Below are 111,600 nucleotides of genomic sequence, written 5' to 3' on the forward strand. Positions count from 1 at the left end.
CACCCGGCCGCCCCCCACTTCGCGGACCTCGCGGCCGACGTGCTCGCCCGCGACCGTGCGACGACCTTGCGCCGTGACGAGGGCCCCCGCCCGCCGGACGGGCCGCCCCGCCCTTGGTCCGTGGTCTACGAGGAGTCGGGCTGAGGCCGTGCCGGCAGGCTGGCCGTAGGGGAGAGCCGTGCCTTTGGGATCCTTTGGCCTTTGGGTACGGGTACTCATGTGCCTGCCCTGCTCCCCGGCCAGGATGGTGGGCATGGCCCTTCCCACCGCGCCCGCGGCGTTCGACGATTCCGTACGGCCCCGCGCTGGTCGGGGCGCCGACGTGGGGGCCGCCGTGGGGCTGCTGCTCCTTGAAGTGCTCGCCCTGCTGGTGATCTTGGGCATGTGGATGGTGACCGGATGGAGTCTCGACCCGGCCAGGACGGTGAGCCCCGACCCGTTGTGGGGCTATCTCGTCGCTGCCGGCGTGGTGGGGGCCCTGGCCGTGGTGGCGGCCGTGATCGCGTTCCGGTCCCGTGCTCTGGTGACGGTGTGGACCCAGTGCTTCATGGCTGTCGTGGTGGTGGCGGGAGTCGTCGGCGGGGTCGCGATCCAGCGGCAAGAGGACCGGACCGACCACCCCGCTCCCGCCCCCGCGTTCACCGGCGAGGCCGGGTGCCGCAGCGGCGGCGACAACAGCGAATGCGCGGACACCGGCGGCTGAGGCCCAGGCCGGGCTCAGGCGGCTGACCCAAGATCGGGCGCCGGTGCGGGCACATCCGACAAGATCCGAACGAGGGCTTTCAGGCCCAGCCGCAGGCGGGACTTTGCGGACACGGCCTAGCAGGGCATCCGCGAGCCCGAGTCGGCCGGAAGCGGCGTGACCTCGCGCGCGACCGGCGAAGGCGCGACCTTCGTACGGGGCGCGACGGGTTCGGTCGTACGGGGCGCGACGGGTTCGGTGCCCGAGGGCAGATCGCGCATCAGGAGCCAGTAACCGGCTGCCGTGAGGGTGCCCAGTACCGCGCAGCCCAGCCAGAGCCAGTCCGAGCCGAAGTGGTCGATGACCAGGCCGGAGCCGAGCGGGGCGACGAGACCGGCCACCGACCAGGACATCGTGTACACGCCCTGGTAGCGGCCGCGGCCGTGCACCGGTGAGAGCCGCACCACGAGGCTGCTCTGCGTCGGGGCGTTGATCATCTCGGCGAGGGTCCACACACAGACCGTCAGCGCGAAGGCGCCGATCGAGCCCGCGAACGCCGTAAGGGCGAATCCGTACCCCGTGACCAGTGCGGACAGGACGAGCAGCCGCCGTGGGTCGCGGTGCTCGATGTAGCGGGTGACGGGGATCTGGAGGAGGACGATCAGCACACCGTTCACCGCGATCGCCAGGCCGTAGTCGGCCGGGGTGAACCCGGAGTTGCCCATCGACACCGGCAGACCCACCGACCCCTGCTGGAACATCAGCGCCATCAGGAAGCACAGGCCGACGACGCCCATGAAGCGTCCGTCGCCCAGGACGGTACGGAGGCCGACCGCGCGCTCGTCGCTCTTCGTACCGCCGAGGGCCCCGGCCTCCTCGCCCGGGGCGGGCTGCGGCCGCGTCTCCGGGATGCGGAGGAAGACGAGCACCGCACAGATCAGCGTCATGGCCGCTTCCAGGAGGAAGCAGGCGTGGTAGCTGATGTCCGCGATGAAGCCCGCGCCCGCGGCCGAGACGGCGAAGCCGAAGTTGAGCGCCCAGTAGTTGAGGGAGAAGGCGCGGACGCGGTCCTTCGGCGGTACGAGATCGGCCATCATCGCCTGCGTCGCGGGCCGTGAACCGTTCGAGGCGGCGCCCACCAGGAAGGCCATCGCGGCGATCCCCACGGGATGCGTCATAAAACCGAGCACGGCCACGCTCGCCGCGGTCGCGACCTGGGCGATCAGCAGGGTCGGACGGCGCCCGACCCGGTCGGCGAGCACCCCGCCGACGATCGAGGAGATGACGCCGCCGAGCCCGTACAGGGCCGCGACGAGCCCCGCGAACGAGGCCGAATAACCGCGCTCCACCACGAGATACAGCGACATGAAGGTGACGACGAACGAGCCCAGGCGGTTGACGAGCGTGCTCGTCCACAGCCACCAGAACTCTCGGGGCAGCCCGCCGACGCTTTCCCCGACCGCCACGCGGACTCTGTGCCGCATACCGGTGCCACCGGTGATCGCCATTTCCCGTCCCCCCTGGAGCTGCTGGGTAAGAGGCCCAACTGCCTTGCACACATTACGAAATGGGGGTCGCGGGGCGCCATCGAATTTCGCGCGGCCCTCGGGTACGGGCAGCCGGCGCGGAGGGGCCGCGCGGCCCGTTCAGGGGGTCGATTAGTCTCGGACGCATGGCCGACGCACCGTACAAGCTGATTCTGCTCCGTCACGGCGAGAGCGAGTGGAACGCGAAGAACCTGTTCACCGGCTGGGTGGACGTCAATCTCACCGAGAAGGGCGAGAAGGAGGCGGTCCGCGGCGGTGAGCTGCTCAAGGACGCCGGCCTGCTCCCCGACGTGCTGCACACTTCCCTCCAGAAGCGCGCCATCCGTACCGCGCAGCTCGCCCTGGAGTCCGCCGACCGCCTCTGGATCCCGGTCCGCCGCTCCTGGCGCCTGAACGAGCGCCACTACGGTGCGCTCCAGGGCAAGGACAAGGCCCAGACCCTCGCCGAGTTCGGCGAGGAGCAGTTCATGCTGTGGCGCCGCTCCTACGACACCCCGCCGCCCGCGCTCGAGGACGGCACCGAGTTCTCGCAGAGCGACGACCCGCGCTACGCGACCATCCCGCCGGAGCTGCGCCCGCGCACCGAGTGCCTCAAGGACGTCGTCACGCGCATGCTGCCGTACTGGTACGACAGCATCGTCCCGGACCTGCTGACCGGCCGCACCGTCCTGGTCGCCGCCCATGGCAACTCGCTGCGCGCCCTGGTCAAGCACCTCGACGGCATCTCGGACGCCGACATCGCGGGCCTCAACATCCCCACCGGCATCCCCCTGAAGTACGAGCTCGACGCCGACTTCAAGCCCCTCAACCCGGGCGGTACGTACCTCGACCCGGACGCGGCGGCGGCGGCGATCGAGGCGGTCAAGAACCAGGGCAAGAAGAAGTAGGCGCCACGTAGGCACGTAGGCGCCAAGCAGGCACCTGGGCGCGCACGCACTCACGCTCGCTCGCACGCTCGCGAACAAGCCCTCTGTCAGTGGTTTCTCCGCTGACAGGGGGCTTGTTGCTGCAGAGGGCGCGCAAGCGGCCGGGGAACGAGCGTCTCCGCTTCGAAGCACTGCCGGTCCGCGCCGTGCACCCACCGCTCGCCGGGTGCACGCTGGTAGCAGTGGTTCTGGAGGTGAGCGCCATGCTGAAGGCTGCTGTCGGATGGCATGTCGAGCTGGAATTCGAAGAGGATCAGCACCGGACGCGCGCCGCATGTCTTGTGCGGTTGCCCGACGGGTCCGAGGTCCGGGCGCACGGCTACGCGAGCCGGCACCCGGCGGACGAGAACCAGGCGAGAGTCGGCGAGGAGATCGCCGGTGCCAGGGCACTCAACGAACTCGCCATGAAGCTGCTGACCAAGGCGCACGACGAGATCGACCAGGCTTCGGGACATTCGTCGCGTCCGCTGAGCTAGGGGTTGGCCGAGCTGGTCCGCCGCCCGACCCGGGGGTGCCGTACGCCCATGCCCGCGCACGCGCACCCCTGCGAGCCGGGTGGTACTCCTGCGCGCCGGGGCGTACATGCGCCGGAGCGCGAATCGGTTTGCCCGTGTGCGCCGTTGATGCGCCCTTCGGAGTGGGCATGCAAGGGGGCAGCGGCTGCCGAACGGCAGGCCGCCTTCGAGGAGGGGACATCATGGCCGAGCCGACCAAGCCGGAGACCTCGATCGAGACCGCCGAGAGGGCGGCTCTTCCCGTACTCGTCCTGCTCGGCGCCTGTGGCTGCGGCTCCGGCTGCGGTTGCGGCTGTCAGTCCGGCGGGCCGTGCCAGTGCGGCGGCTGCTGCGGCTGAGCGGGACGAGTCGAGCGGGCCAGCGGGACGAGCGAGCGGGACGGCGACACGAAAGAGGGGGCGAGACGAGCCGAGCGACACCACGGGCTTCCGGGGCGCGTATCGCCCAGGCCCCGGAACGGAACATCCCCGGAACAGAACAGGGGAACGGCGCTCTGAACCACTGCCACGGCGGTCACGGTGGCCGTCGCCACGGCGACCGCTGCGGCGGTTCGCTCACGAGCGCCGTCCCCGGTTCGCGTACGAGCGCCGCCCCCGGAACGTTTCCCCGGTGCGGCGGGCGGAGTCGGTCGGGGCCCCGGTACGGGATCCCGGCCGGGTACGGGTCAGGCCTCTTCGGCGACCGCGCCCGTCGCCTGGATCTCGTCCGCGTGCTCGCCGGTGACCAGGTAGACGACGCGCTTGGCGACGGAGACCGCGTGGTCGGCGAAGCGCTCGTAGTAGCGGCCGAGCAGGGTCACGTCGACCGCCGTCTCGATGCCGTGCTGCCACCGGTCGTCCATCAGGTGCTGGAACAGCGCGCGGTGCAGCGTGTCCATCTCGTCGTCGTCCTGCTCCAGCTGCAGGGCGAGGTCGACGTCCTTGGTGATGATGACGTCCGCGGCCTTGGCCATCAGGCGCTGGGCGAGCTGGCCCATCTGGAGGATCGTGGCGTGCAGGTCCTGCGGCACCGCGCGCTCGGGGAAGCGCAGCCGGGCGAGCTTGGCCACGTGCTGGGCCAGGTCGCCGGAGCGCTCCAGGTCCGCGCTCATCCGCAGCGAGGTCACCACGATGCGCAGATCGGTGGCCACCGGCTGCTGCCGGGCGAGCAGGGCGATGGCACGCGCCTCCAGGTCGTGCTGGAGGTCGTCGACCTTCTGGTCCGCGGCGATGACGGTCTCCGCGAGCTTGAGATCGGCGTCGAGTATGCCCGTCGTGGCGCGCCCGATGGCGGAGCCGACCAGGCGGGCCATCTCGACGAGGCTGTCCCCGATCGAGTCGAGTTCCTCGTGGTACGCGTCGCGCATGCTGTCCCTCTCTCGATGTCTGGGCCGGTTGCGGGGGCCGCCTGCGGTGCGGGCCCACGGTGCCACGTTCCGGTGCGTACGCATCCGTTTCCGGCACCGCGGGTTAACAGGCGCCCCTGGCCCGGTGAACTCTGGGCGACGGTGTTCCGTGCTTCCGGAGTCCGCCGCCGTTTGGGGGCATCGGTGGGACGAGGGGGTCGTGAACCGCCTCATTGCTGCGTTCCACCCCCGTATGATCGTCATCCCGCCCCCGTGGCTGAAATGAACCAGCATAGACCTCTCGGTGAAATCTGGGCGACGAGTGTTCGAGTTGACACTCGGACGGCTGTGGAGGGGGGTTATGCCCCGCATAACCTTGAGCCATGGACGTGAACGCGGCGGTCGCCGCAGCGGCAGCGATCGCCGGGGTGTGTACCGGTGTCATCGCCATGCTGGCGTTCCGCTGGAGCGAGCGCGACCAGAAGCGGCCCACCCGGACCTCCCTGCACACAGACCCCGTACTGCCACCCGGCGTGGACACGGTGCTCTCCGTGCTGCGCTCCTCGGCGGTCGTGCTCGACGAGGCCGACAGCGTGGTCAAGGCCAGCTCGGCCGCGTACGCGCTCGGTCTGGTGCGGGGCGGAAAGCTCGCGGTCGACCCGATGCTGCAGATGGCCCGCGACACCCGCCGCGACGGCGAGATACGCCAGGTCGAACTCGACCTGCCACGCCGCGGCACCGGCCGGGGCGAGGCCCTGGCGGTCTCCGCGCGGGTCGCGCCGCTGGGCTCCCGGCTCGTACTGCTGCTGGTCGAGGACCTCACCGAGGCCCGCCGGATAGAGGCGGTACGCCGGGACTTCGTCGCGAACGTCTCCCATGAACTCAAGACCCCGGTCGGTGCGCTCTCCCTGCTCTCCGAGGCCGTCATGGACGCCTCGGACGACCCCGAGGCCGTCGAGCGCTTCGCGGGCCGCATGCAGATAGAGGCGACCCGGCTGACCAACCTGGTGCAGGAGCTCATCGACCTCTCCCGGGTCCAGAACGACGACCCCCTCGAGGACGCCGAGCCGGTACGCGTGGACGAACTCGTCACCGAGGCGATGGACCGCTGCCGCCACCAGGCGGGAACCAAGCACATCACGATGGCCGCCTCCGTCGGCGGCGGTCCCGAGGGGACCCTGGACGACAACGACGGCGAGCGCCGCTCCGGCGGCTCGGACCTGCACGTCTGGGGCCACCGCGGCCAGCTCGCCGCGGCCCTCGGCAACCTCGTCGAGAACGCCGTCAACTACAGCCCGGCCCGTACGCGCGTGGGTATCGCGGCGCGTACGGTCGTGGTCAACGGCAGCGAGAACATCGAGATCTCGGTGACCGACCAGGGCATCGGCATCTCCGACCGGGACAAGGAGCGCATCTTCGAGCGCTTCTACCGGGTGGACCCCGCCCGCTCCCGTGCCACCGGAGGCACCGGGCTCGGTCTCGCCATCGTGAAGCACGTGGCCGCCTCGCACGGCGGGGAGGTCACCGTGTGGAGCTCCGAAGGACAGGGCTCCACGTTCACCCTGCGACTGCCGGTGGCGGGCGCCGCCCGCGACCGGAGCAGGGAGCGCGGCATCGACCACGGATCCGACCGGGATCCGGGTGCCGAGCAGACAGACGGCCCCGGTGACACGGACCCAGCGGGGTCCACGTCGTCGAACGATCCAGCCGAGACCGCCGAGAACAGCGTCTCTTCCCCGTACGAACCACTTCCTGCCCCGGAGGTCCTTCCGTGACCCGAGTGCTTGTCGTCGAGGATGAGGAATCCTTCAGCGACGCCCTGTCCTACATGCTCCGCAAGGAGGGGTTCGAGGTCGCCATCGCGACCACGGGCCCCGACGGACTCGACGAGTTCGAGCGCAACGGAGCCGACCTCGTCCTGCTCGACCTGATGCTTCCGGGCCTGCCCGGCACCGAGGTCTGCCGCCAGCTGCGCGGCCGGTCCAACGTCCCGGTGATCATGGTCACCGCCAAGGACAGCGAGATCGACAAGGTCGTGGGCCTCGAAATAGGAGCCGACGACTACGTCACCAAGCCCTTCTCCTCGCGTGAGCTGGTCGCCCGTATCCGGGCCGTCCTGCGCCGCCGCGGCGAGCCGGAGGAGGTGGCCCCGGCCGCGCTGGAGGCGGGCCCGGTCCGGATGGACGTCGACCGCCACGTGGTCACCGTCGCCGGTTCCAAGGTGGACCTCCCGCTCAAGGAGTTCGACCTCCTGGAGATGCTGCTGCGCAACGCGGGCCGGGTGCTGACCCGTATGCAGCTCATCGACCGGGTCTGGGGCGCCGACTACGTCGGTGACACCAAGACCCTGGACGTCCACGTGAAGCGGCTCCGCGCCAAGATCGAGCCGGACCCGGGCGCCCCGCGATACCTGGTCACGGTGCGCGGTCTGGGCTACAAGTTCGAGCCGTAGGCCGCCCCACCGCCCCGCCCGCACGGGCGCGGCGCGGACGGCACGACGAAAGGGCGGGACCTTCGCGGTCTCGCCCTTCGTGCGTCGCACGCCACCGCACACCGCTGTACGCCGCCGTCGTAGGACACCGCTGCACACCGCTGTCCTGCGCAGGAACGGCCGCTCCCCGCTGTTGCGACAACAGCGGGGAGCGGCCGGTTTGATGAGGGTGCCGCGGCCGCTTCGGCGCGGCCGGTTGCTCAGTGCCCGTTGGGAGCGGACTCGCCCGGGGCGACCTCGCCGCCCTCGTGGCCTTCCTCGCCGCCTTCGTGGCCCGCTTCGCCGCCTTGCTCGCCACCGCCGTGCTCGTCACCGGCGTGGTCGTCACCTGCGGGAGCGGACGGGCTGGCCTGGTGGTCGCCCGGCGCGTCCGAGGGCTTGCCGGACTCGGACGGGGCCGGAACGACCTCGGGTCCCCACTCGGTGAAGCTGCCGTCGGCCGGGACGACGAAGCTGTCCAGCTTCACGTCACCGGTCTTGCTGAAGGTGAAGGCGGTCGGGGCGACGTCGCCGAGCGTGAGGCCCTTCGGCAGCGTGGCCAGGGTCGCGACGGCGTTGTTCTTGCCGCCGAGCACGATCGAGCCGTGCGCCGGGACGACCAGGCCGCCCTTCTCCAGGGCCTTGCCCTTGGCGGCCTTCAGCTCGGCCTTCTGGCCGTCCACGGTGACGGACTGCAGGACCTGGTCGGTGTCGCCGTTGTTGAACAGCGTCGCCGAGACGGCCGTCGGGCCCTTCACGTCGTGGTGCGGCTGGGTGATGACCAGCGCGTTCTGCACCTTGATGTCTTCGACCTGGGCGTACGCGTTGTCCGGCTTGATTTCCAGCGTCGGCGCGTTGTTGCCGGCGGCGCAGGCGCCGAGCGCGGCCACGGAGAAGGCGACAGCGGTGGCGGCGAGTGCGCCGCGTCGAAGGCTGGGCTGGAGGCTCACGACGGCGGCAACTCCTTTTGCGGTTCGGACGGGCGGGTCCGGACGGTGACGGAACGAGATCCGGGGGAGCCCTGTGACCACCCCGGGCTGTAGCAGCGCGCTTAGGTTACCGACCCGTCCCACGGCGGCCGCACCCGACCCGCCTCCCGCGCCGCCCCCTGCCCCGCTCGGCGCCCGCGCCGGCACCGCCCGGCGGACCCCGGCGCCCGGCCGTCACTTCCGCCACATTCGCCCCACGTACGGAATTCACGTAATGGCCGTGGAGACCTCTGCCACGGATTCCGGAAAGCGATACGGGATACGGACCGGATACGGACGGGATACGGGAGGACTTCCGCGGAGCGTGACACCGCGCGATACGGGAGTCGATTGGGGAGGCGATACGGGAGCGGTTCGGTGATCGAATTCCGTATTCGGTGAGGAGGGGCGAGGAGAACACGCGAAGACGGGAAGGAGATCACGGGAGAGTGGGAAGGGGAGTGCGAAGAGGGCGAGAAGAAGATCGTCCGAGAAATCCGGACAGGCGGTAGGCCGGAAACGATCTCGGCGGGGTGGCCCGCGGGTGCCCGGCCGATGGCCCCGGGCGGTCCTCGGTGATCTCTGTGGCAAACAGTGAAACCGTCACCCGCGCCTGTGACGGTACGGCTCTCCGGCCCTTCCGCAGGTGGCCGGATTCCTGTGGCCGGGACCCGCGTGCACGTTTCCGCGTTGCCCATGCAATGTTCTCGAACGTGTCTCCGGTCACCGAACGGAGTACGGCCGATTGGTCGGAGCAAAACAGGCATAACGGGACGTTCGGCGGCTTGAGGAGAAGTTCTTCGCGCTGTAACGCGCGCGTTTCCCGTCCCGGGAACATCGGCTCCGACCTGCGCATACCCCGCTCCGAGGAGCCCGCGAAGCACGTTCCAGTCGCTGTTGTCAAGCCCCGAGATGCGCCCTGACCTGCGAAAACGCCATTCAGAACGTGCCGGTGACGTGTTACTCTGGATAGCCACGGAAGGGGTACCTGTCACATGACGTTCAAGGTTGGCGACACCGTGGTCTATCCCCATCACGGGGCCGCGCTGATCGAGGCAATTGAAACTCGTCAGATCAAAGGCGTGGACAAGACCTACTTGGTGCTGAAGGTCGCCCAGGGCGATCTGACGGTGCGTGTGCCAGCGGACAATGCGGAGTTCGTCGGCGTGCGTGATGTGGTCGGTCAGGACGGGCTGGACCGGGTCTTCGAGGTGCTGCGTGCACCGTACGCCGAAGAACCCACGAACTGGTCGCGTCGTTACAAGGCAAATCTCGAGAAGCTCGCCTCCGGCGATGTCATCAAGGTCGCGGAAGTTGTACGTGACCTGTGGCGTCGTGAGCGCGAGCGCGGTCTGTCCGCGGGCGAGAAGCGCATGCTCGCCAAGGCACGGCAGATTCTGGTGAGCGAGCTGGCACTCGCTGAGAACACCAACGAGGACAAGGCGGAAGCGCTGCTCGACGAGGTCCTCGCCTCCTGATTTCTCCGAGTTCCCGGAGAACGCGCTGAACACCGCACCACGGAAACGGGGAGAACGCGCAGTACACAGCGCTTTCCGCCGTGGTTCGGCCCGCCGAGAGTTCACCCCCGCGCAGTCCGGTCCAAGAGGCCCTGCCCCCGAGCGTCCTGTACGAGGCCGTTCGTCCGGCATCGCTGTCGACGGGAGTGCCGGTGAGTGAACGCCCGGAGAAGAAACGCCGCAAAATTGCCGCGGTGCCCGATGACGTCATGACAGTCGCCGGGCGCTGCGGCATTTTTGTACGCTGATCACCGCTGTCGACGACCAGTGCTCAAGCCCTCGTACCGGACGTCACCGCGACGGGCCGACAAGGGTGCGCCGGACGGGCAAACCCGGCGGGCCCGGCGAACCACTGCCCGCCGTATCCGCGGCCGGGAATTCCCGACTCCGCGTGCCGGGGCGGCGACTCGACCGTGGTCACGGAAGGGTCCGGTCCAAGTGCGCGCCCGGCACTCCCCGGGTGTTGTCCGGGGGCACCCATGCCATACCCATGTCGGCCGAGCACACAAACCTGAACGGATGCGATGACTGCCGAGTACGCCGAGAACGAACCTCGTCCGTCCGCCGCGGACGGGTCAGCGGGCAGCACGCTGCCCCGCACCGCCGCCGTCATCCCCGCCGCAGGCCGCGGGGTACGTCTCGGCCCCGGCGCCCCCAAGGCGCTGCGGGCGCTCAACGGCACCCCGATGCTCATCCACGCGGCCCGCGCGCTGGCCGCGTCCCGGGCCGTGTCCACCGTGGTGATCGTCGCCCCGCCCGACGGCGAGGCCGAGGTCAGGTCCCTGCTCGACGCCCATGCCCTCGACGGCGGAGGCCGCACCGAGTTCCTCGTCGTCCGCGGCGGCGCGACCCGCCAGGAGTCCGTACGGCTCGGTCTGGCGGCGGTCCCCGCGGACGTCGAGATCGTCCTGGTGCACGACGCCGCCCGGCCGCTCGTGCCGGTGGACACCGTCGACGCCGTCATCGAGACGGTCCGCGCCGGAGCCCCCGCCGTGGTCCCCGCGCTGCCGCTCGCCGACACGGTCAAGGAGGTCGAGCCGGGCCCGAAGGGCGAGCCCGAACCCGTACTCGCCACTCCGGAGCGGGCGCGGCTGCGCGCCGTGCAGACCCCGCAGGGCTTCGACCGCGCCACGCTGGTCCGCGCCCACGAGAGCGTCACGCTCGCCGGCGAGGGTGCCACCGACGACGCCGGGATGGTCGAGCGGCTCGGACTGCCGGTGGTCGTGGTGCCCGGTCACGAGGAGGCGTTCAAGGTGACCCGCCCGCTGGACCTGGTCCTCGCCGAGGCGGTCCTCGCGCGCAGGAAGGCGAACCGTGGCTTCTGAGCTGCCCGTACTGCCCCAGGTGGGCATCGGCACCGACATCCACGCCTTCGAGGAGGGCCGCGAGCTGTGGTGCGCGGGCCTGCTCTGGGAGGGCGAGGGCCCCGGGCTCGCCGGGCACTCGGACGCGGACGTGGTGGCACATGCCGCCTGCAACGCACTGTTCTCCGCGGCCGGACTCGGTGACCTCGGCGCCCACTTCGGCACCGGACGCCCCGAGTGGTCCGGCGCCTCCGGGCTCACCCTGCTCGCGGAGGCGGCACGCATCGTGCGGGAGGCCGGGTTCACCGTCGGCAACGTCGCCGTACAGGTGGTGGGTCCGCGGCCGAAGATCGGCAAACGGCGCGAAGAAGCGCAGCGGGTGTTGTCCGAGGCGGCGGGCGCCCCCGTCTCCGTCTCCGGCGCCACCACTGACGGGCTCGGTTTCCCCGGCCGCGGCGACGGCCTCGCCGCGATCGCCACCGCGCTGGTCGTCCGCACCGACGGCTGAGCCGCCCCCTCGTACGCGCGCAAGAGCCCCATACCCGCCCCGCCCGCGCTGTCCCGGCCGGAATTGCCGGTTCGGCAGCGCGGGCGGGGCGGCATCGGGTAGAGCGGTAGGCCGAAGCCGGAACCGAAGCAGGTGACGGGTGCACCCGCCGCCGCGTACAGGAAGGCCGATATGCCCGCCGAACTGTCCAGCAAGCTCAAGGAACTTCTCGACACCCCGGTGTTCATAACCGTGGCCACCGTCCAGCCCGACGGGAGTCCGCAGGTCTCCCCGGTGTGGGTGAAGAGGGACGGCAACGACGTGCTGTTCTCCACCACCGTGAACCGCCGCAAGACGAAGAACATGGAGCGCGACCCGCGGGTCTCGATCGTGCTGCAGCCCGCCGACTCCCCCTACACCTACGCCGAGATCAGGGGCGAGGCGCTCATGACCACCGAGGGCGGGCAGGAGCTCATCGACGAGCTGTCGGTCAAGTACACGGGCAAGGCGTACGCCGACTTCAACGCGCACGCGGCCACCGACTCCGAGCGGGTCGTCGTACGCGTCACCCCGCAGCGGGTCCTCGGCAGCCTCTGAGATCCGGCAGCCTCCGAGAGTCGGCTCCCGGTCACCGCGCGCCGGATCCGTGCCCTGATGTCACGATTCCGGGCGTACTTGCCACGGGTGGGCCCAAGGGGGAACAAGGCACTCCCTCGGGCCCACTACCCTGGTGGGGTGACCATTCGTCTGTACGACACCAGCGCCCGGCAGATCCGTGACTTCACCCCGCTCGTGCCGGGTTGTGTCTCGATCTACCTCTGTGGCGCCACCGTGCAGGCCGCACCGCACATCGGGCACATCCGCTCGGGGCTGAACTTCGACATCATGCGCCGCTGGTTCGCGCACCGCGGCTACGAGGTCACCTTCGTCCGGAACGTCACGGACATCGACGACAAGATCATCAACAAGGCGAACGCGCACCAGCTGCCCTGGTGGTCCATCGGCTACGCCAACGAGCGTGCCTTCAACGACGGGTACGCCGCGCTCGGCTGCCTGCCGCCCACCTACGAGCCGCGCGCCACCGGCCATGTCACCGAGATGGTCGAGATGATGCGCGGCCTGATCGAACGCGGTCACGCCTACGAGTCCGAGGGCAACGTCTACTTCGACGTGAAGTCCTTCCCGGGCTACCTCGAACTGTCCAACCAGAAGCTGGACAACCTCGAACAGCCGTCCTCGGTGGGCGAGACGGGCAAGCGCGACCCGCGCGACTTCGCGATGTGGAAGACGGCGAAGCCGGGCGAGCCCTCCTGGGAGACCCCGTGGGGCCGCGGCCGTCCCGGCTGGCACCTGGAGTGCTCGGCCATGGCGCACAAGTACCTCGGCGAGGTCTTCGACATCCACGGCGGCGGGATCGACCTGATCTTCCCGCACCACGAGAACGAGATCGTCCAGGCCAAGGCCTTCGGCGACGAGTTCGCGCGGTACTGGGTGCACAACGCCTGGGTCACCATGAGCGGCGAGAAGATGTCCAAGTCGCTGGACAACTCGGTCCTGGTGTCCGACATGGTCCAGCGGTGGCGGCCCATCGTGCTGCGCTACTACCTGGGCAGCGCGCACTACCGCTCGATGATCGAGTACAGCGAGGAGGCCCTGCGCGAGGCCGAGTCGGCGTTCGCGCGGATCGAGGGCTTCGTGCAGCGCGTCACCGAGAAGGCGGGCAAGACGGTCGAGCCCGCCGACGACGTGCCGCCCGCCTTCGCCGAGGCGATGGACGAGGACCTCGGCGTGCCGCAGGCGCTCGCCATCGTGCACACCACGGTCCGGCAGGGCAACAGCGCCCTGGCGGCCGACGACAAGGAATCCGCCGTGGCCCGGCTAGCCGAGGTGCGGGCCATGCTGCGGGTGCTCGGCCTCGACCCGCTGGACGCGCACTGGTCCGGCGAGAGCGACCGCAGCGAGGAACTGCACGGCGTCGTCGACAGCCTGGTCTCCCTGGTGCTTCAGCAGCGCGAGGCCGCGCGGGCACGCAAGGACTGGGCCACCGCGGACGCCATCCGCGACCAGCTCGGACAGTCCGGACTCGTCATCGAGGACAGCCCGGAAGGCCCCCGCTGGACGCTCGGCGCCCGCTGAGTCCGGGCCCGGGTTCCGCCGGGTTCCGCCAGCGAGTTCCGACAGCAAGGTGCCGCCCGGCCGTCCGGGCGGCACACTTCCATAGGTACGCGAGGACGCGCACGCCCCTCGCGCACCCCCATGCATCAGGTGCGCACAGAGCACCTTTCGCCGAAGCAGCACAGGAGCAGTAAGTCATGGCCGCTAACAACCGACGCATGTCCGGTAAGAAGGGCGCGCAGGTCGGCAGCGGCGGCAACCGGCGCCGCAGCCTGGAGGGCAAGGGCCCCACGCCGCCCGCCGAGATGCGCAAGGGGCACGCCAAGCAGCGCGCCGCGAACGCCAAGGCGCGCCGCGCCCAGGGCAGCCGTCCGGCGCCCCGCGGGCGCGGCGGCAAGTCGTCCTCCGAACTCGTCGTCGGGCGCAACTCCGTCGTCGAGGCGCTGCGCGAGGGCGTGCCCGCCAACGCGCTGTACGTCCAGCAGTTCATCGACAACGACGAGCGGGTGCGCGAGGCGCTCCAGCTCGCGGGCGAGCGCGGCGGCGTGCACCTGATGGAGGCGCCCCGCCCCGAGCTCGACCGCATGACGAACAACCTCAACCACCAGGGCCTGGTCCTCCAGGTCCCGCCGTACGAGTACGCGCACCCCGAGGACCTCGCCGCCGCCGCGTACGACGAGGGCGCCGACCCGCTCATCGTCGCCCTCGACGGCGTCACCGACCCGCGCAACCTCGGCGCCGTCGTCCGCTCCGTCTCCGCCTTCGGCGGCCACGGCGTGGTCGTCCCGGAGCGCCGCGCCGCCGGAATGACGGCCGGTGCCTGGAAGACCTCGGCCGGCGCCGCCGCCCGTACGCCCGTCGCCCGTGCCACGAATCTGACGCGCGCCCTGGAGGCGTACCGGAAGGCGGGCATCACCGTGGTCGGCCTGGCCGCCGACGGCGAGGCCGAGCTCGGCGAGCTCGAAGCCCTCGGCGGGCCGGTCGTGATCGTGGTCGGCAGCGAGGGCAAGGGGCTGTCCCGGCTGGTCGGCGAGACCTGCGACTTCCGGGTACGGATCCCGATGCCGGGCGGCACCGAGTCCCTCAACGCCGGTGTCGCGGCGGGCATCGTCCTGTACGAGGCGGCGCGGCGCAGGAGCTGAGTGCGACGGTCCGCACGTCGGTCGGCCCGGGTGCCGGGCCGACCGTGACACCGGGCCGGAAGTGACCGTTTCGGGCCGGACCGGAGTGATTTGACGGGGCCCGGACATTTTGTGGGTCAAGGCAGTGTCCTAAGCAAGCGTCACTCGGTTAGTTGAGTGTGGACACCAGAACAGCCCGCACCTCCACGGGGGGCCGCTCCTCGGGGTTCGACGACGCACCTGCGTTCAGCATGGCCAAGGTGCCGTGCGACCCGGCCCAGGTCGTCGTCAACCACGCCAGCTTCCGCGTACAACTGACGGCTGTGCCGACGACGCGATCGCCGCGTCTGGCACGGCAGTTGAGCGCATACGTGGCGGCCAGCCGCCCGGCGCCGGGCACCGGCGGAGGGACCGGGCGCCGTCGGCCCGTGGTCTGGACGGGCGGGTCCGCCCCTGGTGCCAGAAGCCTGCTCCAGGCCGTACGCGACAACGCCCGCACCACCGAACCCCCGTTCTCCGGCACCCGGCACTCGCCCGGACCCGAGGGCACCGGCGGGGCACGTGTCCTGCCGCGCCACGGACAGGGCCGGGGCGGCCAGGCCGAGGCCCAGGCCCCGGTGGTGAACTCGCCGCGGCAGCCGCTCGCCCAGGAGAACCTGCTGCCGCACATGCGGGAGGCGGACAGCGGCTACGTCAACTCCGGCTACGAGAACGCCGGTTACCCGCACGACCGGCACGGCGCCTACGCCGGTGCCGCACCCGCCGAGTCCGAGCACGCGGAGAACGCCTACGCGCGCCCGGGCGCCCCCGCCTGGGAGGCCGGGACCCGGCTCGTGGAGTCCGAGCGGCGCGAGACGGCCGAGCCCCGCAGCCGCCGTGCGACGGAGACGGGAGGCCGGGCGGGTACGCCGGGCGCGCCCGAAGTCGCCCCGCAGGACGGGACGTTCGGGGGCGCAACCCTCCAAGGCGCCGACCTGTTCGACACCTCGGCGGAGGACACCGGACTCGGCAACCGCACCGCCGGGGCCACCGTTCCGACCGTGGTCACCCCGCACCCCGTCGCCGACGTACCGCGCTCGCGCAGCGAAGGACTCGTCGGCAGCCCGCTGTTCTGCCCCGACGAGGACACCGCCGAGCAACTCCCGTACACCGAGGGCCTGTTCGTCGACGACGACACCTTCGTCCTGGAGCGGATCGTCGATCCGGCCGCGGCGCCGCCGGGGACCGGACACGACACCTCCGCGCAGCGGCGCGGCGCCCGGCCGGTGCGGCACGCGTACTACCCCGGGCGCCGGATGAACCTCGGCGTCGTCCTGCTGCCGCTGCGCGTGTTCCTCGGGCTCATCTCCGTATACGCGGGGATGGGCAAGCTGTGCGACCCCGTCTACTTCGACGGCGGCGAGCGCGGCTCGATGGTCAAGTGGCTTCAGTCGCTTGACCCTTGGCCGCTCGCCGAGCCGCTGCGGGACTTCGCCCTGCACCACCCGGTCGGCGCCGGACTCACCATCGCCTTCCTCCAGGTCTTCGTCGGTGTGCTGACCATCCTCGGCCTCTGGCAGCGCTTCGCCGCCGCCATCGGCGCCCTCCTGTCGGCCGCCCTGCTGGTCACCGTGAGCTGGCGCACCGTGCCCGCCTACGACGCGCCCGACATCATCTACCTGGCCGCCTGGTCGCCCCTGATCATCGCCGGGGCGCCGGTCTACTCGGCCGACGGCAGGCTCAGTTCGGAGGCCTGGCGCACCCTCGGCCCGCGTGCCGAACTGTGGGACCTGCGCCGCCGGGTGCTCCGCCGCGGCGCCCTCCTCGCCACCTTCACCGTCGGCCTCACGATGCTCGTCGGCGCCCTGCTCGGCGGGGCCGTGCGCGACGCCGACCGGGTCACCGTCCCCGGCCCCGGCGAGACCCCCCGCAACGAACTCCCCGGCTCCCCGGTGCCCCAGGAATCCCGCAAGAAGCCGCAGAACAAGGAGAGTTCGGGCCCCGACGAGGCGGAAGAGGCTCAGCCGGAAGCGTCCGCCGCCGACCCCACGGAGAACACCGAGGGCTCCGCCGACGAGGCCACGCAGCCCTCCGGCGCCGACGAGCCCGAGCAGGCTCCGCAGCCGGAGGCCCCGCCGCCCGTCCCGCCCGCCGACGGCTCCGGCTCCTCGGACCCCGGCACCGGAACGAGCACCGGGGGCACGGACGGAAGCGCCGACGACGGCAGCGGCAGTGGTAGCGGTAGCGGTGGCGGTGGCGACTCCGGGAGTGGCGAATCGGGTTCGCTGGTGGGCGGGTTGCTGGGTTAGGCGACAGATCCGTTCAGTTCAAGGGCTGTTGGCGAGGAGACTCGTCAACAGCCCTTGTTCTACGTCAAGTTGGGGTGCTGCGAGTTGGGGTGCTGTCAGCACGGTTGGATGCCGTGGCCCCGCACGGCACCTCGGCCGTGAGTACCGTCGGGCCGCCCGCCGGGCTGTCCACCGCGAACCGGCCGTCGAGAGCGGCGACCCGGCGGGCCAGGCCGGTCAGCCCGCCGCCGGTGGGGTCGGCGCCACCGGAACCGTCGTCCCGTACACGGATGTGCAGGGTCCGGTCCTCCTGGACCACCCGTGCGGTCACCCGGGTGGCGCCGGAGTGCTTGGCCGCGTTGGTGACGGCTTCGGCGACCACGAAGTACGCCACCGTCTGCGTACTGGGGGCGAGTTGACCCAGGAGGTCGGTGGTGAGGTCGACCGGGATGCCGGAGCGTTCCGCGACGGATTCCAGTGCCGCGGTCAGGCCCGAGTCGTCGAGGGCGGCCGGATAGACCCGCCAGGCGACCTCCCGCAGTTCGGTCAGGGCCTCGCGGGACTCCTCGTGGGCCTGGCGCAGCAGGGCGTCCGACTTGGCGGGGTCGGTGGCGCGGCGGGCCCGGCCGATCAACATGCCGAGCGCGACCAGCCGTTGCTGCACGCCGTCGTGCAAGTCCCGCTCGATACGGCGCCGTTCGTCGTCCACCGCCTCGATCACCCCGGCACGCGTCGCGGCGAGCTCGCCGATGCGGCGTTCAAGGAGCTGCCGATCGTCGGGACCGAGCCGGTTCCGTAGCAACTGCTCGTCCCAGACGGCGACTTGGCGTACTCCCTGGGCGGAGAGGAACAGCGCGAACAGCCCCGTGAACGCGGTGAGAAGCACCGTGCCGGGGTGGTTCAGGCGGCCGATCACGAACCAGCCCCAGAGCAGGAACGAGGAGTACCCCAGCGACAACAGCACCGTGAGCAGCACCGCGCCGCCGAGCAGCCCGAGCATCCAGCGCACCGCCAGATAGGCCAGCGCCCGGCCCCCGGCACGCAGCCGAGGCACCGGCGTCTCGGTCTCGTGGTACCGCCCGATCCGCCGCTGCTCCCGGACCGCCAGCCACTGCGCGCTCCGGTGCACCCAGGCCCCGTTGCCACTGCCACTGCCGCCGGTGCCTCGGCCCGGGGCGAGCCCCAGCCATCCGCCGCCGACGAGGACGAAGAGCAGCTCCACCGGGGCCGTCAGGGCGCCGAGCAGGACCCCGAGTACGAGCCGGGACCACCGGCGCAGCAGCAGGTTCATGCCGCAGACGCTAAGCCAGCCGCACACCCGGGCGGACTGCGGAAAACCGCAAATCCGGGGTGCGCAGAACCGCGCAGCACCGCGACGCTCGTGGAGTCCGGGTGCGGGGAGCCGGGGAGCGCGGCCGAAGGGCCGGGCGCGGTTACGGGACCCAGGTGCTCAACGTGCCAGTGCCGCAAGCTCCTTGGCCGCTTCGGTGAGGTCCTTGGCGGTGTCGATGGCGCGCCAGTAGGCACCGTGCGGGATGGGGAAACCGGCGAGGCTGCGCTCGCGGGCGAGCCTCGGGAAGGTGGTGCGCTCGTGGTCGCCGCGGTCGGGCAGCAGCGCGGTGAAGGACGCCGAGAAGACGTACACCCCGGCGTTGATCAGATACGGGGACGGCGGCGCCTCGATGAAGTCGGTGATGTGCCCGAAGGCGTCCGTCTCGACGGCGCCCCAGGGGATGCGCGGCCGGGCAAGCGCCAGGGTGGCCTTCGCGTCGCGCTCGGCGTGGAAAGCGGCCATCTCGCGCAGCGAGAAGCGGGTCCAGATGTCGCCGTTGGTGGCGTACCAGGGCCGGTCGGCGTGCGGCAGGTGCGCGGCGGCGAACTTGAGGCCGCCGCCCCGGCCGAGCGGTTCCTTCTCGACCACCGTGGTCACCCGCAGCGGCAGATCCGCCGACTCCAGCCACTCCTGGAGGACTTCCGCGAGGTGCCCGCAGGAGACCACCGCGTCGGTCACGCCCTCCTCGGCCAGCCAGGCGAGCTGGTGGCCGATGATCGGCGTTCCGGTGCCCGGGATCTCCACCATGGGCTTGGGGCGGTCGTCGGTGTACGGGCGCAGCCGCGAGCCCTGGCCACCGGCCAGGACTACGGCCTGCGTGGGACGCGAGGCGGCGTTCGGATCGCTCATGTCCCGCACTGTACGTGGCGCACGCCGGACGGCGGCACTCACGAAGTTGAGCAGGGTGCGTGGCCGCCACGCTCAGCTTCGTGAGTGGCGGCCGTGCCGGTCGGCCGGTTGTGCCCGGGGCGTCAGTCGTCCTGCGCCGCGACCCCGGCGGCGAAGGAGGTGTCGCAGACCGGCCGCGCGTAGGACTGCGCCTTCACGGCGCCGTACTTCTGCACGGCGGCGCGGCCGAGCGAGCGGGCCACCTCCACGCAGTGCCGGGCGAGCGAGGGGCTGCGGTGGATCTCCTCCTGGAGGTGGGTGAGGGCCACACCCGGGTCCTCCTCCTGGAGTTCGAGGAGCAGCCGGTCCCGCAGTACGTCCTGTGGCGCGCGGGAGTCCGCACGGGTGGAGACGTCCGACGCGGAGGTGGTCAGCATCGAATCCGAGCCGCTGCCCGACCAGTTGACGCGGGCGACGGCGAGGGTCCCGGAGAGCACCAGGACGACCGGGAGTACGAGAGCGAGCGTGCGGCCGATGCCGAGGGCAGGGCTGCGACGGTGCTGCGGCTTGTGGAGGCGTGTCACGCCAGCGAGCGTAGCGGGCAGTAGTGATATGGCGACATTTAGTCACTCTGTCGAGCGACGGGAGTCGGGGAAATTGTTCCGCCGTATTGACGGGTTGGGGTGAATCGACCGTTATGGAGGGGTCTTTGGTGGGGGGTGTCGGCGGGTGGGGAGGGGTGACGGGGACGGGGCACGGCGGGACGGGGCGGGCGACGGGGTGACCACGCCGGGCGGGGGCCGGGTGCGGCGGGGTGGGGGTGCGGGAAACGGGACGCCCCCCGCACTGTGGAGTGCGGGGGGCGTGCTGCCGTATTGCAGTGGTGCCGTACTGCCGTAGCGGTGCTGCGGTGCTGCGGTGCTGCGGAGAACGGCGGGATCGTGCGCGTCAGTCGCTGAGGCGCTCGCCGGTGGAGGTGGAGAAGACGTGCGTCTCGCCCGGGCGCGGGACGATGTGCAGTTCGGCGCCCTTCTCCGGGACGTCCCGGCCGCCGACGCGGACCACGAGGTCCTTGTCGGAGCCGCCGACGCGGGCGCTGCCGTAGACGTAGCCGTCCGCGCCCAGCTCCTCGACGACGTTGACCTGGACGGCCAGGCCCGCGGTCTCCGAGCTGTCCTCCTTGGAGAGCGACTTGGCCGCCGCGCCACCGAGCTCGACCACGTCGAAGTGCTCCGGGCGCACGCCGACCGTGACGGTGGTGTCGCCGCGGTCCGCGGCGGCGGCCAGCGCCTCGCGGCTGACCGGCACCACGGAGTTGCCGAACTTCACGCCGCCGTCGGTGATCGGGACCTCGACCAGGTTCATCGCCGGGGAGCCGATGAAGCCCGCGACGAAGAGGTTCGCCGGGCGGTCGTACATGTTGCGCGGCGAGTCGATCTGCTGGAGCAGGCCGTCCTTGAGCACGGCGACCCGGTCGCCCATGGTCATGGCCTCGACCTGGTCGTGGGTGACGTAGACGGTGGTGATGCCCAGGCGCCGCTGCAGCGAGGCGATCTGGGTACGCGTGGAGACACGGAGCTTGGCGTCGAGGTTCGACAGCGGCTCGTCCATGAGGAAGACCTGCGGCTCACGCACGATGGCGCGGCCCATGGCCACACGCTGACGCTGACCGCCGGAGAGCGCCTTGGGCTTGCGGCCCAGGTACTCGGTGAGGTCCAGGATGCGCGCCGCGTCCTCGACCTTCTTGCGGATCTCGGCCTTCGGCACGCCCGCGATCTTCAGGGCGAAGCCCATGTTGTCCGCGACGGTCATGTGCGGGTAGAGCGCGTAGTTCTGGAACACCATCGCGATGTCCCGGTCCTTGGGCGGCAGGTGCGTCACATCGCGCGTACCGATGCGGATCGCGCCGCCGTTCACGTCCTCCAGACCCGCGAGCATCCGCAGGGAGGTCGACTTTCCACAGCCCGAGGGGCCGACGAGGACGAGGAACTCGCCGTCCTCGATGTCGATGTCGAGCCCGTCGACGGCGGGCTTGTCGGCACCCGGGTACACACGGGTCGCCTTGTCGAACGTCACAGTGGCCATGGTTATGGGCCCCCTTCACCGGCAGGAACGTGCCGGACGATCCGAGTAAAGGTGGTCACCACCCCCGAGCCGTAGCGGGCCGGTCGCGAGGACCGGCTGCTCACGCTGAGAGTGGTGTAGTCCAATAGCTTGGACTTGCGGTGACAGTACCCCGGAAGTGCGGGGATGTCAGTAGGGGGCGGCAGGGGAGTACGGAGAGGTGCGGGGGGCGATACGGGGAGGTAGGGAGAGGGGGAACGCGGGGGCCCGTCCGCCGCGCGCCGTCGGTGATCGGGTGTCCGGTCCGCCGGTGGGCCTGGGCTCGTGCTGCCGGTGACCAGGCGTCCCTGCCGTCGACGGTCCTGCCCCGGTGCCGTCGACGGTCCTGCCCCGTGCCGGGAAATCGGTGTGGTCCCGGGAACAGCGGCCTGTGTAAGGTTGGTGCGATCGCCGCGCCGCGGTTCCGCGGGCGCGCTCAGGCCTCCTTAGCTCAGCTGGTAGAGCACCGCTCTTGTAAAGCGAAGGTCGTCGGTTCGAGTCCGACAGGGGGCTCTTGGACCACCTCGGCACACAGCCCCGTCCTCGCAGGTCGTGCGAGGTGCGGGGCTGCCGCTTCCCGGCCGGTGCCCACGCACGCACAGACGTACATGCCGCGCGGTGCCCGAGTCCCTCGGCTACGCCCCCGCCCGCAGCCCACTCCCACCCCGCCGACGCGTACGAAACGCCTGCGGCCCCACCCCCTTCCACCGCCGGAAAGCATGCGAGAACCCGGTGAGGTCGCGATAGCCGAGGCGCCCCGCGATTTCTGCGACCGTGAGGCCGCCGGTGACCAGGAGTTCCTCGGCAAGGTGTTCGCGGACCTCGTCGAGGAGGGTGCGGAAGGAGGTGCCCTCGGCGGCGAGGCGGTGGCGCAGGGTGCGGGCGCTCATGTGCAGGCTCGCGGCGACCCGTTCGGCGTTGGGGGGTTCGGGGAGTTCCACCAGGAGTGCGTCGCGGACCTGGCCGGCGAGTCCGGTACGGGTGTGGCGCCGGGCCAGGAGGTTGCGGCACTCGGTCCGGGTGAGGGCCGCGGTGTCGGCGTTGGCCAGGGGCAGGGGGAGGTCGAGCAGGGCGGGGTCGATGGCGACCGCGTTCTCCGCTGCCCCGAACCGTACGTGCTGGCCGAGTAGTTCGTCGTAGCGTGCCTGGACGTCCGGCGGCGGGGCGGGGAAGGCGAACTCGCTCCGGAGCAGGGTCATCGGTGTCGCGATGATCTCCTGGCGCAGGGTCTGCATCGCGCCCGCGTCCCGCTCGACGAAGAACCGCCGCAGCTCGGGCGGGACGTCGGGCGCCGAGAGGACCAGCAGTATCTCGTCCCTGCCCTCCCGTACGTCCTGCCGCATGTCGATGCGGCAGAAGGAGAAGGTGAGGTCGATGTAGCGCAGCCCGACCTCGATCGCGCTGCGCAGGGTGGGGCTGCTGAGGAGGGCGAAGCCCCAGATGCCGTAGGCGGTGAGCCGGTACCGGATGCCGATCTCCAGGCCGAGCCCCGGCGGGTCGCCGAGCGCGTCGAGCAGGTTGCGGACCACCGTGAACTCCTGCTTCGCGCTGATCTCCCTCGTGGGATCGAGGTACGGCAGGTCATCGCCGAGGTCGGCACCGTCGAGGTGCTCTTCAACAACGCCGGTGTGGTCCGGGGCAACAAGTACTTCTGGGAGACCGACAGTGTGCGGGACACCCGGTTCACGATCGACATCAACACCCTCGCGCCGATGTTCACAGCCCGGGAGTTCCTGCCCGGCATGATCGCCTCCGGTACCGAGTGCCGGATCATCAATATGGCCTCCGCCGCGGGACTGACGTCCAACCCGCGCACCGCGGCCTACTGCGGCTCGAAGTGGGCCGCGGTCGGCTGGTCCGACTCGGTCCGGCTGGAGCTCGCCCAGGCCGGGCACCGGCACGTCAAGGTGACCACGGTCTGCCCGTACTACATCAGGACCGGCATGTTCGAGGGCGCCAAGGCCGCGCCGTTCCTGCCGCTGCTCGACCCGCGGTACGTCGTCGACACCGTGTGGAAGCGGATGAAGAAGGGCGACGCCTTCGTCGTCCTGCCCAGGACCGTTCTCCTGAACGAAGTCGCCAAGGGGCTGCTTCCGGTCGGGCTGCGGGACTTCGTCATCGGCCGCGTCTTCGGCGTCCACCGCACCATGGAGAACTTCTCCGGCCGCGCCGAGCAGCAGAAGTAGTCGGAGGAAGCGCCGGAGGAAGAGTCGGAGGAAGAGCCGGAGGAAGAGTCGCAAACGTCCGAGCCGGTACGAAAGGAAGAGCATGATGGCCACGGCCACCACACCCCGCTACTACCGGGACCAGCAGGCATGGCGTGACCTGCGGCGGTACCTACCGGAGCGCCTCCGGCTGACCGACGCGGCCGCGCCCCGGGAGGAGTTCTGGGACTGGCGCGGTCACCAGGTCCACCTCGACCGTTACCGCGACGCGGACGCACCGGCCAAGGTGATCCTGCACCACGGAGTCGGTACCAACGGGCGGCAGATGACGCTGATCCTGGGCGCCCGGCTCGCCGCGCGCGGTTTCGAGGTCGTCGCGCTGGACAACCTCGGCTACGGGATGACGGGGGTCAGGCCCGGCACCACCCCCTCGTACGACGACTGGGTCGATCTCGTCGTCGACTTCGTGGCCCACGAGCGGTCGGGCGACGACCGCCCGGTCGTGCTCTACGGCCTCAGCGCGGGCGGCATGCTCACCTACCACGTCGCGGCGAAGGCGCCCAAGGGCAGTCTGAGCGGCATCGTGGGCATGACCTTCCTGGATCAGCGCATCCAGCGGGTACGCGACGAGACCGCGCACGACCTGGTCGGCGCCCGGCTCGGCATTCCGCTCATGAGCGCGCTCGCCGGGACCCCGGCCGGCCGGATCAAGGTGCCGATGAGTCTGGCGGGCAAGATGAGCGCACTCGCCAACAACCGCGAGGCGATGCGGAAGGTCCTCCTCAAGGACCGTACGGCGGCGGCCACTTGGGTCTCGTTCCGTTTCCTCGCCTCGTACGGCACCTACACCCCGGCCGTCGAGCCGGAGGACTTCGACGCCTGCCCGGTCCTGCTCACCCAGCCCGCCGAGGACCGCTGGACGCCCCTGCACCTGAGCGAGCTCGTGCTGTCGCGGATCACCAAGGTCCCGGTGACCACGGTGATGCTCGACAACGCCGGGCACCTGCCGCTGGAGGACCCGGGGCTGCGGCAGATGGAGGACGCGATCGCCGACTTCGTGACGAGGTGCGGCGGTTCCTGACCGGCGCTGCGGCCCACACCCCCGGGTGGGCCGGCGCCCGAGAGCGGCGACGGGGTACCCGTATGCCCCGGCGCCGCTCTCACCTCCCCTTCGTCAGCAGGTGCAGGAGCGTCACCACCGCGACACCGACCAGGAGCGCGGTGCCGAACGTACGCGACTTCGCGAGGGTTCCCCTGCGTCCGGCCCCCTCGAACTCACCGCGCGAAGGGGCCATTTGGGCGTGCGTACGGGAAGTCGTTCCGCTTCCCGCGCGCCGCCTTCCGTGAGAAGTCCGGTGCGGCGTACAACCGAACCCCCCACATGTTCGTCACACAATCGCCGCCCCCTCATCACAGAAGGCACAGGGGAACTCAGATGAGACGCATAACCATCGCCGCCGCGCTGCTCACCGCCACGCTGACCGTGACCGCCACGGCCTGCTCCGGCGACGATGACGAGGTCACCACCAAGCCCGACACTCGCTCGGCCGACAGCGGCACGGCCAAGGACGAGGCCGAGAAGGACAAAGGCGGGAACGCTTCGGGCGCGAAGGACTCCGGCGCGAAGGATTCGGGCGAGGCGGACAAGGACGAGACCGGGCAGGACGCCGAGGAGGCCGAGGACGCCGACAAGCCGCAGGTCGCGGCGGTCGGTGACACCATCACCGTCAAGGGCTTCGAGAACGGCGAACAGCTCGCGGTGACCGTGAAGAAGTTCCTCGACCCCGCGAAGGGTGCGGACGAGTTCAACCAGCCCCAGTCCGGCAAGAAGTGGGTGGCCGCGCAGTTCGAGCTCAAGAACACCGGCACCAAGGTCTACGCGGACAGCCCCGGCAACGGCGCGCAGGTGGCCGACGTCCAGGGGCAGCGCTTCGATGCCTGGTTCGGCGAGATCTCCGCGGGGCCCTCGATGACCTCGGACGCCAATGTCCCGCCGGGTGAGAAGGCCCTCGGCTGGATCGTCTTCGAGATCCCCACCTCCTCGAAGATCACCACCGTGCAGTTCGCGATGAACTCCGGCTTCGCGCAGCAGACGGGGCAGTGGAAGGTTTCTTGAGCGGGGCGGTGGGCGTGGGCGGTTGAGGGCGTACGCCTTCAACTCGCCCGGCCCTACGACAGGGTGAGGTCCTCCCGCGTGAGCGCCGCCACCCCGCTCAGGTCCCGGTCGACCGCGTCCGCGCTGTCGACGGCGTCCGCACTGCTCCAGCGGCCGAGCGCCATTTCGGCGGTGATGCCGGGGCCGAATCCGGCGAGAAGTCCGCTGGCCCGGTGCGGGGCGCCGCCCTCCTCGAACAGGCGGCGCAGGGCGTCCAGGACGGTGGCGCTGGCGATGTTGCCGTACTGGGTCAGCGTGGCCTTGCTGAACCGGAACGCCTTCGCCGGGATGCCGAGGATCCGTTCGAGGTCGTCGAGGATTCTCGGTCCGCCCGCGTGCACGATGTAGAAGTCCAGTGCGGAGGCGTTCCAGCCGTGCAGTTCCGCGAGGGAGCGCAGTGCGGGCGCGAGGGCCTCCATGGTGCCCGGCACACGCTTGTCCAGCAGGAAGTGGAATCCGGTCTCGCGGACGTCGTAGGCGATCCAGGATTCGGTGCCGGGCACCAGGTAGGAGCCGTTGCGTTCCAGGCGGACGCCGGTGCCGCCCTGTCCGCGTACCACCGTGGCGGCCACCGCGTCGCCGAACAGGCCGTTGGACAGGAGGGAGCCGACGCCGAGGTCGGTGGGCTGGTAGCAGAGCGAGCAGAACTCGCAGGCCACGATCAGTGCGTTGGACTCCGGGTAGCTGGTGCAGAAGTCGTGGGCGCGGTTGATCGCCGCGCCGCCCGCGGCGCAGCCGAGCTGGGCGATCGGCAACTGCCGTGTGGTGGGGGCGAATTGCATGGTGTTGATCAGCCACGAGGTCAGCGACGGCATCATGAAGCCGGTGCAGGAGACGTAGATGATGACGCCGATGTCCGAGGCGCCCACTCCTGCGTTGCGCAGCGCCTCCTCCACGACCGCCGGGACGCGCGCCTTCGCCTCCTCCTCGTAGGCCTTGTTGCGCGCGGCGAAGCCCGGGTGCCTCAGGGTCTCCTCGATCGGCCGTACGAGGTGCCTGGTCCGCACTCCGGTGTTCTCGATCAGGCGTAGTGCCAGGGGCAGTTGAGGATGGTCGGTATGCCGTCTGCGGGCCAGGCCGAGGGTTTCCTCCAGCGTGATCACATGCTCGGGCACGGATACCGACGGTTTGCACAACGTCGCCATGAAACGTCAACTCTCCCGAACGGTACGGAGTCAGATTCTGGTGAGGGTGGCCAGCCAGGCCGGGAAGACGCCCGGGGCAAACGTGGCGTGCAGGTCGACGGGCTCGATCGTGTCGGTCCGCCAGCCGTCGGCGAACGCGTCCTCGATCTCCTCCCGCGAGACCTTCCGCGTGGGGCTGTCCACGGTGAGGCGGTCGCTGAAGCACATCAGGAAGAGGCTTCCGCCGGGCCGGAGCACGGTGTGCAGACCGGCGACGAAACGCGCGCGCTCCTCGTCGCCGAGCATGTGGAACAGCCCGCAGTCCAGGATCGTGTCGAAGGATTCCCCGAGCGCGGGCAGGCTCAGCGCGTCGTGCAGCAGGAAGCGTGCCACCAGGCCGCGGTCGCGCGCCTTCTCGTCCGCCTGCTCCAGCGCCCGCGGCGCGAGATCGATGCCGGTGGCCGTCAACTCCCGCTCCGCGCACATGAGTACGTGCTCACCGGTACCGCAGCCGACGTCCAGTACCCGGCCCCGGAGCGCACCCGCCTCGGCCAGCGCGAGGAACGCGGGCTGCGGACGGCCGATGTCCCACGGCGGCGGGGTGGCGTAGAGATCGTCGTGCTTCTCCCACCGCGCGCCGGAGGCGAATTGGACACCATTCATCTGTCTTCTCCAGAACTCATGTGTGTACGAGGTCAGTTGGATCTGCTTATGGACTCATTGCCGGTTCCCGCAGGCCAGTTGAGCGGGCCCAGGATCAGCCGGACCGCCAGGTCACCGGCAGCTTCACCGGGCCACGGAACGCCCCGCCGGAGGCCCACCGCACCTGCTCGGACACGACCGACAGTGCGTGCGGCTGCTCGGCGAGGGCGCCGACCAGGGCTTGCAGGGCGAGACGTCCGAGGGGCGCGGCGGGGCAGTGGTGCGGGCCGTAGCCGAAGGTCAGATGCCGTTTCGCGCGGCGGTCGATGTCGACGCGGTCGGGGTCCTCGTACACCGCCGGGTCGCGGTTGGCGGCGACGTAGGACGAGTAGACCGTGCTCCGCGGCGGGATGACCGATCCGCCGACCTCCACCGCGCAGGACGTCACGCGCGGGCCGCCGCCCGCGGCGCCGATGATCGGCATCACGCGGAGGAGTTCCTCGACCGCCGCCGGGACCATGTGGGGCTCCGCGCGCAGGCGCCCGAGCAGTCCTTCCTCGGTGAGCAGGAGGTAGGCGACCTGGGCGGCGGAGAAGCGCATCGCGGAGAACTGGTGGAACTGGACCGCCACGCCCAGGAGTTCCCCGCGTGTGACCAGTCCGTCGTCCTCGGCGCGGATGAGATGGCTGATCACGTCGTCGCCGAGATCGTTCCGCCGCAGTTCGACGAGGGCGGCGATGTTGTCGATGACCGCGTTCTTGGCCGTCATCGTGCAGTCGTGGTCGTGCGCGCCGGAGAGGAACCGGCGCGTCCAGCCGATGACGCGCGTCCGGTGACTCGCCGGGATCCCCACCACGTCGTGGACCAGACCGTCGGACAGCGGTTTGAGGACCTCCGCGACGAGATCGGCGGGCCGCTCCCGTTCGAGCATCTTCGCCAGCAGGTCCTTGGCCGTACGCTCCGCCCCCGCCCGCCGCTTCTCCATGGCCTTCGCACCGAAGACCGCCGCCACCGCGCTGCGCAGCCGGGTGTGGTCGGGCGGGTCGGTGCGGGTGAGCCAGGTGTCCTCCGCGATGAGGCTGGGGGCCATGCGCGCCACGTCGACCCGGGTGCCGCGGCGGAAACGTTCGTCGGCGGTCACCTTGACGACGTCCGCGTACTTGCCCGCGAGCCAGGCCGGGCCCTCGCCGTACGGCAGGCGCATCCGCATCGGGGTGGGGTGCCGTACGGAGGCGGCGAGCAGGGGGTCGAAGTCGAGTCGTTCGAGGCCCTGGGCCGGGGCGCCGATGCCGTCCTCGGCGGGGGCGGCGGCGTAGGGGCAGGTGCCGGTCTGCGGTGTGTCTGTCTGCGGTACGTCGGTCTGCGGGGTGCTCGTCTGCGGAGAGGCGGTCATGCCGTCGCCCGGGTGGAGTCGCCGGATGCCAGGCGGGTGGCGATGAGCAGGCCGTTCGAGGAGACGGTGTCCACCGGCAGCCGCTCGGGCTCGCTGAACCCGGCCTCGACCAGCCAGGCGGCGTACTCGGCGGCCGTGTAGTTGCGGCCCACCGTGTTCACCAGCATGTTGAGGCTCATCATCGCGGCGTCGTACGGCCCGGACTTGTCGTCGTCGACGAGCAGTTCGTTGATGATGATCCGCCCGCCCGGAGCCAGCGCACGGTGGGCCTTGCGCAGCAGGGACCGGCACTCCTGGGGCTGCCAGTCGTGCAGGATCATGGAGAGGAAGACGGTGTCGTAGCCCTCGGGCAGTTCCCGGGTGAGGAAGTCGCCGGGGATCGCGGAGACGCGGTCGCGCAGGTCGGCCTCGTCGATCTTCGCCTCCGCCAGCTCGCAGACGGCGGGCAGGTCGTAGACGCCGATCTCCAACTGCGGGTTCTTCCGGGCGAATTCGATGGCGTACGCGCAGATGCTGCCGCCGACGTCGAGCAGCCGCTTGCTGTCGGACAGGTCGAGTACGCCCGCGATCACGGAGGCCGAGTGGCGGGAGAGCGAGTGCATGGCGCCCTGCATCATGCGGACCCGCTCGGGGTCGGACTCGAACGCCGTCTTCTGGGCGGCCGGGTCCCAGGTCACCGGCTGGTTGGACCGGACGGCTTCGTCGAGTCGGCCCCAGCCGTCGTACGAGCGGCGGTTCACCTGGTGGATGAAGCCGCCGAAGTACTGCTCCTTGCCCTTCACCAGGAACGCGTCGGCGACCGGGGCGTTGCCGAACGTGCCGTCCCGTACTTCGAGCAGGCCCAGCGAGGCGTTCGCGGTGAGCAGCATCTCGACCGGACGGCGCGCGCAGCCCAGGTGGTCGGCCACCTCGCGCACCGTCAGGGGCCCGCGCTCGGCGAAGAGCGTGAAGAGGTCGAAGTCGTGGGCGACCGCGAGCGCCTTGAACGCCCAGGGGCCCATGCACATTTCGAGAAGGCCGCGCGGCGACTCGGTTGTCTGCGTGAACACGTCGTTGATCTCCTGACAACTCTCGTGAGGGAAGAACTGGTTGCCCACGTCGGCGCGCGGCACTGGGCGCACCGGATCAGGCCTTTCGCGTAGGGCTGCGAACCAGCGCCGTGAACGAGGGCCGTATTCGAATGGCTGAACACTTGGTGGGGAACCGTCTGGATAATTGCCGTTACCTCCGCATATTCATGCGGCATGGTTGGCGATTCACCCGGATGCCCGGGGCGCGGAGATGTGCCAAGGGGCGCGAGGGATGCGGAGAGACAGATGTGCGCCGGGCGGAAGCGCCCGGCGCACACGGGAGTTGGGCCCTGATCGGGACTGGTGGGCCTGGTCAGGACCGGCGAGCTCGGTCAGCCCTGCTGCTCGGTGATGTCGACCATCCATGTGATGCCGAACTTGTCGGTGCACATGCCGAAGACATCGCCCCACATCTGCTTGTCCAGGGGGACGCTCACCGTGCCGCCGTCGGACAGCTTCTCCCAGTAGCCGCGCAGGTCGGCCGCGTCGTCGCCGCTCACGCTCACCGTGATGTTGTTGCCCTGCGTGCTCTCCATGCCGGGCGGGCTGTCGGCGCCCATCAGCGTGAAGCCCTTCGGGGTCTCAAGCATGGCGTGCATGATCTTGTCGTCGTAGCCGGGAGGCGCCTCGGGGCCGACGCTGCCGTAGGTGTTGAGGGACAGTTCGCCGCCGAAGATGCCCTGGTAGAACTCCATGGCTTGCTTCGCGTCGCCGGAGAAGCTGATGTACGGGTTGAGGCGAGAGGCCACTTTCGGTCCTTTCGTGACGGTATGTCGGGTGTGCGGCAGCCTATGCGCGGTGGGGGCGGAGGGGCGGCAGACCGGTGGCAGCGGGTCGGAGGGCGGGGCGGCGGACAGGGCGGCGGTCACCGAGCGTCAACTGCTCCCGTGCGGCCGTCCGTTGAGCCGGCCGAGCGTATTCGGTCACCGTCGTCCCCCGTATCCCGTAGTAACTCTGGACACCGCTTGACATGCGTCTGACAATCACGCTGATTCACCTTTCCCCCACAAGGTCGAAGCGAGGTCGTCGTGAAGAAACTTCTCTACGGGTCCGTCGTGGCGCTCACCGCCACCGCGGCCGCGGTACTGGGAGCCGGGCCCGGCGTGGCCACCGGCTCGGACGGTGACAGCGGCGGTCGCGGCAGCGCGGGCAGCAGCGCCGCCGCCGGCGACCACGCCGCCTACGTCTACCGGATCGCCGACGGGGCGAAGCTCCCGCCCGCACAGCTCGCCACGTTCGACCTCCTGGAGGACCGCGACGGGAACGACCTGTTCGTACTCGGCGACGCGCGTACCGCCGCGACGCTGAAGGACGCCGGTCTGAAGGCCACCCTGGAACAGCGGATGGCGGCGGCTCCCAAGGAGTCGCCCAAGCGCAGCGGCCAGGCCCCGCACCTGACGCGCAAGGTCGCCGAGGAGACGTACTACGGCGGCTACCGCACCGTGAACGCCCAGTACGCGCACCTGGACAAGGTCGCGCAGGACCACGCCGACCTGGCCACCGTGGTCGACTTCGGCGACTCGTGGCGCAAGTCCAGCGGCGCGCAGAACGGCTACGACCTCAAGGCGATCTGCCTGACCAAGAAGGGGGACGGCGACTGCGAGCTGAAGCCCGGTTCGACGAAGCCGCGCTTCCTCGTCCAGGCCCAGGTGCACGCCCGCGAGCTGACCACCGGCGAGATGGCCTACCGGTGGATCGACCACCTGGTGAACGGCTACGGCAAGGACGAGACCGTCACCAAGCTGCTCGACTCGCGTGAGATCTGGGTGGTGCCGATCGGCAACCCGGACGGCGTGGACATGGTCCAGCAGGGCTTCATGGGCGGCAGCTCCGGCCTGCAGTGGCACCGCAAGTCCGCCAACGACACCGGGAGTCCGTCCGGCGGCTGCGCCGAGAACTCCTTCTCCGGCGACGGCATCGACCTCAACCGCAACAACTTCAGCCACTGGGGCGGCCCGGGCACCAGCTCCGACCCGTGCAATCAGACCTTCAAGGGCCTGTCCTCGGAGTCCGAGGTCGAGAACAAGGCACTGCACGGCCTGTACCGGAACCTGTTCCCGGACACCCGCGCCGAGGGCGACGGCACCGCCGCCGACGCCGGCACCAAGGGCATGTTCGTCACCATGCACAGCTACTCGAACATGGTCCTGTTCCCCTGGGGCGCCGGGCAGTCCACCGGCAACGACGCCGCCCTGCGCGCCATGGGCAAGGAAATGGCCACCCTCGCGGGCGGCTGGGAGTACGGCCAGCCCGGCGAGATCCTCTACGAGGTCAGCGGCTCGCACGACGACTCGCTCTACGACGACCTCGGCGTCCCGAGCTTCACCTGGGAGGTCGGCCCGAGCGGCGGCACCTGCGGCGGCTTCCACCCGAAGTACACCTGCCAGGACGGCTTCTGGGACCAAGTCAAGCCGATGCTGACCTACGCGGCGGAGAAGGCGGAGGCGCCGTACGGGTCCTGAGGTGACCGATGAGGCCGAGGTGACCGAGTGACCGAGTGACCGAGGGGCGCGTACGGGCTTTCCGTGCGCGCCCCTCGTGCCGTTCGGTCGGCTCGGTCCGTTCGGTCCGGTCCGTCCTCAGGCCATCCCCGACAGCGCCCCCGCCTCGCCCTCTCCGTCGTGCTTCGGTGCCTGGCGGGTGACGAGGGTGCCCGCGACGACGGCGGCCAGGAGCAGGACTCCCGAGGCCCACCACAGGGCGACGGTGTAGCCGTGGACCACGCCCTCGCGTGCGATCTCCCGGCCGACGCGGCGCCGCTCGGCGGGGTCGGCGGGCAGATGGGCGGCGATCCAGTGGCTGGAGGTGGTGGTGGCGATGGTGTTGAGGAGCGAGGTGCCGATCGAACCGCCCACCTGCTGGGCCGTGTTGACGGTCGCCGAGGTCACCCCGGAGTCCTGCGGGCGTACCCCCTGGGTGGCGGTGGCCATCACCGGCATGAAGGTCAGACCCATGCCGAGGCCGATCAGGAGCATCGGCGGCAGGACGTGGCTCGTGTAGTCGCTGTGCACCGTGAGCCGGGTGAGGAGGGCGAGCCCGGCGGAGCCGAGGAGCATGCCGGGGACCATGAGCATGCGCGGCGGGACGTGGTGCAGCAGCCGGGCGCTGATCTGGGTGGAGCCGATGATGATGGCCGCCGTCATGGGCAGGAAGGCGACGCCGGACTTCAGCGGCGAGTAGCCGAGGATCGTCTGCAGGTAGAAGGTCATGAACAGGAACAGGCCGAACAGGCCGATCATGGCGAGGGCCATGGTCAGGAAGCTGCCCGCGCGGTTGCGGTCGCGGATGATGTGCAGCGGCAGCAGCGGGTTGCGCGCCCTGGTCTGCCACCACACGAAGCTCGCGAGCAGCACGGCCGCCGTGCCGAGCAGCCCGAGCACCAGGCCGTCCGACCAGCCGTGCGACTCGGCCTCGCTGAAGCCGTAGACCAGGCAGACCAGACCGCCGCAGCCGAGCAGCACTCCGGGTACGTCGAGGCGTGCCTCGCGGTGGCCGGGCCGGTCGTGCAGCAGGGTCACCGCGCCGAGGGCGGCGATGGCCGCGATCGGGATGTTCACGTACAGGCACCAGCGCCAGTCGAGGTACTCGGTCAGTACGCCGCCCATGATCAGGCCGATCGCCGCGCCGCCGCCCGCGATGGCGCCGTAGATCCCGAAGGCCTTGCCGCGTTCCTTGGGGTCGGTGAACGTCGTGGTGAGCAGGGACAGCGCGGACGGCGCGAGGACGGCGGCGAAGGCGCCCTGCAAGGCGCGCGCGCCGAACAGCATCCCCGCGCTGCTGGCCGCCCCGCCGATCGCCGAGGCGGCGGCGAAGCCGATCAGTCCGAAGACGAAGGTGCGTTTGCGGCCGACGTAGTCGGCGATACGGCCACCGAGCAGCAGCAGTCCGCCGAAGGCGAGCGTGTAGGCCGTGATGACCCACTGCCGGTTGCCGTCGGAGATGCCCAGCTCGCGCTGGGCCGAGGGCAGCGCGATGTTCACGATCGTGGCGTCGAGCACCACCATGAGCTGCGCGAGCGCGATGACGACCAGCGCCCACCAGCGGTGGACGTCCTGGGTGGGCTGCGGTGCTTGCTCATCCGTTCGAGTGGCAGACACACGGACAGGACAACACGGGACGGTACGGGGCGCATCCGGGGATGCGGGGCCTGGTCGGGGTGGCGGGGAGGGAGCCTTTCGGAGGGGGTCCCGAGGGGCGGGAGGGAGTCCGGAGGGGGCCCGGTGGGGGTTCGGTGGGAGTCCGGAGGCGCCCCTCCGGTGGGGGTCCGGAGGCGCCCCTCCGGTGGGGGTCCGGAGGGGCGGGCGGCTGGGTCAGCTGCGTGACGGGTCGGTGTCCGGTTCCGGTGTGGACTCCGGTCGCGGCCCCGGTTCCAGGACGACCTTGCCGACGGTCGCGCGGTGCTCCAGGTCGTGGTGGGCGCGGGCGGCCTCGGCGAGGGGGTAGCGCTGGACGGCGGGGCGCAGGCGTCCGGCGGCGCCGTGGTCGAGGGCGCGCAGTTCGAGGGTGCGGATCGGGTTGTCGGTGCCCGTGAGGCTCAGCATCTTCGGGCCGAGCACCTGCTCGGAGGTGATGCCGCGGGCGCTCAGGTACTCCTCGTCGAGCGCGAGCCCGGCGTCCTCGGCGCCGATGCCCTCGGCGGACCAGCCGAAGACCAGATGCCGCCCGCCGGGTACGAGCAGGTCGACGGCGGCCCGTGCGGCGTCCCCGCCGACACCGTCGTAGAGGAGGGTCACGCCGCTGGTGCCCAGTTCGGCGCGCAGTTCGCGCGGCCACTCGGGCCGGGTGTAGTCGACGGCGATGTCGGCGCCGTTCGCCGCCACGAGCGCCGTTTTACGGGGCCCGCCCGCGAGGCCGACCACCCGCGCCCCGGCGTTCTTCGCGTACTGCACGAGCAGCGTGCCGAGCCCGCCGGCCGCCGCGGGCACCAGGACCACGTCGTCCGGGCCGGGCTCGGCGAACTGCACGATGCCCATGGCGGTCCGCCCGGTGCCGATGAGGGCGACGGCCCCCGCCGGGTCGAGGCCGGACGGGATCTCGTGCAGCCGGTCCGCCTCGGTGACGGCCAGCTCGGCGTAGCCGCCCGGGGCGAAACCGAGGTGCGCGACGACCTGCTTGCCGAGCCAGGACGGGTCGGTCCCGGCACCGAGCCCGGTCACGGTTCCGGCGATCTCACGGCCGGGAATCGTGGGCAGCTCCGGCAGTTGCGGGAGCGGCCCCCGCACACCGCTACGGATCGCCGTGTCGAGCAGGTGCACACCTGCGGCGGCCACGGTGACCAGGACCTGCCCGGGACCCGGCTCGGGGTCGGCGACCCGCTCGTGGCGGAGGTTCTCGGCGGGACCGAAGTCGTGGAGCCTGATCGCGTACATGTCCGGTTCTCTCCGTCCGTGCTGCTTCACTTCACTGCTCTTCTCTTGCCGGAACAACTGTTCAACCTCAAGTTCGGTTCAGGTCAAGGCCTTTCGGGGCCGGGGCATTTGGCGAGCCGGGGCGTTGTCAGTGGCGGGGTGCACCATGGCGGCATGGAACGGGTAAGGCGGTGAGGCAATGACGGATGAGAAGACGGAAGGGAAAACGGCGAAGGCGGGGAAAGTCGTGAAGGTCGTGAAGGCGGCCCGGCGGCCCGAAGTGCGGATTCCGCCGCTCGTCGGTTTCGCGGAGGGCGCGCTGCGGCCCGACGGGGACTACGACGGGGTCGACTTCGCCGGACTCGACCTCTCCGGCCAGGACGGCGGCGGCGCGCGCTTTTTGGACTGCGCGCTCACCGACTGCGGTCTGGACGAGACCCGGCTGCGCAAGGCGCGTCTGATCGACTCGCGTCTCACCGGCGTACGGGGCGTCGGTACGGACCTGGCGGAGGCGGGCCTCCGGGACGTCGAAGTGGGCGAACCGCGCCTGGGGGGCGTCCAGTTGCACGGTGCCTCGCTGGAGCGCGTGTGGCTGCGCGGCGGCAAGCTCGACGTCCCGAACCTGCGCGGCGCCCGCCTGCGCGACGTCGTCTTCGAGGGCTGCGTACTGGTCGAGCCGGACTTCCAGGGCGCCACCCTGGAACGCGTCGAGTTCGTCGACTGCGTACTGCGCGACGCCGACTTCACCGCCGCCCGCCTCACCGACGTCGACCTGCGCACGGCAGCGGAACTCGGCATCGCCCGCGGTGTGGAATCCCTCTCGGGCGCCGTGGTCAGCCCCACCCAACTCCTGGACCTGGCACCGGTGTTCGCGGCGCAGTTGGGGGTGCGGGTGGCGGAGGCCTGACGAAGGAGGGGGAGGGGCCGAGGGGGCGGGCCCAGAGAGGCGCGCCGACTCGGAGTCAGACGCGCGGGAAGCGTGCCTGGAGGTCCCAGATCGCCGGGTTCTCGCCGAGGTCCTCGTGCAGGTCGCACAGATCGGCGAGGACGTCCTGGAGGAAGTCCCGGCTCTCGCGGCGGAGTTCGGCGTACGCGAAGCTCAGCGCGGGCTCGTCGGCCGGGGCGAAGTCCGCCTCGATGTCGACCCAGCCGAAGCGCCGCCGGAAGTACAGCCGGTCGCTCGACTCGGTGAAGTCGAACTCCGCGTACTGGGGCCGGGCCGCGCGGCTGCCCAGGGGATCCCGGTCGAGTTGCTCGACGATGTCGCACAGCGCCCAGGCGAAGTCGAGTACGGGCACCCATCCCCAGGCTGTGGACAGTTCCCGGTCCGCCTTGGTGTCCGCGAGATAGACGTCGCCCGAGAAGAGGTCGTGGCGCAGGGCCCGTACGTCGGCGCGGCGGTAGTCGGTCTGCGGAGGATCCGGGAACCGGGTGGAGAGGGCGTAGCCGATGTCGAGCACGTCGACGATGGTCGCATGTGTGCGGGCGGGCTTCGCACGGAGTACCGGGACGGGCGGCACGGGCCGGCGGCCGGAGTGCCGGGACGGGCGGCAGGGACCATCGGCCGGAGTCGACGCCGCGCGGCGCCTCGGGGGCGCCCTTACGATCCTGACGTGCACCGACGCCCGCAGACCAAGGCCGGAGAGGCCCGCAACCTGACGTCCGCGCGGACCCGCCGTTCGCCCTCCGGACGTGCCCTGCTCGCCGTACTCGTCCTGCTCGGTTCCTCGGCGGGGCTGAGCGCGTGCGGGGGCGGGGCGAGCGGGAGCGACCGGGTCAAGGCGCGGGCGGGGGCCGCCGGGGTGGGGGACCCGTATCTGCCGCAGGCCGGGAACGGCGGCTTCGACGTGCTGCACTACGCGCTGAAGCTCGACTGCACGCCCCGGGTGAACGAGCTGCGCGCGAAGGCCACCGTCAGGGCCCGCGCCGAGCACGATCTGCGCTCCTTCCATCTCGACCTGCGCGGGCTGCGGGTCGAGGAGGTACGGGTGGACGGCGAGCGCGCCCGCTTCAGCCGCCGGGGCCAGGAGCTGACGGTCCGCCCGGCGGCGCCGATCCCCCGCGGGGACCGGTTCACCACCGAGGTCCGCTACTCCGGCACGCCCCGCACGCTCACCGACAAGGACGGTTCCGAGGAGGGCTGGGTCCGTACCGAGGACGGTGCCGTGGTCCTCGGTGAGCCGGTCGGCAGCGCGGTCTGGTTTCCGGGCAACCACCATCCCGGCGACAAGGCCTCGTACGACATCGAGGTCACGGTGCCCAAGGGCCTGACCGCCGTGTCCAACGGCGAGCTGCGCGGCCGCAGCGGGGACCCGGACGGGCGGACCACCTTCCGCTGGCGCAACCGCGAGCCCATGCCGAGCTATGCCGCGACCGTGGCCATCGGGGACTTCACCATGAAGGCGTACCCGATCCGACTCGGGAAGCGGACCGAGGGCGGCGCGGCCCCGCGCGTACTGCGCGCCTGGACCGCGGTGGACCCGGCCACCGGCCCGGCCGGGGAGGCATCGATGCGCCGGCTGCCCGAGGTACTCGAGTGGGCGGAGCGGAACTTCGGGCCGTATCCGTTCGCCACGACCGGCGGCATCGTGGAGCGCGTGGGCGACGCCTCGTACGCGCTGGAGACCCAGACACGGCCCGTGTACCCGGGGCCGCCCGACGTCCTGCTGCACGTGCACGAGATCGCGCACCAGTGGTTCGGGAACAGCGTCAGCCCCAGGTCGTGGCGGGACATGTGGCTCAACGAGGGCTTCGCCACGTATGCCGAGTGGCTGTGGCAGGAGGACTTCGACGGGATCAGCGCACAGGAGTCCTTCGAGGCGGTCCACGACGGCAGTTACTTCGAGACCGCCGACGAGGCGGTCAACCTCTGGAAGTTCCCGCCCGCCCGGCCGTCCGGCCCCGACCACCTCTCCGACGCGCCCTCCTACGAGGGCGGGGCGATGGTCCTGCACCGGGTCCGGCAGGTCGTGGGCGAGAGCACCTTCCGCGCCCTGCTCACCGGCTGGCCCGCGGCGCACCGCCACGGCAACGCGGACACCGCCCAGTTCACGGCGTACGTGGAGAAGCTGGCGGGGCCCGGGGCCCGCGCGGAACTGCGCGAGGTCTGGAAGCGGTGGCTGTACGGGAAGGGCAAACCGAAGCTGCCGGAGTGAGGCACCGCCCCTGTCGCCGAAGCACCTGTCGCGGAGGTCGTCCTCAGAGTTCCTTGCGCAGGACCGTGCACGGGCGGCCGTGGGCGCGGTCCGCGCGGTGGCCGAGGACCCGGTAGTCGAGGGCGGTCCAGAAGGCCAGGGCGGCGGGGTTGTTGTCGAGTACGGCCAGGCGCAGGCCGGTGCGGCCGGTGGCGCGGTAGTGATTCTCGGTCCAGGTGGCCAGGTGGCGGCCGTAGCCCGCGCGCTGCTCCCTGCCGTGCACGAGGAGCAGGCCGATCCACGGGTCCGGGTCGTCGGCGGGCTCGGGATGCGTGTCGAGCGTGAGGGCGAAGGCGACCAGGCGTCCGGCGCTGCGGGCGAGCAGCGCACCGGCGCCGGGCCGGGCGAGTTCATCGGCGAGCGCGGTCGCGAGCTGGTCCGGGGTGATCCGGTCCGGGTCCGGGAAGTCACCGCTGAGCGCGAAGAACTCGCTGTTCGAGGCGTAGAGCGCGGTGAGTTCGGTCAGCAGCTCGCCGGGCAGGGCGTGTTCCGCGGGCGACAGCGGTTCGACGATCATGCGGACACGGTAGGGCCGGGAGGGGCCGCGTACGGGACGCGACCGGGGCGGCGTACGGCGAAAAGGTGCGGCGGGGGTACGGAACCGAAGTCCCGTACCCCCGCCGAAAACCGGCGCTACGTCGGACGCCGCATCCGCGGTCCCGCGTACGTCGGAGAGTGACCCGGCGTCCGTCAGACGTTGACGCCGAAGTCCTGGGCGATGCCCGCGAGGCCCGCGGCGTAGCCCTGGCCGACGGCGCGGAACTTCCACTCGGCGCCGTTGCGGTACAGCTCGCCGAAGACCATGGCGGTCTCGGTGGCGGCGTCCTCGCTCAGGTCGTAGCGGGCGATCTCGGCGCCGCCGGCCTGGTTGAGGATGCGGATGTACGCGTTGCGCACCTGGCCGAAGTTCTGGCTGCGCGACTCGGCGTCGTAGATCGAGACCGGGAAGACGATCTTGTCGACGTCGGCGGGCAGGCCCGCGAGGTTGACGTTGATGGCCTCGTCGTCGCCCGCGCCCTCACCGGTGCGGTTGTCGCCGGTGTGGACGATCGTCTGGTCCGGCGTCTGCTTGTTGTTGAAGAAGACGAAGTGGGCGTCCGAGTAGACCTTGCCCTGCGTGTTGACCGCGATGGCCGACGCGTCGAGGTCGAAGTCGGTGCCGGTGGTGGTGCGGACGTCCCAGCCGAGGCCCACCGTGACGGCGGTCAGACCCGGTGCCTCCTTGGTGAGCGAGACGTTGCCGCCCTTGGACAGGCTTACAGCCATGGGGTAGTGCCTTCCTCTGTGGTGAAGTGGGGCTCCGTACTGGGCACGAAGCTACCGGTACCCCTATGAACGCAGAGGGTGGACCGGGAGGTTCCAGCCTCTTTACTTTCTTTACCCGGTTGCCCTACCGAAGGCGCTTTCGCCGGTTGCCGACCCGGCGCCACGGACTCGGCCTCATTCCCCCCAGGGGTATCTGACGTAAACCGCGAGCTCGCGGCGGTCTGCTGGTGGAATACCCCCAGGGGGTATACCGTTCTTGGTGTCGGAACCACGACAGGACGGCCGAACAGCCGAACAGTCGAACGGCAGGGCAAGCGGCAGGACAGTGGACTCAGCGGGACGGAATGGGATGACGGTCATGGAGCACGGCACGCACCACCACACCGCGGCGCACGAGCACGCGGCACACGACGCCCACCCGGGCCACGGCCCGCACGCGGGCGAATCGGGCGGCCACCACGGCGGAGCGTCGTGGTCGATGGCGGCGAAGGCGACGCTGCACTGCCTCACCGGGTGCGCCATCGGCGAGATCCTCGGCATGGTGATCGGTACGGCCCTGTTGTGGGGCAACGTCGAGACGATGGCGCTCGCGATCGCCCTGGCGTTCCTGTTCGGCTACTCGTTCACCCTGTTCGCCGTCCGCCGGGCCGGTCTGGACCTCAGGACCGCCGTCAAGATCGCCCTGGCCGCGGACACGGTCTCCATCGCCGTCATGGAGCTGGTCGACAACGGCATCATCGCCCTCGTGCCCGGCGCGATGGACGCCCACCTGAGCGACGGACTGTTCTGGGGCGCGCTCCTCGGCGGGTTCGCGGTCGCGTTCCTGATCACCACCCCGGTCAACAAGTGGATGATCGGCCGCGGCAAGGGCCACGCGGTCGTCCACGCGTACCACTGACCGGTCCGACGAGCGGTCCGACAAGCGATCGGACGGCCGGTCCGTTGAGCGGTCCGACGACCGATCCGAGGAGCGGCTCGAACACTGGCTCGACGACCGGCTCGACGCCCGGCCCGCGTACGCGAAAAGGGGATGACGCCCGAGTGCGGACACGGGACCATGGGGTCATGTCCAGACCAGCAGGGGGCACCGGGGGATCCGCCCCCGGCCGGCACCTCATCCGTGGTGCGGTCTCGTTGCCCGAGGCCGAGTTGATGTGGCGTTTCTCCAGGTCCTCGGGGCCCGGCGGACAGCACGTCAACACCAGCGACACCCAGGTGGAGCTCCGCTTCGACCTCGCGGCGACCGGCGCGCTGCCCGAGGTCTGGAAGGAACGTGCCCTCGCCAGGCTGGCCGACCGTCTGGTGGACGGTGTGGTGACCGTGCGCTCCTCGGAGCACCGTTCGCAGTGGCGCAACCGGGAAGCGGCGGCGGTCCGGATGGCCGCCCTGCTCGCCGAGGCGACCGCACCCCCGCCCAAGCCGCGCCGCCCCACCCGGGTGCCGCGCGGCATCAACGAGCGTCGGCTGCGCCAGAAGAAGCAGCGGTCCGAGACCAAGCGCGGGCGCAACGGGCGGGACTGGTAGGGCGGTTGGTGCCGCCCTCACCCCAACTGCCGGTAACGGCCCTTGAAATAGGTGAGCGGGCCGCCGCCCTCGCTCGGTACCGAGGCGCTCAGTACGCGCCCGACCACGAGGGTGTGATCGCCCGCCACGACCCGCTGCTCCGTACGGCACTCCACGGTCGACAGGGCGCCGCCGATCAGCGGGGCGCCGGAGACCTCGCCGCGTACCCAGGGGATGTCCTCGAACAGGAGACGGTCGCTGACGCGGCCCTTCATGGCGAACCGGCCCGCGATGTGGCGCTGGCTCTCGGAGAGTACGGAGACCGCCCACAGCGGCTGCTCGGCGAGCAGGTCGTCCATGCGGGAGCCCTCGCGCAGGCTGACGAGGACGAGCGGCGGGTCGAGGGAGACGGACAGGAAGGCGGTGGCCGTCATGCCGATGTCCTCGCCCCGCGGCCCCTCGGGGTCCGGCTGCGCCTCGTGCGCGGTCAGCAGGACCACACCGGCGGCGAGCCGGGACATGGCGGCGCGGAACTCGTCGTCTGTCACCCCTTCAGGATGCCCGTCAAGAGGGCGTGGTGAAGGAAGGGGCGGGAGGGTCGATGTCTTCAGCGGCTTGAGCACGTGTTCGACGTTAGGCGGGCACCCGGGCCGCGCGCATCGGGCGCCGGTCCGAGGACGGGACTAGGTCTCCGGACCCAAAGCGGGCGTATCGGTTGGCATCACCCGTCACGGATTTGCTATGTGGAAACATTTGCGGCAGGTGTGAGAGCCTCCGTCAACACCCGTCCGACTCTTGTGACTTGAGTCACAGGAGCGATTAATTGTTGACCCTGTGTACCGACTGGGCAGCGCGCTGTGATTCAGTGGCGGGGACGCCGCTGTACGAACGCCGAAGACGACCCTGGAGTTTGCTGTCGAGGTCTCGGGGAGAGTGAGCATGGACGCCGAGTCGGAGCCGTACGTCCGTCTTGCGTCCCTGCGGCAGCTGCACCAGGTCATGGCGGAGATGAACACCGCGCGCAGCCTCGCGGACACCCTGCAGTCGGTCGCCGACGGGGTGGTCGAGGGGCTCGGCTACGAGTTGGCCGCCGTGAACCTGGTACGGCCCGACGGGGACCTGGTGGTGGCAGCCCTCTCGGGCAATCCCGCCGCCGAGGCGCTCATCACCGGCCGGGTGGGCCCGCGCGCCTCCTGGGAGCGCCGCCTGACCATGGGCGAGGCCTGGGGCGATCTGCGCTTCATCCCGCACGCCGAGGGCTGGGTCCTCGACGGCGACGACGTACCCCAGTGGCACACCGACGGTCCCGAGCCGCGCTTCGAGGACGAGTGGCACCCCTCGGACCGCCTCTTCGCGCCGCTCTACTCGCCCAGTTCCTCCGGCGGTGAGCTGATCGGCGTCATATCCGTCGACCGGCCGCGCAACGGACGCCGTCCGGGCGCCTGGGGCCGTGAGGCCCTGCAGATGTACGCGTTCCAGGCCGCGATTGCGATCAGCAACGCACGCCTGCGAGCAAACATGCAACGCGCACTGGTCCGCCTGGAACGCGAGCAGCAGGCGCTCAGGGCCAGTGAGGAGTCGTTCCGCCAGGCCTTCGAGTACGCGCCCTCCGGGATGGCGATCGCCGAGATGGGCGGGGACCAGCACGGCCGGATCCTGCGCACCAACGACGCCCTGTCCCGGCTGCTCGGGCGCTCCGCCTCGGCGATGCGCCGCTACTCCTTCTCCGATCTGGTCCATCCCGAGGACATCGGGATCCTGCTGCGCACCTCCGCCGAGGGCGGCCGGGCCGAGCTGCGGCTCAAGCGGCGCGACGAGTCGTACCTCTGGGTCTCGCTGCGCAACTCGGTGGTGGCCGACGCGACCGACGGCCCGCGCTTCCTGCTCACCCACGTCGAGGACATAGAGGAGCGCAAGCGGCGCGAACTCCAGCTCGCGCACCGCGCCTCGCACGACTCCCTGACCGGACTGCCCAACTCGGCCGAACTGCGCGCCCGGCTCGGCGCCCGCCTGTGCAGCCGCCCGCAGCCCGGCGAGGGCACCCTGGCCGAGTCGATCGACTCGATGGCCGCCGCGTACGGCGACCCGGCCGTGGGCGTGACCTTCCCCGAGCCGCATCTGGCCGGGCTCGACCTGCCCGACGAACACCTGCCGGGCGTCGGGCTGCACGACCACCATGTGCACACCGTGGCCCCGGACGACGTGGCCGACGACGGGGCGAAGGGGCTCGCGGTCCTCTTCTGCGACCTCGACGGTTTCAAGTCGATCAATGACCGCTTCGGCCACCACACCGGCGACGCCGTCCTCATCGAGGTCGCCCGCAGGCTGACCCAGGGCGTCCGGGACGGCGACACCGTGGCCCGGCTCGGCGGCGACGAGTTCGTGGTCCTCGCGGACGGCCTCGGCCGCGCCGACGCCCAGGACCTCGCGGTCCGGCTGCGCAACGCGATCGTCCCGCCGATCCGCGTCGACGGCCGTGCCGTCCGGGTCGGCGCCAGCATCGGCATCGGCTGGGCGCACTGCGGAATGACGGCGGACGAAGTGCTCAAATCGGCGGATCAGCGGATGTACGTCGAGAAGCGGGCACGTGCGAAACAGCACAGGCGGGCGGGCTGAGCCCAGGTCGGGCGGCCGGATGAGGCCGAGGCCACCCGATTGGGTCACCCGGAGCGGGTAGGCTCGCCCGCACGCACCCAACGCCCCCTGCCCCAAGGAGTGAGACGGGGAATGACGCCCGGCAACGACGGCGCGAGCCGGCCAGAGGACGACGACCCGTTCGGCTATCTCTACGCCGACGGGCAGGCCTCCGGTGCCACACCGCCCACCGGTGGCGGCTACGGCTACCCGGGCCCCCGCTCGTACAACCGCGTCCGTACGGTCGGGGAGCGGCAGTACGGGCAGCAGCAGGGCCAGCAGCAGGGCGGCGCCCAGGGGCGGCCCCCGCAGCAGGACCAGGGCCACGGACAGGCGTACGGCCAGCCCTCGCCGCAGCAGTACCACAACCCGAGCCCGCACTACAGCGCCCCCGAGACGCTGCCCGGCGGCGGCGCCCCGGCACACGAGCACGGCTACGACGACCGCGGCTCCCGCGGCCGCGGCCCCAATACGCGCGGCCTGCTGATCGGCGCCGTCGCGGTGGTCGCGGCGGTCGTCATAGGCATCGGCGTGGCCGTCCTGTCCGGCGGCTCCGACGACGACAAGGCCAACGACAAGCCGACGGACGACGCCTCGGCCGGACAGAGCGTGGAGCCCTCCGAGCCCACCAAGAAGCCGGACAAGCCGCTGGACCTGCCGAAGGTGGACGCGAAGACGCTGACGCTCACGGGTGGGACGGTCACGGCGTCCGACATCCCGGGGGCGCAGGCGGGCGGTGGCGTCTACGTCGCCGGGCTCAACACCCCCGGCGCGCAGGTCAGTTGGACCGTCAACGACATTCCCAAGGCGGGCGCCTACACCCTCTTCGTGCGGTACGGAGTCCCCGGCCACGCCGCCAAGCCGAGCCTCACGGTCAACAGCAAGCCCTTCACCGGCGGCATCAACATGGACAACTTCTCCGGTGCCGAGGAAGGCGACTGGGAGAAGGGCTGGACCAAGACCTTCGTCTACGTCGACCTCAACAAGGGCACCAACACCTTCACCATCTCCTGCCAGCCCGGAGACACCTGCGACGCCAACCTGGACCAGGTGTGGCTGAAGGCGGGCAAGGTCAAGAAGTAGGGCTGGTCAAGGAGTAGACCGGGCAACGAACAGGGCACAGGGCTGGGATTCACGGTCCGGGGACTCGCGATCCGGGGACCCGCGATCCTGGGTTTCACGATCCCGGGATCACCGGCCTCACCCTTCGGCCGCCGCCCCCTCGTCCTCCCACGGCCCTCCCGTGACCCGCACCTTCCCCCGCAACTCCGCATACGCCTCCGCGTCGAACTCCCCCGCCACCGGCGCCAGTACCGTCGCCGCCGACAGCGCCACCGCCCGTACCAGCCGTTCCGGCCAGTCCAGGCCCTCGACCAGGCCGGAGAGCAGGCCGGCCACGGCGGAGTCGCCCGCGCCGGTGGGGTTGCCCTTCACGCGTTCGGGCGGGGTGGCGCGCCAGTTGCCCTCGTGGGTGACCGCGTGCACGCCGTCGGCGCCGAGGGAGGCGATGACCGCGTGGGCGCCGCGGCGGCGGGCGTCGCGGATGGCCTCGGCGGGCTCGTGGGAGCCGGTGAGTTCGGCGAGTTCCTCGGAGTTGGGCTTGATGATGTCGGGGCGGGCGGCGATCGCGCGGCGCAGGGGCTCGCCGCTGGTGTCGAGGAGTACGGGGACCGAGGCGTTGCGGGCCGCACGGACCAGGTACGCGTAGGCGTTGACCGGGACGCCGGGCGGGAGGCTGCCGCACAGGGCCACCGCCGAGCAGGACGGCAGCAGTCGCTCGTAGGCCTCGGTGAAGTCGGACCACTCGGCGGGGGTGACCACCGGGCCGGGCTCGTTGAGCTGGGTGGTGTCGCCGGTGGCCGCGTCGACGACGGCGATGGTGCGGCGGGTGGCGCCGGAGACGGGGACCAGTGCGTCGGTCAGGCCCTCGGTGCCGTCGAGCTGCTCGCGCAGGGACTGGCCGGTGGTGCCGCCGACGAGTCCGGTGACGGTGACCTCGTGGCCGAGTGCGGCGAGCACCCGGGCCACGTTCAGGCCCTTGCCGCCCGGCCGTTCGACGACCTCGCGGACGCGGTGTGAGCCGTGCGGAGTCAGCGACGGTACGTGGTAGGTGATGTCGAGCGCGGTGTTCGGTGTGACCGTGAGGATCACCGGAGTCTCCCCCAAAGCGTGGCGGCTGCCCTGTCGGAGCCGGGTCGTGGCTCCCGGCCGGGAACCAGTCGCACCGCCCCGCCCGGGCCCCTGGATCATGTCAAAGTCGCGGCGTCCGGCCCAGCCCTTGGGGCCGGGCGGCACCGCGTGGCGGCAGGTGTCCGTGGGCCGGGACCCGAGACGTCTGCCGGGTGTGTTCGCCGGGCGCCACGCCTTTGTGCGCCGGTGCTCATGTCGGTGTGCGGCCCGGTGCCCCGCACATCAGCTCAGCCGAGTTCCGGCTCCCGGGCGTCGAACTACCGTTCCCCTGCGTCGAGTTCGGGCTCCCGCACCCACTCGCCCTTGCGCATCACTCCGCGCAGCGCGAACCCGGCGTCCAGGACGAGCAGGTCGGCGTCCTTGCCCGGTTCCAGGGAGCCCACCCGGTCGTCGATCCCGAGCAGCGCGGCCGGGTTGGCCGACAGGGCCCGTACAACGGACTCGACGGGCAGGCCGTCCACCGTGACCGCGCGGTGGAAGGCGCGGTCCAGGGTCAGAGTGGAGCCCGCGATGGAGTCGCCCTCGGCGAGGCGTGCCACGCCGCCCTGGACCACGACCTCCAGGGGGCCGAGCCGGTAGGTGCCGTCGCCGAAACCGGCCGCGTCCATGGCGTCGGTGATGAAGGCGACCCGGCCGTCACCGGCGGAGCGGAAGGCGAGCCGGAGCGCGGCGGGGTGCAGGTGGACGCCGTCGTTGATCAGCTCGACGGTGACCCGCTCGTCCTCCAGGAGCGCGGCGACCGGTCCCGGCGCGCGGTGGGCGAGCGTCGGCATCGCGTTGAACAGGTGGGTGGCCACGGTCGCGCCCGCGTCGATGGCGGCCACGGTCTGCTCGTAGGTGGCGTCGGTGTGTCCGACGGCGGCGATCACGCCCTGGTCCACGAGCAGCCGTACGGAGTCCAGGCCGCCCGGGAGTTCGGTGGCCAGGGTGAGCATGCGGGCCCGGCCGCGGGCGGCGTCGACCAGCTTGCGGACCTCGGCCGGGTCGGGCGCGCGCAGCAACTGCTCGGCGTGGGCGCCCTTGCGGCAGGGTGAGATGAACGGGCCCTCGAAGTGGATACCGGCGATGTCGCCCTGCTCGGCCAGCTCCGCCAGGAGCCCGGCCTGCCGCATGAGGACGTCCATGTCGCCGGTGACGGTGGAGGCGACGGTCGTGGTGGTGCCGTGCAGGCGGTGGGTCTGTACGCCGCGCAGGATCTCCTCGGCGTCCCCGGCGGTGAACGAGGCGCCGCCGCCGCCATGGTTGTGCAGGTCGACGAAGCCGGGCACCAGCCAGTGCCCGGTCAGGTCGAGCACGCGCGCGTCCGGGCCGCTTCCGGCCGAGGGCTCCGCGATCCTGCCGCCCGCCACGACGACGCGGCCGTCGTGGACGGTGCCCGTGGGCAGGACGACGTGGGCACCGGTGAGCACCAGCTGTTCGGCGGCCATCAGGCGGTTACCTCCGTGGAGTCGGGTGTGGTGGCGCCGTGGCCGGGCGCCTCGGCGAGCAGGTCCCAGGCGAGGAGTCCGGCGCCCAGCGCACCGGCGCGGTCGCCGAGGGCCGCGGGCACCAGGTCGGGCATCCGCTCGAAGGTGACGCGGCTGTTGAGCGCGGAGCGCAGCGGGCCGAACAGGGTCTCGCCCGCCTGGGCAAGGCCGCCGCCGATGATCAGGGTGCTCGGGTCGAGCAGGGTGAGCGCGGTGAGCAGCCCGTCGGCGAGCGCGTCGACGGCCTCCTGCCAGACGGCGAGCGCCCGCGGGTCGCCGCCGTCGACGGCCTTGGCGCAGTCCGCCGCGTCCGCGTCCGGCCGGTCCGAGGCGCGCGCCCAGGCGGCGCTCACGGCGGAGGCGGAGGCGAGCCGCTCCAGGCAGCCGCGGCGTCCGCAGCCGCAGACGGGGCCCTCGGGGCGCACGACGATATGGCCGATCTCGCCCGCGTATCCGTGCGCGCCCGGCTCGATCCGGCCGCCGATCCCGATGGCGCCCGCGATCCCGGTGCCGAGCGGCACGAACAGGAAGCGGTCCGCGCCCCGGCCCGCGCCGACCCGGCCCTCGGCCAGGCCGCCGGAGCGTACGTCGTGGCCGAGCGCCACCGGCACTCCGTCCAGACGGCGGCTGAGCAGCTCGCGCAGCGGCAGATCGCGCCAGCCGAGGTTCGCCGCGTACACGGCGATCCCGCGCTCGGCGTCGATGATGCCCGGCACGGCCACCCCGGCGGCCACCGCGGACCGGCCGAACCTCTCCTCGCCGAGCGCGCGCAGGTCGGCGGCGAAGTCGAGGATCGACTCGACGACGGCCTGGGCGCCGCGCTCGCGTCCAGTGTCCCGGCGCGCGGAATGCAGCAGCGCGCCGTCCGCCCCGACCAGGGCGGCCTTCATACCGGTGCCGCCCACATCGAGGGCGATGACGTGTTCCACGGGGACAGTCTCGCCTCTCACTCGCGAGAGGTCTAGTCCACCTACGCGGAGCGTCTTCTCAATACAAGGGCGCGTACGTAGAGGTCCTGTGCGCACGGGAGCGTACGGGAGCGGGCGGCGGCGCCCCGGTCACGGCCCCGTTTCAGCGCTCGGCGCGCCGATTCTCGCGCACTCTGCGCAGCCGGTTCACGGTGACCGGATCGTGTGCGAGCGCGAGGGTGTCGTCGAGCAGCGCGTTGAGCAACTGGTAGTAGCGGACCGGCGCGAGCCCCAACTCCTCGCGTATGGCACGTTCCTTGGCCCCCGGCGCGGGCCAGTTCCGCCGCTCCAGGGCGAGTACGGCTCGTTCGCGGGCGGAGAGTTCGGTACGGGGCGGGGGCGTGGAGCTGTACGGGGACGACGGGGGCGCGGGGGGTTGCCGTCCCGCGTCCTCGTTCGTGTCCCGTTCGTCCGCCGCCATGTTCCGAACGGTAGCGGGCGGCGGTGACACCCGGCACTGTCCGGCAGGGTGGTGCCGGGTGCCCGCGGAGTGTGTGGGCGGCGTCAGGCCGTCGCGTACACGTCCTTGGCGAAGTGGGCGATCTGCTCGTCGGTGAGGTTCTTGGCGAGGTCGGCCTCGCTGATCATGCCGACCAGCCGGTGGCCGCCCTTCACGTCGATCACCGGGAGCCGCTTGATGTGGTTGCTCTCCATCTTCTCCAGAACCTCGGAGGCGTCGGCCGTCGCGTCCACCCAGTGCAGTTCGCCGCCCAGCGACCCGGCCTGCACGCTCGCGGGGTCCACGCCGTCGGCGCAGCAGTTGACCACGATGTCCCGGTCGGTGATCAGGCCCTTGAGCCGGTTGTTGTCGCCGCAGATCGGGACGCATCCCACGCCCAGGTCCCGCATCATCCGGGCCGCGTCCTGGAGCGATTCATGGGCGCCCACGCACTGCACACCACTGCTCATGATGTCTCGGGCTCGCATGTTTCCTCCCCTCTGAGGGCTTCGAGGGGCTGGCTGCCCCCGCTTTCGATGACACCACGATCGGCGGCCCGTCGCGTCCCGGGACGGGTGAGGGCCGCCCCGGCTGGATAGTGTCCGGGCATGGGCAGCCAACAGGACCTCTTGCCGACTCCGGCAACCGCCGCCGGACGTGACGCTCTCGACGCCATCCTCGCCCGCCCGGCCCGGGCGCTGATCGCCCTCGACTTCGACGGAACCCTCGCCCCGATCGTCCCCGACCCGGAACAGGCACGCGCCCACCCCGAGGCCGTGCCCGCCCTCGCCGTCCTCGCCCCGCTGGTCCACCGGATCGCCGTGATCACCGGACGCCCCGCGGACGTCGCGGTCCGCTACGGCGGCTTCTCCGGCGCCGAGGGCCTGGAACACCTGGTGGTCCTCGGCCACTACGGCGCCGAGCGCTGGGACGCCGTCACCCGCAGCGTCGAGGCCCCGCCCGTGGATCCGGGCGTCGCGGCGGCGCGCGAGGAACTCCCCACACTGCTCGACGAGTTGGGTGTCGGCGAGAGCAACGGCACCTGGATCGAGGAGAAAGGGCGCGCGGTGGCCGTGCACACGCGCCGGGCTAGTGATCCGCAGGCGGCCTTCGACACCCTGCGCGAGCCGCTCGGCGCGCTCGCCGAGCGGCACGGCCTGGTCCTCGAACCCGGCCGTCTCGTACTGGAGTTGCGCCCGGCGGGCATGGACAAGGGCGTCGCCCTGCGTGAGTACGTACGCGAGACCGACGTGGCCGCCGTCCTCTTCGCGGGCGACGACCTGGGCGACCTCGCCGCCTTCGAAGCGGTCGAAGAGCTGCGCACACAGGGGGTGTTCGGCCTCCTGGTGTGCAGCGGAAGCAGCGAGGTGCCCCAACTCGCGGAGCGCGCCGACGTGGTGGTGGACGGGCCGCAGGGTGTGGTCGCCCTGCTGAGGGCGATCGCGGAGGCGGCCGAGCTGAGGTGAGCCGGTGATCCGGTGAGCCGAGGGGCGACGCCGGAGCAGGCGGCGGGCCCCCCGCTGTCCCGGCCTCCGCTAATCGGCCTCCGTGGGATCCGCCTGCGGTGCCTCCGGTGCCTGCGGCAGGTCCATCGTCGCGAGCCGCCCGGGGTCGGCGACGCCCGCCATCTCGACGATCCGCCCGTCGGCCACGGTGAAGGCCATGAGGCCCATCGGCGTTCCGTCCGCGCCGTAGGACGCGATTCCGGGCAGTCCGTCGATGAGGACCAGGCGCTGGCGGGCCAGCTGGGAGTAGATCCGGGCACCGGAGGCGACCGCGGTGGCGCCGAGGGTGACGACCTGTCCGTCGGCGCCGTCGACGGTCAGGCGCACCTCGGGGTCGAGCACCCGCAGCAGTCCGTCGAAGTCGCCGCCGCGCGCCGCGGCCAGGAAGGCCCGGACCACCTCGCGCTGTTCGTGCACGGCGGCCTGCGGACGTTCGGTCGCCCGGACCTTCCGGCGGGCGCGGCTGGCGAGCATCTTGGTGGCGTCGGTGGACTTGCCGAGGATGCGGCCGATCTCGTTGAACGGGACCGCGAACAGGTCGTGCAGGACGAACGCGAGGCGCTCGCTCGGCTTGAGCGACTCCAGGACGACCAGGAGGGCGATCCCCACCGAGTCGGCGAGTTCGGCGTCGGCGTCCGGCGTGGGGCTGTCGTCGGCGGTCACCACGAGTTCGTTCAGTCCTTCGTCGTAGGACGCCTCGGGGTGGGACTGGCGCGAACGCAGGATGTCGAGGCTGATCCGGCCCACCACCGTGGTCAGCCAGCCCGCCAGGTTGTCGATGCTCGCCGCGTCCTGGCGGGCCAGCCGCAGCCAGGCCTCCTGGACCGCGTCCTCGGCGTCCGCGTGCGAGCCGAGCATGCGGTACGCCACCGCGCGCAGCCGCCCGCGCTGGGCCTCGAACGCCTCCGCCACCGGGTCTTTCGGGCTGGGGTCGGACATGTTGTTACCTTCCTCGGTTCCGCTCCGTCATGGGTGATGACGTGCCCCGACAGGCACAGGTAACCGATGAGGAGAACGCGTCATGGAAGCACGCATGAAGAGCCCGGTGACCCCCGACGTGGCCACCGCGATCCAGTACCTCACCAAGGCGATCGAGGCGGGCGGCGCCGACGGCCCGCTGCTCGAACTGGTCCACCTCCGCGTCAGCCAGATCAACGGCTGCGGCCCGTGTGTGTACGGGGGGATAGCCTCCGCGAAGAAGCACGGCGAGAGTGACGAGCGGCTGCACGGAGTGGCCGCGTGGCGCGAGACGCCGCTGTTCAGCGAGGAGGAGCGGGCCGCGCTCGCGCTGGCCGAGGCCGCCACCCGGATCCAGGACGGCGCGCCCGGCGTGTCCGACGCGATCTGGGACGCCGCCGCCGACCACTTCGACGAGAAGCAGCTGAGTTCGATCACTCTGCTCATCGCGATGACCAATTTCTTCAACCGGATCAACCACATCACCCGGGAACCGGCGGGCAAGACCTGGTGAACGGGCGGCCGCGGGCCAACGGGCGGCCGCGGGCCAACGGGTGGCCGCGGGCCAACCGGCACGGGGGGCGACAACTCGCTACGGGGTGTCGCTCCCGGTCGCCGGGGCCGGTCGGCTGGTCTCGGTCGGCGGGGCGGCCCGCCGGGACCGGGCCGACGGGACCGGCCACCGGTATCCGAGGCGCAGGTGGGTCAACTCCCTTACGTTGTAAGGGGTTTGGCGCCTCCCAGTAGGTAATTGAGCCGGTCTTCGAGCCGTTCTCGGCCAACCCCCACGGCTCGCCCCCTGTGAAATTCCCGTTTCTCTTGACCTGGCGTTCCGGCATGAGCAGGGTGCCGCGTGTTCCCCCGCACTTCTCGTCTTCCTCTACCCCCCACCCCGAGAGGAACGCGCGCTCATGACCCCTGCCGGAAATCCGGAGAGACCTGCCCGGCGCCGGTCCCCGGTGCTCGCCGCCGGGGCGGCCCTGCTGCTCGCCTGCTGCGGGCTCGCCGCCACCGGAGCCACCGGTGCCTCCGCCGCACCGGCCCCCGTGTCGCAACCCGTAAATGCCCCGTCGCATAGGGGAGTTGAGCCGCGAGCCGCCAACCTGTGCACCGCCGACGCCGCCGCTTCCGGTCGCCGGGTGCGGGGTGCGCTGCCGCGTGCCGAGGTGCACCGGCGGCTCGACGCGCAGGCCGAGCGGCACCGTACGGCGCGCGGACTGCCCGGCAAGGGCCCCATCGGCGCTCCCGGCGACGACAGCCGTGTGAAGGTGGACCTGCACCCCGCCCAGGGCACCGCCTTCAAGGAGTTCGACGGCAGCGACGGGGCCTGCGCCACCCAGTCCGTGTCCCGGGACGTCGAGGTCACCGAGGGCAGCACGACCATCTACACGCCGACCCTGTACCCGGCGGGCGGCTCCTGCGTCGAGCTGGTCACCGTCTACACCCAGGGCCGTGCCACCGTCTCGGCCTGGGACTGGTGCCGCTCGGTCACCTTCGAGGCCGCGGTGCCGATCGACGACGCCTTCCTCGGCACCTACACCGACGGTTCAACTGCCGCGTACACAGGGCGTGTTGTCCGTACCGACGCGGGCACCGGCACCTGGACCGCAGCCCTGTACAACCACACCACCGGCACCTGGGACGAGCTGTTCACCCAGTCCGGGCAGACCCAGGGCCGTACCGACGGCTGGGACATCTACGAGCTGTACTCGACCACCGACCCGTCCGGTACCGCCTACTCCTGCCACGCCATGGCCGGGCTGACCTTCGAGTCGCACGACATCTCGGTACGTGTGGACGGGGGTTGGGCGGCGGCGAGTGAGCAGAACTCCGACACCCACTACGACCAGCCGGACAGCGCGTTCCACTGCCCGGACCGTACGTACCAAATGGTCAGCGAGTACGACCACTGGAAGGCCGTCGGCTGATGGCGCCCGATCGCCCGAGGGGGACGCCCCGCAACGGCCCCTGAGGGAGGCCGTCGGCTGACTCCCCCGCAGCCCGACGGCCACAGGCCCGTCCCGCCGCAGCTCGTCGCCGAGCGCCGGGGCGGGCCTCGTTTATTCGCTTCCCTGCCATCAACTTCACCCTCTAGAAAGGGAGTTGAGTCGACAGAGGGGGAGAGGTGGACGGATGTCCGCGTCGAGGGCCGCGCTGACACGCGAGGACCTGCGGGTGAAGATCTCGGTGCAGAAGGTGCGGCTCGACGGGGTGGAGCACCGGGTGATCAGCCCCGCCGGACCGCTGAGGAACGGCGCGCTCTACCACCGCAGCGACAACTACGACATGTTCGTCGACCGCTCCGACGGCCGTCGTATCGGCACCCTGTGGCTGCTCGCCGCCCGCTCTCCGCACACACTGGTCCATCTGCCGATGCGCGCGACGGCCGACGAGGAGCCGCCCGGGGGCGGCTGGCGTGACGAGAAGCCCGTCGACCTCGTACTCGCCCACCGGGCCGTGCAGTTCCGCCCCTCGCGCTGGAAACGACTGCGCGAGCGGCTGCGGGCGGCGAACGCGCCGCGCGAGCTGCGTACGGCGAGTGTGCCGGGGACCGATCTCCCGGAACGGGTGCCGCCCGAGGACCGGGATCCCGTGCACATCTCCGACTCCGCGGGCGAGGACGTACTGCACCAACACCGCTTCGCCGAGACGCTGTTCCTCACCGGCACCACGACGGCGCTGCGCGAGGGCGCGAAGGAGTTCTTCGAGGTGACCCGCGAGGGCCCGCCGCACGCGGCGACCCAGCTCCAGATCTCGGGCGCCTGCAACTACCACGTCTGCCGCGGGCTCTACTACTGGAACGACCTGCACGACCACGGCTGGGACGACTTCCACCTGGAGTACTGCCCCACCTGGAAACGCTGAGCGGCCCAACTCGCGGCGCCATCCCGTGCGTTGAGCCCTCGACGGTCATCCCGTCGCGCGCGGCGCGTCCCTCAACTCCCGCAACTGCGCCAGGAACCACTCCTGCGGCGGCAGCGCCGTCGCCGCCGCGACCAGCCGCCGGGTGCGGTCCGCGCGTTCGGCCGCGGGCATGCTCAGCGCGCGGTGCAGGGCCTCGGCGGTGCCGCTCACGTCGTACGGATTGACGGTGAGCGCGTCCTCGCCCATCTCCTCGTGTGCACCGGCCTCGCGCGAGAGCACCAGGGCGCAGCCGTTCTCGGCGAGTACCGGGACCTCCTTGGCCACCAGGTTCATGCCGTCGCGCACCGGGTTGACCAGGGCGACGTCCGCGAGCCGGTACGCGGCGAGCGAGCGCGCGAAGTCGTCCTTCACATGCAGCACCACCGGGGTCCAACGCGGCGTACCGAACTGGGAGTTGATGTCCCCGGCGACCCGGCTGACCTCGTCGGTGTAGTCGCGGTAGACCGCGAGGTCCTGCCGGGAGGGGTAGGCGAAGGCGAGGTGGACGACGCGCTCGCGCCACTCGGGCCGGTCGGTGAGGAGCTGCCGGTAGGCGAGCAGGCCGCGGACGATGTTCTTGGAGAGTTCGGTGCGGTCGACGCGGACGATCGCCTTGCGGTCCGCACCGCCGATCTGCTCGCGCAGCGCGGCCAGGCGCTCGGCCACGTCCTCGCGGTGGGCGCGCTCGCGCAGGAACGCCGCGTCCGCGCCGAGGCCGTGCACACCGATCCGGGTGCTCCCGGTGCCGCCGAGGTACCGGTCCGCGCAGTCCTCGAAGGCGTCGGCCCAGCGGCGGGTGAGGAAGGCGGCGCGGTCGGCGCCCAGGATGCCGCGCAGCAACTGCTCGGCGATGTCGTCGGGCAGCAGCCGGAAGTAGTCCACCGGGGCCCAGGGCGTGTGCGAGAAGTGGCCGATGCGCAGGTCGGGCCGTAGTGCGCGGAGCATCGCCGGGGCCAGCGCCAGGTGGTAGTCCTGGATCAGCACCGCCGCCCCCTCGGCCGCCTCCTCGGCCAGCGCTTCGGCGAAAGCGCGGTTGTACGTCTCGTAGGAGGCCCACTGCTCCCGGAACTCGGCGTCGAACACCGGCTCCAGGGGCGTCTGGTAGAGCATGTGGTGCACGAACCAGAGCACCGAGTTGGCGATGCCGTTGTACGCGTCGGCGTGCACCTCGGCCGGGATGTCCAGCATCCGGACGTGCTGTCCACCGGTGTCGGCGGGATCCAGCTTCCCGCCACCGCGCCGTACCGCTTCCCGGTCGCCCTCCCCGAGCGCCGCGCACACCCACACCGCCTCCGCGTCGGCGCCGATCGCGGAGAGACCCGAGACGAGCCCGCCGCCGCCCCGCTTGGCGGTCAGCTCACCGTCCACTCCACTCGTGTACGAGACGGGGCCGCGGTTGGAGGCGACGAGGACCTGTGCACCCTGCATGGAAGCCATGGGGCGAACCTAGCCGAGTCCCGTTACGGGCAAACTTCGGGCGGGCGCGGGTGGGGCATCGGGCGGGGGCACGCGGGAGCAGGCGGGGCGCACGGCCGTGCGTACCTCCGTAGTACCTCCCTCCCCTATGCCACGCTCCGTCGCAGGTACTCCGCGATCGACCGCATCGGCGGCCGCTCCTCCGTGTCCACCGGAAAGGTGCGCGGTTCGAAGCCCTTCTCGCCGCGTACGAACTGGGTCAGTTCGGGCCGCAGGAGCTGGCCGCGGGCCAGCCGGAGCTGGGCGGTGCGGTAGATCGCGGCGGCCATCCGGCCGAGGGCCTGGCCGCCCTGGTGGCGATGGCGGCGCACGCCGACGTCGACCTGGGCGAGGGCGTCCAGGCCGACCGTGTGCAGCGCGTCGACGAGCAGGCCGAGCTCCACGCCGTAGCCGACCGGGAACGGGAGCTGTTCGAGCAGGGACCTGCGGGCCGCGTACTCGCCGCCGAGCGGCTGCACGAACCCCGCGAGCAGCGGCCAGTGCATGTTCAGGAGCGGCCGTGCCATCAGCTCGGTGACCCGGCCGCCCTGCTCGCCGGGCTCCATGCCGCCGCCCGCGAACGGCCGGTCGTACATCGCCTTCACGAACTGGACGTCGGGCTCGGTGAGCAGCGGGCCCACGATGCCGGTCACGAAGTCCGCGGAGAACTCGCGCAGATCGGCGTCCACGAAGCAGACGATGTCCCCCTCGGTGACGAGCAGCGAGCGCCACAGCACCTCGCCCTTGCCGGGCAGGGTGGGCAGCCGGGGCAGGATCTCGTCGCGGTGCACCACCCGGGCGCCCGCGTCCGCGGCGACCGGCCCGGTGGCGTCGGTCGAACCCGAGTCGATCACGACCAGCTCGTCCACCAGCGGCGCCGCGGGACGCATCAGCTCAGCCCTGATCACCGAGACGATCTCGCCGACCGTCTCCTCCTCGTCCAGGGCGGGCAGCACCACGCTGATCCGGGTGCCGGTGGCCCGTTTGGCCGCGAGGAGTGACGGCAGCGGGCGCTCGGACACCGACCAGGAGCGTCTGGCCAGCCAGGTCTCGACCTCTTCGAGCACGGTCTGCGTCCCCTCACTGCCGCGCCGCTCTCCCGGCGGCGACCCTGCCCGCGGCTGCCGGGCCATGGTCACGGCAGTGCGGATTACGGTGATTTACATCTCGCGGTTCGGACGACTGTCTCAACTGTCCTGGCCTTCGGTTACAGTCTTGAACAACGCGGATGACCATCGCATGTCGGGGGTCGCCGCGGACAAACGCCCAGGGTCGTGCCAATGGCCTTCCCTGCGCCATACCGCTCATCCAGAGGGGCAGAGGGATACGGCCCGTTGAAGCCCCGGCAACCCTCCAGCCGGCCCGCCGCGCAAGCGGCTTACTCATCACCGTGCGTGAACACGCGGTGAGGCCACCGGCTCGGGAAGGTGCCAATTCCGTCTCGTGGCGAAACGCGTCGCGAGGAAGATGAGGAGAGAGGGCCTCGCCACCATGGCTGTGCAGACTGTTGCCACCAACTCGACCGTCGATCTCGGTCCCGCCGCCGCGCTGTCCTGTCGCGAATGCGGCGAGCGCTTCGAACTGGGCCCCATCTTCGCCTGCGCGAGCTGTTTCGGTCCGCTGGAAATCGCATACGACCTTCCCGTCGGCGACCCCGAGGCACTGCGCGCGCGCATCGAGTCCGGCCCCAACAGCATCTGGCGTTACGCCCCCCTGCTTCCCGTACCGGCCGACGTCGCCGACAAGCCCAGCCTGAACCCGGGCTTCACCAAGCTGGTCAAGGCCGACAACCTGGCCCGTGAACTCGGCGTCACCGGCGGCCTGTTCGTCAAGGACGACTCCGGCAACCCGACGCACTCCTTCAAGGACCGTGTCGTCGCCATCGCCGTCGAGGCCGCCCGCGCCTTCGGCTTCACCACCCTGTCCTGCTCCTCCACCGGCAACCTGGCAGGGGCCGTCGGCGCCGCCGCCGCCCGGGCCGGCTTCCGCTCCTGCGTGTTCATCCCGCACGACCTGGAGCAGGGCAAGGTGGTCATGGCCGCGGTCTACGGCGGCGAGCTCGTCGGTATCGAGGGCAACTACGACGACGTCAACCGCTTCTGCTCCGAGCTCATCGGCGACCCGCTCGGCGAGGGCTGGGGCTTCGTCAACGTCAACCTGCGCCCGTACTACGGCGAGGGTTCCAAGACCCTCGCGTACGAGATCTGCGAACAGCTCGGCTGGCGGCTGCCCGACCAGATCGTGGTGCCGATCGCCTCCGGCTCGCAGCTCACCAAGATCGACAAGGGTCTGCAGGAGCTGATCAAGCTCGGCCTGGTCGAGGACAAGCCGTACAAGATCTTCGGCGCCCAGGCCGAGGGCTGCTCCCCGGTGTCGGTGGCCTTCAAGGGCGGCCACGACGTGGTCAAGCCGCAGAAGCCGAACACCATCGCCAAGTCGCTGGCCATCGGCAACCCGGCCGACGGCCCGTACGTCCTGGACATCGCCCGCCGCACCGGTGGCGCCGTGGAGGACGTGAACGACGAGCAGATCGTCGAGGCCATCAAGCTGCTCGCGCAGACCGAGGGCATCTTCGCCGAGACCGCGGGCGGTGTGACGGTCGGCGTCACCAAGAAGCTGATCGAGGCCGGGCTCCTCGACCCGTCCCTCACCACCGTGGTCCTCAACACCGGCGACGGCCTCAAGACCCTCGACGCGGTCGCGCCGACCACCGGCCCCACCGCCACCATCCGCCCCAGCCTGGACGCCTTCCGCGCCGCGGGCCTGGACCACTGACCCCTTCCGCCGCCCCGGAAGTCCCGAAGACCGAAGAAAGGCCCGATCCATGAGCGTCACGGTCCGCATCCCGACCATCCTGCGCACCTACACCGGCGGTGCGGCCGAGGTCGCCGCCGAGGGCGCCACCCTCGCCCAGGTCATCGCCGACCTGGAGAAGAACCACACCGGCATCGCCGCCCGCGTCCTCGACGACCAGGGCAAGCTGCGCCGCTTCGTCAACGTCTACGTCAACGACGACGACGTCCGCTTCGAGCAGGGCCTGGACACCGCGACGCCGGACGGCGCCGGAGTCTCGATCATCCCGGCCGTCGCGGGCGGCTGCTGAAAAACCGCCTCGCCGTCGCTACGCGCGGCTTGTCCGGTTCGTACGGGCCGGTGGTGTACGGCTGTTGACGTCCGGCCGCACGGCGTGTGACGCGGAACCGGATACGGCGCCGCGGACCTTCTCTTCACCGATTGCCCCCTCCGCTGACGAAAGCGGAGGGGGCAATTCTGCAGGGTTGAAGGGAGTAGAGTTGGGGAACGCCGTCTCTCGTTTGTGCCACGTGCATATGTGTTCTCGCCGGAGGGCGGCAATAAGTGGCCAAACTGTCGCGCCGATTTGCGAAGTTGCCCCAATTTTGCGCGGCCCGACTTGCCCTGAATTCCGGCATTTCCCCTGCTTACTCCCCTTGGTCGCGCCAAGATTTCTCGTCCAACTGACCTGTTGCAGAGGGCAGTTGTGCAGATACATTCAGCCGCGGTCGACGCGTTACGCCCCCCGTTGGCGGGTGGTGGGGTCTGACCCGGGTCCGCGAAGTGCGGTCCTGTGCAAGGGCCAGTAATAGGGGAGTTAGGCATGGCTCAGGGCACCGTCAAGTGGTTCAACGCGGAGAAGGGCTACGGCTTCATCGCGGTCGACGGTGGTGCGGATGTTTTCGTCCACTACAGCGCGATTCAGATGGACGGCTACCGCACCCTGGAAGAAGGTCAGCGAGTCGAGTTCGAGATCTCGCAGGGCCAGAAGGGCCCGCAGGCGGACATGGTCCGTCTCGCGGCCGGCTGAGACGCCGACCTGACGCGGCGACGTCACGAGACATCACGAAAGTACGCGCAGGAACCCACCCCCGGGAGGCCGGGGGTGGGTTTTTGTGTGTCCGGCGGGCGACGGGTCGGGGGCGCTCCCGTGCGTCGTCCCGGCGGTCCTCTCCGGGGGGCGACCGCGCGAGGTGAAGGGGCCCTCCGAAGGGGCCGGAGCCGACAGGCAACCTTGCACTCGAAGGGGGAGAGTGCTAATCATTGGCGTTAGCACTCTGAAGGTGAGAGTGACAAAAAGCAGGACCGAGTCGGTGAGGTCCGAGGCCGGGTGGGGCAAGGAACCACCGGGTACGGGCCGTCCGTCGCGGGCGCCAGCGCGGTCCGAAGTATCCACGCTTCCCCGGGGGTCACCGGGGGAGACCCTGTCCGGGAGGACCACTTCACATGGCCAAGATCATCGCGTTCGACGAGGAGGCACGGCGCGGCCTCGAGCGCGGCATGAACCAGCTCGCCGACGCCGTCAAGGTGACCCTCGGCCCCAAGGGCCGCAACGTCGTCCTCGAGAAGAAGTGGGGCGCCCCCACGATCACCAACGATGGTGTTTCCATCGCCAAGGAGATCGAGCTCGAGGACCCGTACGAGAAGATCGGCGCCGAGCTGGTCAAGGAAGTCGCGAAGAAGACCGACGACGTCGCCGGTGACGGTACGACGACCGCGACCGTCCTCGCCCAGGCGCTGGTCCGCGAGGGCCTGCGCAACGTCGCCGCCGGCGCCAACCCGATGGCCCTGAAGCGTGGCATCGAGAAGGCCGTCGAGGCCGTCTCCGCCGCCCTGCTCGAGCAGGCCAAGGACGTGGAGACCAAGGAGCAGATCGCCTCCACCGCCTCCATCTCCGCCGCCGACACCCAGATCGGCGAGCTCATCGCCGAGGCGATGGACAAGGTCGGCAAGGAAGGCGTCATCACCGTCGAGGAGTCCCAGACCTTCGGTCTGGAGCTGGAACTCACCGAGGGTATGCGCTTCGACAAGGGCTACATCTCGGCGTACTTCGCCACGGACATGGAGCGTATGGAGGCGTCGCTCGACGACCCGTACATCCTGATCGCCAACTCCAAGATCGGCAACGTCAAGGACCTGCTGCCGCTCCTGGAGAAGGTCATGCAGTCCGGCAAGCCGCTGCTGATCATCGCCGAGGACGTCGAGGGCGAGGCCCTGTCGACCCTGGTCGTCAACAAGATCCGCGGCACCTTCAAGTCCGTCGCCGTCAAGGCCCCGGGCTTCGGTGACCGCCGCAAGGCCATGCTCGGCGACATCGCCATCCTCACCGGTGGCGAGGTTATCTCCGAGGAGGTCGGCCTCAAGCTGGAGAACGCCGGTCTGGAGCTCCTGGGCCGCGCCCGCAAGGTCGTCATCACCAAGGACGAGACCACCATCGTCGACGGCTCCGGCTCCGCCGACCAGGTCGCCGGCCGGGTCAACCAGATCCGCGCCGAGATCGAGAACTCGGACAGCGACTACGACCGCGAGAAGCTGCAGGAGCGCCTGGCGAAGCTCGCCGGCGGTGTTGCGGTCATCAAGGCCGGTGCCGCCACCGAGGTGGAGCTCAAGGAGCGCAAGCACCGCATCGAGGACGCCGTGCGCAACGCCAAGGCGGCCGTCGAGGAGGGCATCGTCGCCGGTGGTGGCGTGGCCCTGCTCCAGGCCTCCCAGGTCTTCGAGAAGCTCGAGCTCGACGGTGACGAGGCCACCGGTGCCGCCGCTGTGAAGCTGGCCCTGGAGGCCCCGCTGAAGCAGATCGCGGTCAACGCCGGTCTCGAGGGCGGCGTCGTCGTGGAGAAGGTGCGCAACCTGACCCCGGGTCACGGCCTGAACGCCGCGACCGGCGAGTACGTCGACCTGGTCGCCGAGGGCATCATCGACCCGGCCAAGGTCACGCGCTCCGCGCTGCAGAACGCCGCGTCCATCGCCGCGCTCTTCCTGACCACCGAGGCCGTCATCGCCGACAAGCCGGAGAAGGCCGCCCCGGCGGGCGCTCCGGGCGGCATGCCCGGCGGTGACATGGACTTCTGATCGCGGCCCGGCCCCTGGGCCGGTCACGATCGGGCAGTCTGTTGAGGCTTTCGGGTCTCGCGAAGGCGGCATCTCCTTTGGGGGGTGCCGCCTTTGGCGTTGGGGGTTGGCGTGGCTTCGTCCGCCGGCCTCAGGCCGCCGAGTGCGCGACGAAGGCGACCTCCTCGTGGTCCTCGCCGAGCCCGATGGTCAGCGAGGCGTCCAGGGCGGCGGCGAGGCGCCGCAGCAGGGACAGGGTGGGGACGGCATCGGCACCCTCGATCCGGGAGATCTTGGCCTGGGTGAGCCCGGACCGTTCGGCCACCTGAGCCTGGGACAGACTGAGTTCCTTGCGCCGGTCGTACACGGCCTTGGCGAAGGCCATGGCGAGCCGGATCTCGGCCCGGTCGGCGGCGGCCTCGTCGGATTCCGCCAGGCCCGCGGCCGCCGCGCGGTCGCGAGCGAGTTTCCAACGGGTGTGGCTCATGGGGCTGTTCCTTCCGGGAAGACGATGCGCCTTCCCGGGGCACGCGGCCCACAGCGTCCAAGTTCCCGATCGCCGCCTTGTTCACTCGATCGTGGGGCATGGGAACACCTGGCAGAACGGCCGTCGGGCGTCGATCTACGTTGTCTCCCATGCGGGCCCGCCCGGGCTCATCCGGCGGCAGAAAGGCTCGGCATGACCGTCTCGACGACCGAGAGCGGTCACCATGGGCGGTCCGGCTCCGGCCCCGAGTGGGAGTACCTGCTTCGTACGTGGCGCGGTTTGGACGTGCCGCAGGGTTGGCGCGCCGAGATCGATGACGGAAGGATCGCCTTGCTGCCGCCGCCGCGCGGGGGCCACCACATCATCGTGGAATCCCTTCAGCGGCGGCTCTGCCAGTGCCTCCCGGAGGACCTCGGGATCTACCAGAGGCTGAGTACGGCCTTCCCGGCGCTGGGCAAGCTCTTCGTCCCGCACTTGATGGTGGTGCCCTGCGACATCGTTCTCGGTCCGGGACACGAACGCGATGACCCGGTCGATGCCGCCGAAGCGCTCCTCGTCGTCGAGATCACCTCCAAGAGCAACGCCCGCCACGACCGCACCAAGAAGCTCTGGGCCTACGCCCACGCCCCCGTGCCGCTCTATCTCCTGGTCGACCGCTACGACGAGCGCGGCCCCATGGTGACGCTGTTCAGCGACCCGCAGAACGGTACGTACAAGCACGCGGACGCCACGCCGTTCGGGCGGCCGTTGACGCTGCCGGAGCCGTTCCACGCGACCCTGCCGACGGAGAAGTTCCCGCACTGAGCCGCTGAGTCGACGCATCCGGGAGCGCCGGGTGGTGTGCCCGGCGCCCGGCCGCGCGCGTCACCACTCCTTGTCCGTCACCCCTCGCCCCGCGCCCCCGCCAACGCCTCCCGCAAATGCCCATGGTGCTCCGTCAGGAGCCGTCGGGCGGTGCGGCCGTCCACTCCGCCGAGGATGGTCAGGATGGCGTCCTTGACCTCGCCGTCGGTGGCCGTGAGAGCCGTTTCGATCTCCGCTTCCGTGGCGCCGGTGGCGAGCGCGACGATGCGGCGGGAGCGGGCGCGCAGCTTCTCGTTGGAGGCGCGGACGTCGACCATCAGGTTTCCGTAGGTCTTGCCGAGGCGGATCATGGTGATGGTCGAGAGCATGTTGAGGACGAGCTTCTGGGCCGTGCCGCCCTTCAACCGGGTGGAGCCGGTGAGGAGTTCGGGCCCCACGACGACCTCGATGCCGTGCTCGGCGGCCGCCGCGAGCGGGCTGCCCGCGTTGCAGGACAGGCCGAGCGTCAGCGCGCCGAGCGAGCGCGCGTACTGCACGGCGCCGATCGCGTACGGCGTGCGTCCGGAGGCGGAGATGCCCACCACCACGTCGTCCGCCGTCAGGGCGAGGCCTTCGAGGTCCGCGGCGGCCAACTCCGTTGAGTCCTCGGCGCCTTCGACGGCCGCCACCATCGCGGTCGGGCCGCCCGCGATCAGGCCCACCACGTCCGCGGGGTCGGTGTTGAAGGTCGGCGGGCACTCGCTCGCGTCCAGAACACCCAGCCGTCCGGCGGTGCCCGCGCCCGCGTAGACGAGCCGTCCGCCGCGGGACATCCGGGCGGCGGCCGCGTCGATGGCGGCGGCGATCGCCGGCAGTTGCCGGGCCACGGCACCGGCGACGCTCGCGTCCTCGCCGTTCATGATCCGGGCGATCTCCAGCGTCTCCAGCCGGTCGATCTCGGCCAGTTCGGGCCGGAACTGCTCCGTGGTGAGGTGGGCGAGTTCGGCGGTGAGCCGCTGGTAGGGGGCGGTAGAGCCCGGCCCGGGCGCGGCGGAACCGGTGGTCGAGTCGGTGGCGGGGCCGGTGGGGGAGTCGGCGGAGGGGCCGACGGGGGAGGTCATGACGGGGCGGCTCTTTCCTGCGGTGCGTGCGGTGTCGGGGATACGTGCCGTGTCGGCGCGAGTGGTGTGGGGCCCGGACGGTGCCGGCTGCGGGTCAGCGCGGTACCTGGCGGGGGCGGTGCCGGTGGGCCAGGGCCTCGTACGAGGCGGACAGGGCGGGGCCCGCGGTCCGGTACGTACGCTGGGCCACGCCCACGAACAGGCAGTCCACCACGAGGAGTTGACTCGTACGCGAGGACATCGCCGCCGGGCGCAGCTCGCTCTCGCGGGCCGTCGACGTGGTCAGCACGTGGTCCGCGTACTGCGAGACGGGGCCGCCGGGATGGCCGGTGATCGCGAGGGTGGTGGCGCCGTGCTCGAAGGCGACGCGCAGGGGTTCTATGACGTCGCCGGTGGAGCCCGAGTGCGTGATCGCGATCGCCACGTCCTTGGCGCGGAGCTGGACCGCCGTGGTGATCGCCAGATGGGTGTCATTGTGCGCGTGCGCGATCAGGCCGATGCGCAGCAGCTTCTGCGCGAGGTCCTGGCCGACCAGGGCGGAGGCGCCGATGCCGTAGATGTCCACCCGCCGTGCGCCGGCGAGTGCGTTCACGGCCGCGCCGAGCTGCACGGTGTCCAGGGCGGCCGCGGTGTCGGCGAGGGTCTGCTGTTCGTCGTGCGCGAGCTTGGCGACCACGTCCGCGATCGGGTCGTCGACGGCGATGTCCGCCGTCACCGCCGGGGCGCGGCCCGACTGCTGCTGGGCGGCGAACCCGGCGAGGGCGAGCCTCAGGTCGCGGTAGCCGGGGTAGCCGAGCAGCCGGGCGGTACGGACGACGGTGGCCTCGCTGGTGCCGGTCAGCTCGGCGAGCCCGGTCACCGTGAGCGCGGCGCAGCCCGCCGGATCGCCTGCCACGGCCTCGGCGACGCGCTGCATGGAGCGGGTCATCGACGGCGCGAGGGTACGGACCTTGGCCGCGAGCGCCGCCGATGGCGGGCCCTCCCAGGCCTGCGTGGCCAGGCGCGGCGTACCACCGGCTGCCGCCGTACCCGCCGATGAGCCCGCTGCCGTACCCGCCGACGAGCCTGCCGACGGCTGGTCCGGCCCGGTGCCGAAAGTTTCCTTCAGGTCTCGGGTCACATATGAAAGCTATTTTCGGCGGGGCGAGTGGTCAAGAGGTTCCGAGGCGCCGGGGGTGCCGGGGCGCGACGGAGGGCGAGGTGCCGGGTGGGCGCGCTCGCCCGGCGCGCGGTGGCGCGGTCCGGCCCCGCGGGGCACCTGTCCGGGGAAGTGGGCAGGTGCCCCACCCCGCTCCCTGGGGGAGGAGCGGGGCGGGGCAGGCCGGTGCCGGGAGGCGAGCGCGCAGGCCGAGGGCGCTCGGGCACCAGCCGTCTGTGGGGCCGCCTCGGGGGCCACTTCGGGAGCTGCCCCCGGGGGTCACCTCAGGTGCCGCCTCTTGCGTTCACCCACGTCCGTTGTCTGGTCGCATCCGCCTACGCCCGGGTCGGTCCCGGGAGCCGGTCTGACGCGGGGCCGGCTCCCGGGACACCGGGTCACCGGGGCACGTGGGCCGTGCTGGCCGGTGAGTTCAGGGGGCGTCGTGGACGCTTGTGCGGTCGGCGAGTTCAGTGGTTTTGGTGGACTTGGTGGGTTGGGAGGCGGTTGAGGGGGTGGATGGTCGCGCGGGCTCGTCGGTGCCGGTGCCGGTGCCGGTGCCGGTGTTGGCGGTGCGGGCTCGGGTGCCGGTTCGGCGACGGGGGTTGTGGTGGCTGCGGGCGAAGGGGGCGCTGTAGCCGTTCGTACGGCCGGGTCGTCGATCCCTGCGAAGGCTGTCCCGGGTGTTGCTGTTGCCCATGAGGCGAGTTCCTCCGTCGGTCTTCCTGCCTCGGTGTTCGTGCCTTGGTCTTTGCTCGGCGGTCCTTCTTCGTCGGTCTTGGTTGTCGGTCTACGGCCGTCTGTCCACGGGCGGCGGTCTGCGTTCGTCGTCTGCTGCCTGTCGGCGATACGGGTTTTCGGCTGACACCGGAAAGATGCGTCGCTCGGCTTCGGTGAAAACGCGGGAGTCACGCTCTTCCGTCTCAGGCGTGAATACCTCGCTTTTGTCTGGCGCTTTCGATTCCCTCGGTGTTATTCGCGTGGGCTTCTGTCAGATGTTCTGTCAGGTGTTCTGAACTGCGGAAACCTTTCCTTCTCGCGCGCTGGCAGTGCGCTCTCCGAATGCGCCGGAGTCCGCCGGAGTTCGCCGTACCCCGTGTACCGAGTCCGCGTATCGAGCCCACGTATTGAGTTCACGCATTGCGGGGTCGTGTTTTCTTTTTCGCGCCCCCTTGATATTCCGCTCTTCTCTCGGTCCTTAAATCGTTCCTATGAAGTGGTATCGCGCCAGTTACGGATGTGCGGAACGAGTCAGGGGAATGGTGTGCCGAACGACTCCACGTACGGGGGAGGGGGCGGCCGATTCTCCGCAGGCGCTGGGGAGAGGGACGTCCGGTCCGTGCGTCCCGGCGCGCAGCGTTCGTGGCCGAATCGCCGCAGGCGCCGCCCGGTTGGCCGATGTACGGAACCGGCCCGGCGCCCGGCGTCCAGGGTGCTCCGGCTTGTGCGCCTTCGGCCGGGCGCACAATGGACGCATGACCTACCCCGACCGTCCCGAGCGCCCCGGCGGCCAGGGCAACGCTGACAGCCCCGGCGGCCCCGACAGCTCAGGTATCCCAGGTGGCCCGGAGCGTCCGGTGCCCCCGCTCGAACAGGCCCTGCACGCGGCCCGCGCGCTCGTCCTCGCCGATCTCGCGGCCTGCACCGTGGCCGACGCGGATGTCGTGTCCCTGGTCGAGGAGTCGATCACGCATCGGCGCTGGTGGGTCGAGCAGTGGCCGGAGGGCGCGGAGTACGTCGCCGGTCTGGTCGCGCAGGACGTCCAGGACGCGCTCCTGGAGCGCTACGGGCGCTGGCCGCTGTGCCCCGTCTGCGGCTCCGGTGATCCGCACGCCCTCGACGTGGAGCCCGAACTCGGCGCCGACCCGCACTGGGTCTGCGGCAAGGCCGTGGTGCAGGTCGCCCGGGTCGGTTCGCTCGGCACCCTGCCCGGCTTCGGGGCGAGGGCGACGTGACGCTGTACATCGACCCGCCCACCTGGCCGGGTCACGGCCGCCTCTGGTCCCACCTTGTCAGCGACGTCTCGTACGAGGAACTGCACGCCTTCGCCGCCGGGATCGGCGCCCCGCGGCGTGCCTTCGAGCGGGACCACTACGACATCCCCGCGTACCGCTACCGCGACGCGGTCGACGCCGGAGCGGTGGAGATCTCCAGCCGGGAGATCGTACGGATCCTGCTGAAGGCGGGGCTGCGCAGGCGGAAGGGCAGCGTGGGGTAACGGGCCTGGGGTAACCGGCCTTTGCGGGGCGGGAGTTGAGGCTTGACGCGTCCGTTCCCGTCAAAGGTGGAGACCTGCGAACCACCGCACCCGTGAGCGCCGAGTTCCGTCCCCCCACCGCGACCGCCGTGTGGGCGACGGCCGCGGCAGGTGGGGTGGGGAGCGGTTCGGAGACGTGAACTGCCCGATCAGCCGCCGATGTTCACGTCGATGCAGGCGTAGAAGGCGTTCACGGTGTTGGAGATGTTCCAGACCGCGAGGATCTTTTGCGGGCCGCGCAGGTCACCGAAGTCGACCTGGTGGGTGACCGTGGTGCCGGGCTGGGCGCCGCCGTCGTCGAACTCGGCGATCTTGCGGTCGCCGATGAAGTACTGCCAGGTGCTGGTGTTGTGCGGCGCGGTCAGGGTCCATTGGAAGGACTGGGACGTGCCGACCTCGCTGACCTTCCAGCCCTTGGAGTCGTCGTCGAGTTCGGCGAAGCGGCTGTTGCCGCCGCTGCAACTGGTCAGGCCCTTGGGTCCCTCGACGCTCTGGGGCTCGTACTTGATCTCGCCGCACGGGACGACTCCGGCGGCGCACTGGGCCTGCCGGCTGGGCGGGTCGGAGATGTAGCCGTGTGCCGAGGCCTGGCCCGCGGGGAGGCTCACGGCGAGGACCGGGGCGAGCGCGGCACCGGCGAGAACGGCGAATTTCCTGCTGGAACGCATGCGGTACTCCTTCACATCAGGTCTTCCTGCCGTCGCGTGCCGCGCGAACGCCGCGCGTGTGCGCACGGAAAGGGCAGGGTGGAGCCCACGAGGGGCGGTGTCCCGAAGGTGGGGCGAAGAGGCGCGTGGTTCATGGCAGCGGGCCCCGGCGGCATGCGGAGTCGGTTCAACTCCCGTGCCCGGCAGGGTCGTTACTGCCCATGGACTAGACCAGCAGAACGGGTTGGTCGCGTCAAGGGTTCGGGCGGGGCCGGCCCGGTTCAGCCCTCGCGGTGCCCCGCCCGCAGAAGATCCAGCTCGCCGCGGAGGTTGCGGCGGGCCGCCTCCTCCCAGTGCGCGGCGCCGTACTCGGTCCTGAACAGACGTGGCAGCGTGAGGAGTTGGTCCAGGATGGCGGCGCGGCCGTCGCGGAAGGCGTCCTCGGGGACGAAGGCGTACTCCTCGCGGACGGCGGCGGCGTAGACGGCGTACGCCTCGGGGGACGAGGCCAGGATCGCGAGGTCGGCGTCGCACAGCACCTCGCCGTTGCGGTCGCCCGGCTCCGGGTCGTGGCCGACGGTGAGCCGTACGAGACGGGCCACCTCCGCCGTGTCCGGCGTACTCAACCCGGCCTCGGGCAGGGCGCGTTCGGCGAGGCGGGCGCTGCGGTCCTCGTTGTGCGCGCGGTCCGGATGGTAGACGGCGTCGTGGAACCACGCGGCGAGCCGTACGAGTTCGGCGTTCTCGGCGAAGGGAGCGAGCACGTCGATGTGCGCGAGCACCGCCACCAGGTGATCCGTGGTGTGGTAGCGGCGCTGCGGCTCCGCCCAGCGGGCGAGCAGGTCCTCGGCGTACGCCTCGGGGGCCGGGGCGTCCCGGCCGGTCACGGCGACGGCGTTCAGGGTCGCGGCCAGGCGGCGGCGCAGGTCCTCGTGGGCGGGGTGCTCGGGCAGTGCGGGCATGGCGCCATTGTGAGGCACGGCGCCGCGCCCCCGCCGGGCCCCCTCCTCGACAGGCCCTAGCGTGGCCGTATGACTGCTGCTGTCGCCGTACACGAAGAACGTGACCCCGAACTTCCCGGCCGGCTCCTGCGGACCGAGCGCGACGCGCTGCTGCCATTGCTGCGCGAACGACCCGAGAACGACTTCGCCCTGCGCACCTGTTGTCCCGGCTGGACCGTGCGCCATGTGCTCGCGCACTGCTCCTCCGCCCTGATGCGGGTGGTGGAAAACCGTTACGAGGAAGGGGTGTTCACGCCCGAGGGCAACGACCGTGACATCGCCGAGCGGGCCGACTGGCCTCTCGCCCGCATTCTCGACGAACTGGAACAGGGGATGACCGAGGCCGGTCCCGTCGTCGCCGCGTCGGACGGGGCGATGGACATCATCGCCCTCGGCGAGTGGATCCACGCGGGCGATGTACGCGAGGCCTTCGGCGAACCCGGGGCGTACGCGGGCGCGGGACTGCCCGCCGCCCTGCGCCTGCTGGGACGCAGCTCCCGCGAGAGGAAGCACGTCCCGCTCCACGCCGACCTGGACGACCACGACGAACCCCTGCTCCTCGGCGAGCCCACCGGTGAACGCCCGCCCGCCCGCTACCTGGGCGACGCCGCCACGCTCGTACGGCTCTACGCGGGACGCCCGCTGACCGGCACGCGGTACGAACTGGTGGGGGCGAGGGAAGCGGAGCTCTTCATCTTCGGCTGAGAAGGCCAACTCCCTTCCAGCACCCCCTGCTTGGGCTTGGGCTTGGGTGTTGCCCTGGTGGGGGTGCGTGCGGGTGTGCTTGGGCGTGCGAGCCGCGCGCGGCGTACGCGTGCGCGCGGGCGCATGAGGGCGTACGGGAGTGCCGGGGCGCGGGAATTTTCCCTCGCGCCCCGGTTTCGTACTTTTGTCCGCCGGGGGCTTTGACCATTCGGTGCTTGTTTCCGGTTGCCGTACTGGACTAGACCTATTCGTGTGGTGATCACGGACTCGGACGCACGGCGTGGCCGTGCGCTCGGAGGGCCGGGAGCGACAGACCCCTGCACCCGCAGGACCCGCGAAAGCCGCGGGGGCGGCGGGTGCGCGGGCCGGTGACCGCGCAGTTCGCCGCCGAGACAGTTCGGCAGCCCGGAAGCAGTGGAGTGCCATGAGCAGCAGTGCCGTCCTCGAGGTGATCGCCCTCGACGCGACCGACGCCCGCGCCGCCGAACGCGGCGGCGCGGACCGGCTGGAGCTGGTGACCGACATGGCCGCCGACGGTCTGACCCCCTCCCGCGAGACCTTCGCGGCCGTGCGCGAGGCGGTCCGGATCCCGGTCCGTGTGATGCTGCGGCTGCGGCCCGGCTTCGGTGTGGGTGACTCCCGCGAGCAGGACGAACTCGTCGCGCGGGCAAGGGAGTTGCGTGCCGTGGGCGCCGAGGAGTTCGTGCTCGGGTTCCTCGACGCCACGGGCGGACCGGACCTGAAGGCGCTCGACCTCCTGCTCGCCGAACTCGACGGCTGCCGCTGGACGTTCCACCGCGCCCTGGACCAGGCCGTCGACCGGCACGCCCTGCGCGTCGCCGTCGCACCGCTGCCCGGGCTCGACACCTATCTGACCGCCGGCTCGCCGACCGGCGTCGACGACGGCATGTCCGTCCTGCTCGCGGAGGCCATGCAGCGCGGCGAACCCGGCTACGAGCAGCACATCCTGGTCGGCGGCGGCCTGCGCCTCGACCACATGCCCCGCCTCCTCGCCGCCGGTGTCAACGGCTTCCACATCGGCACCGCGGCCCGCCCCCACGGCTGGGACGGACCGGTGCACACCGACACGGTCCTCAACTGGCGCCGCACGCTGGACACTTGAGCGGCCGAGGCGGATCCCGTCGGGTCCGCATCAGACGGCGGACTCCGGCGGGGTTCGGGGCGAGGTGGTCCGCATCAGACGATGGACTCTGTCGGGCCTGCCTCAGACGGCGTTCACCGCGACCGACCCGAGGCGCTCCCCTCCTCGCGGCTCCTCCCCGTCCTCCGGGAGCAGGAGCTGCGGCGGCAGTTCGGCGAGATGGCGTACGGCGAGGCCGGACACCGCCCGGGTCAGGGCGACGTACAGACGGCGCAGGCCGGTGCGCTGGTCGGGCTCGCCCGCGACCACGGCGGCGGGCTCGTCGAGCACCACGAAGTCGTACTCCAGGCCCTTGGCGAGGGAGGCCGGGACCAGCGTCAGACGGACGTCAGGGGTGGTCTCCTCGCCGGGGGAGAGGTACGGGATTCCCGCCTGTTCCAAGGCAGTTGCCAGGCGGGGGATGCGGGCGTCGGCCGCGATGAGCCCCGTGGAGCCCTCGTGGCCCAGCGCTTCGGCACAGGCGGCGAGCACCTCGGCGTCGAGTGCGTCCAGGTGCGCGGCGGAGAGGGGGCCGGTGAGCGAGGTGGCGTCGTCGTCCGCGATGGCGGCGTCGTCCGAGGCGACGGTCACCCGTCGTACCGACAGTGAACCCGGCGATTCCCGCACCGAGTTGACCTCGGCGAGGTCGGGGGCGATGGAGGGCAGCAGGCGCGAGGCGTAGGCGATGACCTCACGCGGTACGCGGAAGCCCGCCGTCAACTCCTCGATCAGCGCGCCTGATTGGCCGAGGTGTGCCAGGGCCTCGTCCCAAGTCCGCGTGGCCCAGGGGGTGGTGCCCTGTGCCAGGTCGCCGAGCACGGTCGCGGAGCCGGTGCTGCAACGGCGCCCCACGGCCCGGTACTGCATGGGCGAGAGGTCCTGCGCCTCGTCGAGCACCACATGGCCGAGCGAGGGCGTGCGCTCGACCAAGTCGGCTGCCTCGTCGATGAGTACGGTGTCGGCGGCCGACCACTTGGCCGTACGGACGCTGCGCGCGGGGCGCTCCCACAGCAGCGCCCGCTGCTCCTCGGCGCTCAGCAGGCCCTCGGCGTGCTCGGCCAGGAACTCCGGTTCGGCGAGCAGGCGCAGTACCAGCTTGGCCGGGTCGACGACCGGCCAGATCTCCTTGACCGCCGCCTTCACCGCCGCGTTGCGGGCCACCGAGTCCTGCACCCGGTCGTCGGGCGCCTCGCCCTGCTGCTCCATCCGTACCAGGACGGCGTGGGCCAGGCGCTGCGGCAGCGCGGCGCGCGCCGCCCCGTAGCGGATGTCGCGGTCGAGCAACTCCCGGACGATTTCCTCGACTTCGTAGGCGGGGATGCGCCAGCGGCGCGAGCCCCTGACCACCACGAGGGGCTCGGTGGGCGGCGTGACGTGGGAGCGCACCGCGCGCCGCAGCACCTCCGCCATCCGGGCGTCGCCCTTCACCAGCGCGGTCGCCGCGCTGTCGGTGCCGCGCACCTCGACCTTCGCGATCTTGGTGACCAGCTCGTCCACGGTGGCCTGCTGGACCTCCAACTCGCCGAGTGCGGGCAGGACTTGCTCGATGTACTGGAGGAAGGACCGGTTCGGCCCGATGACCAGGGTGCCGGTACGGGCGAGCCGCTCGCGGTGGGCGTAGAGGAGATAGGCCACCCGGTGCAGCCCGACCGCCGTCTTTCCGGTACCGGGGCCGCCCTGCACACAGACGGTGCCGCCGAGGTCGCTGCGGACGATCTCGTCCTGCTCCGGCTGGATGGTCGCCACGATGTCGCGCATCGGTCCGACGCGCGGCCGCTCGATCTCCGCCTGGAGCAGCTTGCTGGTCCGCGCCTCCTCGGCCGGGTCCATCAGGTGCTCGTCCTCGTACGCGGTGAGGTCGCCGCCCGTGTACCCGAAGCGGCGCCGCAGTGCGACGTCCATCGGGTCCTTCTTCGAGGCCCGGTAGAACGGCTGCGAGACCGGCGCCCGCCAGTCGATCACCATCGGGTCGCCCGCCGCGTCGTGCACGTGGCGTCGCCCGATGTAGAGCCGGGTGTCGTCGTCGGCGTCCGTGTCGTCAGCGACGGCGGTGCGTTCGGCGGGGCAGGTGCCGGGTGCGTGGAGGTAGTCGAGCCGGCCGAAGAAGAGCGGGGTGTGGGCGAGGTCGGCGAGTGCCTTGATGCGGTCGGTGATCTGGCGCTGGAGGACCGCGGCGTTGACCCAGTTCGCGGTGACGTCGCGGATGTCCAGGCCCTCGACGTCCTCGCGCATCGCGCGCAGCGCGGCGCGGGAGGAGGCGAGGTGGTCGCGCTCGCGGCCGAGGGGGTCGTCGAGGGCGGGGTCGATGGGGTTGCCGGTACCGGGCACGGTGCTGGGGCCTCCGTAAGCGCGCAGGGCAGCGGGCCGCGGCCCTGGGATACCGGGCGCGGTCCGCTCGTGAGGGACGTACGGGCTCGGGGCCGATGCCGACGGTGGTGCTCGGCGTACGTGCGGTCGGCCCCTAGGGGTGCCCATCGGGTGGTCCCGGGGTGGGCACCGCCGTGAGCTGCCGCCCGGTTTCCGTCCGGGTGGCGGCGCTCCGCTAGGGAGGCGGGGAAGTCGGCGATTCTAGGACAGGCGACGGAGAGGCTGCCAACTGTTTTTCGGGGGATGGATTCGTGGTGGCACAAGGGGGCGCGCGGACCCTAGGGGCGCCCTCGGCCGCTGGGTGGAGGGACACCGGCCCGGGGGACGAGTCGGCCGGGCCGTCGAATCAGCCCGCGAGGCGATGTCCGCGCACGTCACGGATCCGAGGATGGAGTCATGACCAGCGCCAGCATCGCCTCCGTCTCCGCCGCCCCGTACCCGGCCCGCCGCACGGGCTGCACGGCGGACCCCGCGGCAGCCCGCCCCCGCCGCAAGGGCGGCGCCCTGCACGCGGTGAAGGTCTTCACCGGCACCGCCTTCGGCGTCCTGGTCCTCGGCGACCACGCGAAGTACGCGGAGGAAGCGGGCGTACGACTGCGCTGACCGCGCCGCTCGCCCCCCGCCCTCTCTTCCTCCCTGCGCCAGCTCGGCGCCCGCCTCTCCACCCCGGCGCCGACCACGGGCGCTGCCCCTCCACCCGGCGAACCCCGCTCTCCTCCCCCGGAAGGAGAGCGCAATGACTCCGGACGGACTCCGCAAGCCCCCGGAACGCCTCCGGATCGTCTTCGGAACGCCCTCCCCGCCCCCCGATTCCAGGTGGCCCCGGTCACTCCCCGCCCCCTGTTGATCAAGGTGCCCAGTGACAAGCGGCACAGGCCCCTCGGAGTCCACTAGGCGCGGTAGTGGATGAGGGTCATTCGAGGGCCGGGACCTTCGGCCCGCGGGGCCTCGGGACCTTGGGTCCGGAAGTCCCGGAGCGCCTCGGGACGACTGGCACATCCGGATCGCACAGCTCTGACGTGCGACGCAGCAAGGTCCCGAGGACAGCACCGGGCTTTGTTGCCCGATGAACCAAAGCGCCTGTCAAGGGGCGTAAATCATCCCCTTCTGCTACGGCTCGGCATCGTAGATCACACGTTTGAGTCGGATGTCCGGTCTGGGTTACCAAGGTTGGGCCCTGCCCGGTACGAGGCATTCGCACCGGGTCCGCTCATGCAGGAGGTAAGCCCGAATGACGAAGCGCGCCATGTTCCCCGGCATTGGTTCGACCCCGATCCGTACCCGTGCGGCCGTACTCGCCGCCGGTATGGGCGTCACCGCCGCCATGGGCGCCGGTATCGCTGTCGCGGCCGACGACGGTGCCAAGGACGTGACCGCTGCGACCTCCACCGCCACCGCGGTGAAGGAGCAGGCCGAGGCCCAGGCCAAGGCCGGTCAGAAGGCCGAGAAGGCCGCGAAGGCCAAGAAGGACGCGAAGTCCGAGCGAGGCGAGAAGAAGGCCGAGCGCAAGGCCGAGCGGAAGTCGGCCCCGAAGAAGGCCGCGCCCAAGAAGCCCGCTTCCTGGGTCAGCCCGGTCAAGAAGTACGAGCTGTCCGCGAGCTTCGGTCTCGGCGGCAACATGTGGTCGCAGAAGCACTCCGGCCAGGACTTCGCCGTTCCGGTCGGCACCGACGTCAAGTCCGTGCACGGCGGCACCGTGGTCAAGGCCGGTCCCAACGGCGGCGGCGACGGCCCGGCGTACGGCAACGCGATCGTGATCAAGCACGGCAACGGCACCTACTCGCAGTACGCGCACCTGTCGCGGATCGACGTGAGCATCGGTGAGACCGTCAAGACCGGCGAGCACATCGCCAAGTCCGGCAACACCGGCAACTCCAGCGGTCCCCACCTGCACTTCGAGGTCCGGACCACCCCGAACTACGGCACCGCCGTCAACCCGGTCCAGTTCCTGCGCGGCGAGGGTCTGTCGCTCTGACCGGCCTGCCCGCCCGCGAGCAGGCGGGGACCGGCGCCCGGGCACGGATACGTCCGTAGCCCGGGGGCGGGAACAACACCTTCACAGCAGCAACAGGGCAGGGTGCGCTCAGGCGTGCTCGTGCGCCTGAGTCACCAGATCGATGGCGACCTCGAGGGAAGCGCTCCGCTTGTCCTCGGGGTCGCCTTCGACGTCCGTCAGCAGGAACATCGAGGCGTGCAGCGTGTACAGCGCGCTGACGCAGCGGACCTGGTCGGTCAGCGGCGCCTGCTCGTCGCGCAGTACGCCGAGCAGCGCGCGTACCCGGTCCTTGAAGATCTCGCCGATCTTCAGGTCCCGCAGCGCGGCCTGGTTCTCCTGCATGAAGCGGAAGAGGGGGGCCGCGTCGTTGAGCGCCGCGCTGTAGCGGCGCAGCAGCTCCTTCTTGAACTCCAGGGTCGGCTCCTGGGTCTTGCCCCAGGCGACCAGCTCGTCGATCGGGCCCGTCAGATCCTGGAAGACGCTGATCAGGATGTCTTCCTTGGTCTTGAAGTGGTAGTAGAGCGCCGCCTTGGTGACGTCCAGGAGCTGGGCGATCTCCCGGAGTGAGGTCTTCTCGTAGCCCTGCTCGGCGAAGAGTTCGAGGGCCACGTCCTGGATGCGCTGCCGCGTGTCCGTGCGGCGCTGCGGGTGGGTGCCCATCCTGGCTGCTCCTCGGGTGCTGGGTCTTCGGGCGGTACGTACGGCCTGCGGTGCGGGGCGGACCCTGAGCGTACGGCCGGAATCCAACTTACTTGACGCCCGGCAAGTTGGGCCGCTACGTTCACCGTGCAATCAACTAGCCGGGCGGCAAGTAAGTCGGCAAGTGCGTGCACGCTGCGTCCCTCGGGCCCGCGTCCGCCGCCCAGGGGGGAGCGGAAGATGGCTCAGACACAGCAGCAGGCCCCGGTGGCGGGGCGGGCCCCGGCACCGGACGGGGAAAAGCCCCGCAACATGTACGTCGTCCTGCTCGCGCTGATGATCGCGATCATGCTCTCGATGCTGGACAACATGATCGTCGGCACCGCGATGCCCACGATCGTCGGCGAACTCGGCGGCATGGAGCACCTGTCGTGGGTGGTGACCTCCTACACCCTGGCGACCGCGGCCTCCACCCCGATCTGGGGCAAGCTCGGCGACATGTACGGCCGCAAGGGCATGTTCCTGACCTCGATCGTGGTCTTCCTGATCGGCTCGGCACTCAGCGGCATGGCCCAGGACATGGGCCAGCTCATCGGCTTCCGCGCGGTCCAGGGCCTGGGCGCGGGCGGCCTGATGGTCGGAGTCATGGCGATCATCGGCGAGCTCGTACCGCCCCGGGAGCGCGGCAAGTACCAGGGGCTGCTCGCCGCGGTGATGGCCGTCGCGATGGTCGGCGGCCCGCTGGCCGGCGGCGCGATCACCGACCACCTCGGCTGGCGCTGGTCCTTCTACCTCAACCTGCCCCTGGGTGCCGTCGCCTTCTTCGCCGTCTCGGCCGTACTGCACCTGCCCAAGAAGCGCGCCGAGGGCCGGATCGACTTCCTCGGCGCCGCACTGCTGACCGTCGGCATCACCGCCATCGTCCTGGTCACCACCTGGGGCGGCACCGAGTACGCCTGGTCCTCGCCGATGATCATGGAGCTGATCGCGCTCGGCGTGACCGCCCTGGTCGGCTTCGTCTTCGTACAGAAGCGGACCGTGCAGCCGATCATCCCGCTGCACCTCTTCCGCAACCGCAACTTCGCGCTGATGAGCGTGATCAGCTTCGTCACCGGCTTCGTGATGTTCGGCGCGGTGCTCTTCCTGCCGCTGTTCCAGCAGTCGGTGCAGGGAGCCTCCGCGACCAACTCGGGTCTGCTCCTGCTCCCGCTGCTCAGCGGCATGTTGGTGGTCTCGCTGATAGCCGGCCGGGTGACCACCAAGACCGGCAGGTACCGGGTGTTCCCGATGGCCGGCGGCGCCCTGCTGATCGCGGGCTCGCTGCTGCTCGCCCAGATGGACACCGGCACCAGCCGCCTCACCGCCAGCCTGTACATGGCCGTGCTCGGTGCGGGACTCGGTGCGCTGACCCAGATCACCATGCTCGTCGCGCAGAACAGCGTGGAGATGAAGGACATGGGCGTCGCCTCGTCGACCGCCACCCTGACCCGCACCCTCGGCTCCTCCTTCGGTGTCGCGCTCATGGGCGTGCTGTTCAACGACCGCGTCGAGCAGGTCATGACCGACCGTGCGGGCGCCGTCGGCGGCAAGGTCACCGAGCAGTCGGCCCAACTCGACGCCGCCAGCCTGGCCAAGCTCCCCGACGTGGCGCGCGAGGCGTACCAGCACGCGGTGTCCTCGGGCACGCATGCCGCGTTCCTGCTCGGGGCGGCTGTCTCGGTTGTGGTGCTTGTGGCGTCGTTCTTTGTGAAGGAGGTGCCGTTGCGGGGGTCGGCTCCTGGGCAGCAGCCTTCGGGGGAGGCCGCAGGGGGAGCGGCGGGCTGAGGAGGCGGCTTCGGAGTCGCGTAAGTACAGGAGATTTTTAGTTTGGCGTGTGTCTGCAGCGCAGAACTAAAGACAGCTGGCGACGGGCAGCGCGGTTACTTCACAAGGCGCATGACGCCTCTGCCCCAAGTGGTGCTTATCGAGGGGAACTTCCGTGCGGGGGACGGCAGTTGGTAGGTGCTGGTCTGTGCCGTGAAGACGTAGCGGGTGCCGTCCTCGTCTCTCGCGCAGAAGAGGTAGGGCTCTCCGAGGGCTACGCAGCCGAGTGCCCAGGCGTGTTCTTCCGCGTCGGCTGCCCAGGACTGTACGGGGTGGGCGTAGTGAGGGGCGAGTTGGTCCGCGAGGTGCTGGGCGCGTGCGTGGAGCCAACGCAGGGCTGCGCGTGGGGAGTTGGTGCGGTGCTCGCCGAGCGGGATGCGGAGGCCGCCGGGGGTGTGGGCCGTGAGACGGACGCTGTAGGTGCCGCGTACCCGGTCGCGTAGAGGAGTCTCGTGTGTGAGCGTCACGGGGTGGCCGCCTCCGCCAACAGCAGGCACGCCCATACGGTCTTGCCGACCCCGAGACGTGGTGCGACGCCCCAGGAGTCGGCGAGCGCGGTCACCAGGGCCAGCCCTCGGCCGGACTCCTCCTCGGGTCCCGCCTCCCTCGGCAGGGGCTTCTCGTCGCTTGCGTCCGAGACTTCGAGACGCAGTTCCGGACCCTTCAGTTCGAAGCGGACCAGGATCTCGCGGCCGGGTGTCGTCTTCGCGCAGATCGCGTTGGTGGCCAGTTCGGAGAGCAACAGGACTGCGGTGTCCGCTACTTCACCGTTCACGCGCCAGAGAGCGAGTTGGCGGCGGAGGGCGTCGCGGGCGTGGGCGACGTTTCGGCGGTGGCGGGGGTATTGGTAGGTGACTGCCTTGGCGGGACTGCTGTCCCCGGTGGACTGCGCTGGGGTGATCGTGGTCATGTCGCGGCCTCACTCTCAGGGTGGGGAGCGCGTCTTGTCGCCCAGGGGCGTGGTGACAGGGCGCGGCTGAACTGACGAGCGACTACGGCCAGTTGATGACTGACTGACATGGAGTCACCGCCATTGGCAGAATGCACGTGTGCACCATGGGTGCGCAACCTGTGCACCTAAAAACCCACGTACTGAACCTCTGTGCCCATCGACGTGCGCCCCGCAGGGCGGCAGAATGCAACCCGACGGTTCCAACTGCGCACCTACAGAGGGCAGATCGTCACCCGGAAGGCAGGAAACAGAACATGCCGAACCAGCGGGCGAAGCCCACCCTTCGACGCCGCCGTCTTGGCGCTTTGCTCCGTGACTGCCGCAACAAGGCCGGGCAGACCCTCGAAGAGGCTTCCACGCGCATGGGGTGGGACGACCACACCAAACTCAGCAAGATCGAGAACGCGCGGGCACACCTTCCGCAGAAAGACGTCGCCCCGCTGCTGAGCGGCTATGGCGTCACCGACGAGTCCCTGATCACCGCCATCGCGGGACTGGCCCGTGACGCAGGCAAAGCAGGCTGGTGGGCGCCCTACGGCGACACGCTCGCCAACGCGTACACCGACTACATCAGCATCGAGTCCGACGCGGTCGGAGTCCGCTTCTACGCCCCGACTGTCATGCCCGGCCTACTCCAAGTCGCCCCGTACGCACGTGAGGTCATCGCGGCGACCACCACTCGCACCCCCGAGGAAATCGAGGCGCGAGTCAACGTCCGGTTGGCCCGCCAGTCTGTACTGAGCCGCCCGAATCCGCTGAAGTTCTATGCGGTGATCAACGAGGAGGTCCTGCGGCATGAGTTCCCGAACAACCCCGAAGCCATGAGGGAGCAGCTTCGACACCTGTTGTATCTCTCCGACCGGCCCCACATCACCATCCAAGTCATGCCGACACCGGTGGCCTCCCACCCCGGCCTTCTTGGTCTCTTCAACCTGGTTGAGTTCCCGCCCCCGTGGCCGCCTCTCGTCCAGCTTGAAAGCATCCGCGGTGGCTCGTTCATGGAAGATCGCAGCGATGTGAAGGTGTTCGAGAATGCGTTTGAACGCATCGTCGCCGCAGCCCTTCCCACGGACACATCGCGGGAAGTCATCAAAACGATCCTGGAGGAGAAATACTCGTGACCAGCTCAACTCCGTCCCGTGCCAAGCTCGTTCATGCCGATGAGTTGACTGGCGCGGACTGGTTCAAATCCTCGTACAGCGGCGGCGAAGACAACTGTATCGAGGTCGCTGCCAACCTCGTCGCTTCGCATGGCATGGTCCCCGTCCGTGACTCCAAGAACCCCAACGGCCCTGCCCTTGGCATCCCCGCCGACGCCTTCTCGTCCTTCGTGGCGGGCGTCAAGGCTGGGCAGTTGGGCACTTTCTGATCGTCTGAGCACTACAACGGTCGCGTCGCGTCTCGGAGTTGGGGGTGCAGCGGGACCGATGGCTATGGGAAGGGGCGCGTAATGGCAATCGAATCTCCCCGATGGTTCAAGTCCTCGTACTCCAGCGGCGGAGAGCAGTGCATCGAGATTGCCGACCTTCGTCGGTCGTCCCTTGCTGCTGTCGCCGTGCGTGATTCGAAGGAACCGGACGGACCGGCTCTGCTGGTTGAACCCGCCGCGTTCGCTGGTTTCGCTACGTTCGCTGCCACCTTCGAGGTCTGATCAAGGCGTCTGCGAACAGCCTGCTCTTGCCTCACCTGGAAGGAAAGCGGAAGTGGTCAACAACAGGAGCCTGAGGTCGACCGATCTCCCCGGTGCCGACTGGCGGAAGTCGTCGTACAGCGGCGGTAATGCGGGCCAGTGCGTCGAGGTCTCCATCAACCTCGTCGCTTCGTGCGGCATGGTTCCCGTCCGTGACTCCAAGAACCCGAGCGGTCCTGTCCTGGGCGTTCACGTTGACGCGTTCTCGTCGTTCGTGGCAGGCGTCAAAGCCGGTCACCTCGGTACTGTCTGACCTTCCGAGCGCCGCAACGGCCCCGTCGCGCCCCTGAGTTGGAGGTATGGCGGGGCCGATTGCTATCCAAGGGCACCCGCTGGACCCAGTGACGGACCGTGGGCTAGCCGCAGCAGTCGCAGCCAGGCCGACAGCCGCACGCATCATCCGTCTCGTTCAGCGGGGCGCCCATGGCGGCGGCCGGGGGTGCGCAGCAGCCCTTGCCCTGCCAGGCGTCGCGGCCTTCCTTCACGGCGATGGCGGCGATGACGAGGGCGGCGATGGGGTCGGCCCAGGACCAGCCGAGAGTGGCGTTGAGGAGCAGGCCGACCAGGAGTACGGCGGACAGATAGGTGCACAGGAGGGTCTGCTTGGAGTCGGCGACCGCGGAGGCGGAGCCGAGTTCGCGGCCGGTACGACGCTGGGCGGCGGACAGGAAGGGCATGACCGCGAGGGAGAGCGCGGCGATGACGATGCCGAGGACGGAGCGTTCGGCCTCGCCGGTGCCGGTCAGGGCGCGGGCTGCGTCGAAGGTGACGTATGCGGCGAGGGCGAAGAAGGAGACGGCGATGATCCGCAGGGTGCGCTGCTCGCGCGCCTCGCGTGCGGCGTGGTCGCGGGCGGAGAACTGCCAGGCCACCGCAGCGGCGGAGGAGACCTCGATGACGGAGTCGAGGCCGAAGCCGATCAGGGCGGTGGAGGAGGCGCGGGCGCCGGCGGTGAGGGCGACGATCGCTTCGATGACGTTGTAGGTGATCGTCGCGGCGACCAAGAGGCGTATCCGGCGGGCAAGCGCGTCGCGGCGGGCCGGGGAGGGGCCGAGGGATACGGATATCTCGGCGGTCATGTCAGCAGCAGCCCTTCTCGTCGGCGTCGGGGCAGGTGCGGTCGGTCTCGACGGCGACCACGGCGGTGCGCAGGTCGTCGAGTGCGTGGCCGAGGCGTTCGTCGGCGAGCTCGTAGCGGGTGCGGCGGCCGTCGGGGGCGGTGACTACCAGGCCGCAGTCACGCAGACATGCCAGGTGGTTCGACAGCCGGGTGCGGGAGATGTCGAGCGCGTCGGCGAGGTCGGCAGGGTAGGCCGGGGCGTCGCGCAGGGCGAGCAGGATGCGGCAGCGGATCGGGTCGGCGAGCGCGCGGCCGAATCGGGCCAGCACCTCGATGTCGGTGGCAACGGAAAGCACGGCACGAAAGTACACGTGATCCTGAATTCAGAGAAGCGTGAACCGATCGGCGCCCACCAGCCCAGCCCAGCACAGCCCGGCCCGCCCAGAGCGCGCACAGGTTCTGTCAGTGCTCCCCAGTACTCTCCCCACCATCGATCACCGACCGTGAGGAACAAGAGAGTTGACCGCCCTGACCGCTTTCCCGCTGCCCTTTCAGTCGTCCCGTTCCACCGGGTTCGCGACACCCCGAACGCTGAGGGAACTCCAGATGATGGAGTGCAGCGCTCACATACGGGCGAAGCCGGGGTGGTTCGAGAAGAGGAACGACGCCGACATCGTCGCCAAGTGGACGCGGGAAGCGATCGCCCAAGGCCTCACCGAAGCGCAGGTGCGCTACGTACTCGCCGAACTCGCGCATTACGCCGCGCTGCGGGACGAGCGCACCGGCATCGAGGTGTCCACCGTCGACGGCGTGTGGCACTCGGACGCACTGGTCGAGGACTCTCTCGGGTCCCGGCTGCGGGAGGCGGTCCGGGTTCTGGAGGAGGTTCCCGAGGCGGAGAAGGACTGGCACCCCGGGTCCGACGGGCAGGTGCTCGATCTCGTTCATCCCTCGCTGTTCTGCCTGGTGAACGGGGTGAGCGGCGGGCCCGAGCGGGCCTGGCGGAATCCGACGAACCGCTACGCGCGGTACGAGTTCTCGGAGAAGTTCCAGTGGCTGCCCACGGACGTCGACGTCCGCGAGGACGGCGAGGTCGTCTTCCGGTCGTACGTGAACAACGTGCACCCCGAGGATCACCGCGAACTGGCCGCCGTACTGCCGGAGTTGTTCGCGCGTATGCGCCCGCTGTTCGAGAACGTGCTCACCGATCTGCGCCATCCGCGGCCGCTGCGGATCGAGGCCGATCCCTACGGGTGGTACGACTCGGAGCCGGAGTATCCGGACAAGGACTCCTACAGCGATGACGCGGCCTACCAAGAAGCCGTCCGTACCTATGAAGCGGCCCAGGACGACTGGTGGGAGAACCGCTGCCCGGTCGTCCCGGACGCGCCGGACTTCACCCCGCCCGAGGTGCCCGAGGACTCCGCCCGAATAGACCTGCGCGGCCGTCGACTCCAGGTCATCGTCAAGCTCGCCACGATTCAACTCACCCCGGACAAGCCGGAGTACGACGGCGGTTCCTGGCACGTCGAGGGGATGCTGAACGAGCGGATCGTCTCGACCGGGATCTACTACTGGGACAGCGAGAACATCACCGAGAGCACGCTGGGCTTCCGGGCGGCACTCGACGACCCGAGCTACGAACAGAACGACGACAACGGTGTGCGTGAGGTCTACGGCCTGGAGGACGAGGACCAGCTGAACCAGGACCTCGGATCGGTGTCGACCTCGGCCGGTCGCTGCCTCGCGTTCCCGAACGTCCTGCAGCACCGCGTCGGCTCGTTCCGCCTGACCGACCCGACCCGGCCGGGGCACCGCAAGATCCTCGCGTTCTTCCTGGTCGACCCGTCGGAAACGATCGTCTCCACCTCCGATGTGCCGCCGCAACAGCCGTGGTCCGACACCTCGACCATGACGCTGGAGCAGGCCAAGGGCTACCGCGAGGAACTGATGCGGGAACGCAAGTTCTTCGTCGCCGAGCACAACGAGGAGCTCTACGAGCGGGAGTTCTCCCTCTGCGAGCACTGAGCCTGGGCAGCGTGGAGGACCTGGACCACGTGGACCCTTGAAGTCCGGCTGAAGCATGGGGTGTTGGGGGCTGGGCCAGGGCGCGTCTCTTCGACTGGCTGGCTGGCTGGCTGGTCGATCGGACGCGCCCGTCCGACGAGCGATTACTGAGGCCCGATCCGTTCGGCCAGAGCGACGATGATTCCCGAGGGGCCGCGGAGGTTGCAGAGTCGGTAGACGTTCTCGTACTCCGCCACCTCGCCGAGGAGTTCGGCGCCGTGGCGGCGCAGGCGGGCGATCGTGTCGTCGATGTCGTCGACGGCGAACATGACACGGTGCAGGCCCAGCGTGTGGGGCGGCGGGTTCAGCGGTCCGGTGGTGATCGCCGCGGGGGCGTGGAACTTCGTCAGCTCCAGCTTGCCGTGGCCGTCCGGGGTGCGCATCATCGCGATGGCGCTGCGGACACCGTCGAGGCCGACCATCCGGTCCGCCGCGATTCCCTCGATCTCCGCCTCGCCTTCCAGCTCCATGCCGAGCTCGGTGAAGAAGGCGACGGCAGCCTTCAGGTCGTCGACGACGATGCCTACGTTGTCCATCCGCTGAATCGTCACGGGGGTGCTCCTTGGTCGGTCGCGCAGTCCGTTCCGGCTACTGGTACCCCTGGGACGAAGCCGGTGCCGCATTTTCGACACTCGGAAGTGTCGATGCCCTGACGTCGATGCCCTGACCTGGACTACCGACTGGCCCGGTCTCCGGTCCTGCCGGCGGCCCTGTCCACCATCGCCCCGGCAGACCCGTCGGGTACGGGCGGCGCCGCAGTAGTCCCGGTACTCCCGGGACTCCCGGTACTCCCGTTACGCCCCTCCCTCGTGGCCCCCGCCACCGGCCGCGCCGACTTCATACCGGACGTACCTGTGCCCGCCCCCGGGCCCACGCCGTTGTCCGCGCCCTTCCGCTTCAACCGCCCGTCCCGCCCGTCCTTCTGCCCCTTGCGGGAGCCGGACGCCGCAGCGGACTTCCCAGACGTCCCAGACGTCCCAGACGTCCCAGACGTCCCAGACTTCCCGGACTTCCCGCACTTCTCCGCCGGCGGCAGCATCGGGAAACTCCCGGTGCTCGTCGGCGCGTGCTCGGGCAGGAACAGCACCGCGACCGCGCCCTGGGCGGGGGCGTCCTCGGGTGCGCCGGGCCGTCGTACGTTGCGGAAGGTGAGCTCGGCGCCGAGGACGCGGGCCTGTCCGGCGGCGATGGTGAGTCCCAGGCCGTGGCCGCGGCCCGCCCGGTCCTTGCTGCCGGTGCGGAACCGGCTCGGGCCCTCGGCGAGCAGTTCCTCGGGGAAACCGGAACCGTGGTCCTGCACCCGCACCATCCGCCCGTCGACGGTGATCTCGACCGGCGGCGCCCCGTGCCGCGCCGCGTTGGCGAGCAGGTTGCCGAGTATGCGTTCCAGGCGCCGGGGGTCGGTGACGACCTCCGACTCCCGTACGACATGGACGGTGACATTGGCGTCGGAGGTGCCGATCCGCCGGGAGACGAACTCGCCGAGCAGGATGCCCTGGAGCTCGGCCCGTTCGGCCGCGCTGTCCAGGCGGGCCACTTCGAGTACGTCCTCGACGAGTGTGCGCAGCGCCTGCGCGCGGTCCTTGACCAGTTCGCTCGGGCGGCCGGGCGGCAGCAGTTCGGCGGCCGTGAGCAGGCCGGTCACCGGGGTGCGCAGCTCGTGCGCGATGTCGGCGGTGACCCGGCGTTCGGCCTCCAGGCGTTGCCGTAGCGCGTCGGCCATACCGTCAACGGCACGGGCCAGGTCGTCGGTCTCGTCGCGTACGACTCCGCCTATGGCGTCCCGTACCCGTACCTCGGACTCGCCCTGCGCGACCTCTCGCGCCGCGGTGGCGGCCTTGCGCAGGCGGCGCGAGAGCTGGCCGCCGATGAGGACGCCGAGCGCGCAGCCGCCGAGCACGACCGAGAGCGAGCCGATCCACAGGGCGCGGTCGAGGTCGTTGAGCACGGTCGCGTTGCGGTCGGGGAAGGGGCTGTGCACGGACAGGACGCGGCCGTCGGCGAGCGGCACGGCGGCCCAGATGTCCGGCGCGCCGGAGGCCGTGACATAGGTGACCCGGCGCCCGGCCTCGGCGCGCTTGCGCAGCTCGCCGGGCATCGCCTTGTCGTCGATGCTGGCGCCGAACTGCTCACGGCCGCTGTTCTCGTAGATCCGCTGGGCGTACTGGATCCGCTCGTCCTGCATGTCGCGGGCGTTGTCCAGCATCGACACCTGGGCGGCGTTGTGCACCACCAGGCTGAGCGCCAGCGCCACGAAGGCGCCGACCAGCGCGATGGCCGCGCTCATCTTCCAGCGCAGCCCGCCGCGCAGCGAGGCGCGTACCCGGGCCGCGATCCGGCCCCGCATCTTCCTCACCTGCGCCTCCTCACGCCGGACTGCCTGTCGCCGTCACCGGTGCCGTCTTCGGTACGTGTCACGTCCGCTCAGCCCCGCAGCTTGTAGCCGAAGCCGCGGACCGTCTCGATGCGGTCCTGGCCGATCTTGGTCCGCAGCCGCTGCACATGGACGTCGACGACCCGGGTGTCACCGCCCCAGCCGTAGTCCCAGACGCGTTCCAGGAGCTTGTCCCGGGACAGTACGGTGCCTGGCGCCCGCGAGAACTCCAGGAGCAGTCGCATCTCGGTCGGTGTCAGCGAGACCAGCGCGCCCGCGCGCCGGACCTCCATGCCCTCGGTGTCGATCTCCAGCTCGCCGAAGCGCAGCGTCCCGGACCCGGCCGGTTCCTCGGCGGGCCGGTCGGTGTCCCGGGCGGCGGCCCCGCCCGCGTGCCCGAAGCGGCGCAGCACGGCGCGGATACGGGCGACCAGTACGGCACCGTCGAACGGCTTGGTGACGTAGTCGTCGGCGCCCGCCTCCAGGCCGAGGACGACGTCGATGGAGTCGGCGCGCGCCGAGAGCATGATCACCGGCACCGTGGACTCGTCCCGGATGCGGCGGCACAGGCTCACCCCGTCCAGGCCCGGCACCATCACGTCGAGCAGGGCGATGTCGGGCCGTACCGCGCGGAAGGACTCCAGACCGTGCAGTCCGTCGGCGACCGCGGTCACGCTGAATCCGTCCCGCTCCAGGGCGAGTTGGGTCGCCTCACGGATGACGTCGTCGTCCTCGACGAACAGGACGTGCGTCTGCTGGTTCATCGCTGGCTGCCGTTCTGCTTCTCTGTTCCGGGGTCGGGTCGGTCCGGGCGGTTGTGTCCGGGTCGGTGACCGGGGTCAGTTCCCGGCCGGGTTCTGCGGGTCGCCGACCACATTGCTGTAGTCGGTCTGGCTTCTGCCCCGCACCGTGAAGCGTCCGTCGGCCCACCCGTAGGTGAGGACCTCTTCGCTGGACGGGTAGGAGACCGGGTCGTTCTCTCCGTAGAACTGCTGGGTCACGACGAGCTTGCCGTTGTCGATCTCCGCGTACACCGGCGGCGTCTCGGTCTCGAAGACGTGGACGTACTTACCGTCCACGAAGCGGTAGACGTACGTACCGATGCCGACCGCGTCACCACAGGTCATGACGTTGACCACGACGTCGTCGGAGCGGCCGCCGGTGAGCTTGCCGTAGCTGACGTCGACCGGGTACTTGCCCTCGTCGCCGCAGGGCTCCAGGTCCTGGCGGATCTGCCGGTCGACCTTCGGGTCCCTGCGGACCAGTTCCACCGCGTCGACCTTCGAGGAGGACGGGGTCCTGGACCGCGAGACGGGCTCGCTGCTGCTGCGCACCGGACCCTCGTCACGGACGCCCGTGCCGTCGGTGCCGCAGCCGGTCACCAGGACGCCGACAGCGGCGAGCACGACCGTGGTCGCACTCGCCGCCACTCCCGATTTCGGTACTAGGCCGCGCACCGTTCAGCTTCCTCATCCCCGACACTGCCGATGTCGCAGTGTTCGCCGTGTTCCTCGCGGACGCCCCGCTCGCGCCCCACCCCGGCGTCCCTGCGCTCCAGCTCCTCGCGGAGCCGGGCGAGTGCGCGGTGCAGCGTGCTCTTGACGGTACCCGCCGACATGCCGAGCGCGGCAGCGGTCTCCTGGGTCGACATCTGCTCCCAGTGTCGCAGCACCACGACACTGCGCTGCTTCGGTGCGAGCACCGTCATCACGTCGCGCAGGAGCTCACGGTCGGCCTGCTGCTCGCTGCTGTCCTCGACGCTCGACTCGGGCAGCTGCTCGGTCGGGATCTCCTCCAGCTTGCGGGCGCGCCACCACTCCGTACGGGTGTTGATCATGACGCGGCGCAGATAGGCGTCCGCCAGCCGCTTGTCGGCTATGCCGTCCCAGCGCCCGTAGGTGCGGACCAGAGCGGTCTGCAGGAGGTCCTGGGCCTCCACCGGGTCGGGCACCAGCCGGCGGGCGCTGCGCAACAGAGCGTCCTGCCGCGTGCGGACGTACTCCTCGAAGTCGAGCACCTCTCCCTGCGCCACTGAAACCCCTCCGGTTCGCCGTCCGAATCGCTGGTACCTCGCCGGTACGGGAAGGACGCTACGGAGGCGTTGTCACGGCGCTGTGCGGACGAGCGCGCGGCCGACGCACGGGCAGCCGTCGGTTGTGTAACGGCAGGCGGAAACCGGATGAAGCCGGAAACGGGGCGCCGGAAACACGGAAAGGGAGGGAATCCGGATGCGGCGGGCCGGTGAAGGAAATGCTGCCGCGAGGCGAAGGCGAAGCCGAGAAGAGACCGAAGGCGACGCCGAAAAGAGGCCGCAAGGGAAGGCGGGACGAGTGGTTGAGCGCGGGCCGGTGCCCGGCCTCAGGGAGGCCGGGCCGGGGCCTTCGGCTCAGCGGACGGGGCCGCCAGGGGTACGGGTCGGCAGGCGGTACAGGCCGCCCGGGAGGGGTTCGACCAGGCCGTCGGCGACCAGGCCGTCGAGTGCGCGGGCGCGCTGGATGCGGTCGTCCCAGACGCGTTCCAGTACCTGGCGCGGCACCGGGCCGGAGGACTCGCGCAGTACGGCGAGGAGTTTGCCGCGCACCTGGCGGTCGGTGCCCGCGTAGGCCTGGGTGCGCCGCGGCGGGCCGACGTGTTCCGGTTTTCCGGCCAGCCGCCAGGCGCAGTGCTCGGAGATCGGGCAGCCGCCGCAGTTCTCGTTGCGCGCGGTGCACACCACCGCGCCCAGCTCCATCGACGCGGCCGCCCAGCGGGAGGCGGTGTGTTCGTCCTCGGGCAGCAGCGCGCGGGCGAGGCGGCGTTCGGCGGCCGTGGTCGCGTTGGGCGGGTACTGGCTGCCGGTCACCGCACGCGCGAAGACCCGGCGCACATTGGTGTCCAGTACGGCATGCCGCTGCCCGTACGCGAAGGAGGCCACCGCCGCGGCCGTGTACTCGCCGATGCCGGGCAGCGCGAGCAGCTGCGCGTGCTGGGCGGGTACGTCGCCGCCGTGGCGTTCCGTTATGGCCAGCGCGGCCCCGTGCAGCCGCAGCGCACGCCGCGGGTAGCCGAGGCGGCCCCAGGCGCGCACGGCTTCGCCGGGTGCCTCCTCGGCGAGGTCGGCGGGGCGGGGCCAGCGGGTCATCCATTGCTCGTACACGGGCAGCACCCTGGCGACGGGGGTCTGCTGCAACATGAACTCGCTGACCATCACTCCCCAGGCGCCCGCTTCGGGGCGCCGCCACGGCAGGTCGCGAGCGTTGTCCTCGAACCACGTGATCACTGGTTCGTGAAGTGCGCGGTGCGCGCTGGGTGTTTCGGCAGCTGTGCTCTGCAAGGGCTTCGTTGGCGCAGTCATGGCACGGCCGATCCTGCCACGCGCGGCGGCCCGGACGTCAGACGCACGCCGCTGCGGGCGCGGCAACACCCCGGGCGGAGCAGTCGGAGTCGGCGGTCGAAGCCGGCAGTCGAAGGCGGAGGTGAGTGCCCGCCGCCGCGCGCCCGGGCGGGCGGCGGACAGCGGGCGGACGGCACGGGGGCTCCCCCGCGGGCACCGCGGCGTCCGGTCTGGACGGGCGGACCGGCGGGCGGCGTTCAAAAACGTCGTCCGGTGCACGGCCCCTGGGGGCACCCCCTGCTCGAACTGCTCGAAGAGCTTGGGGGAGTGCGTATGCAGGACACGTCCGCTCGCCGGTCTCGGCCCGGTGGCGCTTGTGGGGAGCGCCACGTCCGGGAATCTGGTCCTGGTCCGCACGGAAAGCAAGACAACTCGGCCGTCCGGTTTTTAACCGATGACCTCGCGGAAGTTAAGCCCGCTGACCAGCGTGTGCGGCGTGCGCGGCGAAGTGACGTGTGTCGCAAGGCGGGTGACATGTCTCGCACGAGGTGCCCGGCGTGCCGCGCACGGCAGGGGGCGGGTGGATGAACAGCCGGTCTTTTGTCGGGGTACGGGAGGAAAAGGTGACCCGGCGCCACCCGGAATCCATCCCCGGCCCCCGCATCGGCTAACTGATGTGGGGCCATTTGTTAAAAGCGCGGGCGTTGGGGGGCTTGTCAGTCCGGTGGCCGGGATCGCACATTTATGGGCGCCGGTCCTGTGTCGCACCGACCATGCGGAGAACGAGGGACTGCCCCCACCGCCCGGAGAAACCCGTGTCCCCATTCAACGACGAGCATGCGCCGACCCCCGCCGGAGCGGGACAGTCACGGGAGGAGGGTCCGGGCGGCCCAAGTCCCCGCGGCGCGGACCCGGGCGGCGCGGACCCGAGCGGGGGGAGCCCGGTCGTCGGTACGGCGGGCGACGGCGCGACCGGTGAGAGTGTCTGCTCCGGCCCCGCTCCGGCCGTCCGTCCCCCCGCCCCGCAACCCCCGGTCGAGCGGCGCGAGTTCGCCGAGACGCTGCGGGCGGCGGTACGCAGGCAGGGGCTCACCCTGGAACGCATCCGGGACCGGCTCGCGGCGCGCGGCATCCGGCTCAGCCCGGTCACGCTCAGCCACTGGCAGCGGGGCCGCAGCAGGCCCGAACGCCCGTCCTCGCTGCGCGCCGTGCACGAACTGGAGCACATCCTCGGCCTGGACGCGGGCGCCCTCGTCTCGCTCCTCACCCCGCCCCCGCGACGCGGCGCCGCACTGCTCCCGGAGCCCGACAGCCGCGCGATCGAGGAGTTCTACGGTCCCGACTCCGCGCTGCAACGCCTCATCGACGGCCCGCTTGAGCAGTACAACGCGGATCTGCGGTCCGTCAGTCTGCGCGAGACGATCCACCTGGACCGGCGGGGCTACCAGTACCGGCAGGCCGTGACGCACGTCTGCCGTGCGGTGCGCGACGGGGTGGACCGCCTCGTCGTGGTGCACAACTTCGACGACCTGCTTCCCGCGGCCGTGGACATGCAGGTGGACTGCGGGGCGCTGGGCAGCCTGCGGTTCGACCGCTCCGTGCACAGCCTGGTCGCCGAGATCCACTTCGGCCGCCCGCTGGCCAAGGGCGAGACCGTGCTCGTCGAGTACGCGCTGCACCTGGAGGACTGCGCCTCGCCGGGTACGTACCACGAGCGCCGGATGGTCACGCGGATGCGGGACTACCTGCTGCACATCCGGTTCCACCCGGAGGCGGTCCCCGAGCACTGCGTCGCCTACTACCGCGAACGTCTCGACGGCGGCCGCCAGAAGGTACGGCACATCGGCGTCGACCCGTTCCACGGCCTGCACTTCCTCCCCTCGGCCTGCGACCCCGGCGTACACGGCGTCTCCTGGCAGTGGCCGTCCCGGCGCCCGGAGGGGGAGCGGGAACGGTAGGGGTAGTGGTTAGGGGGAGGGGCGAGGTTCGGAGATACGGCGGGCCTGAACTGCCTTACAAACAGGGTGAAGTGGCGCATAGTCACCCCAACTGACCTTGCTGGTACGGGTGTTCACCTGTGCTTGAAAAATGATGATCGGGAAAAGTTGTCCTTACGGTGGCGGGTGGCGCCGGACAACGCCCCGGACTCTCGTACAGTTTGGGCGTGGGATCTCTGCGCAATCCTGTCGGTCCGTTGCCTTCGACCATCTACTGGCGAAGGAGGGCGATTCTGCTTGCCCTAGTCGTGGTGCTCGCGCTCCTGGTGATCTGGGCGGTCGCCGCGAGCGGCGGGGGCAGCGACGACTCCGGGGCGGACGCTCCCGGCAAGGGCGGTGGACCCGCGAGTTCCATCACGCCCGGCCCCTCCGGTACGGGACCCGCGATCAGCCAACACCCGGGCGGGCGCGACGAGTCGGACACCGGCGGCGGTGAGGGCGACGGTGGCGAGGACGGCGGTTCCGGCGGCGAGGGCTCCGGTGACGAAGGCGGCTCGGGCGGCTCCGGCGGTGGTGCGGGCGGCGCGGGCGACGGCCGTCTCCCCGAGGGCAGCTCGCTCGCCAACTGCCCTGCGAAAGCGGTGAAGTTGACGCTCCGCAGTGCCAGCAACCGCTACGCGCCCGGCGAGACGCCGCGCATCGAGATCACCGCGAAGAACTCCTCGGACAAGGACTGCAAGGTCGACCTCGGCGGCCGCAAGACGGTGCTCACGATCACCAAGACCGAGGGCGACGTGGCCATTTGGTCCTCCGAGGACTGCCCCAAGGGCGACGCCGCCTTCCCCGTACGCGTACCGGCCGACGGCAGCGCCACCCGCACCCTCACCTGGAACCGCGACCACAGCGCCCCCGAGTGCGCCACGCCGAAGGACGGCCCGGCGACCCCCGGCACTTACCTCGCCGAGGCGAAGGCGCCCGGTGTGGCCAAGGCGCAGACCTCGTTCGTACTGAAGGCGGACTAGCGCCAGCCCCCCGTCACACCGCAGCACGTCGCGAAAAGCAGGGTTCGCCGCGGAAGTTCTGGTGCAGAATCCCCCAGGGCATGGGCTTTCGGGGGGCGCGCATGGAGATCCGGGTCCGCGTGGAGTCCGCCGACGGGGCGGAGAGCGGTGAACTGACCCGCGCACTGGCGGATTGGCTGGCCGAGGACCGCGACGTCGGGCGGTACGCGGAGATCGGCAGGATCCGGCACCGCGAGACGCGACCGAGCGGCGCCATGAGTGCCGACCCGATGACCTGGGTCCAGCTCCTCACCTCGTCCGGCTTCTCCACCGCGGGTCTGGTCTACGCGCACATGGCGTTCCGGGCGTCCCTGCCGCGCCGCCAGCGGTCGGTGCCCGTGGTCATCGAGTGCCGTGGGGTACGGGTCACCGTGCGGGACGCCTCGCCCGAGACGGCGGCCCGGATCGCCGAGGTACTGGCCGCCCCGGAGCCCGGCGGCGGTGACGCGGAACCGGACGGGCGAGAGGACGGGCGGTGACGCTCCCCGACCCGGAGAACAGCCGGGCGGTGGTGATCGGGATCGACGCCTACCTGCGGCTGGAACCGTTGCCCGCGGTGCGCCGTGGACGGGACCGCCTGGTGGCGCTGCTGCGTGACCCGGACGTCTGGGGAATCCCGGCGCGCAACGTGACCGTACTGGGCGCGGACGCCACCCGGGACCAGGTACTGACCGCCGTCAAGGACGCGGTCCGCGAGACCACCGACACCCTGCTGCTCTACTTCGCCGGACACGGCCTGCGCGATCGCGGGGCGCAGCAGTTGTACCTGGCGCTGGCCGGTGCCGACGACGAGCACCCGCAGATCGGGGGCGTCGCCTACCAGGACATCCGCCAGATCCTGATGGCCGGGCACCGGGCGCGACGCCGGATCGTCATCATCGACTGCTGTTACAGCGGGCTCGCCGGAAGCATGGGCACCGACCGCGTCAGCCGGGGCGAGCTGTACGACACCGCCATCGAGGGCAGCTATCTGCTGACCTCCGCGTCCAGCACCCAGCGGTCGTTCGCTCCGGACGACGGCGCGTATCCGGAGTTCACCGGCGAGCTGATCGGCATCCTGCGGTACGGAATCCCGGGCGCGGACGACGAGTTGACCCTCGACGAGGTGTGGCAGGCCACGCGGGCCGCGCTGCTCGCTCGCGGCTCGCCGGAGCCCCAGCAGTTCGGGCAGAACGCCCTGGGACGGCTGCCCTGGGTCAGGAACCGCGCGCTCGCCCCGGGGGAGGGGCCACTGCCGCGGCGGCTGGCCGGAGACCCGTTGCTCGTCCGGAGATTCGCCACGGCGGCACGGGACCGTGCCCGCCAGGGCACCGGCGCCCGGCCCCGTTCGCGGAGCGGACCGAAGCCCCTGTGGTGGGGCCTGGTGGCGCTGCTCGTGATCCTCGCCGCGACCACTCCGCTCTGGCTTCGGGACGACGACGCCAAGCCCGAGAGCCGCCCGTCCTCCTCGGCGCCCACGCCGGAGGCGACGAACGCCGCCCGCCCGTCGGCGCCCGCGACGAGCCCGGAGCCGGAGCCACGGCCGAGCCCCTCGAACCCGGACACGGTGGGTTCGGGCCAGGTGCGACTCACCCTCAGGAGGACCTTCGAGGGCCACACGGACTTCACCACCGGCGTCGCCTTCAGCCCCGACGGCACCCTGCTGGCCAGCGCAGGCGGCGACGACAAGACCGTGCGCCTGTGGGACGTCGCCACCGGCGAACCGATCCGGACCATGACCGGCCACACCGACTCCCTCACCAGCGTGTCCTTCAGCCCGAACGGCGCCGTCCTGGCCAGCGCGAGCACGGACCGGACGGTCCGGCTGTGGGACGTGGCGACGGGCCAGGAGATCCGGGCACTGACCGGCAGCAAGGGGGCGGTGTACTCGGTGGCCTTCAGCGCCACCGGGGACAAGCTGGTCAGCGGTGGCCAGGGCAACGAGGTGCGGGTCTGGGACGCCGGGGACGGCGAACCGCTCGACGTCTTCACCGACCACACCGACGACGTCCTGTCCGTCGCCTTCGGCCCCCAGGGCGACACGGTCATGAGCGGCGGCTACGACCACGCGGTGAAGGTCTACGACCTGGGCGGCCAGTGGACCTGGAGCGACGAGGACACCTTCCACGACGCCGTCACCGCGGTCGCCTACAGCCCCGACGGCACGGTCACGGCCGCGGGCGGCTACGAGAAGACCGTGCGCCTGTGGAACGACGCGGACGACCCGGACAAGAGCATCGAGCTCACGGGACACACGGAACCCCTCACGTGCCTGGCCGTCAGCCCCGACAACAAGATCCTCGCGAGCGCGGACTCGGTGTCCCTGCGCTTCTGGGACACCCGCACGGGCGACTCCCTCGGCGAGGTCAACCACCCCGGCTACATCAACGAGTTCGCCTTCAGCCCCGACGGCAGCATGGTGGCCACCGCGGGGGGCCGGTCCGTTCAGCTGTGGCGGCTGGAGAGGTGAAAACGGACGCTCTGGACCGCCGGAAGGGCGGTCAGCCCAGCCACTGCCACAGCGCCGCACCGATGACGAACAGGATCACGGCGGCTTCCAGCCACTCGGTGACTCCCCAGCGCTCACTACCGCTCGCCTTGCTGTCGCCCGCCTGCTGCGGAGTCTGCTCCGTACCGTCCGTCTGGTTCTCCGGCATAGGTGCTGCTCCGTATCGGTGTGGAGGGAGGGGGAGGGGGGAGGGGCCGACGGGCCATGGTCAGGATCACGTCATGTCGGCACTGGAACCGTAGCGCCAAGTCACGGTTCCGCCAAAGGAGTTCGGGGCGGGGTCGGCGTGAGGTGGTTGCCCTTGCCGCCCCACGCGTCCGCCGGATCCGTGGCGCCTCGCCCGGCTTGCCTTGGAGAGCGCTCCAACTCGTAGCGTGCGAAGGGTTCGCCACGCGTCCCCGCGTGCTCGCGAACGCAACTCCCTTGCACAGCTTCGGCACACAGCTCCCGTACACAGCTCCCGTGCACAGCTCCCGTACACAGCTCCGAGAGGAACATCGTGCGCTACACGCTCTTCGGCAGGACCGGTCTCAGGGTGAGTGAACTCGGCCTGGGCGCAATGACGTTCGGGACCCAGGAGGCCGGAGCGGTCGGGAAGGAGGTGAGCGGGCGGCTTCTGGACCTCTACACCGAGGCGGGCGGCAACTTCGTCGACACCGCCGACATCTACATGGGCGGCACCTCGGAGAGCGTGCTCGGCGAACTGCTCGAAGGGCGCCGGGAGGAGTACGTCCTCGCCAGCAAGTACACCTGTACGACCCGTCCCGGTGACCCGAACTCCGGCGGCAACCACCGCAAGAACCTGGTGCAGTCGGTGGAGGCGAGCCTGCGCAGGCTGCGCACCGACCGGCTCGACGTGCTCTGGGTCCACGCGCGGGACAACCACACCCCCGTCGAGGAGACGATGCGTGCCCTCGACGACCTGGTACGCGCCGGAAAGGTGCTCTACCTCGGCGTCTCCGACTGGGCCGCCTGGGAGATCGCCCAGGCCAACACCCTTGCCGAGCTGCGGGCTTGGACCTCCTTCGCGGGCTCCCAGCTCCGCTACCACCTCCTGGACCGCTCCCCCGAACGTGAACTCCTGCCGCAGGCAAGGGCGTTCGAGCAGGCGGTGATGGTCTGGGGCCCGCTGGCCGGCGGCCGTCTCACGGGTAAGTACCTGCGCGGCGAGAGCGGACGGTTCAACCCGTCCGGCGGCAACGGGCAGGGCGGCGACGGAAGTTCGGGCAACGAGCGCGAGGACCGTATCGTCACCGAGGTGGGCGCGATCGCCGAACAGGGCGGCTGGAGTCCGGCCCAGGTCTGTCTCGCCTGGCTGCGCACCCGCCCCGGCAACATCGTCCCACTGCTCGGCGCCACCAAGGAGAGCCAGCTCAAGGACAACCTCGGCTGCCTCGACGTGCACCTGGACGAGGCCGCCCTGACCCGCCTGGACGAGCTCAGCGCCGTACCGCTGGGCTTCCCCCACGAGTTTCTGTTGGAGCCCCGGGTGGTGCGGACCGTGTACGGGGACAAGGGGGCCGACATCCAGCGGCGGAGCTGAGGAAGGGTGGCGTTTTGGGCGGGCTCGCGGCCGTGGGGTTCAGCCTCTGCGGCCCGCGCCCCGCCCGCCGTTCCCCTTCCCGCCGCCCCGGTTGCGCGGGTGCTCACGTGCGGTGCGCTCGTTCCCGAAGCGATACGCGCCGGTCCAGCGCGCCATCACCAACTGGGGGTCCCCGGAGCCCACTTCGGCCAGGAACTTCTGCGCCCGCCCGCCGCGCAGGGTCGCGGCGGTGCGGTGATGGTGCGTGATGACGACCGTGTCGCCGCGCTGCTCGTACTGGAATCCGGAGGGTGCTGGCACGGGCAGGATCCTAGGGACCGAATCCCGACGGCACGACTGAATTGTGCGGCGCCCCGGACGAGCCGCGGCCGGGGCACAGGCATAACGGGCGGCAAGGGGTCCTGCCGCGCGGCCTCGTACGTACCGCTGGACGTACCCCTAGACGTACCGCTCCAGAATCGACGACTCCGCCAGCCGCGACAGCCCCTCACGCACACTGCGGGCGCGGGCCTCGCCGACGCCGTCGACCGTCTGGAGGTCGTCGACGCTGGCGGCGAGGAGCTTCTGCAGGCCGCCGAAGTGTTCCACCAGGCGGTCGATGATGGCGCCGGGCAGGCGCGGGACCTTCGCCAAGAGGCGGAAGCCGCGCGGGGAGACCGCCGAGTCCAGGGCTTCGGGGGAGCCCGTGTAGCCCAACGCGCGGGCGACCGTGGGCAGTTCGAGCAGCTCGGCGTGGCTCAGCGAGTCCAGCTCGGACAGGGCCTCGTCGACCGTACGGGAACGGCGGGCGGTGGGCTCGGGGACGTAGTCGCGTACGACGAGTTCGCGGTCCGGTTCGACGCCCGCGATCAGCTCCTCCAGCTGGAGGGCGAGCAGACGGCCGTCGGTGCCGAGCTCGACCACGTACTCGGCGATCTCGGTGGCGATCCGGCGGACCATCTCCAGGCGCTGGGAGACGGCGGTGACGTCGCGGACCGTGACCAGGTCCTCGATCTCCAGGGCGGAGAGGGTGCCCGCGACCTCGTCGAGGCGCAGCTTGTAGCGCTCCAGGGTGGCCAGGGCCTGGTTGGCCCGGGACAGGATCGCGGCGGAGTCCTCCAGGACGCGGCGCTGGCCGTCGACGTAGAGGGCGATCAGGCGCATCGACTGGGAGACCGAGACCACCGGGAAGCCGACCTGCTTGGAGACACGGTCGGCGGTGCGGTGCCGGGTGCCGGTCTCCTCGGTCGGGATGGTCGGGTCGGGTACCAGTTGCACACCGGCCCGAAGGATCTTGGTGATGTCCTTGTCGAGGACGATGCCGCCGTCGAGCTTGCACAGCTCGCGCAGCCGGGTCGCGGTGAACTCGACATCGAGGACGAAACCGCCGGTGCACATGGACTCGACGGTCTTGTCCCAGCCGAGCACGATGAGGCCTCCGGTGTTGCCCCGGAGGATCCGCTCCAGGCCGTCACGCAGCCCGGTGCCCGGTGCGACGGCGCTCAGCGAGGCACGCATCAGCCCATCGGCGGCGGAGATCCCGCCGGATTTGCCGGGAGTCGCTGCCCGGTCGTTGGCTGCCACTGCACTCCTCGGGTCGCAGGTTCTTGGGCTGCCCCTCGGCGAGCGACGGGCGAGACCGGGGCAAAGTCTACCGGCGCTCGCTCTCCTCCTGCGGGGCCTTACTTCGACGTGAACGCGGAAGTACTCGCAGAGCATCCCCCATGTCCGCGACTTCCGTGACCTTCATGCCCGCCGGGATCCTCCCCGGGTCGGCCGGTACGAGGGCGTGGGTGAAGCCGAGACGGTGTGCCTCGGCGAGTCTGCGCTGCACGCCGGTGACCCGCCGCACCTCGCCCGCGAGGCCCACTTCGCCGATCGCGACCAGGTTCTTCGGCAGTGGGGTGTCGCTGGCGGCGCTGGCCAGGGCGAGGGCCACGGCCAGGTCGGCGGCGGGTTCGGAGAGCTTCACGCCGCCGACCGTCGCGGAGTAGATGTCCCGTTTGCCGAGGGCGCTGATCCGGCCGCGCTGTTCGAGCACGGCCAGCATCATCGAGACGCGTGAGGTCTCCAGGCCCGAGGTGGTGCGGCGGGGCGAGGGGATCTGCGAGTCGACGGTGAGCGCCTGGACCTCGGCGACCAGGGGGCGGCGGCCCTCCAGGGTGACCGTCAGACAGGTGCCCGGCACCGGCTCGGCGCGGCGGGTGAGGAACAGGCCGGAGGGGTCGGCGAGGCCGGTGATGCCCTCGTCGTGCAGTTCGAAGCAGCCGACCTCGTCGGTGGTGCCGTAGCGGTTCTTGACGCCGCGGACCAGGCGGAGCCGGGCGTGCCGGTCGCCCTCGAAGTGGAGCACCACGTCCACCAGGTGCTCCAGCAGGCGCGGGCCCGCGATGGCGCCGTCCTTGGTGACGTGGCCGACCAGGAGGGTGGCCATGCCGCGTTCCTTGGACGCGCGGATCAGCGCGCCCGCGACCTCGCGGACCTGGGCCATGCCGCCGGGGGCGCCGTCGATCTCCGGCGAGGCGACGGTCTGCACCGAGTCCAGGATCAGCAGCGAGGGCTTCACCGCGTCCAAGTGCCCGAGTACGGCGGCCAGGTCGGTCTCGGCGGCCAGGTAGAGGTGGTCGTCGATGGCCTTGATGCGGTCGGCGCGCAGCCGCACCTGGCTCGCCGACTCCTCGCCGGTGATGTACAGCGTGCGATGGTCCTCGGCGGCCGCCTTCGCGGCGACGTCCAGGAGCAGGGTGGACTTGCCGACACCCGGTTCGCCCGCGAGCAGGACGACGGCGCCCGGCACCAGGCCGCCGCCGAGCACTCGGTCCAGCTCGGGCACACCGGTGCTCCGCGCGCTCGCCCGCGACCCGTCGACCTGGCCGATGGGCAGCGCGGAGGAGGTGACGCGTCCCGGTGCGGTGGTGCGCACCGCCGGGGCGCCGTATTCCTCGACGGTGCCCCAGGCCTGGCACTCGGGGCAGCGGCCGAGCCACTTCGCGGTCTGCCAACCGCACTCGGTACAGCGGTAGGACGGCCGGTCCTTGGCGGTTTTCGTACGGGCAGCCATGGAGGGAACCGTAGCGGTCGGTACCGACATGGGTGGCACGGGCCGGGGAAGGAGCGGGAGTTGAGGCAGGGCGTGCGGCGGCAGGTGCGGCGGCGGGTACGGCACGAGGTGCGGCCGGAGTGGCGCGCGCTGGGGGCGTGAACACGTTCGGATGAGCGCGCGCTGTGGTGCCGTACGCCGGGAATATGCCGTGGGAATGGGGCGAATGCGAGGTGCTCGCGTCCCCCTTCGAGGGAACTCTTCACCCGGACGAATTAAAAGTACGCAAGACGGTCGAAGCCGCCCCGGGGCGGGCCTACGGTCGCTGAGGTGATGAGCAGCAGGCACCAGCCCCCGACCCACTCCACCGGCGCGCACCGGGCGCACTCTCGCGGCGACGTGCGCCGCCGCACTCCGGCGCGCGACGGGGAGGTCGGTGGGGCGGAGGCCAGCGGCTCTGCTCACGAGGCGGGTGCGCCCGCTCATGAGGCGGAACGGTCCGGCACCGGTGGCGGGCAGGAGCCCGCGGGGCAGCAGTCCGAGGTCCAGCAGTCCGATTCCGGGCGCCGGTACGACGGGCGGCGGCACCCGGCGGTCTATGACGGGGAACAGCTCGACGGGCTCTTCACGTACTGCCTGTCCGTCCTGTGCGAGCACGATCTCGCCCTGGACGCGCTGGCGGACGTGCTGCGGGTGGCCGAGCGGCGCCGCGGCCCGGCCGTCGCCTCCGAACGCCGTGCCTGGCTCTACGCCCTGGCCCGCTGGTCCTGTCTGCGCGCCCTCGCCGAGGCCCGGCGCAAGCGCCAGGGCACGCACGCCGCCGCGCGCCACACCTCCCGCGCCGCCCACAGCAGTGACGACTCTTCACCGGGCGGCGCGGACCACTCCTCGCAGTCCGCCGACGCATCCGCGCCGCTCGCCGGCGGCCCTTCGCCCGAGACCGAATCCCTGCGGCGCCGTGAACTCGCCCTGCTCGCCTGGCCGGAGGCCGCGGGCACGACGTCCGAGCAGCGGGAGGCGCTGGAACTCTCCGTACGGCACCGGCTGGCGCCGCACGAGGTGGCCGCCGTGCTCGGGCTCGACCGGATCGCCACCCGCGAGCTGCTCGCCTCCGCCGCCTGCGAGGTCGAGCGGACCCGGGCCGCGCTCGCCGTCGTGGAACGCGGCACCTGTCCGACCGTCGCCCGGCTCACCGGCGACCACCAGCTCCTGCTCGGCACCGCCCTGCGCCGTGAACTGGTCCGGCACGTGGACGACTGCCCGCGCTGCCGCCGTACCGCCGAGCGCGCGGCACCCGGGGTGTGGCCCGGCACCAGCGTGGACCCGGCGCTGCCGATGGTGGCCGCGCCGCGTGCCGAGCTGTCCGTGCTCGGCGCGTACGCGCGCCCCGGCTCCGCGCGGGCCCCGCGTGCACACCGCGCACGCCGGGCGTCACGGTTCGGCGAACCCCGCTTCGACCGGCGCGGATTCCCCATGGACCCCAAGGACCGCGCCGCGCGCCGTGAGCGCCTGCGGGCGCGCGCCCTGACGAGTACGGTCGTCGCCGCGGTGATCGCCGCACCGGTGGTCGCGCTCTGGGCCGCCTACCGGGGCGCCCCGCTGACCGGCGAGGGCAGCCACGGACCCTCGGCCGCGGCGGCCGAGCGCGGCGGGCCCGACGAGACCCCGGCCGAGTACGAGAACGCCGGGAACGCCCGCAGTACCGACGGCTCCCCGTTCCCCGGCCTCGGGCTCGCGCCCGATGTCTCCGTGGAGGTGGTCAGCTCCGGCGCGAGTCCCTCCGAGAGCGAGTCGGGGCCCGGCCGCCTGAGCGTGGACGCCACGTCCGGCAACGGCCTCACCGAGATCACCCTGCGCGCCTCCGGCGGCGAACCCGTGCACTGGACCGCCGCACCGAGCGCCCCCTGGCTGCTGCTCAGCCGTACCTCGGGAACCCTGGAGCCCGGCGAATCGGTCACCATCCGGGTCCACGTCGACCGCGTGCGCGAACCCACGGGCCACTGGCGCGCCACCGTCGCCCTCGCCCCCTCGGGCGCGCTGATCTCCGTCGAGGGCTACGGCAGGTGGCGCCCGACGCCGACCCGGCCCACCCCGCCGAACACTCCGCCCCCGCACACCGGCACTCCCCCGGACACGCCGTCCCCGACGCGACCGCCCACCGAGCCGACCTCGCCGCCGCCCTCCGGCACCACCCAGCCGTCCACCCCGCCCCCGAGCAGCCCGAGTCCGACCCCCACCGCCTCCAACACGGGCCCGGCCGAGCCGACCGACTCCCCGTCTCCCACGGACGGATCACCGTCGCGGTAGAGCCGTACGGCCTCACGGCACGGCCCCCCGTCAGTCCCGTCAGCCCACCGGATCGGCAGGATGCGGAGCCACCAACGGCAGTGTGGACGCCAGGCGTTGCTCGCAGAGTTCGGCCAGGCGGTCGTAACCGGCCTTGCCCATCAGTTCGACGAGTTCGGGACGGTAGGAGACGTAGACCGGGTCGCCCGCGCCGTGTGCGGAGGTCGCGGAGGTGCACCACCAGTGCAGGTCGTGGCCGCCGGGGCCCCAGCCCCTGCGGTCGTACTCACCGATGGAGATCTGCAGGACCTTGGTGTCGTCGGGACGCTCGATCCAGTCGTAGGTACGGCGGACCGGGAGCTGCCAGCACACGTCCGGCTTGGTCTCCAGCGGCTCGCGGCCCTCGCGTACGGCGAGGATGTGCAGCGAGCAGCCCGCGCCGCCGGAGAAGCCGGGGCGGTTCTGGAAGATGCAGGAGCCCTCGTAACGGCGGGTCTGGAGCTCGCCGTCGTTCTCGTCCTCCTGCACCCAGGCGTGCTTGGAGACGGTGCCGACGGAGTGGTTCTGCCAGATGTCGGGCGTGAGCCGCGCCACGTGCCCGGCGACCCGCTTCTGGTCGTCCTCGTCCGAGAAGTGCGCGCCGAGCGTGCAGCAGCCGTCGTCCGCGCGGCCCGCCTGGATGCCCTGGCAGCCGCTGCCGAAGACGCAGTTCCAGCGCGAGGTCAGCCAGGTGAGGTCGCAGCGGAAGACCTGTTCGTCGTCGGCGGGGTCCGGGAACTCGACCCAGGCACGCGGGAAGTCGAGGCCCTGCTCGTCGGCCTCGCCGGTCCCGGCGGCACGGGCACGCGGCCCGGGCATGACCGCGGACGCCTGCGACTCCTCGGCGTGCGGCTCGGCGTGCGCCTCGGTCTTCTCCTTGCCCTTCACCTTGACCTTTGTCTTCGCCTTCGCCTTCTCCTTGCCCGGCTTCTGGCGCTTGTCGCGCTTCTCGCCCACTGGCTTTCCCGCTTTCGTCACCGTGCCGGAACCCTGGTCCCGGTGCCCCTTGCCGTTTCGGCGCGACCGGATCACCTATGGGTGACTTGCCCGGCTTGGCCATTTTCGTCGTTGGTACGCCTCAAGGGTATGCGCGCAACGCACCGCCCCTGGTCAGCCGAGCGCCCGAGGGGCAGTAGCGTGCCGTACATGAGACTCGGAGTCCTCGACGTGGGTTCGAACACAGTTCACCTCCTTGTGGTCGACGCACACCCGGGCGCCCGCCCGCTGCCCGCGCACTCGCACAAGGTGGAACTGCGCCTTGCCCAGCTTCTCGACCCGGCCGGCGCGATCGGCCCGGAAGGCGTCGAGCAGTTGGTCACCGCGGTGCGGCAGGCGCTGGAGGCCGCCGAGGACAAGGGCGTGGTCGAGGACCTGCTGACCTTCGCCACCTCCGCGGTGCGCGAGGCCGTCAACGCCGACGAGGTGCTCGCCCGCGTCAAGGAGGAGACCGGCGTCCAGCTGACCGTGCTGACCGGCGCGGAGGAGGCCCGGCTGACCTTCCTCGCCGCGCGCCGCTGGTTCGGCTGGTCGGCGGGACGGCTGCTGCTGCTCGACATCGGCGGCGGCTCGCTGGAGATCGCGTACGGCATCGACGAGGAGCCCGACGCCGCCGTCTCACTGCCGCTCGGCGCGGGCCGGCTGACCGCGGGCTGGCTGCCGGGGGACCCGCCGGAGGGCGAGGCGGTACGGGCGCTGCGGCGGCACGTACGCGCCGAAATAGCGAGCGTGGTGGGCGAGTTCACCCGGCTCGGCCGCCCGGACCATGTGGTCGCCACCTCCAAGACCTTCAAGCAGCTCGCCCGGATCGGCGGCGCCGCGCGCTCCGCGGAGGGCCTGTACGTCCAGCGTGAATTGCGCCACGGCGCCCTGGAGTCCTGGGTACCCGAGCTCGCGGCCATGACGGCCGAGGAGCGCGCCAAACTGCCGGGCGTCTCCGAGGGGCGCTCCGGCCAGCTGCTCGCGGGCGCGCTGGTCGCCGAGGCCGCGATGGACCTGTTCGGGATCCCCACCCTGGAGATCTGTCCGTGGGCCCTGCGCGAGGGCGTCATCCTGCGTCACCTCGACCACATGCCGGGAGTCGTCGGCCAGTGACGCGCCCGGTACGGGGTGCCCGGCGCGGGGGCCCGTATGGAGAGCGTCACACCTGAACCCCGACGGGGGCCCGTACCCTGTCATGCGTGGCAGATCCAGCGGTGCGCATCCCGGACGCGAAGGTCGCCCTGTCGACCGCCTCGGTCTATCCGGAGTCGACGTCGGTGGCCTTCGAGATCGCCGCGCGCCTCGGGTACGACGGCGTCGAGATCATGGTCTGGACCGACCCGGTCAGCCAGGACATCGAGGCCCTGCGCAGGCTCAGCGACTACCACCGGGTGCCGATCCTCGCGGTGCACGCGCCCTGCCTGCTGATCACCCAGCGGGTCTGGTCCACCGACCCGTGGACCAAGCTCCAGCGGGCGCGCTCGGCCGCCGAGAAGCTGGGCGCGAGCACCGTCGTGGTGCATCCGCCGTTCCGCTGGCAGCGGCAGTACGCGCGGGACTTCGTCTCCGGGATCTGGCGGATGGCGCACGAGACCGACGTCCGGTTCGCCGTCGAGAACATGTACCCCTGGCGCTACCGCGACCGCGAGATGCTCGCGTACGCACCCGACTGGGACGTCACCCGGCACGACTACCGGCACTTCACCATCGACCTCTCGCACACCGCGACCGCGCGCTGCGAGGCGCTGGAGATGGTGGAGCGGATGGGCGACCGGCTCGGCCATGTCCACCTCGCCGACGGCTCCGGCTCCGGCAAGGACGAGCACCTGGTGCCGGGCCGCGGCAACCAGCCCTGCGCCGAGCTGCTCGAAGGGCTCGCGGCGCGCGGCTTCGACGGGCATGTGGTCGTCGAGGTCAACACCCGGCGGGCCATGTCCAGCGCCGAGCGCGAGGCGGACCTCGCCGAGGCGCTCGCCTTCACCCGGCTCCACCTGGCCTCGGCCGCGCCGGTCCGCGGCTCATGAGCGAACCCGCCCCGCGGCGCCGCGGCCGCCCGCCGCGGGCCGGAGCCGCCGACGGCCCCGGCACCAGGGAACGGATCCTGGAGGCGGCCCGCGCCGAGTTCGCCCAGCGTGGCTACGAGAAGGCCTCGGTACGCGGCATCGCCAAGGCCGCGGGTGTCGACCCGGCCCTGGTGCACCACTACTTCGGCACCAAGGAGCAGGTCTTCGAGGCGGCCGTCGCCCGGTCCTTCGCGCCCGCCTTCGAGGCGCCGGACGCGGTGGCCGCCGGGCCCGTCGAGGAGGTCGGCGAGCGCCTCACCCGCTTCGTCTTCGGCATCTGGGAGAACCCCGCGACCCGCGCGCCGCTGCTCGCCGTGGTCCGCTCGGCCGTCACCAACGAGGCGGCCGCCGCGGTCTTCCGGCGCCTGATCGCGGCCCAGTTGCTGCTCCGGATCGCCGCCCGGCTCGACCGTGAGGACGCCGAACTGCGCGCCGAACTCGCGGCCGCCCAGCTCGTCGGCATCGCCATGCTGCGGTACGTGATCAAGGTGGAGCCGCTGGCCTCGGCGGACCCGGAACAGATCGTGCGGCGGGTGGCGCCGGTGGTGCAGCGGCATCTGGTGGGGGAGTAGCGGCGCACGCGCCGGGCGCTCGCACGCGACCTCACTCCCCCGAAGGCCGACCTACGGCCCGAACGCGGCGGCCCTCACTCCTCGAACGTGGACATCAACGCCGACAGGTCCGGCAGCAACGGGAGTTCGGCCCAGATGATCTTCCCGTCCCGGGTGTAGCGGGTGCCCCAGCGCTGGGCGAGCTGGGCGACGAGCAGCAGGCCGCGGCCGCCCTCGTCGTAGACGCGGGCCCGGCGCAGATGCGGCGAGGTGCTGGAGCCGTCGGAGACCTCGCAGATGAGGGCACGGTCGCGGATCAGGCGCAGCTTGATCGGGCTGCTGCCGTACCGGATGGCGTTGGTGACCAGCTCGCTGACCACCAGCTCGGCGGTGTACCCGGTGTCGGCCAGGCCCCAGCGGTCGAGCACCTCGACGGTGGCCTTGCGCGCCTCGGAGACCACGGACGGGTCGGCGGCCAGGTCCATGACGAAGACCTGGTCCGCGTCGAGTGTCTTGGTTCTGGCGAGCAACAGGGCGATGTCGTCGGTGGGCCGGGACGAGACGAGACGGCCGGTCAGGGCGTCGCAGATCTGCTCCAGGCTCGCGCCGCGGCCGGGGGCCGCCGACTCGCGCAGGACCTCGGTGAGGATGGCGAGCCCGGTGTCCACGTCCCGGTGGCGGCCCTCGATCAGGCCGTCCGTGTACAGCGTGAGCAGACTGCCCTCCGGCAGCATCAGCTCGGACTTCTCGAAGGGCAGTCCGCCTAGGCCGAGCGGCGGTCCGATCGGCAGGTCGGGAAAGCTGACCTCGCCCTCGGGGCTCACCACCGCGGGCGTCACATGACCGGCGCTGGCCACGCTGCACTGCCGCGAGACCGGGTCGTAGACCGCGTACAGACAGGTCGCGCTGGACTCCTGGCCGTGCTCGGTGTCCTGGCCGCCGAGCCGGATCACCACGTCGTCGAGGTGGGTGAGCAGCTCGTCGGGCGCCAGGTCGACATCGGCCAGGGTGCGCACCGCCGTACGCAGCCGCCCCATGGTCGCCGAGGCGTACAGCCCGTGCCCGACCACGTCGCCCACCACCAGGGCCACCCGGGCGCCCGACAGCGGGATCACGTCGTACCAGTCGCCGCCCACGCCGGCGTGCGAGCCGGCGGGCAGATAGCGCGAGGCGACGTCGACCGCGGACTGCTCGGGCGGGTGCTGGGGGAGCAGGGCGCGCTGGAGGGTCAGCGCGGTGGCGCGCTCGTGGGTGTAGCGGCGGGCGTTGTCGATGGAGACGGCGGCGCGGGCGACCAGGTCGCGCACCAGGAGCATGTCCTCGTCGGAGTAGCCGGGCCGGTCGCCGCGCCGGAAGAAGCGGGCGATGCCGAGGGTCGAGCCGCGCGCCCGCAGCGGCATGAGCAGCACCCACCCGATGTCGTGCTCCTCGAAGGCGCGGGTGGTCACCGGGTCGGCGCGGTGCCAGTCGGGGGAGCGCGGGTTGTCCAGGCGGTGCCGGGACGACTGGCCGCTGCGGATGGCCCGCTCCGGCGGCGAACCTTCCGGGTAGCTCAGCCGCTGGGCGCTCGCGGTGAGCTGCGGATCGTGCGCCGAGCACAGCGCGAACTGGTGCAGGACCAGTGGCCCCGGGCCGGGCTCGTTGGCCTCGCCCGCGAGCACGTCCTCCAGGAGGTCGATGGCGACCAGGTCCGCGAAGTGCCGTACGCCGACGTCGGCCAGCTCGTGCGCGGTGTCGCCGATGTCCAGCGTGGTGCCGATGCTGGTGCTCGCCTCGGTGACCAGCTCCAGCTGCCGCTGCACCCGGCGCTCGCGCTCCTCCTGGTACGTGGTGAAGGCGCGCTCGGAGGCGACGTCCATCCAGGTCAGCCCGGCCGCCGCGAGCTTGATCGTGGCCGAGGTGAGCACCGCGGGGTCCTCGGTGCGGCGGGCGAGGTTCTCCAGCAGCAGCGGGGTGAGGACGGCGAGCCCGAGCCGGTAGGAGCGGAGCATGGCGCTGACCGGGATGTCGCGGTCGGCGAGCATACGGGCGAGCTTGACCGCCGCCACGGGGTGCGCGGGCGGCTCCTCGCCGTAGTCGAAGCCGTTCTCGATGAGGTCGAGGAAGATGCCGACCGTCTGGGTGACCAGGTCCCGGGCGCCCGCGTTGACGTCCGGATCGCCGAGCTCGGGGATCTCGCTCTCCAGCTGTTCCATCATGTGCCCGGTCGCCTCGGCCTGGTTCGCCCGCATGTCAATCGCGAGCTCGCGCAGCAGCCGATCGGCATCGTCCATACCGGCAATATAGGTGTTTTCGGTACAAGGCGGGTGGCGTGCGCGTCGCTCTCCGTACCCGCCGCGACCCGTCGCGCAGCCGTTCCCACGGCTGCTCCGAAAGCCGTTCCCGCGGCCGGTCGTGAAGCCGTTCCCGCGGCCGTTCCGCACCGGCCCTCGCCCGCCGCTCCGGTCCGGTCGCGGGGCGAGACATCCGTCCCATATCACGGACGAGGCGTCCGGATCCTGGAGGACCGGCGTACGCTCGAACGACAGGCTCCCACCGTACGGGCCCACCCCCTCCGGACCCGCACCCGGTGCCTGCCGCAGCACGCCACGCCCCGGCGAGACCGTACGCCGGGCCGTGCCGAAGACCGCCGGTCCGTGAGCGGCCCGGCCGAGAAGGAGCGAGCGACGATGCCCGAGCTGAGGTCCCGCACTGTCACCCACGGCCGCAACATGGCGGGGGCCCGTGCCCTCATGCGCGCCTCGGGCGTAGCGAGCGGGGACATCGGCAAGCCGATCGTCGCGGTCGCGAACTCCTTCACCGAGTTCGTGCCCGGCCACACCCACCTCGCGCCGGTCGGCCGGATCGTCTCCGAGGCGATCAAGGCCGCGGGCGCGGTGCCGCGCGAGTTCAACACCATCGCCGTCGACGACGGCATCGCGATGGGCCACGGCGGCATGCTCTACTCGCTGCCCTCGCGCGACCTGATCGCCGACTCCGTCGAGTACATGACCGAGGCGCACTGCGCCGACGCCCTGATCTGCATCTCCAACTGCGACAAGATCACCCCGGGCATGCTGATGGCCGCCCTGCGCCTGAACATCCCCACCGTCTTCGTCTCCGGCGGTCCGATGGAGGCGGGCAAGGCCACCCTGGTCGACGGCACCGTCCGCAAGCTCGACCTGATCAACGCGATCACCGACGCGGTCGACGAGTCCATCTCCGACGAGGACATCCTCCGTATCGAGGAGAACGCCTGCCCGACCTGCGGCTCCTGTTCCGGCATGTTCACCGCCAACTCGATGAACTGCCTCACCGAGGCCATCGGCCTCTCGCTGCCGGGCAACGGCTCCGTCCTCGCCACCCACACCGCCCGCCGTGCCCTCTACGAGAACGCGGGCGCCACGGTCGTCGAGCTGACCAAGCGCTACTACGAGCAGGACGACGACTCGGTCCTGCCGCGCAACATCGCCACCCACGCCGCCTTCGAGAACGCCATGGCCCTCGACATCGCCATGGGCGGCTCCACCAACACGATCCTGCACCTGCTCGCCGCCGCCCAGGAGGCGGAGGCGGGCTACGACCTCACCGACATCGACGCCGTCTCGCGCCGCGTCCCCTGCCTCGCCAAGGTCGCCCCCAACGTCGCCCCGACCACCACGTACTACATGGAGGACGTGCACCGCGCGGGCGGCATCCCGGCCATCCTCGGCGAGCTGTACCGGGGCGGGCTGCTCAACGAGGACGTGCACACCGTCCACTCGCCCGGCATCAAGCAGTGGCTGGACGACTGGGACATCCGCGGCGGTGCCGCGACGCCGGAGGCCGTCGAGCTGTGGCACGCGGCCCCCGGCTGCAAGCGCACCGCCGAGGCCTTCTCGCAGTCCGAGCGCTGGGACACCCTCGACACCGACGCCGCCGCGGGCTGCATCCGCGACGTCGCCCACGCCTACTCCGCCGACGGCGGCCTCGCGGTCCTGCGCGGCAACCTCGCCGAGGACGGCTGTGTCGTGAAGACGGCCGGTGTCGACGAGTCCATCTGGACCTTCGAGGGCCCCGCGGTGGTCTGCGAGTCGCAGGACGAGGCCGTCGACAAGATCCTGCGCAAGGAGGTCACGGCGGGCGACGTCGTCGTCATCCGCTACGAGGGCCCCAAGGGCGGCCCCGGCATGCAGGAGATGCTCTACCCGACCTCGTTCCTCAAGGGCCGCGGCCTCGGCAAGGTCTGCGCCCTGGTCACCGACGGCCGCTTCTCCGGCGGCACTTCGGGCCTCTCCATCGGCCACGCCTCGCCGGAGGCGGCCTCCGGCGGCACCATCGCCTTGGTCGAGAACGGCGACCGGATCCGTATTGACATCCCGTCCCGCAGCATCGAACTCCTCGTCCCCGAGACCGAGTTGGCCGCCCGCCGCGAAGCCCTCGGCGGCGTCTACGAGCCGAAGAACCGCGACCGCAAGGTCTCCGCGGCCCTGCGCGCCTACGCCGCGATGGCCACCAGCGCGGACAAGGGCGCGGTGCGGGACGTTTCCAAGTTGGGCTGAGCCGGGCCGGGTTGGGCAGGGCCGGACCGGGACGACACTCGTCCGGTCCGGCTCAACACACCAGCGGATGGGCCTTGTTGGGCTACCACACCGCCGGATTGGCTTTGTTGACCGCGAAGACCGAGCCGTCCGGGGCGCTCGCGTAGACCTGTCCTCCGGCGAGAACAGGTGTGGGCACCCGCGCCACCACCCGGTCCGTGGCGAGTGCGCCGCGGGCCCGGGTCTGGCCGAGCGGATGGCCGTCGTCCGCGGCCAGGGCGAGCAGCCGTCCGTCGGGCGCCGAGAAGTACACCTGCCCTGCGTCGGCGACCGGGGCCGAGCCCTCGCTGACGGCGGTCTCGGTACGCCACACCTGCCTGCCCGCCGCGAGGTCCACGGCGACCACCGCCCCACCCGAGGCGACCAGATACGCGCGGTCGCCGTGCACCGCGGCGGTGGCCTCGTCCACCGGCAGCCTCAGCCGTACCCGCTGCTCGGAGCGGTCGGCGGAGCGGTAGCGCACCAGCTCGTCGGTACGGCCGTCCGTACCGATCCGCATCAGCACCGCCTCGCCCTTCGCGTCCACCCCGATCGGCCGGACCACCCCCGCGAACGGGTGTTCCCAGCGCGGGTCGCCGGAGCGTGCGTCGAGCGCGGTCACCCGGGTGCTCAGCCCGTCCCGCGACTGCCGCGCCACGAACACCACCTCGCCGCCCGCACTCTGGCTGTCGCCGAACAGGGAGAGCGCCGGGGCGAGTTGACCGGCCACCGGCTGCCGCCACCGCTGCTTCCCGGTCACCGGATCGATCCCGGTGACCGTTCCGTCCGCACCGCCGAGCACCACCGTGCCGGACGCGAACCGCAACGAAGTCCCGTACGACGCAGAGGATCCGGACGATCCGGTCGCCCCCGAGTCCCCGTACGACGAGAGCGCGGTGGCACGCCGTTCCTGACCAGTGTCCCGGTCCAGGGCGAGCAGCGTCCGCCCGTCCTCGCTCAGCGTGTAGACGAGGCTGCCCATCAGGCGCGGCGCGAGTACGGGCGTGGAGCCGGCGTCGGCCGTGGCGTCCGGCCCGGAGGGGTTCTTCGCCTCGGGCCCCCAACGGAGCTTCCCCGTAAGGGAGTCGAGCGCGGCACCCGGGAGCCCCGGCTGGGTGCAGTAGACGGCACCCTCGGCGTACGAGCACAGCGGCGTGGCGCCGAGCGCGTCGGCCGAACCGCCCGGCAGATCCTCGTGCCACGGCTCGAACGCGGCCCGCTCCCCGCCCACCGGCCGCCCGTCCGCCGTCTGGTTCTTCTCCCCGCCCGGCCACAGCAGACTTCCCGCCACCGCGCAGGCGGCGACTGCGGCGGCGATCGCCGAGAGGACAATCGCCTTTCTGTTACGGGGAGTTGGGTGGGCGGTGTTTACGGAGGGTGGCTCGGCGTCGTCCGTACGGGAGTCGTCCGTACGGGACGCGTCGCGCGAACTGCCTTTCCCAGTACTGGAGTTGCCCGTACGAGAAGAATCGGTACTCGAGGAGTCCGTACGGGGAGACTCGGTACGGGACGATTCCGTACCGCCCGAGTGCGCACCCGCGCCCGCACCCGCCTCGGCCCCCGCGTCCTCCACCGGTGACCAGGACCCCGAGCCGCCGTCCGGATGGCGGGCGGTGCGCTGGGCGGGGATGAAGGCCTGGGTGTCGTAGGAGGCGGCGATGCCCCGGAGGTCGGACATCAACTCGTCGGCGGTGGGCCGGTGTTCGGGGTCCTTGGACAGACAGGCCTCGACCAGCGGGACCAGGGACTCGGGCAGTGCGGAGAGGTCGG

General features: G+C 71.2%; 107 protein-coding genes, 1 tRNA gene, 1 pseudogene and 1 riboswitch (2 of these 110 cut by a window edge). Of the genes and pseudogenes, 56 read left to right on the forward strand and 53 right to left on the reverse strand.

Annotated features, from left to right (window positions below; all coding sequences use genetic code 11):
- Together HUT18_RS19585 and HUT18_RS19590 are read left to right on the forward strand one after the other, a co-directional pair.
- Positions 1 to 144, forward strand: partial view of a LysR family transcriptional regulator gene (locus HUT18_RS19585; protein WP_176104658.1) — the end only. The gene continues 825 nt to the left of window position 1, outside the view; 144 of the gene's 969 nt are visible here — the last part of the coding sequence; its start codon lies off the left edge, out of view; its stop codon occupies positions 142 to 144.
- Positions 145 to 253: 109 nt separating this feature from the next.
- A complete protein-coding gene (locus HUT18_RS19590) occupies positions 254 to 703 on the forward strand; it encodes a DUF6234 family protein (RefSeq protein WP_176101907.1) in 450 nt (149 codons plus the stop codon).
- 116 nt (positions 704 to 819) lie between these two features.
- On the opposite strand, the gene HUT18_RS19595 is transcribed toward HUT18_RS19590, so the two are convergent.
- Positions 820 to 2,190 (reverse strand): MFS transporter, encoded by a 1,371-nt coding sequence (locus HUT18_RS19595; protein WP_176101908.1) that lies wholly within the window; start codon positions 2,188 to 2,190, stop codon positions 820 to 822.
- Between the two features lie 164 nt (positions 2,191 to 2,354).
- Here HUT18_RS19595 and HUT18_RS19600 point away from each other — a divergent pair, with 164 nt between their 5' ends.
- The 3 genes from HUT18_RS19600 to HUT18_RS19610 all read left to right on the forward strand — a co-directional run bounded on the left by HUT18_RS19600 (position 2,355) and on the right by HUT18_RS19610 (position 4,008).
- Entirely contained in the window at positions 2,355 to 3,116 is a 762-nt protein-coding gene (locus tag HUT18_RS19600) for a phosphoglyceromutase (RefSeq protein WP_176101909.1), read from the forward strand.
- A 242-nt stretch (positions 3,117 to 3,358) separates the two neighbouring features.
- The gene (locus tag HUT18_RS19605) at positions 3,359 to 3,631 is read left to right on the forward strand and encodes a DUF1876 domain-containing protein (RefSeq protein WP_176104659.1); all 273 of its coding nucleotides are present in this window, start codon (positions 3,359 to 3,361) and stop codon (positions 3,629 to 3,631) included.
- 221 nt (positions 3,632 to 3,852) lie between these two features.
- Positions 3,853 to 4,008, forward strand: coding sequence for a hypothetical protein (locus HUT18_RS19610; protein WP_176101910.1), 156 nt, complete (start codon positions 3,853 to 3,855; stop codon positions 4,006 to 4,008).
- 326 nt (positions 4,009 to 4,334) lie between these two features.
- Here the strand turns inward: HUT18_RS19610 and phoU are convergent, their stop codons facing one another.
- The gene (gene phoU / locus HUT18_RS19615) at positions 4,335 to 5,015 is read right to left on the reverse strand and encodes a phosphate signaling complex protein PhoU (RefSeq protein WP_176101911.1); all 681 of its coding nucleotides are present in this window, start codon (positions 5,013 to 5,015) and stop codon (positions 4,335 to 4,337) included.
- A 362-nt stretch (positions 5,016 to 5,377) separates the two neighbouring features.
- On the opposite strand from phoU, the gene HUT18_RS19620 reads away from it, so the two are divergent.
- Both HUT18_RS19620 and HUT18_RS19625 read left to right on the forward strand, forming a co-directional pair.
- A complete protein-coding gene (locus HUT18_RS19620; protein ID WP_176101912.1) occupies positions 5,378 to 6,769 on the forward strand; it encodes a cell wall metabolism sensor histidine kinase WalK in 1,392 nt (463 codons plus the stop codon).
- A complete protein-coding gene (locus HUT18_RS19625; protein WP_176101913.1) occupies positions 6,766 to 7,446 on the forward strand; it encodes a response regulator transcription factor in 681 nt (226 codons plus the stop codon). Before HUT18_RS19620 ends, HUT18_RS19625 begins: the two co-directional genes overlap by 4 nt.
- Positions 7,447 to 7,685: 239 nt before the next feature.
- On the opposite strand, the gene HUT18_RS19630 is transcribed toward HUT18_RS19625, so the two are convergent.
- On the reverse strand, positions 7,686 to 8,414 hold the full coding sequence (locus tag HUT18_RS19630; RefSeq protein ID WP_254878707.1) for a copper chaperone PCu(A)C: 729 nt from the start codon (positions 8,412 to 8,414) through the stop codon (positions 7,686 to 7,688).
- Positions 8,415 to 9,427: 1,013 nt separating this feature from the next.
- Here HUT18_RS19630 and HUT18_RS19635 point away from each other — a divergent pair.
- From HUT18_RS19635 to HUT18_RS19665, 7 genes are all read left to right on the forward strand, one after another.
- A complete protein-coding gene (locus HUT18_RS19635) occupies positions 9,428 to 9,910 on the forward strand; it encodes a CarD family transcriptional regulator (RefSeq protein WP_003953493.1) in 483 nt (160 codons plus the stop codon).
- Between the two features lie 563 nt (positions 9,911 to 10,473).
- Positions 10,474 to 11,274, forward strand: a complete 801-nt coding sequence (gene ispD / locus HUT18_RS19640; protein ID WP_176101914.1) for a 2-C-methyl-D-erythritol 4-phosphate cytidylyltransferase — start codon at positions 10,474 to 10,476, stop codon at positions 11,272 to 11,274.
- The gene (ispF, locus tag HUT18_RS19645; RefSeq protein WP_176101915.1) at positions 11,264 to 11,761 is read left to right on the forward strand and encodes a 2-C-methyl-D-erythritol 2,4-cyclodiphosphate synthase; all 498 of its coding nucleotides are present in this window, start codon (positions 11,264 to 11,266) and stop codon (positions 11,759 to 11,761) included. Before ispD ends, ispF begins: the two co-directional genes overlap by 11 nt.
- Positions 11,762 to 11,932: 171 nt before the next feature.
- A complete protein-coding gene (locus HUT18_RS19650) occupies positions 11,933 to 12,337 on the forward strand; it encodes a PPOX class F420-dependent oxidoreductase (protein ID WP_176101916.1) in 405 nt (134 codons plus the stop codon).
- A gap of 138 nt (positions 12,338 to 12,475) precedes the next feature.
- Entirely contained in the window at positions 12,476 to 13,876 is a 1,401-nt protein-coding gene (gene cysS / locus HUT18_RS19655; protein WP_176101917.1) for a cysteine--tRNA ligase, read from the forward strand.
- Between the two features lie 176 nt (positions 13,877 to 14,052).
- On the forward strand, positions 14,053 to 14,997 hold the full coding sequence (gene rlmB / locus HUT18_RS19660) for a 23S rRNA (guanosine(2251)-2'-O)-methyltransferase RlmB (protein ID WP_176101918.1): 945 nt from the start codon (positions 14,053 to 14,055) through the stop codon (positions 14,995 to 14,997).
- A 158-nt stretch (positions 14,998 to 15,155) separates the two neighbouring features.
- The gene (locus HUT18_RS19665) at positions 15,156 to 17,264 is read left to right on the forward strand and encodes a DoxX family protein (protein WP_254878708.1); all 2,109 of its coding nucleotides are present in this window, start codon (positions 15,156 to 15,158) and stop codon (positions 17,262 to 17,264) included.
- A gap of 64 nt (positions 17,265 to 17,328) precedes the next feature.
- On the opposite strand, the gene HUT18_RS19670 is transcribed toward HUT18_RS19665, so the two are convergent.
- The 4 genes from HUT18_RS19670 to HUT18_RS19685 form a co-directional block, all read right to left on the reverse strand.
- Positions 17,329 to 18,534, reverse strand: coding sequence for a sensor histidine kinase (locus HUT18_RS19670; protein WP_176101919.1), 1,206 nt, complete (start codon positions 18,532 to 18,534; stop codon positions 17,329 to 17,331).
- A 159-nt stretch (positions 18,535 to 18,693) separates the two neighbouring features.
- Positions 18,694 to 19,425 (reverse strand): nucleotidyltransferase family protein, encoded by a 732-nt coding sequence (locus HUT18_RS19675; RefSeq protein ID WP_176101920.1) that lies wholly within the window; start codon positions 19,423 to 19,425, stop codon positions 18,694 to 18,696.
- A gap of 122 nt (positions 19,426 to 19,547) precedes the next feature.
- Complete coding sequence (locus HUT18_RS19680) at positions 19,548 to 19,988, reverse strand: hypothetical protein (RefSeq protein WP_176101921.1); 441 nt, start codon at positions 19,986 to 19,988, stop codon at positions 19,548 to 19,550.
- A gap of 364 nt (positions 19,989 to 20,352) precedes the next feature.
- On the reverse strand, positions 20,353 to 21,489 hold the full coding sequence (locus tag HUT18_RS19685; protein ID WP_176101922.1) for an ABC transporter ATP-binding protein: 1,137 nt from the start codon (positions 21,487 to 21,489) through the stop codon (positions 20,353 to 20,355).
- 458 nt (positions 21,490 to 21,947) lie between these two features.
- Between HUT18_RS19685 and HUT18_RS19690 the strand changes: the two genes are divergently transcribed.
- Positions 21,948 to 22,020, forward strand: a tRNA-Thr gene (locus tag HUT18_RS19690).
- 122 nt (positions 22,021 to 22,142) lie between these two features.
- Here HUT18_RS19690 and HUT18_RS19695 read toward each other — a convergent pair.
- Positions 22,143 to 23,087 carry an AraC family transcriptional regulator gene (locus tag HUT18_RS19695; RefSeq protein WP_176104663.1) on the reverse strand — a complete coding sequence of 315 codons (945 nt, stop codon included), beginning with the start codon at positions 23,085 to 23,087 and terminating at the stop codon, positions 22,143 to 22,145.
- On the opposite strand from HUT18_RS19695, the gene HUT18_RS19700 reads away from it, so the two are divergent.
- The gene (locus tag HUT18_RS19700; protein WP_368661570.1) at positions 23,073 to 23,693 is read left to right on the forward strand and encodes an SDR family NAD(P)-dependent oxidoreductase; all 621 of its coding nucleotides are present in this window, start codon (positions 23,073 to 23,075) and stop codon (positions 23,691 to 23,693) included. The two genes, HUT18_RS19695 and HUT18_RS19700, sit on opposite strands and share 15 nt — an antisense overlap.
- Positions 23,694 to 23,775: 82 nt before the next feature.
- Complete coding sequence (locus HUT18_RS19705) at positions 23,776 to 24,753, forward strand: alpha/beta hydrolase (RefSeq protein WP_254878709.1); 978 nt, start codon at positions 23,776 to 23,778, stop codon at positions 24,751 to 24,753.
- Between the two features lie 79 nt (positions 24,754 to 24,832).
- Here HUT18_RS19705 and HUT18_RS34210 read toward each other — a convergent pair whose 3' ends face one another.
- The gene (locus tag HUT18_RS34210) at positions 24,833 to 24,967 is read right to left on the reverse strand and encodes a hypothetical protein (protein WP_303246547.1); all 135 of its coding nucleotides are present in this window, start codon (positions 24,965 to 24,967) and stop codon (positions 24,833 to 24,835) included.
- Between the two features lie 140 nt (positions 24,968 to 25,107).
- Here HUT18_RS34210 and HUT18_RS19710 point away from each other — a divergent pair, with 140 nt between their 5' ends.
- Positions 25,108 to 25,788 carry a DUF4352 domain-containing protein gene (locus HUT18_RS19710; protein ID WP_176101923.1) on the forward strand — a complete coding sequence of 227 codons (681 nt, stop codon included), beginning with the start codon at positions 25,108 to 25,110 and terminating at the stop codon, positions 25,786 to 25,788.
- A 53-nt stretch (positions 25,789 to 25,841) separates the two neighbouring features.
- On the opposite strand, the gene HUT18_RS19715 is transcribed toward HUT18_RS19710, so the two are convergent.
- From HUT18_RS19715 to HUT18_RS19735, 5 genes are all read right to left on the reverse strand, one after another.
- The gene (locus HUT18_RS19715) at positions 25,842 to 26,972 is read right to left on the reverse strand and encodes a type III polyketide synthase (RefSeq protein ID WP_176101924.1); all 1,131 of its coding nucleotides are present in this window, start codon (positions 26,970 to 26,972) and stop codon (positions 25,842 to 25,844) included.
- A 30-nt stretch (positions 26,973 to 27,002) separates the two neighbouring features.
- A complete protein-coding gene (locus HUT18_RS19720; RefSeq protein ID WP_176101925.1) occupies positions 27,003 to 27,614 on the reverse strand; it encodes a class I SAM-dependent methyltransferase in 612 nt (203 codons plus the stop codon).
- Between the two features lie 94 nt (positions 27,615 to 27,708).
- Positions 27,709 to 28,986 (reverse strand): cytochrome P450, encoded by a 1,278-nt coding sequence (locus HUT18_RS19725; RefSeq protein ID WP_176101926.1) that lies wholly within the window; start codon positions 28,984 to 28,986, stop codon positions 27,709 to 27,711.
- Positions 28,983 to 30,035 (reverse strand): acetylserotonin O-methyltransferase, encoded by a 1,053-nt coding sequence (locus tag HUT18_RS19730; RefSeq protein WP_254878710.1) that lies wholly within the window; start codon positions 30,033 to 30,035, stop codon positions 28,983 to 28,985. Before HUT18_RS19730 ends, HUT18_RS19725 begins: the two co-directional genes overlap by 4 nt.
- 353 nt (positions 30,036 to 30,388) lie before the next feature.
- Entirely contained in the window at positions 30,389 to 30,805 is a 417-nt protein-coding gene (locus tag HUT18_RS19735; protein ID WP_176101927.1) for a VOC family protein, read from the reverse strand.
- Positions 30,806 to 31,084: 279 nt separating this feature from the next.
- Here HUT18_RS19735 and HUT18_RS19740 point away from each other — a divergent pair, with 279 nt between their 5' ends.
- Positions 31,085 to 32,518, forward strand: a complete 1,434-nt coding sequence (locus tag HUT18_RS19740; protein WP_176101928.1) for a M14 family zinc carboxypeptidase — start codon at positions 31,085 to 31,087, stop codon at positions 32,516 to 32,518.
- Between the two features lie 117 nt (positions 32,519 to 32,635).
- Here the strand turns inward: HUT18_RS19740 and HUT18_RS19745 are convergent, their stop codons facing one another.
- On the reverse strand, positions 32,636 to 34,153 hold the full coding sequence (locus tag HUT18_RS19745; protein ID WP_254878711.1) for an MFS transporter: 1,518 nt from the start codon (positions 34,151 to 34,153) through the stop codon (positions 32,636 to 32,638).
- Positions 34,154 to 34,366: 213 nt separating this feature from the next.
- Complete coding sequence (locus HUT18_RS19750; protein WP_176101929.1) at positions 34,367 to 35,425, reverse strand: zinc-binding dehydrogenase; 1,059 nt, start codon at positions 35,423 to 35,425, stop codon at positions 34,367 to 34,369.
- 178 nt (positions 35,426 to 35,603) lie between these two features.
- Between HUT18_RS19750 and HUT18_RS19755 the strand changes: the two genes are divergently transcribed.
- Positions 35,604 to 36,311: a pentapeptide repeat-containing protein gene (locus HUT18_RS19755; protein WP_176101930.1), complete on the forward strand. Its 708-nt coding sequence runs from the start codon at positions 35,604 to 35,606 to the stop codon at positions 36,309 to 36,311.
- 55 nt (positions 36,312 to 36,366) lie between these two features.
- Here the strand turns inward: HUT18_RS19755 and HUT18_RS19760 are convergent, their stop codons facing one another.
- A complete protein-coding gene (locus HUT18_RS19760) occupies positions 36,367 to 36,864 on the reverse strand; it encodes a hypothetical protein (RefSeq protein WP_176101931.1) in 498 nt (165 codons plus the stop codon).
- 153 nt (positions 36,865 to 37,017) lie between these two features.
- Between HUT18_RS19760 and HUT18_RS19765 the strand changes: the two genes are divergently transcribed.
- Positions 37,018 to 38,559 carry a M1 family metallopeptidase gene (locus HUT18_RS19765; RefSeq protein ID WP_254878712.1) on the forward strand — a complete coding sequence of 514 codons (1,542 nt, stop codon included), beginning with the start codon at positions 37,018 to 37,020 and terminating at the stop codon, positions 38,557 to 38,559.
- 43 nt (positions 38,560 to 38,602) lie between these two features.
- On the opposite strand, the gene HUT18_RS19770 is transcribed toward HUT18_RS19765, so the two are convergent.
- Both HUT18_RS19770 and HUT18_RS19775 read right to left on the reverse strand, forming a co-directional pair.
- The gene (locus HUT18_RS19770) at positions 38,603 to 39,115 is read right to left on the reverse strand and encodes an N-acetyltransferase (protein WP_176101933.1); all 513 of its coding nucleotides are present in this window, start codon (positions 39,113 to 39,115) and stop codon (positions 38,603 to 38,605) included.
- A gap of 173 nt (positions 39,116 to 39,288) precedes the next feature.
- Complete coding sequence (locus HUT18_RS19775) at positions 39,289 to 39,864, reverse strand: TerD family protein (protein ID WP_176101934.1); 576 nt, start codon at positions 39,862 to 39,864, stop codon at positions 39,289 to 39,291.
- A 358-nt stretch (positions 39,865 to 40,222) separates the two neighbouring features.
- Between HUT18_RS19775 and HUT18_RS19780 the strand changes: the two genes are divergently transcribed.
- Both HUT18_RS19780 and arfB read left to right on the forward strand, forming a co-directional pair.
- Positions 40,223 to 40,762 carry a DUF4396 domain-containing protein gene (locus HUT18_RS19780; RefSeq protein ID WP_176101935.1) on the forward strand — a complete coding sequence of 180 codons (540 nt, stop codon included), beginning with the start codon at positions 40,223 to 40,225 and terminating at the stop codon, positions 40,760 to 40,762.
- A 167-nt stretch (positions 40,763 to 40,929) separates the two neighbouring features.
- Positions 40,930 to 41,388: an alternative ribosome rescue aminoacyl-tRNA hydrolase ArfB gene (arfB, locus tag HUT18_RS19785; RefSeq protein WP_176101936.1), complete on the forward strand. Its 459-nt coding sequence runs from the start codon at positions 40,930 to 40,932 to the stop codon at positions 41,386 to 41,388.
- Positions 41,389 to 41,405: 17 nt separating this feature from the next.
- Here arfB and HUT18_RS19790 read toward each other — a convergent pair whose 3' ends face one another.
- Complete coding sequence (locus HUT18_RS19790) at positions 41,406 to 41,978, reverse strand: flavin reductase family protein (RefSeq protein ID WP_254879055.1); 573 nt, start codon at positions 41,976 to 41,978, stop codon at positions 41,406 to 41,408.
- A gap of 328 nt (positions 41,979 to 42,306) precedes the next feature.
- Here HUT18_RS19790 and cdgB point away from each other — a divergent pair, with 328 nt between their 5' ends.
- Positions 42,307 to 43,983: a diguanylate cyclase CdgB gene (gene cdgB / locus HUT18_RS19795; RefSeq protein ID WP_176101937.1), complete on the forward strand. Its 1,677-nt coding sequence runs from the start codon at positions 42,307 to 42,309 to the stop codon at positions 43,981 to 43,983.
- Positions 43,984 to 44,094: 111 nt separating this feature from the next.
- Positions 44,095 to 45,084: a carbohydrate-binding protein gene (locus HUT18_RS19800; RefSeq protein ID WP_176101938.1), complete on the forward strand. Its 990-nt coding sequence runs from the start codon at positions 44,095 to 44,097 to the stop codon at positions 45,082 to 45,084.
- A 117-nt stretch (positions 45,085 to 45,201) separates the two neighbouring features.
- Here the strand turns inward: HUT18_RS19800 and HUT18_RS19805 are convergent, their stop codons facing one another.
- The 5 genes from HUT18_RS19805 to HUT18_RS19825 form a co-directional block, all read right to left on the reverse strand.
- Entirely contained in the window at positions 45,202 to 46,152 is a 951-nt protein-coding gene (locus tag HUT18_RS19805) for a 1-phosphofructokinase family hexose kinase (protein WP_176101939.1), read from the reverse strand.
- 296 nt (positions 46,153 to 46,448) lie between these two features.
- A complete protein-coding gene (gene nagA, locus HUT18_RS19810; protein ID WP_176101940.1) occupies positions 46,449 to 47,618 on the reverse strand; it encodes an N-acetylglucosamine-6-phosphate deacetylase in 1,170 nt (389 codons plus the stop codon).
- On the reverse strand, positions 47,618 to 48,586 hold the full coding sequence (locus tag HUT18_RS19815) for an ROK family protein (protein ID WP_176101941.1): 969 nt from the start codon (positions 48,584 to 48,586) through the stop codon (positions 47,618 to 47,620). Before HUT18_RS19815 ends, nagA begins: the two co-directional genes overlap by 1 nt.
- Before the next feature lie 142 nt (positions 48,587 to 48,728).
- The gene (locus HUT18_RS34215) at positions 48,729 to 49,046 is read right to left on the reverse strand and encodes a DUF3263 domain-containing protein (RefSeq protein ID WP_176101942.1); all 318 of its coding nucleotides are present in this window, start codon (positions 49,044 to 49,046) and stop codon (positions 48,729 to 48,731) included.
- An 83-nt stretch (positions 49,047 to 49,129) separates the two neighbouring features.
- The gene (locus HUT18_RS19825) at positions 49,130 to 49,552 is read right to left on the reverse strand and encodes a CBS domain-containing protein (RefSeq protein ID WP_176101943.1); all 423 of its coding nucleotides are present in this window, start codon (positions 49,550 to 49,552) and stop codon (positions 49,130 to 49,132) included.
- A gap of 120 nt (positions 49,553 to 49,672) precedes the next feature.
- On the opposite strand from HUT18_RS19825, the gene otsB reads away from it, so the two are divergent.
- A complete protein-coding gene (gene otsB, locus HUT18_RS19830; protein ID WP_176101944.1) occupies positions 49,673 to 50,530 on the forward strand; it encodes a trehalose-phosphatase in 858 nt (285 codons plus the stop codon).
- A gap of 69 nt (positions 50,531 to 50,599) precedes the next feature.
- On the opposite strand, the gene HUT18_RS19835 is transcribed toward otsB, so the two are convergent.
- Positions 50,600 to 51,508 (reverse strand): sigma-70 family RNA polymerase sigma factor, encoded by a 909-nt coding sequence (locus tag HUT18_RS19835; RefSeq protein WP_176101945.1) that lies wholly within the window; start codon positions 51,506 to 51,508, stop codon positions 50,600 to 50,602.
- 82 nt (positions 51,509 to 51,590) lie between these two features.
- Between HUT18_RS19835 and HUT18_RS19840 the strand changes: the two genes are divergently transcribed.
- The 3 genes from HUT18_RS19840 to HUT18_RS19850 all read left to right on the forward strand — a co-directional run bounded on the left by HUT18_RS19840 (position 51,591) and on the right by HUT18_RS19850 (position 54,391).
- The gene (locus HUT18_RS19840; protein WP_176101946.1) at positions 51,591 to 52,040 is read left to right on the forward strand and encodes a carboxymuconolactone decarboxylase family protein; all 450 of its coding nucleotides are present in this window, start codon (positions 51,591 to 51,593) and stop codon (positions 52,038 to 52,040) included.
- Positions 52,041 to 52,437: 397 nt separating this feature from the next.
- Positions 52,438 to 53,454, forward strand: a complete 1,017-nt coding sequence (locus tag HUT18_RS19845) for a hypothetical protein (protein WP_176101947.1) — start codon at positions 52,438 to 52,440, stop codon at positions 53,452 to 53,454.
- A gap of 205 nt (positions 53,455 to 53,659) precedes the next feature.
- On the forward strand, positions 53,660 to 54,391 hold the full coding sequence (locus tag HUT18_RS19850; RefSeq protein WP_176101948.1) for a hypothetical protein: 732 nt from the start codon (positions 53,660 to 53,662) through the stop codon (positions 54,389 to 54,391).
- A gap of 45 nt (positions 54,392 to 54,436) precedes the next feature.
- Here the strand turns inward: HUT18_RS19850 and HUT18_RS19855 are convergent, their stop codons facing one another.
- Both HUT18_RS19855 and HUT18_RS19860 read right to left on the reverse strand, forming a co-directional pair.
- Entirely contained in the window at positions 54,437 to 55,867 is a 1,431-nt protein-coding gene (locus tag HUT18_RS19855) for a trehalose-6-phosphate synthase (RefSeq protein WP_176101949.1), read from the reverse strand.
- 125 nt (positions 55,868 to 55,992) lie between these two features.
- On the reverse strand, positions 55,993 to 56,952 hold the full coding sequence (locus tag HUT18_RS19860; protein WP_176104668.1) for a glucosyl-3-phosphoglycerate synthase: 960 nt from the start codon (positions 56,950 to 56,952) through the stop codon (positions 55,993 to 55,995).
- Positions 56,953 to 57,186: 234 nt separating this feature from the next.
- Positions 57,187 to 57,359, forward strand: a riboswitch (SAM riboswitch).
- Between the two features lie 17 nt (positions 57,360 to 57,376).
- On the opposite strand from HUT18_RS19860, the gene thrC reads away from it, so the two are divergent.
- From thrC to groL, 4 genes are all read left to right on the forward strand, one after another.
- Positions 57,377 to 58,660, forward strand: coding sequence for a threonine synthase (gene thrC / locus HUT18_RS19865; protein WP_176101950.1), 1,284 nt, complete (start codon positions 57,377 to 57,379; stop codon positions 58,658 to 58,660).
- A 49-nt stretch (positions 58,661 to 58,709) separates the two neighbouring features.
- Positions 58,710 to 58,988 (forward strand): MoaD/ThiS family protein, encoded by a 279-nt coding sequence (locus HUT18_RS19870; protein ID WP_176101951.1) that lies wholly within the window; start codon positions 58,710 to 58,712, stop codon positions 58,986 to 58,988.
- A gap of 513 nt (positions 58,989 to 59,501) precedes the next feature.
- Entirely contained in the window at positions 59,502 to 59,708 is a 207-nt protein-coding gene (locus tag HUT18_RS19875) for a cold-shock protein (protein ID WP_005486335.1), read from the forward strand.
- Between the two features lie 416 nt (positions 59,709 to 60,124).
- Complete coding sequence (gene groL, locus HUT18_RS19880; RefSeq protein ID WP_176101952.1) at positions 60,125 to 61,750, forward strand: chaperonin GroEL; 1,626 nt, start codon at positions 60,125 to 60,127, stop codon at positions 61,748 to 61,750.
- Positions 61,751 to 61,880: 130 nt separating this feature from the next.
- Here the strand turns inward: groL and HUT18_RS19885 are convergent, their stop codons facing one another.
- Positions 61,881 to 62,216, reverse strand: a complete 336-nt coding sequence (locus HUT18_RS19885; RefSeq protein ID WP_176101953.1) for a helix-turn-helix domain-containing protein — start codon at positions 62,214 to 62,216, stop codon at positions 61,881 to 61,883.
- Positions 62,217 to 62,408: 192 nt separating this feature from the next.
- On the opposite strand from HUT18_RS19885, the gene HUT18_RS19890 reads away from it, so the two are divergent.
- Positions 62,409 to 63,020, forward strand: coding sequence for a Uma2 family endonuclease (locus tag HUT18_RS19890; protein ID WP_176101954.1), 612 nt, complete (start codon positions 62,409 to 62,411; stop codon positions 63,018 to 63,020).
- A gap of 77 nt (positions 63,021 to 63,097) precedes the next feature.
- Here the strand turns inward: HUT18_RS19890 and murQ are convergent, their stop codons facing one another.
- The 3 genes from murQ to HUT18_RS19905 form a co-directional block, all read right to left on the reverse strand.
- Positions 63,098 to 64,120 (reverse strand): N-acetylmuramic acid 6-phosphate etherase, encoded by a 1,023-nt coding sequence (gene murQ / locus HUT18_RS19895; protein WP_176101955.1) that lies wholly within the window; start codon positions 64,118 to 64,120, stop codon positions 63,098 to 63,100.
- 94 nt (positions 64,121 to 64,214) lie between these two features.
- Positions 64,215 to 65,120: a MurR/RpiR family transcriptional regulator gene (locus HUT18_RS19900; protein WP_176104669.1), complete on the reverse strand. Its 906-nt coding sequence runs from the start codon at positions 65,118 to 65,120 to the stop codon at positions 64,215 to 64,217.
- A 568-nt stretch (positions 65,121 to 65,688) separates the two neighbouring features.
- Positions 65,689 to 65,955, reverse strand: a complete 267-nt coding sequence (locus tag HUT18_RS19905) for a hypothetical protein (protein ID WP_176101956.1) — start codon at positions 65,953 to 65,955, stop codon at positions 65,689 to 65,691.
- Between the two features lie 775 nt (positions 65,956 to 66,730).
- Between HUT18_RS19905 and HUT18_RS19910 the strand changes: the two genes are divergently transcribed.
- Both HUT18_RS19910 and HUT18_RS19915 read left to right on the forward strand, forming a co-directional pair.
- Complete coding sequence (locus tag HUT18_RS19910; RefSeq protein WP_254878713.1) at positions 66,731 to 67,210, forward strand: hypothetical protein; 480 nt, start codon at positions 66,731 to 66,733, stop codon at positions 67,208 to 67,210.
- Positions 67,207 to 67,473: a DUF4031 domain-containing protein gene (locus HUT18_RS19915; protein ID WP_176101957.1), complete on the forward strand. Its 267-nt coding sequence runs from the start codon at positions 67,207 to 67,209 to the stop codon at positions 67,471 to 67,473. The genes HUT18_RS19910 and HUT18_RS19915 overlap by 4 nt, the downstream gene beginning before the upstream one ends.
- A gap of 188 nt (positions 67,474 to 67,661) precedes the next feature.
- Here the strand turns inward: HUT18_RS19915 and HUT18_RS19920 are convergent, their stop codons facing one another.
- Positions 67,662 to 68,180, reverse strand: coding sequence for a lytic polysaccharide monooxygenase auxiliary activity family 9 protein (locus tag HUT18_RS19920; RefSeq protein WP_176101958.1), 519 nt, complete (start codon positions 68,178 to 68,180; stop codon positions 67,662 to 67,664).
- Positions 68,181 to 68,440: 260 nt separating this feature from the next.
- Complete coding sequence (locus HUT18_RS19925; RefSeq protein WP_176101959.1) at positions 68,441 to 69,121, reverse strand: hypothetical protein; 681 nt, start codon at positions 69,119 to 69,121, stop codon at positions 68,441 to 68,443.
- Between the two features lie 69 nt (positions 69,122 to 69,190).
- On the opposite strand from HUT18_RS19925, the gene HUT18_RS19930 reads away from it, so the two are divergent.
- A complete protein-coding gene (locus tag HUT18_RS19930) occupies positions 69,191 to 69,865 on the forward strand; it encodes a maleylpyruvate isomerase family mycothiol-dependent enzyme (RefSeq protein ID WP_176101960.1) in 675 nt (224 codons plus the stop codon).
- A 424-nt stretch (positions 69,866 to 70,289) separates the two neighbouring features.
- Positions 70,290 to 70,988, forward strand: a complete 699-nt coding sequence (locus tag HUT18_RS19935) for a copper homeostasis protein CutC (protein ID WP_176101961.1) — start codon at positions 70,290 to 70,292, stop codon at positions 70,986 to 70,988.
- A 102-nt stretch (positions 70,989 to 71,090) separates the two neighbouring features.
- Here HUT18_RS19935 and HUT18_RS19940 read toward each other — a convergent pair whose 3' ends face one another.
- Entirely contained in the window at positions 71,091 to 73,334 is a 2,244-nt protein-coding gene (locus tag HUT18_RS19940; RefSeq protein ID WP_254878714.1) for a UvrD-helicase domain-containing protein, read from the reverse strand.
- A gap of 435 nt (positions 73,335 to 73,769) precedes the next feature.
- Here HUT18_RS19940 and HUT18_RS19945 point away from each other — a divergent pair, with 435 nt between their 5' ends.
- Together HUT18_RS19945 and HUT18_RS19950 are read left to right on the forward strand one after the other, a co-directional pair.
- A complete protein-coding gene (locus tag HUT18_RS19945) occupies positions 73,770 to 73,976 on the forward strand; it encodes a hypothetical protein (protein ID WP_176101962.1) in 207 nt (68 codons plus the stop codon).
- 628 nt (positions 73,977 to 74,604) lie between these two features.
- The gene (locus HUT18_RS19950; protein WP_254878715.1) at positions 74,605 to 75,348 is read left to right on the forward strand and encodes a M23 family metallopeptidase; all 744 of its coding nucleotides are present in this window, start codon (positions 74,605 to 74,607) and stop codon (positions 75,346 to 75,348) included.
- 108 nt (positions 75,349 to 75,456) lie between these two features.
- Here HUT18_RS19950 and HUT18_RS19955 read toward each other — a convergent pair whose 3' ends face one another.
- Positions 75,457 to 76,029 (reverse strand): TetR/AcrR family transcriptional regulator, encoded by a 573-nt coding sequence (locus tag HUT18_RS19955; RefSeq protein ID WP_176101963.1) that lies wholly within the window; start codon positions 76,027 to 76,029, stop codon positions 75,457 to 75,459.
- 219 nt (positions 76,030 to 76,248) lie between these two features.
- Here HUT18_RS19955 and HUT18_RS19960 point away from each other — a divergent pair, with 219 nt between their 5' ends.
- Positions 76,249 to 77,832, forward strand: coding sequence for an MDR family MFS transporter (locus tag HUT18_RS19960; protein ID WP_176101964.1), 1,584 nt, complete (start codon positions 76,249 to 76,251; stop codon positions 77,830 to 77,832).
- Between the two features lie 95 nt (positions 77,833 to 77,927).
- Here the strand turns inward: HUT18_RS19960 and HUT18_RS19965 are convergent, their stop codons facing one another.
- A complete protein-coding gene (locus HUT18_RS19965; protein WP_176101965.1) occupies positions 77,928 to 78,338 on the reverse strand; it encodes a hypothetical protein in 411 nt (136 codons plus the stop codon).
- The gene (locus tag HUT18_RS19970; RefSeq protein ID WP_176101966.1) at positions 78,335 to 78,781 is read right to left on the reverse strand and encodes an ATP-binding protein; all 447 of its coding nucleotides are present in this window, start codon (positions 78,779 to 78,781) and stop codon (positions 78,335 to 78,337) included. Before HUT18_RS19970 ends, HUT18_RS19965 begins: the two co-directional genes overlap by 4 nt.
- A 296-nt stretch (positions 78,782 to 79,077) precedes the next feature.
- On the opposite strand from HUT18_RS19970, the gene HUT18_RS19975 reads away from it, so the two are divergent.
- From HUT18_RS19975 to HUT18_RS19990, 4 genes are all read left to right on the forward strand, one after another.
- Positions 79,078 to 79,944: a helix-turn-helix transcriptional regulator gene (locus tag HUT18_RS19975; protein ID WP_176101967.1), complete on the forward strand. Its 867-nt coding sequence runs from the start codon at positions 79,078 to 79,080 to the stop codon at positions 79,942 to 79,944.
- 44 nt (positions 79,945 to 79,988) lie between these two features.
- Positions 79,989 to 80,192, forward strand: a complete 204-nt coding sequence (locus HUT18_RS19980; RefSeq protein WP_217710573.1) for a DUF397 domain-containing protein — start codon at positions 79,989 to 79,991, stop codon at positions 80,190 to 80,192.
- A gap of 81 nt (positions 80,193 to 80,273) precedes the next feature.
- Positions 80,274 to 80,474: a DUF397 domain-containing protein gene (locus tag HUT18_RS19985; RefSeq protein WP_176101969.1), complete on the forward strand. Its 201-nt coding sequence runs from the start codon at positions 80,274 to 80,276 to the stop codon at positions 80,472 to 80,474.
- A 52-nt stretch (positions 80,475 to 80,526) separates the two neighbouring features.
- On the forward strand, positions 80,527 to 80,766 hold the full coding sequence (locus HUT18_RS19990; RefSeq protein WP_254878716.1) for a DUF397 domain-containing protein: 240 nt from the start codon (positions 80,527 to 80,529) through the stop codon (positions 80,764 to 80,766).
- A gap of 103 nt (positions 80,767 to 80,869) precedes the next feature.
- Here the strand turns inward: HUT18_RS19990 and HUT18_RS19995 are convergent, their stop codons facing one another.
- Positions 80,870 to 81,592, reverse strand: coding sequence for a cation transporter (locus HUT18_RS19995; protein ID WP_176101970.1), 723 nt, complete (start codon positions 81,590 to 81,592; stop codon positions 80,870 to 80,872).
- Between the two features lies 1 nt (position 81,593).
- Positions 81,594 to 81,929, reverse strand: a complete 336-nt coding sequence (locus HUT18_RS20000; RefSeq protein WP_176101971.1) for a helix-turn-helix transcriptional regulator — start codon at positions 81,927 to 81,929, stop codon at positions 81,594 to 81,596.
- Between the two features lie 163 nt (positions 81,930 to 82,092).
- On the opposite strand from HUT18_RS20000, the gene HUT18_RS20005 reads away from it, so the two are divergent.
- Positions 82,093 to 83,601, forward strand: coding sequence for a DUF4246 domain-containing protein (locus tag HUT18_RS20005; RefSeq protein WP_176101972.1), 1,509 nt, complete (start codon positions 82,093 to 82,095; stop codon positions 83,599 to 83,601).
- A gap of 143 nt (positions 83,602 to 83,744) precedes the next feature.
- Here the strand turns inward: HUT18_RS20005 and HUT18_RS20010 are convergent, their stop codons facing one another.
- The 6 genes and pseudogenes from HUT18_RS20010 to HUT18_RS20035 form a co-directional block, all read right to left on the reverse strand.
- A complete protein-coding gene (locus tag HUT18_RS20010; RefSeq protein WP_176104674.1) occupies positions 83,745 to 84,176 on the reverse strand; it encodes a VOC family protein in 432 nt (143 codons plus the stop codon).
- 497 nt (positions 84,177 to 84,673) lie between these two features.
- Positions 84,674 to 85,987 (reverse strand): annotated as a pseudogene (gene cseC / locus HUT18_RS20015) (two-component system sensor histidine kinase CseC); the annotation flags it as partial.
- A 77-nt stretch (positions 85,988 to 86,064) separates the two neighbouring features.
- Positions 86,065 to 86,778 carry a two-component system response regulator CseB gene (gene cseB / locus HUT18_RS20020; RefSeq protein ID WP_176101973.1) on the reverse strand — a complete coding sequence of 238 codons (714 nt, stop codon included), beginning with the start codon at positions 86,776 to 86,778 and terminating at the stop codon, positions 86,065 to 86,067.
- A 75-nt stretch (positions 86,779 to 86,853) separates the two neighbouring features.
- Entirely contained in the window at positions 86,854 to 87,471 is a 618-nt protein-coding gene (locus tag HUT18_RS20025) for a hypothetical protein (protein WP_176101974.1), read from the reverse strand.
- Positions 87,459 to 88,046: a SigE family RNA polymerase sigma factor gene (locus tag HUT18_RS20030; RefSeq protein WP_254878717.1), complete on the reverse strand. Its 588-nt coding sequence runs from the start codon at positions 88,044 to 88,046 to the stop codon at positions 87,459 to 87,461. Before HUT18_RS20030 ends, HUT18_RS20025 begins: the two co-directional genes overlap by 13 nt.
- 354 nt (positions 88,047 to 88,400) lie before the next feature.
- Complete coding sequence (locus HUT18_RS20035; protein WP_176101975.1) at positions 88,401 to 89,348, reverse strand: A/G-specific adenine glycosylase; 948 nt, start codon at positions 89,346 to 89,348, stop codon at positions 88,401 to 88,403.
- 794 nt (positions 89,349 to 90,142) lie between these two features.
- On the opposite strand from HUT18_RS20035, the gene HUT18_RS20040 reads away from it, so the two are divergent.
- From HUT18_RS20040 to HUT18_RS20055, 4 genes are all read left to right on the forward strand, one after another.
- Positions 90,143 to 91,285, forward strand: coding sequence for a hypothetical protein (locus tag HUT18_RS20040; protein ID WP_176101976.1), 1,143 nt, complete (start codon positions 90,143 to 90,145; stop codon positions 91,283 to 91,285).
- Between the two features lie 206 nt (positions 91,286 to 91,491).
- On the forward strand, positions 91,492 to 92,286 hold the full coding sequence (locus HUT18_RS20045; RefSeq protein ID WP_176101977.1) for a hypothetical protein: 795 nt from the start codon (positions 91,492 to 91,494) through the stop codon (positions 92,284 to 92,286).
- A 101-nt stretch (positions 92,287 to 92,387) separates the two neighbouring features.
- Positions 92,388 to 92,804 carry a hypothetical protein gene (locus HUT18_RS20050; RefSeq protein ID WP_176101978.1) on the forward strand — a complete coding sequence of 139 codons (417 nt, stop codon included), beginning with the start codon at positions 92,388 to 92,390 and terminating at the stop codon, positions 92,802 to 92,804.
- Complete coding sequence (locus HUT18_RS20055; RefSeq protein WP_176101979.1) at positions 92,801 to 94,774, forward strand: caspase family protein; 1,974 nt, start codon at positions 92,801 to 92,803, stop codon at positions 94,772 to 94,774. The genes HUT18_RS20050 and HUT18_RS20055 overlap by 4 nt, the downstream gene beginning before the upstream one ends.
- A gap of 31 nt (positions 94,775 to 94,805) precedes the next feature.
- Here HUT18_RS20055 and HUT18_RS20060 read toward each other — a convergent pair whose 3' ends face one another.
- Positions 94,806 to 94,961, reverse strand: a complete 156-nt coding sequence (locus HUT18_RS20060; protein WP_176101980.1) for a hypothetical protein — start codon at positions 94,959 to 94,961, stop codon at positions 94,806 to 94,808.
- A 351-nt stretch (positions 94,962 to 95,312) separates the two neighbouring features.
- On the opposite strand from HUT18_RS20060, the gene HUT18_RS20065 reads away from it, so the two are divergent.
- Positions 95,313 to 96,356, forward strand: coding sequence for an aldo/keto reductase (locus HUT18_RS20065; RefSeq protein WP_176101981.1), 1,044 nt, complete (start codon positions 95,313 to 95,315; stop codon positions 96,354 to 96,356).
- A 39-nt stretch (positions 96,357 to 96,395) separates the two neighbouring features.
- Here HUT18_RS20065 and HUT18_RS20070 read toward each other — a convergent pair whose 3' ends face one another.
- The 3 genes from HUT18_RS20070 to radA all read right to left on the reverse strand — a co-directional run bounded on the left by HUT18_RS20070 (position 96,396) and on the right by radA (position 99,396).
- Positions 96,396 to 96,656 carry a hypothetical protein gene (locus HUT18_RS20070; RefSeq protein ID WP_176101982.1) on the reverse strand — a complete coding sequence of 87 codons (261 nt, stop codon included), beginning with the start codon at positions 96,654 to 96,656 and terminating at the stop codon, positions 96,396 to 96,398.
- A 138-nt stretch (positions 96,657 to 96,794) separates the two neighbouring features.
- Complete coding sequence (gene disA, locus HUT18_RS20075; protein WP_176101983.1) at positions 96,795 to 97,919, reverse strand: DNA integrity scanning diadenylate cyclase DisA; 1,125 nt, start codon at positions 97,917 to 97,919, stop codon at positions 96,795 to 96,797.
- 67 nt (positions 97,920 to 97,986) lie between these two features.
- The gene (radA, locus tag HUT18_RS20080) at positions 97,987 to 99,396 is read right to left on the reverse strand and encodes a DNA repair protein RadA (RefSeq protein ID WP_176101984.1); all 1,410 of its coding nucleotides are present in this window, start codon (positions 99,394 to 99,396) and stop codon (positions 97,987 to 97,989) included.
- 312 nt (positions 99,397 to 99,708) lie between these two features.
- Between radA and HUT18_RS20085 the strand changes: the two genes are divergently transcribed.
- Complete coding sequence (locus HUT18_RS20085; protein WP_254878718.1) at positions 99,709 to 101,682, forward strand: hypothetical protein; 1,974 nt, start codon at positions 99,709 to 99,711, stop codon at positions 101,680 to 101,682.
- Positions 101,683 to 101,721: 39 nt separating this feature from the next.
- On the opposite strand, the gene HUT18_RS20090 is transcribed toward HUT18_RS20085, so the two are convergent.
- A complete protein-coding gene (locus HUT18_RS20090; RefSeq protein ID WP_254879056.1) occupies positions 101,722 to 102,519 on the reverse strand; it encodes a hypothetical protein in 798 nt (265 codons plus the stop codon).
- A 327-nt stretch (positions 102,520 to 102,846) separates the two neighbouring features.
- Between HUT18_RS20090 and HUT18_RS20095 the strand changes: the two genes are divergently transcribed.
- The 3 genes from HUT18_RS20095 to HUT18_RS20105 all read left to right on the forward strand — a co-directional run bounded on the left by HUT18_RS20095 (position 102,847) and on the right by HUT18_RS20105 (position 105,313).
- Positions 102,847 to 103,791 carry a Ppx/GppA phosphatase family protein gene (locus tag HUT18_RS20095; RefSeq protein WP_176101985.1) on the forward strand — a complete coding sequence of 315 codons (945 nt, stop codon included), beginning with the start codon at positions 102,847 to 102,849 and terminating at the stop codon, positions 103,789 to 103,791.
- 86 nt (positions 103,792 to 103,877) lie between these two features.
- The gene (locus HUT18_RS20100) at positions 103,878 to 104,702 is read left to right on the forward strand and encodes a sugar phosphate isomerase/epimerase (protein WP_176101986.1); all 825 of its coding nucleotides are present in this window, start codon (positions 103,878 to 103,880) and stop codon (positions 104,700 to 104,702) included.
- Entirely contained in the window at positions 104,699 to 105,313 is a 615-nt protein-coding gene (locus HUT18_RS20105; protein WP_176101987.1) for a TetR/AcrR family transcriptional regulator, read from the forward strand. The genes HUT18_RS20100 and HUT18_RS20105 overlap by 4 nt, the downstream gene beginning before the upstream one ends.
- A gap of 74 nt (positions 105,314 to 105,387) precedes the next feature.
- Here HUT18_RS20105 and HUT18_RS20110 read toward each other — a convergent pair whose 3' ends face one another.
- On the reverse strand, positions 105,388 to 107,565 hold the full coding sequence (locus HUT18_RS20110) for a SpoIIE family protein phosphatase (protein WP_176101988.1): 2,178 nt from the start codon (positions 107,563 to 107,565) through the stop codon (positions 105,388 to 105,390).
- Positions 107,566 to 107,961: 396 nt separating this feature from the next.
- Between HUT18_RS20110 and ilvD the strand changes: the two genes are divergently transcribed.
- Positions 107,962 to 109,812: a dihydroxy-acid dehydratase gene (ilvD, locus tag HUT18_RS20115; RefSeq protein ID WP_176101989.1), complete on the forward strand. Its 1,851-nt coding sequence runs from the start codon at positions 107,962 to 107,964 to the stop codon at positions 109,810 to 109,812.
- A gap of 82 nt (positions 109,813 to 109,894) precedes the next feature.
- Here the strand turns inward: ilvD and HUT18_RS20120 are convergent, their stop codons facing one another.
- Positions 109,895 to 111,600, reverse strand: the 3' portion of a protein-coding gene (locus HUT18_RS20120) for a serine/threonine-protein kinase (RefSeq protein WP_176101990.1). The gene runs 709 nt beyond the window's last position; only the last 1,706 of its 2,415 coding nucleotides appear in the window; its start codon lies off the right edge, out of view; the stop codon is at positions 109,895 to 109,897.

This window comes from Streptomyces sp. NA04227 (assembly GCF_013364195.1).
In the GTDB taxonomy this organism is placed as follows: Bacteria; Actinomycetota; Actinomycetes; order Streptomycetales; family Streptomycetaceae; genus Streptomyces.

Excerpts from the sequence above, each read along its gene's own strand:
- radA (WP_176101984.1), bottom strand. The coding sequence starts at position 99,396 with ATGGCTGCCCGTACGAAAACCGCCAAGGACCGGCCGTCCTACCGCTGT.
- HUT18_RS19975 (WP_176101967.1), top strand. The coding sequence starts at position 79,078 with ATGCCGAACCAGCGGGCGAAGCCCACCCTTCGACGCCGCCGTCTTGGC.
- HUT18_RS19725 (WP_176101926.1), bottom strand. The coding sequence starts at position 28,986 with ATGACCGCCTCTCCGCAGACGAGCACCCCGCAGACCGACGTACCGCAG.
- HUT18_RS20060 (WP_176101980.1), bottom strand. The coding sequence starts at position 94,961 with ATGCCGGAGAACCAGACGGACGGTACGGAGCAGACTCCGCAGCAGGCG.
- HUT18_RS19875 (WP_005486335.1), top strand. The coding sequence starts at position 59,502 with ATGGCTCAGGGCACCGTCAAGTGGTTCAACGCGGAGAAGGGCTACGGC.
- murQ (WP_176101955.1), bottom strand. The coding sequence starts at position 64,120 with ATGACCTCCCCCGTCGGCCCCTCCGCCGACTCCCCCACCGGCCCCGCC.
- HUT18_RS19715 (WP_176101924.1), bottom strand. The coding sequence starts at position 26,972 with ATGGCGACGTTGTGCAAACCGTCGGTATCCGTGCCCGAGCATGTGATC.
- HUT18_RS19685 (WP_176101922.1), bottom strand. The coding sequence starts at position 21,489 with ATGGCCACTGTGACGTTCGACAAGGCGACCCGTGTGTACCCGGGTGCC.
- HUT18_RS20010 (WP_176104674.1), bottom strand. The coding sequence starts at position 84,176 with ATGGACAACGTAGGCATCGTCGTCGACGACCTGAAGGCTGCCGTCGCC.
- rlmB (WP_176101918.1), top strand. The coding sequence starts at position 14,053 with ATGGCCGCTAACAACCGACGCATGTCCGGTAAGAAGGGCGCGCAGGTC.
- HUT18_RS19620 (WP_176101912.1), top strand. The coding sequence starts at position 5,378 with ATGGACGTGAACGCGGCGGTCGCCGCAGCGGCAGCGATCGCCGGGGTG.
- HUT18_RS19985 (WP_176101969.1), top strand. The coding sequence starts at position 80,274 with ATGGCAATCGAATCTCCCCGATGGTTCAAGTCCTCGTACTCCAGCGGC.
- ilvD (WP_176101989.1), top strand. The coding sequence starts at position 107,962 with ATGCCCGAGCTGAGGTCCCGCACTGTCACCCACGGCCGCAACATGGCG.
- HUT18_RS19670 (WP_176101919.1), bottom strand. The coding sequence starts at position 18,534 with ATGAACCTGCTGCTGCGCCGGTGGTCCCGGCTCGTACTCGGGGTCCTG.
- HUT18_RS19590 (WP_176101907.1), top strand. The coding sequence starts at position 254 with ATGGCCCTTCCCACCGCGCCCGCGGCGTTCGACGATTCCGTACGGCCC.
- HUT18_RS19610 (WP_176101910.1), top strand. The coding sequence starts at position 3,853 with ATGGCCGAGCCGACCAAGCCGGAGACCTCGATCGAGACCGCCGAGAGG.
- HUT18_RS34210 (WP_303246547.1), bottom strand. The coding sequence starts at position 24,967 with ATGGCCCCTTCGCGCGGTGAGTTCGAGGGGGCCGGACGCAGGGGAACC.
- HUT18_RS20050 (WP_176101978.1), top strand. The coding sequence starts at position 92,388 with ATGGAGATCCGGGTCCGCGTGGAGTCCGCCGACGGGGCGGAGAGCGGT.
- HUT18_RS19755 (WP_176101930.1), top strand. The coding sequence starts at position 35,604 with ATGACGGATGAGAAGACGGAAGGGAAAACGGCGAAGGCGGGGAAAGTC.
- HUT18_RS19855 (WP_176101949.1), bottom strand. The coding sequence starts at position 55,867 with ATGGCTTCCATGCAGGGTGCACAGGTCCTCGTCGCCTCCAACCGCGGC.
- HUT18_RS19930 (WP_176101960.1), top strand. The coding sequence starts at position 69,191 with ATGACTGCTGCTGTCGCCGTACACGAAGAACGTGACCCCGAACTTCCC.
- HUT18_RS19845 (WP_176101947.1), top strand. The coding sequence starts at position 52,438 with ATGACCCCTGCCGGAAATCCGGAGAGACCTGCCCGGCGCCGGTCCCCG.
- HUT18_RS19970 (WP_176101966.1), bottom strand. The coding sequence starts at position 78,781 with ATGACCACGATCACCCCAGCGCAGTCCACCGGGGACAGCAGTCCCGCC.
- HUT18_RS19925 (WP_176101959.1), bottom strand. The coding sequence starts at position 69,121 with ATGCCCGCACTGCCCGAGCACCCCGCCCACGAGGACCTGCGCCGCCGC.
- phoU (WP_176101911.1), bottom strand. The coding sequence starts at position 5,015 with ATGCGCGACGCGTACCACGAGGAACTCGACTCGATCGGGGACAGCCTC.
- HUT18_RS19840 (WP_176101946.1), top strand. The coding sequence starts at position 51,591 with ATGGAAGCACGCATGAAGAGCCCGGTGACCCCCGACGTGGCCACCGCG.
- HUT18_RS20035 (WP_176101975.1), bottom strand. The coding sequence starts at position 89,348 with ATGACTGCGCCAACGAAGCCCTTGCAGAGCACAGCTGCCGAAACACCC.
- cseB (WP_176101973.1), bottom strand. The coding sequence starts at position 86,778 with ATGAACCAGCAGACGCACGTCCTGTTCGTCGAGGACGACGACGTCATC.
- HUT18_RS19770 (WP_176101933.1), bottom strand. The coding sequence starts at position 39,115 with ATGATCGTCGAACCGCTGTCGCCCGCGGAACACGCCCTGCCCGGCGAG.
- HUT18_RS19780 (WP_176101935.1), top strand. The coding sequence starts at position 40,223 with ATGGAGCACGGCACGCACCACCACACCGCGGCGCACGAGCACGCGGCA.
- HUT18_RS20110 (WP_176101988.1), bottom strand. The coding sequence starts at position 107,565 with ATGGACGATGCCGATCGGCTGCTGCGCGAGCTCGCGATTGACATGCGG.
- HUT18_RS19960 (WP_176101964.1), top strand. The coding sequence starts at position 76,249 with ATGGCTCAGACACAGCAGCAGGCCCCGGTGGCGGGGCGGGCCCCGGCA.
- nagA (WP_176101940.1), bottom strand. The coding sequence starts at position 47,618 with ATGGCCGCCGAACAGCTGGTGCTCACCGGTGCCCACGTCGTCCTGCCC.
- HUT18_RS19935 (WP_176101961.1), top strand. The coding sequence starts at position 70,290 with ATGAGCAGCAGTGCCGTCCTCGAGGTGATCGCCCTCGACGCGACCGAC.
- HUT18_RS19885 (WP_176101953.1), bottom strand. The coding sequence starts at position 62,216 with ATGAGCCACACCCGTTGGAAACTCGCTCGCGACCGCGCGGCGGCCGCG.
- HUT18_RS19675 (WP_176101920.1), bottom strand. The coding sequence starts at position 19,425 with ATGAGCGATCCGAACGCCGCCTCGCGTCCCACGCAGGCCGTAGTCCTG.
- HUT18_RS19835 (WP_176101945.1), bottom strand. The coding sequence starts at position 51,508 with ATGTCCGACCCCAGCCCGAAAGACCCGGTGGCGGAGGCGTTCGAGGCC.
- HUT18_RS19995 (WP_176101970.1), bottom strand. The coding sequence starts at position 81,592 with ATGACCGCCGAGATATCCGTATCCCTCGGCCCCTCCCCGGCCCGCCGC.
- HUT18_RS19650 (WP_176101916.1), top strand. The coding sequence starts at position 11,933 with ATGCCCGCCGAACTGTCCAGCAAGCTCAAGGAACTTCTCGACACCCCG.
- HUT18_RS19595 (WP_176101908.1), bottom strand. The coding sequence starts at position 2,190 with ATGGCGATCACCGGTGGCACCGGTATGCGGCACAGAGTCCGCGTGGCG.
- HUT18_RS19870 (WP_176101951.1), top strand. The coding sequence starts at position 58,710 with ATGAGCGTCACGGTCCGCATCCCGACCATCCTGCGCACCTACACCGGC.
- HUT18_RS19850 (WP_176101948.1), top strand. The coding sequence starts at position 53,660 with ATGTCCGCGTCGAGGGCCGCGCTGACACGCGAGGACCTGCGGGTGAAG.
- HUT18_RS19705 (WP_254878709.1), top strand. The coding sequence starts at position 23,776 with ATGATGGCCACGGCCACCACACCCCGCTACTACCGGGACCAGCAGGCA.
- HUT18_RS19775 (WP_176101934.1), bottom strand. The coding sequence starts at position 39,864 with ATGGCTGTAAGCCTGTCCAAGGGCGGCAACGTCTCGCTCACCAAGGAG.
- thrC (WP_176101950.1), top strand. The coding sequence starts at position 57,377 with ATGGCTGTGCAGACTGTTGCCACCAACTCGACCGTCGATCTCGGTCCC.
- HUT18_RS19710 (WP_176101923.1), top strand. The coding sequence starts at position 25,108 with ATGAGACGCATAACCATCGCCGCCGCGCTGCTCACCGCCACGCTGACC.
- HUT18_RS20095 (WP_176101985.1), top strand. The coding sequence starts at position 102,847 with ATGAGACTCGGAGTCCTCGACGTGGGTTCGAACACAGTTCACCTCCTT.
- HUT18_RS19910 (WP_254878713.1), top strand. The coding sequence starts at position 66,731 with ATGACCTACCCCGACCGTCCCGAGCGCCCCGGCGGCCAGGGCAACGCT.
- HUT18_RS19800 (WP_176101938.1), top strand. The coding sequence starts at position 44,095 with ATGACGCCCGGCAACGACGGCGCGAGCCGGCCAGAGGACGACGACCCG.
- HUT18_RS19600 (WP_176101909.1), top strand. The coding sequence starts at position 2,355 with ATGGCCGACGCACCGTACAAGCTGATTCTGCTCCGTCACGGCGAGAGC.
- HUT18_RS19950 (WP_254878715.1), top strand. The coding sequence starts at position 74,605 with ATGACGAAGCGCGCCATGTTCCCCGGCATTGGTTCGACCCCGATCCGT.
- HUT18_RS19945 (WP_176101962.1), top strand. The coding sequence starts at position 73,770 with ATGACCAGCGCCAGCATCGCCTCCGTCTCCGCCGCCCCGTACCCGGCC.
- HUT18_RS19825 (WP_176101943.1), bottom strand. The coding sequence starts at position 49,552 with ATGCGAGCCCGAGACATCATGAGCAGTGGTGTGCAGTGCGTGGGCGCC.
- HUT18_RS20090 (WP_254879056.1), bottom strand. The coding sequence starts at position 102,519 with ATGCCCGGGCCGCGTGCCCGTGCCGCCGGGACCGGCGAGGCCGACGAG.
- HUT18_RS19955 (WP_176101963.1), bottom strand. The coding sequence starts at position 76,029 with ATGGGCACCCACCCGCAGCGCCGCACGGACACGCGGCAGCGCATCCAG.
- ispD (WP_176101914.1), top strand. The coding sequence starts at position 10,474 with ATGACTGCCGAGTACGCCGAGAACGAACCTCGTCCGTCCGCCGCGGAC.
- HUT18_RS19720 (WP_176101925.1), bottom strand. The coding sequence starts at position 27,614 with ATGAATGGTGTCCAATTCGCCTCCGGCGCGCGGTGGGAGAAGCACGAC.
- HUT18_RS19905 (WP_176101956.1), bottom strand. The coding sequence starts at position 65,955 with ATGGGCAACAGCAACACCCGGGACAGCCTTCGCAGGGATCGACGACCC.
- cdgB (WP_176101937.1), top strand. The coding sequence starts at position 42,307 with ATGGACGCCGAGTCGGAGCCGTACGTCCGTCTTGCGTCCCTGCGGCAG.
- HUT18_RS19920 (WP_176101958.1), bottom strand. The coding sequence starts at position 68,180 with ATGCGTTCCAGCAGGAAATTCGCCGTTCTCGCCGGTGCCGCGCTCGCC.
- HUT18_RS34215 (WP_176101942.1), bottom strand. The coding sequence starts at position 49,046 with ATGGCGGCGGACGAACGGGACACGAACGAGGACGCGGGACGGCAACCC.
- HUT18_RS20105 (WP_176101987.1), top strand. The coding sequence starts at position 104,699 with ATGAGCGAACCCGCCCCGCGGCGCCGCGGCCGCCCGCCGCGGGCCGGA.
- HUT18_RS19890 (WP_176101954.1), top strand. The coding sequence starts at position 62,409 with ATGACCGTCTCGACGACCGAGAGCGGTCACCATGGGCGGTCCGGCTCC.
- groL (WP_176101952.1), top strand. The coding sequence starts at position 60,125 with ATGGCCAAGATCATCGCGTTCGACGAGGAGGCACGGCGCGGCCTCGAG.
- arfB (WP_176101936.1), top strand. The coding sequence starts at position 40,930 with ATGTCCAGACCAGCAGGGGGCACCGGGGGATCCGCCCCCGGCCGGCAC.
- otsB (WP_176101944.1), top strand. The coding sequence starts at position 49,673 with ATGGGCAGCCAACAGGACCTCTTGCCGACTCCGGCAACCGCCGCCGGA.
- HUT18_RS20085 (WP_254878718.1), top strand. The coding sequence starts at position 99,709 with ATGAGCAGCAGGCACCAGCCCCCGACCCACTCCACCGGCGCGCACCGG.
- HUT18_RS19605 (WP_176104659.1), top strand. The coding sequence starts at position 3,359 with ATGCTGAAGGCTGCTGTCGGATGGCATGTCGAGCTGGAATTCGAAGAG.
- HUT18_RS19635 (WP_003953493.1), top strand. The coding sequence starts at position 9,428 with ATGACGTTCAAGGTTGGCGACACCGTGGTCTATCCCCATCACGGGGCC.
- HUT18_RS19750 (WP_176101929.1), bottom strand. The coding sequence starts at position 35,425 with ATGTACGCGATCAGGCTCCACGACTTCGGTCCCGCCGAGAACCTCCGC.